Source organism: Streptomyces zagrosensis (assembly GCF_014203645.1).
GTDB classification, from domain to species: domain Bacteria; phylum Actinomycetota; class Actinomycetes; order Streptomycetales; family Streptomycetaceae; genus Streptomyces; species Streptomyces zagrosensis.
Window position 1 is genome coordinate 1 of record NZ_JACHJL010000008.1, and the last position, 115,343, is coordinate 115,343.

A 115,343-nucleotide genomic window follows, 5' to 3' on the forward strand; every position below is an offset into this window, starting at 1 on the left:
ACAAACGACGACGGCACCATGTACCCCGGCAAACGACCCGCCGCAAACTCCCGCAACTCACCCGCCAACACCAGCCACCGCTGCTCCCGACTGCGTGCCATCGGGCGCACATACGCCACCAAGCGCTTGTCCAAATCTCCGTATTCGCGGGCGACGATCACGCTTTGCCGGACGGCAGGGTGACTGGAGAGTGTCGCCTCGACCTCGCCGAGTTCGATTCGGTGGCCGCGCACCTTGACTTGGTGGTCAATGCGACCGAGAAACTCCAGGGCACCGCTGTTTCGTCGCTTCACCAGGTCGCCAGTACGGTACATCCTCTCCCCAAGGCGGAAGGGATTGGGGACGAAGGCCCGCTCCATTTCTCCGGGGCGATTGACATAGCCGCGCGCCAACGCCACGCCGGATATGCACAGTTCGCCGGGGGTGTCGAAAGGGGCGAGCGTGCCGTTCTCGGTCACCACGTAGAAGGCGACACCGGCGATCGGCTCGCCCAAAGGGACCGTGTGCACGTCAGAAAGGTCGACCTGGGAAAGGTCCTGAGTCGACACGTAGATGGTTGCTTCGGTGGGGCCGTACAGATTGATGCCCTTGGCACAACGGTCACGGATCCAGGTGGCCAGATCGGCGGGCAGCGCCTCGCCGCCAGACAGCGCGGTGAACAGCCCGGGCGGCCGCCAGTCTGATTCCCGCAGAATCTGCCAAGTGACTGGTGTGGCCTGCATGACGGTGGCGCCATTGGCGGCGATGAGTCGCCCCAGACGCTCCGCGTCGTTCACGGAATCCTGAGGAATGACGGAAATGCGGGCCCCGGACAGCAGGGGCACCAGGTAGTCAATCAGCGACACATCAAATGCCGGGCTGACGACGCTGGTGAAGACATCCCGGTCGCCAAGGTGCAGCAGGTCGGCGAGGTGCAGCGTGAAGTTGAGCAGCGATCGGTGGGTTACCTGGACCCCTTTGGGGCTACCGGTCGAGCCCGAGGTATATATCGTGTATGCGAGATCATCGGCGGCCGGGCGGAGTGAATTCGGCCGTGCGGATCGATCGGTCGGCTCGAGCGGTGCGTCGAGGGCAATGACGTCGGGGACGGCCGCCGCGAAAGTGCTCGCGAGATCCGAGTGGGTCAGCAGGACCGCGCTGCCGCAGTCGCGGAGTATGAACTCGATCCGTTCGGCGGGAAAGGCGGGATCCAGCGGTACGTATACCGCTCCTGCCATCCAGATCCCGAGCAGCGCCGCGACGGTGTCGGTGGAGCGGGGCAGCATCACGGGGACCACGTGCCCGGGCCGCACCCCGACGCCCGCGAGCCCGTCGGCTATCGCCTCCGCACGCTGCCAGAGCTCGGCGTAGGAAAGTGCCTGTGCGTCTCCGCAGTTAATCGCCGCAGCATCGGGATGTGCTGCGAGCCGATCGCCGATCAGGTTAAGGACGGCCCCGGAAAAGCCGGTGACATGCCCTTCAGTACGAGATGGGTTTCCCTGACGTGAATTGCTCGAAGCGGACATTTTGGACCCAATTCTGGACGCAGGGCAAGAGTCGGCAGATGCATAGCTGAGCGAGGTCTAGTCTTATTAGAAACATACATCGGATGCATCGACCAGCCCCGCCTGAATACCCGCGTTCAACTGCTCCGGTATGGACAGTTGAACGTCCGCTTCAAGGCACGGAGAACGGCGAAGGCGGCTGCGGGACGCAGTTTCATCCCCCGCAGGGGGTCTGGGTCAAGCCCGCCCAAGCAAAGTAAGTCGCTTTGCCGCACTCGTCGGCTGGTTACATGCTCCCGGTCGCCCCGCCCCTCTGCCTCTGCCCCCATGCCTCCAAGCGGCAGAGGTGATGTCGGCGGTTAGATCCAGCGTGAATCCCTGGCCATGCGCAACGCGTCGATCCGGTTGCGCGCCCCGAGTTTTGCCACCATGGAGGAGAGATAGTTGCGCACTGTTCCCTGAGAAAGATGCATTCGCGCCGCTATTTCGACAACGGTGTCACCTCGGGCGACATTTTCGAGTACAGAGAACTCGCGTGCGCTGAGCGGGCAGTCGCTGTTGCTCAGGGCTGCCACGGTCAGCTCCGCGTCGAAGACCCGCTCGCCCTGGTGCACTCGGTGGATGGCTTCGACGAATTGGCGCGGCGACACGCTGCGTTCCACGATGCCGGCTATCCCGGCAGCGAAGGCTTGGCGAATGACCGACCGTGTCACCGCCCTGGCGAGGAGCATGCTCCGACAACCCATGCCCGCGATCTTCTCGGCGACCGCGATCGCGTCACTGCCCCCGCTCTCGTAGCTGATGACCGACACATCCGGCCGCTGCGTCTCGGCGAATTTCAGTGCGGCGACGTTGCTTTCCGCGGGCCCGACGACCCGGACCTCATCGTGTCTCTCCAGCAGTGCGGCCAGCGCGAAGCGGGACAGATACAGGTCATCAGCCACCAAGACATCAATTCCCATGCAAGCCTCCTTGTAGTTCCTCGGCGCTCGTCATTGTGGGCAGCTCGACTGGGTGAAGTATGGATGCCTTCTATATGGCGGCTTGTGACCGGCGTGATGCGACGCCCTCCTCGCTGTTCGCCATGCGCCGATCGACGGCGCGAGGTCGGCTCTGTCCACCGGTGATGACACACGAACGCGGCCCCTGTCCACGATCGGCGCTTCGAGAAGCCTGATCGCCAGGGACCGCATCCGTCCGAGTTCAGCGGGTTGAGCGCGCCTCGCCGGCCGTGTCCCGGCCGGGGCGGGGCAGGACGAATATCGCGACGGCAGCTGCGGCGGCCATGATCACGGCGCCGACCATCATGCCGAGCGCGTACCCGTCGGCGAGAGCGCCGGGGGTGGCCGCGTCACCGCTGCGATCGTGGGCGACAGTGCCGAGGGCGGCGAGGCCGAGCGAGGCACCGATCTGACGCGTGCTGTTGAGCATGCCGGAGGCGACACCCGCCTCGTGGGGCGCGACGCCCCCGGTGGCGATGGAGACGGCCGGCGCAAGGCACATGCCTATGCCGACGCTGGTGACGACGGACGGACCGAGGACGTCGACCAGGAACGAGCCGTCGGAACGGATCAGGCCGAACCAGGCGAAACCGAGCGCGGACAGCGTGCCACCGGTGATCAGCATGCTCCGGGGGGCGAACTTGTAGCCGAACTTGACGGCGAGGGTGGAGCCGACGACCACGCCCAGCATGAACGGCAGGAACTCGGCTCCGGTGCGGGCCGGGCTGCCGCCGAGCACCCGCTGGAGGTAGAGGGAGACAAAATACAGGGCCGAGGCCATGGCGCCGCCGAACAACAGCATGTAGAGGTTGGCGCCCACGACCGAGCGTTTGGTGAACAGACCGAGGCGGATCAGCGGGTCGCGCTTGGTGGTCCGCTCGACCTGGATGAACGCGGCCAGCAGGGCGACGGCGGCCGTCAGGGTGATCAGTGTGGTATCCGAGGTCCACGGGTGCTGATCGGTGCGGACGACACCGAACACGAGCAGGGCCGTACCCGCCGCGCCCAGCACGGCGCCCAGCACGTCCGGGCGGCCGCGGCGCGCGGCCGGGGGGTCCTGGGCGATGCCGCGCCAGGCCAGAGCCAGCGCGAAGGCGGCCATCGGCAGGTTGATATACATCACCCACTGCCAGCCCGCGTACTGGGTGAGCAGTCCGCCGACCAGGACGCCGACGGCGCCACCGGACGCGTTCATCGCGCTCCACAGGCCGAAAGCCTTCACGCGTTCCTTGCCGCCGGGGAAGGTCGAGGCCAGCAGCGCCAGCGCGGCCGGCGCGAGCGCGGCGGCCCCGATGCCTTGCGCGGCGCGGGCCGCCACCAGTTGGCCCGGGGACTGCGCTAGGCCGCCGACGAGGGACGCAAGGCCGAACAGGACGAGTCCGAGCAGCATCACGCGCCTGTGCCCATACCGGTCGGCGATCTTGCCGCCGAGCAACAGCAGCCCGCCGAAGGCGAGGGCGTAGGCGTGGATCACCCAGGTCAGGCCCACTTCTCCGAAGCCCAAGCCGCTGCCGATCTCGGGGAGTCCGACGTTCACCACCGTCAGGTCGAGCGACACCATGAACTGCACGACGGACACCGAGGCCAGGGTGATTCCGGGCCGCGCTCCGGTTCCGACGCTCGCCTTCTCACCCGCTACTGGCGTGCTTGCCACCACAACACAACCTCTCTGTCCCTCGCACCACCGAAATTTCGGAACGCGTTCTGAAATTAGCAGCGAGGTGGTCGGGCTGTCGACTGCACAGGTCGTACGGCGGGTGTCGTGGCGAGGCATGATGGGACGATGTCCCGCTCCACCGAACCGCACCGCCGTGTCGGCCGCCCTCCCGTCACCTCCCGTGCGCAGATCCTGACCGCAGCCCGCGGCCTCATCGACGAGGTCGGCTGGGAGAAACTCACGATCCGCCGCCTCGCGTCCGAGATCGGCGTCGGGGCGACGACCCTGTACCACCACGTACGGGACAAGGAAGAGCTGCTGTTCCTGCTGATCTACGAGTACGCGGAACAGATCCCGCACCCCGAGCTGCCGAGCGAGCCGCGGGAGCGCATCATCACGGCCGCCGTCGCGCTCCACGACGGCCTGGCCGCATGGCCCTGGGCGGCGGAAGTCCTCACCACCGACGGATTCATCGCCCGGCTCGGCGACTCGTTCCTATGGCTGGTCGAGACGATCCTGGCCGGAGCCGTCAGCGCCGGATGCCCCCCGGAACAGTCCGTCCAGATCTTCCGCAGCATCTGGTACTACACAGCCGGCGAGATCGTCGTGCGCGCGCACACCCGCCACCGCAAGATGAACGAACAGGACCCCACCCACCTCAACGCCTACTTCGGCAACGCCGACGGCCCGCTCCGGCACCCGCACCTGGCCGCCATCGCCGACCGGTGGGCGACACTGGCCGGGCAGGACACCTTCGCGCAGGGGCTCCGTGCCTTCGTCGACGGCCTGCTCGTGCAGTCCCTGACGAAGAAGACATCGGGAGCACCGAATTCGGAGTCGAACTGACCGTTCAACTGTCTTCCGTGGGCAGTTGAACATTCGGGCACGGCCGTCGTGAACGTAACGAATCACGTCTCACATTCCACCCGCGCACACCCCACGTGCATCACGCACAGCGTTCCGTGAACCCTCGCGCATTCGTATGGGTGATCCAGTTTCGCGCGCCCGCGCCCGAACTCGAGACTTGGAGCCGAAACGATTTGGCCGCCTTGCCCGTTGAGGGCACGTAATCGAGCCGGGAGATGTGCGACGGCTGTCGCCTGCCGCGTAGGAGGCGGTGTGGCACGGTCAACTTCTGGTGCCAGTGTGGTGAATTGGGGGAACTGGAAGCCTTGGGGCTGTCAGCCCGCCGCCCGTCAGGCGGTGGATGAGCAGCCGGTAATCCGCCGCCAGGCGGAGAAGCGTTCGGTCATTTCGTGCCGGCCCTTGTGGATCTTGCAGCTCTTCTGCGCTGCAAGATCCACGAAGGTGTCGTTCGTCCCGTCAGCATTTCCCGTCGCCGCTACCGCTTGCCCCGTGCCCCGCCTAGAAACCCTGGGTGAGACTGCCGCGCACCATATCACGTCCGGTCGGATCGCTGGCGATCACTCTGAGGACCGTCTCACAGGTGCCCACGCCCAAGTTGACTATGCCACCGGAAGTCATGAGAAATACATCTGTGAGAGATCGGGGTGGGCGTTTTAACGTGACCGCGTCCCGATGAACCTCCGCGATCCGATCCTCGGATCGCACAGCATGATCGCGCTCACCACAACCATTACCAGACGAGCATTGAACTCGGAGGAAGAATTAGACAATGAGTATCCCTGTCTATATCGCGTCGGCTGCGGCCTGGATTCCGCCTGCGGAATCGGCAGCGGAAGCAGTGGCTGCCGGCAACTACTCTGCCGACGACAACGCCACCAACAAAATACCCTGCCTGCCGGTGGCCTCGGATGAGATATCGGTTCCGGACATGGGAGCGATCGCAGGGCGAAAGGCCCTCGATCGGGCCGCAGCTGTGGTCGGCGACCAGGTCGATCTGATCCTGCATGCATCGATATACCACCAAGGCCGCGACCACCACTGGAATTCGGCTCCCTACATCCAGCGCGAGCTGGGCGTTACCGGCGCCTTCGCCCTGAACGTGGAGGGGATGTCGAACGGAGGCATGGCGGCGGTCGATCTGGCGATGGCCCAGCTCGAAGCCGGCCGGGGGACGAGCGCTCTGATCACCACCGCGGACCGGTTCTGTCCGCCCGGGTTCGACCGGTGGCGGGGTTCGTACGGCATCGTCTTCGGCGACGGCTCCACGGCGCTGGTCCTCTCCACGACCGGCGGTTTCGCCCGCATCCATGCCATCGCGTCGGCCACCGACGCCTCCCTGGAACCGCTGCACCGGGGCATCGTCCCGTTCACCAACGCGTACGGGGTGGTCGTCGACGAGAATCTGCGTACTCCCAAGAAGTCGTATCTGGAGGAGGTCGGGGCGGAGTCGGTGCTGCAGCGCGCCGAAAAGACGCTGATGAGCGTCGTCTCCAAGGTGCTCGGCCGGACCGGACACAAGCTCGACGACTTCGCCAAAATCCTGCTGCCCAACATGGGGCACATGATGATGGAGGACCAGTTCCTCAAGCCGCTGGGCATCTCGGCCGAGCGCACGCTGTGGAACTGGGGCCGATACGCGGGGCACTTGGGCGCAGGCGACCTGGCCGCGGCTACGGCACGCCTGGTGGAGAAGAAGGAAGTCAGCCAGGGCGACCTCGTGCTCCTGATCGGTACCGGCGGCGGCTACTCGGTGACCGTGGCAGTACTGGAGATCGAGTCGGTGCCGGAGTGGCCCGAGGCAACCACGGACTTCGTCCTACCCGCCGACGTCACGCAATGAGTGCGCCCGGGCCTGTGCCTCAGCACCTGTCGGCGCTACTCACCACCGGGTCGTACGTCCCGGACCGTGTGGTGTCCCACGCCGGAGCCGGTACGCCCGCCGGGGTCAGCGACGCCCGAGTGGGAGCCCATGCCGCTCGCCCGCGACGACCCAGGCGTCGGCGTGGCGGTGCGGAGCCCGCCGCGATCGACTGACCGGGAAGATCCGCCGCGGTCGCGCCGCTCCTCGACGAGGAGCGGCTCTACGGCCTGGTCGGCTTGCTCGTTGGCATCGCCGCGCAGACCGACCGGACCGTGCTTCAAGCGGCGCTGAACTGGCTGCTGACCCGGCCGACCGTGGCTGCGGTCATCAGCGGTGCCCGCAACGAGGAACAGCTGTGGGACGCTCTTGGTGCGGTCGGCTGGCAGCTAGACCTCGCACAGCTGTCCCGGCTCGGCAAGGCGGGTTCGCCGCCATGCCCACTCCCCATGTACAGCCGGCTGCGCGGATTCAAACCGTCGAACCCTCCGCTGGTGTGACACAAGGAGAGCCCCTTGGCCATGGACCGTTTCATCCGCGCCCTGATCCAGTGGCAGACCGCCGATCGACCGGCACCGGCGCGCACCCTCACCGTGGAACAGGTGCGCCGCCGATACGCCGCCCACGCGACCCGTGGCCGCAACGGTGCCGCGCCCCCGGAAGTCGCCAAGACCGCGGACCAGCAGATCGACGGCGGCGACGGCACGTTCGGTGTCCGTACGTATCTGCCGGCCACCGACCGCGGCCGCCTCGTGACCTATCTGCACGGCGGCGGCTGGACGGTCGGCGACATCGACACCCACGACCCGGTCTGCCGGCGCATCGCCTCCGCACTCGGCGCGGCCGTCGTCTCCGTCGACTACCGCCGCGCGCCGGAACACCCGCACCCCGGCCCACTCAACGACGGTATCGCAGCAGCTGAATGGGCGGACCGGGCCTTCCCCGGTCGCGACCATGTGATCGCCGGGGATAGCGCGGGCGGGGCCCTGGCCCTGGGCATCGCGTTGCACCGCCGCGATCACGGCTGTGCGGCGTTCGCCGCACAGCTGTTGGTCTACCCACCGGCCGATCCGTCTCTACTGTCGGAGTCCACCCGCCGGTACGGGACGGGCTACCTGTCGGAACTCGACGACCTGTACTGGTACTACGACCAATACCTGCCGGATTTGGAGTCCCGCACAGACCCGGCGATCGACCTGCTCAACGCCGACCTCCGAGGACTGCCGCCCACGGTGATCGGCACCGCCGAATTCGATCCGCTACACGACGACGGTGTCGAACTGGCGGCCCGCATGGCCGCCAGTGGCGTTGACGTACAGCACATTCCCGCTGCCGGCCTGGTTCACGGATATCTACTCATGGCCGACCTCGTCCCCGCCGCCGCGGCGGTGACGAGGGATGTACTGGCGGCAGTGGAAAGGAAGTTGACCTCGCCACCCATGGCGCATTGACGGGCCGATCGTCGCGTCCACGACCTCACACCTCTCGAAGCCGAGATCTGGAGATCCGCTCGTGGCCGTCACCGGACCGGTATTTGACCGTGGACGTGCACACCCTTGCAGACGCCCTGCTACTGCAGCGAGGAGCAGTCCAACGACACCACCCACGTCTTCCTACGCAACAGCGAGGAAGCAAACGAGTCGCTCGTCTACGGGCCGACTCCCTGCCGATGCCGATATGCGGGCCGCCGCGTTCGCCGTCGCGGGACTCTCGGACCGAAACGCGGTGCTGTTGTACCCGTCCGGCCTGGAGTGCGTACAGACCCTTCCGGGGGGGGTGGCACGATGGGTCGGATGAGCCTGCCCCGACGCTCCCCCGGTGCCCGTATCCTCGGCATCGGCGCGTACCGGCCGACCCGGGTGGTGAGCAACGATAAGATCTGCGCCCACAATGACTCCAGCGACCCATGGATACGCCGCGGTCCAGCATCGAGAGCAGACGGTTCGCAGGCCCTAACGAGACGGTCGTCTCCATGACTGCCGAGGCGGCCCGCAAGACGATGGCCTAAGCGGGCGTCCAGCCGAGCGAGGTCGGTATGGTCCTAGATGAATGAGTCCAAGGGGTGTCGTCGCGGTCAGTGATCGTAGGCGGTCAGTGATCGTAGGCGGTCAGTGACCGCATAATCGGTTGTCCGGTTTTGTCGTTGTGCCAGATTGCTGCTGTGAGCGCGAGGATTCGGCACAGGACGCGGGCCGCCGCCCGGCCGGGCTCTTGCCTCGGTGTCGTTCCAGGTCGAGCTGTCCTTTGAGGGTCTGGTTGATCGATTCGATGACCTGCCGCAGTGGTTTGAATAGGTGTGCCCCGGCCCGCTTGGCTTCCTCTTTGCGGGCCGGCCGTAGCAACTGGAGGTGACGGTCGGCGAGGTCGTGCTCGAACTCGCGGCCGTAGTAGTTTTTGTCCGCGATGATCGTCTGGCCGCGATGTGCGGCTGCGACGTCGGGCGCGGCGTCGAGCATGTCGCGCAACGTCTCGCGCTCGTCGGCCTTCGCACCGGTGAGAGCGAACAGGATCGGCGGTCCGTCGAGCGTGCACACCAGATGCAGCCGCAGCCCCCAAAAATAGCGTGAGTGCGACGCGCAGTAGTCGTACTGGGCCCAGCCTGCCAGGTCCGGGCGCCTGGCCGTCTCCCGCGAGCAGCCGCAGCCGACCGGGGTGGAGTCGAGCAGCCACACGTCGTCGCTCCACAGCGAGGTGTCCGCCGCCAGAATCCGGATCGTGCTGGTGAGCAGCCACGACGCGGCGCGCAGCCGCTTGTTGTAGCCGGACTGCTGAGGTACGCGGGAAACAGGTGGCCGAAGTTGCGCTCGACGCGGCGCAGCCAGCGCCGCTCGGAGGTGTAGCCGAGCAGCGCCGACATGACCGCGAGCGTGACCAGTTGGGCGTCACTGAGCGTGGGCGTGGTCCCGACGGCAGGCCGCCGCGGGGCCAGCCACGGCGAAGCCTTCAACTCGTCGACGATCCGGGCGTAGAGTGCCGTTGCGAGGGTGTCCAGGTCTGTCTTCACACACTGACATTGGACGCCCTCGTCTCATGTCCGCAGGCCATCCCTTGGACTCATTCATCTAGAGAAGGCGGCGTGGAGGTGGCCGACCTCGCCGCCTTCGTCCCCCACCAGGCCAACGCCCGCATCATCGACGCCGCCAAATCCCTGGGGCATCGCCTCGCACACGGTCGTCGCCAAGGACGTCGTCAACGCCGGGAACGCCTCCGCCGCGTCGATCCTGTTGGCCCTCGACCACTTGCCGTCCCACGGTGCGGTTGCCAGTGTCCACTTGGCCCTCCTCGGGCCCACCGACGGCGTCGCGCGTCGTGTCAGGCCCACGCGCCGGCACCGTTGCGGCGCCGGGGAGGGTGATCTCTGGTGGTGTGTTCGGCGATCCAATTGTGGCCGGATTCCTCTCTGCCGCTGACCAGCACCGCCCCTAAAGGGCGAAGCTCGCCCTCCCTACTTCTCGACCTCGGAGACACCGGGATAGACCTGAACGGATGTGGGCACGTAGCGTGCCGAGAAGCCCATGCGCATGTCCCTGGTCCAGTCGGCATGCGTGCACGAAGCGTGCATGAGCGTCGACCAGGCCATGACGAACTGCCCGGCCCGCATCTCCAGGGACACGGCCTTCGACTCGTCCGGCTCCCAGGCCGGGTCGGTCTGCAGCTCGCGGTAGTCGTAACCGAAGAAGCCGCGCCTGACGCCGTTCTTCACCACAGAAATGTTTCTGTCGGGGCCGTAGCGCATCTGCTTGGTCTCGTCGTAGGACATGGTGCGTGCCGGGGATGAACTGCAGGCAGCCCGTCTCGACGGTGGCGTCGCAAAACGCGCACCACATGGAAAGGGTGCTGCCGAGAGCGGCCCTCTGCGGCCATTGGATCTGGGGCCGCCGGCCGCATGCACCGGCGGAAGTGCAGGTCTGGTGCCAATCCGTCCCCTCGTTCCTCGGGTACTTGGGGAAGAAGTCGGTGCGCCAGCGCAGCACGTCCGTGCCCAGGACGGAAGCGACCCGGTCAACGATGTGCGGCTGCGTGATGACATCTGCGAGGAAGGCGTTGCCGAGGTGCCGGTCGTAGTTGGACAGGTTCGCCGCCCCCGATTCACCGGCTGCTTCCCGGTACACCGCACCGCTCCGATCCCTGAGGTCCTGGCGGGTCCGGGGCCACTCCCGCTTCATCTCGCCAGGCTCGTACATGGTGAAGGGCCCGCGTATTCGTTCCGGTGGAACTCCGCCACCTCGACGGCGGAGAGCCGGCAGTCGTGCTGTTGAGCGGAGATATCTCTCCTCAATGATGGCTCTGGGCATCTCGGGGGCTCAAGCCGGCTGCGGAGATCAAGGGGTCAACATGTGGAAAGCACGTGGATCACCTGTGCCGTCCTGGGTTGACAAGCCCCGGGACCCCGCCAAGTGGCCCCGGTCAGAGAACGGATGTCGGCTGCGGGGTCGCGTGCTCCCGCGACGGTATCGCCTGTTCGACCGACACTGGTGCCGCGACCGAAACCAGCTTTGGACTTCCCTGCCGCGCCTCTCTCCCTCCGCCAGGCGGGCGGGCGTAGCGCTCGTGCGGCGCCGAGCGAAGCCACAGCGTGTATGCAATCCCGCCCACCGCCCCTACCCCAATCAGCTACGACAAGGCGCCCGCTACCGGGTTGTCCGTACCGGTCATGGTTTCGAAGTTGCTCACGACGAGGAACGTGGCCACGGCGAGCACGACGCAAGGCCGCCCGCATCCGCAGCGACCTTGTCGAACGCGGTCGTGCCCGACTCCCGGCCAGCAGCATCACGTCCGGCTCGGTCAGGACGAAACGACAGGGTTACAACCCGTAGAGCCGTAGCCCCGTCACCTCAAAGGTCATTGCGATGTTGACCCGCCGCCATGTCAGCCACCGGTTCGGTCGGTTGAGCCGCTCGCACCCCCGCCGGTGGTGGTCTTTGCGGACGAGGCCAAAGGAAAAGCGCCTGGCTGTCGCAGCTCACCGATGAGTTCGTCGACGCGTTGCCTGGTGAGGTGGCGCATCGCATACAGGTGGACATAGGTGCGCGCGGTGCCGTCGACGTACACGGTTTCGCTGGAGAGGGAGTAGCGGCGGACGATGTCGGCGTGAGGCTGGCGAAACCGTACTGTCAGCGACTGCGGGCTGCGTGCCACCCACAGGCCCTGGCCTAACTGCTCCTGCAAAACGAGCAGTTGCTCGTGCATGTAGGCAGCAAGCCCGTCACACTCGGCCGCGAGCCAGGCCTGGTCATCGTAAGAGTGATGGGCCAGATAGTCCCACATCAGCAGCGAGGAGAAGCCGTTGCGGGAGCCCGCGAAGGTGGTGTCGGCGGCGCCGATGTACTCCGATGACTTGGGCGGGGCCATCTGCAGCCCGGTGCGGGTCATGAACACTCCGCACGCCCACGGTGTCCCCATCCATTTGTGGCCGCTCATAGTCAGTGAGTGCACGTCGGAGATCCGGAAGTCAAAGGTCGGCGGTGCATGCTCCACCATGCCGGCGTCCCGGGCCATCTCCAGGTAGGGCGCGTAACCGGCTCCGAGCGCCCCGTCGACGTGCAGCCAGTAGCCCGACCGCTCGTCATAGTCGCTGTTCTCGCCGCATCCGCGGTAGACGCGCCGGTTGTCAAGGTTGTATTCGGCGCAGATGCTGCGCACCGTGCAGGCGACCGCCTCGACGTCGTCGTATGCGCCTTTGAAGGTGGACCCGTAGTTGAGGCTGACCAAGACTGGGTGGCCTCGACTGGCGAAGAACCGCACCAGGACAGCGAGTTGGTCGATGTCAATGGCGCCGTGATCGCCGGAAGGCACCTCCCGCGGCCAGGGGGTTCCCGGTGCGAGAGGGTTTTCGTCGGGGTAGCACGTGGAGCCCAGGGTGTGGAAGGTGTCGATGTCCAGCGCCCGCACGGCTTTGGTCAGCGAATAGTGGGTGTCCTCAGAGAAGAACGCCACCGGATGGAAGGCGTGCGGGCCCCCGCCGCGCAGTGCCTGCTCGAAGGTCACCTTGCCCGGCTTGCGGTGGTGCGTGCGCAGGAGCTTGCCCGACAGGTAGTCCCGTGCGTTCCACAGGCCGTACAGGTTCCCTTCACTGGAGCCCATGGTCAGGACATAGCCCCAGTACGACTCGGGGTCCTCCGGGTTGTGCGGCCACTTCGCGTGCCACAGCGAGGCGAAGTAGTCGAGTACGGCTCGCTCGAGCACCTTGGAGTTGAGCGTGTACGAGCTGGATTGGTAGGGGTCTCCGACGTTGTTGAGGTGCCGGTTGAGATAGTGCCCCAGGCGCTCTTCGTAATCGAGAGCGCTGGTGACCTGGTAACCGGCGAAGTTGCGCGTCTGGGCGTCTATGTGACTGCGAAACAGTGCCTCTGCCTCGGTGTACTGCTCCGCATCCAGTCCGGTGGGCGGCAACTGCACCTTGTGATGGGGCACTTCGGGAACACCAGTGTAGGCCGCCCGCGGATCGGAGGACGGCGGGGTGCCGTAGGGGCGGCCACCACCAACCCGTAGGCCGCTAAAGGTCTTCTGCCACGGTGTGTCTTCAGGACCGAAGGGTATATCTGCATGCGTTTCGGCATCACGAGCCATTGTTGCTGGTCCTTTCACTGCGCGGTTCCCGGGCCGAGCCGGAGTCGCTGCGCTGCTCGGGCGAGGCTGTCCAGAAGGGTCCCCGGCCGGGGCGTTGGGCGGGGCGGTGGGCGGCGGCGTCGGCACGGATGCGCCGCCCAGGCGCGCGTACCGGTCCGGGCGGGCCGAGCGCAACCAGGAGGCAAGGGCGACACCGGGGCCGCCGACAAGCAACAAGAGCCACTGCAAGGCGGTGATGACGGGCTCGGTGGTACCGGTCAGCACATCGAAGTTCGACACCACCAAAAGCGACGTGGTGATCAGCCCGAGGGCACCCAGCGCGGGCGCGATGACGACCTGCCAACGACGCTCACGCCGGCGACGGAAGTAGCTGATCACGGCCGCCGGGGGCAAGGCCTGCAGCAGGATGATGTCGAGGGCGCCAAGGCCCAGCATGCTGGTCGACATGTTCCCGTACGGGTCGAGCACCGCGGCCGCAAACAAGATGACTGCCACTGCGCTGAAGACGGACTGGATGACACTGGCCCGGTGCACGGAGCCGTGCCCCGCGTGCGTGGTATGGAGGTTGCCCAGCAGCAGCCCGTAGCGGCGCAGGACGTATCTGCACCGCTTGGCGGCTTTGTGCAGCACCAGCCAGGCGGCGAACAGGCTGGCGCACAGCAAGACTCGCATGGTGGTGGTGGCCGGGTGCTTCAGGTAGCTGTCGCTGAGCAGGAAGAACAGATCGCCGAGGTGACCTTCTTGGGCGCGTACCCGCTCGGGTCCCAGCGCGCCGACGGCGACCCAGCCAGTCAGGGCGTAAGGACAAGGCGACCGTCAGCACGGCGACGACGGTGGCGCGGGGCACACTGCGGTGTGGTGCCTTGGACTCTTCGCCATACAGGGCGGCCGATTCGAAGCCGAGGAAGGAAGCGAAGCCGAACATCACGCAGACGCCGAGCCCGGGGGCGAGCACTTCATCGGGGGCAAAGGAGGCGGATGAAAGAGCCGCGGCGCCGAGGCGGGCCAAGATGGCGATCTCACACGCTATGCAGATGGACAGCAGCCGGGCGCTGGGCTCGGCCTCTCGGTGGCCGAGCATTCCGACCAGGAGCAAGCCGAGTCCCGCCGATATCTGCCAGGGCAGGTCAAAACCGTGAGCTGCGGCCACACTCTGGGTGAAGTAGGCGAAGGCGCTGAGAACCCCGACCGTGGCGGCGTTGCAGGCAAGCACCGCGAGCAGTCCGGAGCCGGTCGCCACACGACGTCCGCGGCCGTGCGCGATGTGGGGGTAGAAGCCGCCCATGTGACTGATCCGCCATGGGATGGCGGCATAATCGACGGAGAAGCACAGCAGGGTCAGGCCCGCAAACAGGAACATGGCTGGCACACCGCTACCGAAGGCGAAGACGAGCGGGACGGTGAACACCATCGCGGCCAGGGGGGCGGCTGCGGCGATGACGAACACGATCTTCGAGGGGATCAGCGTGCGCTGGAAGCGCGCGCTCTCCTCGCGCGGGGGCGTGGTGGTCATGTAGATCTCCAGATGAGGGCAACAGCCCGGAACCAAGCGGAAGGTCGCGCTCGTATGAGGGCGAGTGGGCAGAAGAATCGAGGCGTCAGGTCAGCCGGAGGATCTCGACGGCTTCCGGCAGCCGGAGGTCTGAAACGGCGTTCTTCCGCCGCCTTCCTCATGGCCGCCCCGTACGGTCGGCAGATCCGTCATCTGGGCCACGACATCGCTCAATGTGTGCGTCGGGACCTCCCATCCCATGAACCCCCACGCCGTATCGCCACGGCGAACGAAAGATCCGCCTCCGAGCGAATCCACAGAGGCACCGATTCGCCGCGGTACGTCGCGATCAACGCGCCGTCGGACTGGCTGAGGTCGATCTGCCAGAAAAGAAACTCCCCCAACGTGCCAATGTGATTCATCGCCTTGAATGCGGCCTCCTTGGCGGCGAACAGGTCGCGCGCGGTGTAGTGCCCGATCGGGGCGAGCAGCAGGCGCCGCTCCTGTTCGCGCAGGAAGAACGCGGCCACACGAGGGGTCATGACCGTGGGCTCGATGTCGACGCCGACCGTCTCGGCACCGGGGACCACCGCGGCGATCGCGAGCCGACCGGTGTGGGAGATCGAACCGGCGAATCCTTGGGGAAAGAGCGGCCTGCCGTCTCGGGCCCGTGGCACCGTACGCTCGATCGACCCGGCCGCGGCCAGTGCCGCGGCGGCCGCACGACGACCGGCCGTGAATTGCTCGGCCGGTCCGTGGGGCGGCGGTACCGGAGACGTCTCCATCGACATCTCCGGTACCACGCCCCAGGGCACGGCCTGCTCAATAAACACCGTGAGGGTTTCAGTCGCGCAGCGCCGCGACGTGGCCTGCCAGCGATTCGATCGAGCGCAACGCCTCCGGCGGGACGTCATCGTCCCACTCGAATCCGAACGCGTCTTCCATCGCGACCAGCAGAGCGACCAGCGCGGTGGAAGGGAGCCCGGCCTCGCGGAGCGACACAGCATCGTGCACTCCGTCGACGAAGGAGGGGCCGCCGAACACATCGACCAGCAGCTCGCGAATCTGCTGCCGTGCCTTCACCACGGTGTCAGGCATTCGCTTCTGCTTCGTCGATGAACTTCCGTACGAGTTCCTGGAAGCCTTCGGGGTCGTCGAGGAAGGGCACGTGTCCGGCCTTCGGCATGATCTCGCAGCGGCCGTTGGGGAACAGCGCGGCCAGCTCGTGGCCCGCCGTCGGGCTGAGCAGAATGTCGTCGTCACCCAGGGTGATCAGCGTCGGCATCTGGATGCGGGTCAGCAACGCGGGGTTGGAGTCGCCTTGCTGAGCCAGCGTCAGACCGTTAATGAGCTCCTCGGGCGTCGACATGGCCAAGAAGCTCTCTCGAAGGCCGAGGAAGCCCGCCGAGCCGTAGTCCTCGTTCATCTGCGTGCTGACGAACTCGGGGTACATGTGGCTGAACAGGATGGGTACGCCATGGTCGTTCAATGTCCGCACCCATGACCGCTGGAGCATCCGGTGACGCCGCATTCCCTGCGGGCCCAGGACCGGTCCGGCCAACACAAGGCCTCGGACCCGGTCCGGGTAGGCGAGGGCCACATCACGGGCGAGTTGGGTGGAGGCCGACGAGGCGAGCAGGTATGTCGAGTCGATCTCCAGCCCGTCGAGCAGCCCGATCAGGTCCGTCGCGTGCTCCTCCCAGGTCGGCTCCTGCTCCAGACGCGTGGAGTGGCCGTGATTGCACAGGTCGTAGCTCACCACGCGGTAGTGCTTGGCGAGTTCGCCGGTGTAGTCCCGCCAGAACGGGGCGGTGAAGAAGAAGTTGTTGAGCGTCGTGATGGCAACGCCGTCGCCTGTGGACTCGCAGTAGAGTTCGATGTCCGCCCTGGTGCGTACCCGTGGCGCGTCCTCGCGATAACTCAGGTCGTGGTAATACTCATCCTGCGCTGCGTCAGCCGACATAACTTTCCACCCGCTCTTTGGTCTTGTAGGCTTCGGGCCCCGGGAGGACCCGCGCGAATGTGGCGACGACATCGGCCGCCGAGACTTCGTCGGAGATCGCACCGCAGGACCGGCCGCAGTACAGCGCCATCTCCTCGATGCGGCCGCTGGTCGCCTCGGTGGGCACCGCCGCGCTGAAGCGTGGCACCAGGTACGGCTTGCCCTCGACCACCGTCTTGCCGATGAACTTTGCGGGCTGCCCCGGGTCGGTGGTGACGGTCGTGGCGAGCACGCGGTGCCGCCGGCCCGGCCACCCGATCGCGTACACGTCGGTGATCACGGTGTCGGTCTCGTCTGCGCCGGTCACCGCCGACTTGAAACGGGCGTGGGCCCGAGACTCGTGGGCGACGACGAAGGCGGTGCCAAGAAGCACCCCGTCGGCACCGGCGGCCAGTGCCCGTTCGGCCTCCTCGGGCGAGCCGATGCCGCCCGAGGCGACCAGACAGGTGTCGGGCAACAGTGCCCGCAGTGCGGCCACCAGGTCGTCACGTCGCGACGTACCAAGAAGGTGGCCACCCGCCTCGATGCCCTGGGCCACCACCACCGCGCCGTGCGCAGCCGCGTGCGCCCCGCTCTCGGCCGTCCCGATCTGGACCACCGTCTGCCGCCCCGCCGCGGCCACCCGCTCGAACACCGCGTCGTCGGGCATCCCGAAGAAGGACAGATGCACGCGCTCCGGTGTCTCGTTAAGCACCTGTGCCACTTGCCGATCGAGCTCCTCTGGCCCGACCACCTCCGGAATCAGGTTGACGCCGACAGGCCGATCGGTACCTGCGGTCAACCGGTCGAGCATGGCTGACAGCGCACCGCCGACCAGCTTGTAGCCGCCCACACAGCCGACCGCCCCTGCGTTGGACACCGCGCAGGCCAACTCCGTGCCCGCGACACCGCCCATACCCGACTGCAGCAGGCTCACGTCCAGGCCGAACGCCCCTGCCAACGTGGTGCGCATCAGCTCAGGCTCTCGACTGCAGACACCGCGGCATCGGCGCTGCCGAACCGCTCGGTCAGGGTGTACACCCAGCGCTCCAGGCCGAAGGCCAGGCAACTCGTGTGCGCCGTGTCGTCGCCGGCCTGGATCGCACACCGCTCGCCAAAAAAGTTCCGATGATAGTTGACCGAGCCGATTGCAAGCCCGCCGACGACGAACTCCTCCTTCACCGGGAACAGGCGCTGCATCTTGGCCTTGCCGCCGTTCTCGTCGAAGAACGGATCGGTGGCGACCTCAAGTCGAAGGTCTAGCCCGAGCTGGGCGCACAGGGAGATCACTTCCTCTTTGGCCCGGATCAGATGACTCTTGGCCGTCTCCCCCGGTCCGACGCAGACGATCTCACGCATGGAGAAGCCGAGCAGGCGCTGCAGGCCCTGGTAGTGGTCCTCGTTGCGGAAGCACGTGCCGACCGTGGTCCGCAGCACGCCATCGGCGGGCAGCACGGACCCGGCCAGGTCAAGGTAGATGGAGTAGCAGGCGGCCGAGGGCAGCGCGAACGCGCTTGCCTCCATGACCTCGGTCGGCATCTGCTCGACCGGCCGGGGCGGCTGCTTCAGCAGAGCGCCAAGGCGCTCCGGGTCGAGCCGGGTCGCGGCAAGCCCCAGATGCGGAAAGTTGTCGTAGTAACCGAAGTTGTCGAGGTCCTGGCACCGCATCAGGAAAGGGAACCGGAACTCCGGAGCCTGCCAGTCGTCGGCCAGGCGCAGGAACGCCGCATCGATCGCTCGAAACAACCTCAGCTGGCTGCCGTCGAGGACTCCAAGGCCGTTGTCGGTCACTGTCGTCAGCATGCGGCTTCCTTCGTAAAGAATCGGGTCTCGAGCGCCTTGAGGGTGCGGAAGTCGTCTAGGTTCAGGTCCTCGGGATCGATGGATTCACCGGTCAACTCCTCAAGCAGAAAGATGAACTCGATGAACGCGAGGGAGTTGATGGCCCGGCTGTCGATCAGGTCCAAGTCGTTGGAAAGACCGTCGAGCTTGGGGTTGCGGCCGATGATGAACTCGCGGACCGCCTGCATCGGTTCGGTCGTCATTTGATGATCTCCCTGCCCGCTCCCGCCTTGGAAAGGAACCTCCGCGTCCGCTTCAGCACGCGATCGTGCGCCTCCACCCGCGCGGGGTGTGCCAGGGCACGCCGCCTCAGCGCCAACGCGTCGGGGATGGCCGCGTCCCGGTAGGCGGCCGGGTTGTAGAGAGTGCTGATGCTGTACTGCAGGTAGTTCTCGAGGTACTCGGCGACCACCGGTACCTCGTCCGGGTCTCGCTTGGCCACCTGGGCGAGCAGATTAGTGAAGATCATCCGGCCGAACGCGACATGTCGGCTCTCATCCTGGTGATGCACCCGGTTGATCTCCCGGACGATGTGCGGCAGCGACTGGTCGGTCGCCATGTTCGCGTTGTAGTAGTCGACGATCTCCTCGAAGATCAGGATGCGCGCGAACACAATCAACTCACGGGCCACCGATGAGAAATGGTCCCCCGAATCGGCCTTCAGCGCCGGCTGGGCCGGGTAGAGCTTGCCGCCGTAACGAAGACAGAACTGCGCGAAGAACCACATGTGTTCGTTTTCCTCACCAATGAAGTGGTGCAGGAACTCCGAGACATTCGCGTACGTATGCTCGTGGATGCGCATCACGACTTCGCTCATCAACTCACGGATGCCGTGGATGTTGAGGCTGAAGAAATTGATCGCCTCGAACCTGGTGAGCGTAATCTGCTGCTCGCGGGTCAACTCGTCCCACATGGGCGTGCCGGCAAGAGTGGTCAGATTCTCGGACATCCACGGCAGCTCGGACTCGATGGCATCAGGCCACTCGAACATCGTGTACGGGTTGTAATAACCGGACTCGGCCAGGTTCTCCAGCCGACCCAGGTCGAGCACAACCGGTTCTATGTCACGTACCGCCATTCAAACTTGTCCTTCCAAACGGAGTGGCGTGGGAATGGGAGTCAACGCACCGATCGGATGTCCGCGCGCACGTGAACCGGCAGCCGTGACCCACACTCGTGGGTGGCGAAAGACGCGTTGCCGGACGCGGTGGACGGAATCACCTTGTTGTAGATCGACCCGACACAAAGCTCTCGGAAGTCCCCGGTGTTCGGCGAAAGCCGGGCGGCCAGCTGAGCCTTGGCGATGTCGACGGTCTTGATCACACCGTCGTCGTCCTCGACCTCCACGCACGCGTGCGGCAGATCGAGAGCACCGCCGAGCACACCGCAGAACCAGCCGCGTTTCGCCTCGGCCCGATACCCCGCCGCACGGAAGCGCTCGGCAAGCGACAGGCTCGCCGCGATACAACTCGTCACTCCCAGGGCGTGCACCAACTGGTAGTCGGCCTGCATAGCAACCGGGATCATTTGCCAGCGGTAACCGGCCTCGAGGTAGTCGCGAGTCAGTCGCCGCAGTTCGGCGGAGACCAGCGGGGTCCGGGCACCCGCCGTGGTGACGGTCGCCTCGTACCCGGCCGTCCCCTCGCTCGCCCGCGGGGCCACCACTCCGGCGACACGCCCACCGAACCGGACGACATCAGGCGCCTCGAAACGCCACGGCGCGACCCCCTCGCACCCGACACACTCCAATTGAACCCGGAAGTCCCATCGCTTTTCGTGCAGCAGGTCATCCACCGACCGGCCCGCGAACCGGAACAGCATGCGAAACGCAAGCTCCGGCTGTGTATTCGACCTGCCAGAATACATCCCGAGGTTGTACAGGTCGTTCACGTCGAAATGACGCATACCCGACCGATACTCGAACGGCAAGCCCGCGGCAACCAGCGTGTCGATACCACGCGGATCACACCTTAAAATTTCCCAGGCCGTAGACTCCGGTTGCGTCCTGCTCGAGTACTCGGCGGGAACGAATTCGATGGAATCCGCCACATCCCTCCACGATTTATTGGCGGTTCCAGCTTGAGGTGACACAGTCCGGCCCTCCAGGTAAACAACCGAGCCGACTGCCCGGCGCCGACGATATCGACGCTAGCAGTCGGCGTTCACGGCACGGAACAGTACTTCCACACGACCATGCGTGTGTTTCACATATTCAGCCTGGGAAAATTAATTCCGTATGCCTGTCTGGGCGTTTCACACAGGCAGCCTGAACAGGTGACGACTTGAAAATGAACCTGTTCGAGTCTAAATGAGCCGAAGCTCAGGAATTGTCACCGGCGAAGTCGGATGAGCTGGCGAATGGAACCGGTCGAAGCAGCCTGATAGTCGCAAACGAGGCACACGGCTTGTCACAAATACTCATTCAGCAGCCTTCTGTCACCAGAAACAAAGATCGGGAGCCCCCGGCTCTCTGCGGCGATTCCACGTGGTCATGCCTGGTCCAGATCACCCAGCGGATTCGCGAGCAGGGCGGCCCAGTGGAGGTCAGCCGCGCCGGAGGGCGTACTGGCGACCGCTGCGGTGTAGGGCGCCGGGCGGAGCTGGAGACGAGCTCGTCCAGGGGGCCCGGATTTGTCCGGGGTCGGATGAGTCCGGGAGAGGTCGAGGTGCGGGCCGTCTAGTGCTCTGACCGCGTAGGTTCGCCGGCTTGTTCGGGCTGTGGCGGGGAGGGGGGCGTCCGCCCCAGCGGAAGCCTTTTCCGTACCGGATTCGGGCGCGTTCTTTGCGCTCTGCGGTCAGGACGCCTGGATGGCGGGCGGTGGCGTTGGCCATCGTAGGCAGGCGTGCAGGGCCTGGGTCTGGGTCTGGACGGGGTGGTTGGGGTGGTGGGAGTTGGCGGGGGTGAACTGCCGAAGCGGTCCGAAATGCGCCTCGATCGGATTGGCCCAGGAGGCGTAGGTCGGGGTGAAGCACAGCTCGGCTTCGTGCTTCTTGGCCCAGCGGCGGATGTCGGTGTCGGCGTACTCGTCTGAGTGCACCACCGCGTACGGCGTTATGTGCACCACTGCTCAGGCCACGTCGGTGTCCCGCTCGATGGCCTGCACGCGGTTCTTGAGCCGGTAGCTGTTGCCGTTGATGGGGACGACTTCGCAGTGGTGCAGGAGGCGGTCGGAGATCGCAGTGGCGAGGACCTCGTCGCCGAAGACCTGGCCCCCACTCACTGAAGGTTTTGTTCGAGGTCAGGATTACCGAGCCCTTCTCGTAACGCTTCGAGATCACCTGGAACACCAGGTTCGCCTCGGCTCGTTCGAGGGGCTGGTAGCCGACTTCATCGACCACGAGGACGCTCGGCCGCAGGTAGGTGCCGAGCTTGTTGACCAGCCGTCCGGCGGCCTCGGCGGTCTTGAGGTTGCGGACCATGTCGTCGAGGGTCGTGAAGTAGATCGAGTAGCCAGCCCGGCAGGCCGCGACCGCGAGGGCGACGGCGATATGCGTCTTGCCGACGCCGGGCGGGCCGAGCAGAGCCGCGTTGGCCTTGGCCTCGACGAACGAGAGGGTCGCAAGATCCTTGACCTTGCGCGGGTCGAGGTCGGGCTGGAAGGAGAAGTCGTACTCATCCAGCGTCTTGTGATGTGGCAGCCGCGACAGCCGCAGGCCCTGACGGAAGCGGCGGTCATCACGGACGGCGAGTTCCTCGGACAGGACCAGGTCCAGGAAGTCGAGGTAGCCCATCTTCGCCTCGTCGGCCCGTCGGGTGAACTCGTGGATGGTCTCCGCGAGATGGGGCAGGCCGAGCTTGCTGGCCGTGGTGCGGATGCGGTTGCCGGTCAGCTGACTCAAGAGGGTTCCTTCGTCGCTCGGTTGGTGGTGAAGGGACGGGTGCCGGTCAGTTCGTCATAGACGGACAGCGGTCGGCGGCCGACCTCGACGCTGGCGGCAGCGGCCCGGTTCAGCAGGGCCTGCAGCGAGCCGGCATCGGGCCCGGGCAGCTGGTCGCGTCGGGGCTGGGGCACCACATCGCCGGTGGTGGTCCGCCGTCCGGCTCCGGTGGGCAGGCCGTCCCAGTGCCTCTCGTCCACGATCTTCGCGCCGCGGCCGACGGCCCTCGGGTGGGCAGCCAGCAGTGTGTCCCCGGCGGCGGCAGGGACAGTGGAGTACAGAGTGACCTGCGACTTCGTGGCCCTGATCTCGACGAGCTGGCGTGGACGGACCTTGCGGGCGGGCACCGAGTACAGGTTCGCGTCGAAGGCGACCAGGCAGTCCTTGCCGACGTGCCGCAGATGCCGTTGGCTCACCACGCACGGAGTCGGCGGCAGCGGCCGCAGAGCCACATGATCGCGCACGGCCCGGTGCCCGATGATCTCGCCGTGGGTGCCGTGCACCTTCGCCCGCCGCAGCGGCACCCAGGCCGCGAAGGCGGCATCCTTCTCCTCGATCGAGGAGAAGGCCCGTCCGGCCAGCACATGATCGCGGACGATCAGGACCTGCCGCTCGGCCCGTCCCTTCCCGGTCGGGCGGTAAGCGGCCAGGACGTCGAAGTCGTAATGCCCGGCGAACGCGACCGCCTCCGGATGCAGGGGAACCGCCTCGCCCGGGGCGACGTGGCGGCGCACGACGGTCTTGGTGCGGTCGTAGACGATCGTCATCGGCACCCCGCCGAAGTGCGCGAACGCGGCCCGGTGACAGTCGAAGAAGCTCGCCAGGTCCTGGCTGGTGGTGAAGCAGCAGAACGGATCACGTGAGTACGACAGCGTCATGTGGAACGAGTAGACCGTGGGCCTGGGCGCCCGGGATGACCTCGAACCGACGGTGCAAGCCCGCCAGTTCACCCGAGCTGATACCGAGTCCCTCGGCGATGCGTGGCCTCGCCGCCTGGAGGCTGTGTGATTTCTTTCAGCAACCCTGGCCGATCGGGGTGGCCAAGGTCGATACAGACCTGGAATTACTCGGAGTCGGTGTTGAGCAGCAGGTCGGCCTGAACGTCGGCGTGGTGGAGAGTGCGGTCTACACGGGCTTCGCCGCCCCAGCCGATGCTACCGTCTGACGTTGGCACTTACCTGGGCACGTTTCCGCTACAGTGCGGCTCCGGTTCCTCCGGCGAACGAGGGTGGCGAGATGGCAGTCGGGTACGGACCAGTCCAGGTACGGATTGAAAGAGGCGCCTTATGGGTCGGAGGCGACGCCTATCCCCTGCGCAATATCTCATACGTGGGGCAGCGCAGCCTGCCTCTCGTGAGAAGGGATAACAGCGCGGCCCGCGATGCGGTCACAAAGAGGATGAAGATCAGCGCGATTGTCGGTGGCGTCCTCGCCGTTGCCACCGCGGGCATCGCCCTCCTCCCCCTAGCGGCCGTCCTGATAGCGCAGTATCGGCACAGGGCTAAGTTGCGAGACCAACCAGACCTCCCGGCGTTATATGGGCTGATCGTCCACACCGCCGGCACCCAGCGGGACACCGTCTGGAGCACCGCGAAGCACGAGATCGACCAACTCGTCCAAGAGATCGCCGGCGCGATCGATAAAGCTGGGACGACGCAACTGACCTACGACGTGCGACATGCTGTGGCTGGCGACTTGATTCAGCAGTATGGGGCGAACCGCGTCAGCAGGGGCACCACGTCGACCGATTGATGGCGCCAAGAGCCCATCACCTCGTACCATCCAGCGGCCTCCAGCCGCCGGAAAGGGCACGCCGCACCGACGCGTGGAGCGGCCCTGCGTCCGCCGAATGCGGTCTCGCACCCCGCGCTGCTGCGTGCGCCGCCGACACCGTGCCCGTTTCCGGCAGCAGAGCGAGCAGCGCTGTGCCGAGACGAGACGTCTCACCCGAACCGTCCAACTTATAACAAGCTGTCGGCAGTTGGCGACCCAGGCGGCCTTGAACGCCCTGCTCCTCTCGCTCGCGTGCGCTGCAGCCGGAGCCAGGGCCGGGAACGGAGGCCGACGAACAGAACGTAACCGTCGCCTTCACCGACGGCATCAGCGGACCGCCACACCCACGGCACAACCGGGGCCCGTGGTCATCGCCCGCAACCACGACCAGCCGCAGAATTCTGTCTCTTCGCCTGCCGCCGCAGTAGGGCGAGACCCGGTCGGCCCTGGAGGGCCCGCGAGCCGGGGTGCATGGTGGAGGACATGCGGATGGCCGGCCCGGTGCCTCTCTCGCTGACTTTTCCCAGGTCCGAAGTCATTGTCAGAGCCCCCGTGTACGTTGCGTACCGGTGGGCCAACGCCTCGTGTTTGGGGGGGGGTGGCGTACTTCCACGTGCACTCATACGCCCCGGGTGGGGAGAGGAAGAGGGGACTGTGCGGCTTCGCTTGGAGATCAGCACGCGGGCTCGGGAGATCCCGTGGGAGAACGTTCTCGCTCCCGGACGGGGCATCGTCTATGACGCATTGCGTCGAACTGCGCCCGACTTAGCTGAGCGCGTCCATGAGAGTGGGTGGGGCCAGCACGGCATGGCTCCCTTCGAGTACAGCGCGCCCATGTTTCCCCAGGCGCGCCGCATGCGCGGAAAGTATGCGGCGGGTGGAGCAGGGCATGGGGAGTTCGGCAGCCCACTGCCCGAGCTCGTGCAAGCCCTGGCTTTGCACTTCATGAACCCTGCACACTCGGTACTGGACTGGGGTGGGGTCGCGCTGCAAGTCGGTAGCGTCACCGTTCAACAGGCTCCTTCATTCACTGCCGGTCGAGCCCGCCTGCGCACGGTTAATCCGCTGCACCTGTCCGAGTACAAGCAGCCCGAACCTGGTGGCGAGCACACTGCGGTGCGGGCGCTGCTTCCCGAGGATCCGGCATATCCGGTCGCGCTGGAGCGCAATCTCAACCGTCGGGCCGAGACCTTCGGCCAGGACCCTGGCATCACGGTCGAGGGCATCACTTGGGTTGGTGTGCGCCGCACGTTTCGTGTCAGCGGCCAGGGGCATTCCGGGCGTCGAACGGGAGCGCCGGTTGAGATCGAGCTCACCGGCAGTTCCGGTGCGCTATCCGCACTGTGGTCTGCGGGGTTGGGGCAGCAGACTGGGGCTGGGTTTGGGTGGGTGGCCGCGTGACCGCGATCCCGAGCAGGCCTGGCTGCGGCTGACCCCTCACCCTTTGCAACGGGTCGGGGCGTTTGCTCTCGCGGCGTTCGCCGGAGTACGGCACCCGGACTTGGTGTCGAGCCCGCTGTTCACCACGGCCACCGATACGGCCACCGAGGCTACTGTGCGTGCCGCGCTCGTGCGGGACACGAAGGCCGAGGCCGGGTTCCTTTTGAGGTGTTCCTACAGCTTGTGGCCCAACAGCAAGATGAACCACCCACGAAACAGGAAGCTCCCCGATCCGGAGGTCACCGCGGCGGTCCGAGCCTGGCGCTCCCTTCCCCCACGAGAGACTTGGCCTGAGGCGGAGTGTGCTTTGTGCGGCGTTGCGGCGGTCGGGTTCTTTGGCATGAGCGATGTCGTTTTGGCCGCGTCCACGGCCTACCGCAGCACCACCCCGCGTGGGCACTCAGGTCTTGGGCTGTGTTGGCCCTGCGTCTGCTCCTTCCACGCCACCCCGTTCGGCAGTCGGCTCTCCGGCGGCCCGAGCGCAGTTGTCCATACCTGAAATGAGCGCTTCACGGCCCACGTCACCCATCAGCAGGTACAGCGCAACCGACTGCTAATCACGGCAGGAGCGAAGCCGGCCAGCCCGCAACCAGGGCTCGTTGCGCTGACGGCACTGCGCGGCTACGAGCACCGCGTCACGGCCGGGGTGGAACTGCTGGTGTTCACGAACAACAACCAGGACCAAAGTCTCGCCTCTCACCGTCTGGTCCAGCCACTTGCCGAATGGCTGCGCACCACGACGCGGCTTCCCACCCGGCGCCGCGGGTTCGCCTGCCTGCTGCGGGCTTGCCGCACCGACAAGAACAGTGGCGCGCACAACTTGGCCTGGCGGGTTTTTCACCGGCCCGAGAGCCTCCCGGCCACCCTCGCCTCCCACCTGGTCGCTCGAAGCGAAGCCTGCGGAGCGCCAGCCCCCGAGTCCTGCGCTGTCGCCGACCTCACCGGCTCCTACCTGCACGAGGTGATGCACATGAAAGAAAAAGATCTCGCTGAAATCCGACAGACCGCTCAGCGGGTCGCTGCCCTATTCAAGATCGACGACACCGGAGGAGAACTCACCGGTTTCCATGCCTTGTTCCGCGCCGGCCGCGGAAGCGACCTTCGCAACTGGCTCCAACGACACAGCGTCGAATGGGTCCTGACGCGACCACAGGACAACGCTCCACTGATCACCGAGCGGGGCTTCGAGCTCTTGTTCTCCCCCAGCCAGGACAGCAACGCCTGGTTCTTCCGCCAGTACCTGCTCACCTGTGCCCTCGCCGACCTACACCGCCGCGGCTGGCAGCCCAAAGACGCCAAAGCCACCGTCGAGGACTTCGACCCCGACGCCATCGACCCCACCGACACCGACGCCCTTGAGGAAGGAACCCTCCAGTGACCCACCTTGCCGGAAAGCTCGCACTCGACATCCAGGCCGGCGCCCCCAACAACGGACGCGGCCAAGACAACGTCGGCGTCGTCAAGAAGATGCAAGTCGGCCGGGACACCTACCCCTACATCTCCCCCCAGGCCGTCCGCCGCTGGCCGCGCGACAGCCTCCCCACCACCGAACCCCTCTCCCCCGTCCTGCGCGAAGGCCAGGGCAAAAAGCAGCAGGCCTACACCAAGGGCCGCCCCGACCTGTACATCGACGACGACCTGTTCGGCTACATGGTCGCCGTCAAAGACAAGGACAGCTCCTGCCAACGCGACACCGTCCGCGCGACCGGCACCTTCGTCAGCGTCACCCCCCAACGACCCACATCCGACTTCGGCACCATGACCCGCGGCTTCAACGCCAACGAGAACCCCGTCATCCACGAGCACGAGTTCTACACCGCCGTATGCGCCGGCGACCTCAACCTCGACCTACCACGCATCGGCACCTTCGAGACCGACGGCCAAGGCCTGCGCATCGCCCTACCCCCACAAGCCGCCGAAGAAGCCACCGCGGCCGGCGCCACCGCAACCACCTTCCGCGGACTCACCCCACTCACTCTGGGCCTCCCCGAACGCCGCCGCCGCGCCGCGTTGATCCTGCGCACGCTCGCCGCCCTACGCGGTGGCGCTAAGCCCGCCGCCCACTACGGCGACCGCACCCCAGCCTTCATCCTCCTCGCCCCGAAGAAGGGCGGCGTCAACCCCTTCACCCGCGTCCTGAGCAACAAGGACGGCAAACCCTCCTTCGCCGCTGACACGCTCACCGAGGAGATCGCCGCATGGCGCGACGAACTCGACGGATGTGTCCGCATCGGATGGGCGCCCGGATTCCTCGGCGACCAACGCGACCGCGCCCGCCGCGACCTCGCCGACCTGATCACCTCAGGCACCGTCACGATCGACCACCCACGCACCGTCCTCAACACCGTGGCCCAGGAAATCGAAGACGGCACCCACGACCACTGGTTCCAAGACACCCAGGACGCCAAGGCATGACAGCCGCCAAACCCGACACGGCCCTGCAGGCCACCTTCACGGCACCCGTCGCTAGCTTCCGCAACCCCCTATACACCGGCATGCAGATCGGACTGCCCTGCCCACCGCCCAGCACAGTCGGCGGCATGCTCGCCGCCGCAGCCGGCGGCTGGCAGCACATCTCGCCCACCTTCCAGTTCGCCATGGCCTTCCACGCCCAAGGGCACGGCGTCGACCTCGAGACCTACCACCCCCTGGACGCCAAAGGCCGCCCCACCACCCCAGTGCCCAAAGACCGCGAGTTCCTCGCCTTCCCCACCCTCACCGTCTGGATCACCGACCAACCCGACCGATGGCACCACATCCTGCGCCGCCCCACCTGGCCACTGCGCCTCGGCCGCAGCCAAGACCTCGTCGGCCTACACCTTGAGGCCATCGAGCTCGCCCAAGACGCCGGCCAGCAGCGCAGCGCCGTCGTCCAAGACATGCCCGGCACGTCCGGTACCGCACTGCGCCTACCCACCGCGATCCGCCTGGACCGCACCCGCACGCTATGGGGCACCTACCGCCACGACCCCACCGGCACCGCATCCACCACCGTCCCCGACAGCTACCGCACCCCCACAGGACAAGCGGTCAGCCCCCTACCACCCACACACCCCGCGGCCGCGGAGACGTAACACAACATGCACACACCAGCACCACCGCCACCACCAGACCCATCACCGCAGCGGCCAAGCACACCAGACACGAGCGTGCTCCACCAGATCCTGGCCAAAAGCGCCCGACGAGGACAACCACCCGAACAACTCACCGCCCACCTACGCGCAGCCCTGAACGCGGCCGACCTGGTGGCGCGACGTACCGGGCGCATGACCGCGGTAGCCGACACCGTCCCCCAATTCTGGGACGCGGTCCGCCTGGCCGATCTCCTGCACGACGCGGGCAAAATCCCACAAGGATGCCAGCACATGCTCGCTGGCGGCCCAGCATGGGGCGAGCGACACGAAGTACTCTCCCTCGCCTTCACCCACCTGGTCACAGACCCGGACCTACGCACGTGGGTAGCCGCCGGCATCGCAACCCACCACCGGCCCCTGACCAACTCCCCCCGCTCACTTGCCGCCCTGTACGCAACAGCGCCCCTCGAAGAATGGCGCACCAGCTTCACACCGCTCGACCAAACCGTCACCGAAGCACTCGCAACATGGCTGTACGAGACCGCCAACGCAACCGGCCTCCCAGCCCAACCCCTAACAACCGACACCGACTGGATCGCCCAGGCACACGCGGAACTCGAAACACTGCTGGACCGCTTCGAGTACGGCACGGACGCCGACCAAGGCCTAGCCGCGGTACTCCTCCAAGGCGCCGTCGTCATGGCCGACCATCTCTCCTCCGCCCACGCCCACCCCCAACTGGTACAACCCATGAACGCGGCGTTCGCTACCCGCCTGGAAAACAGCATCACCGCCAAGGGGCACACGCTACGACCCCACCAGCAACGCGCCGCCACCACCGAAGGCCACCTGCTACTCCGCTCACGCACGGGCAGCGGCAAAACCGAAGCCTCCTGGCTCTGGGCCTGCCGACAAACCACCACCATGCAAACCCGCGGACAAGGCATCCCCCGCATCTTCTACACCCTGCCCTACCTCGCCTCCATCAACGCCAACGCCGACCGCACCACCCAAGCACTCGGCACCACCCAGCACGTCGGAGTAGCCCACGGGCGAGCAGCCGCCTACCACCTAGCCACCGCCGCCTGCCCCGAAGACGGCGACGAAGAACGCGTGAAAGCCGCCCGCAAAGCAGTCGCCAGACAAGCCGCCACCCGCCTGTTCAAAGAGACCATCAGGATCACCACGCCCTACCAACTCCTACGCGCCGCCCTGGTCGGCCCCGCCCACGCCCCGCTACTGGTCGACGCGGCGAACTCGGTCTTCATCATGGACGAGCTCCACGCCTACGACACCAAACGCCTCGGCTACATCCTGGCCATGATGGGCCTACTCGAACGCCTCGGCGGCCGCTTCGCGATCCTCTCCGCAACCCTGCCCAACGCCCTCGCCGACCTCATCACCGACACCCTCACCACAAGCGTCACCCGTACCGACGACTCCGACAGCAACCCCCCACCCCGACACCGCATCCGCACCCGCCCCCACCACCTCACCGACCCAGCCACCGTCACCGAAATCACCCAACACCTCAAACACGACGAAGCCGTCCTGGTGATCGCCAACAACATCCGCCAGGCACAACAGCTCTACGACCAACTCGCTCCCACCGCCCGCGCCCTACACGGCCCCGACGCGGCAACCATGCTGCACTCCCGCTACAAACGACACGACCGCACCCGCATCGAGCAACACATCACCGGCCGATACAAAGTCGAGCGCACCCGCACAAACCAACGACTACCTGGCCTCGTCATCTCCACCCAAGTCCTCGAAGTCTCCATGGACGTCGACTTCGACGTCCTGTTCACCGCCGCCGCCGACCTTGAAGCCCTCGCCCAACGATTCGGCCGCACCAACCGCATCGCCGCCGAACCCCCCGCCGACGTCATCGTCCACACCTCCCGCTACACCCCCAGCCACAACACCCCCGGCACATGGTTCGCCGACGGCATCTACCCCCAAGCCCCCACCCAAGCCGCCTGGAACATCCTCACCGCACACGACGGACAACCCATCGACGAAAACGAAATCACCCACTGGCTGAACACCATCTACACCACCCCCGAGGGCCGCCCCACCCCCTGGGGCACCACATGGCGACAAGAAGTACTTCACCACCAGGACCAGTTCACCGCCACCTTCCTCGACTTCACCTACCCCTACGACGACCGCACCCACCTCACCGAACGCTTCGACGAACTCTTCGACGGCACCGAAGCAATCCTCACTAAAGACCGCGTCCACTACGCCACCGCACTCCAACAAGCCCCCGGCCACGCCGGCCGACTCCTCGCCGACGACTACCTCATCCCCCTCCCCACAAGCGCCATCCCACGAGCACACTTCGACACAGAGCTAAAAGTTCACATCATCGACGGTGACTACACCAACGAACACGGACTCACAGCCATACGACACCGAGACGACACCTGAACGCTGCCGACGTCACCCAGATCCTGAGGCTTGCCGTTGCTTCGCGGCCGGTCCCACCGGTCAGGTGTCGGTGAAGTCGGCGATCACATCGAGCGTGGACTCGACCGAGCCGAGCTGGGTGTTCAGGTGCTTGATCCACCGGCCCTTGGGCTGGAGAGCGGCGTGCGGGGGCGACGGTTGCGGTGATGAATCGGCAGATCTCGGTGAGCTTGCCGCGATAGCGTGGGTACTCTCCCAGACTGACGACGATCGTCGTGTGGTGAGGTCGCTGCCCGTCAGGGCCGGTCGTTGTAGGCCCTGGCAACTCGCCAAGAAGGTGGCGCGTTGGTACGAGCACCCACACAGCCCCAGGTGCTCCGTATGTGTGTGGGGTGGCCGAAGGCCCGTCCATTTGCGTGCGCTTAACGCTCTGACCTGGGGCGATGCAGTACCGGCGGATCGCTGCAAAAATGACCACCACGCGACACCGCACCACACCTATGACCTGAAACTGTACCCTCGAGTCGTCATCAGCCCTGGAGGGTTCGCAACCGGAGGTAAGGATGAGCCGACGCGACGCGCATGGCCGGTCGTCATCAGCCCAGGAGGGCTTGCAACATGAGGAGCGCTTCGCGACACCTGCGCGCAGCTTCAGCCATCATGAGCCCTGGAGGGCTCGCAACCCCACAGTGGGCGTCGCATCCGTGTAGGTCACCACGTTGTCATTAGCCCTGGAGGGCTCGCTACGCGATCTGATCATCGACACCGTGCGGCACGAGGTGGTCGTGCAACCGCGTCCGACGACTTCACCGTGGAGGCCGCCGGGGCGGTCGCACAAGCTGCCCCCTCATGCACGGGTCAGATGCTGGCGGGGCATGTGCGTACGTCGTCGTCAGCTCGATGAGCGTGCACCAGGTCTCTCGCGCATGTGAGTGCGAGCGGGTCCGGCTTAGGGCTCGCAGAGAATCAACGTGTTGCTTCCGGTGATTTGTCTCGTTGACATGGTATGGGCATATCGCAAGAGATCTGCGATCAACTGGCCGCGAGGCATGGGGTGTTGTTCCCGCACCTGGACAAGCGTCAGCAGCGACTGCTGATGGGAGCCGAGGCCCGGGTGCTGGGGCACGGGGGGATTCGGGCCGTCGCGCGGGCGGCCGGGGCCAGCGAGGCAACCGTCCGCAAGGGGGTGGACGAGCTGGAGGCGGGAGGAGAGCGGCTGGGGCGGGTCCGCCGGCCGGGCGGCGGCCGGAAGAAGGCCGCCGACCTGGATGCGGGGCTGCGGCCCGCGCTGCTCGCCCTGGTCGAGCCCGACACGCGCGGCGACCCGATGTCACCGCTGCGCTGGACGACCAAGTCGACCCGGAACCTGGCCGCCGAGCTGACCCGCCAGGGACACAAGGTCAGCGCCGACACGGTCGAAGACCTGCTGCGGGAGGAAGGCTTCAGCCTCCAGGCCAACTCCAAAACCATCGAAGGCAAGCAGCACCCGGACCGGGACGCCCAGTTCCGCTACATCAACGAGCAGGCCGAGCAGCACATCGGCGCCGGGAACCCGGTGGTCAGCGTGGACAGCAAGAAGAAGGAACTGGTCGGCGACTACAAGAACGTGGGGCGTGAGTGGCAGCCCTCGGGCGATCCGGTGTGGGTCAAGACGCATGACTTCCTGGTCCGGGAGGGGCCCGGCAAAGCGATTCCGTACGGGATCTACGACATCGCGGCGAATGCCGGCTGGGTCAGTGTCGGTACCGATCACGACACCGCTGCCTTCACGGTCGCCTCTCTCCGCCGCTGGTGGCACGCCTGCGGCCGCCACGACTACCCCGGGGCCGCGCGGCTGCTGATCACCGCTGATGCCGGAGGTTCCAACGGCTACCGCACCCGGTTGTGGAAGAGTGAACTTGCCTCCCTGGCCGCCGAGTCGGGCCTTGACATCACGGTGTGTCACCTGCCGCCTGGTACATCGAAGTGGAACCGAATCGAGCGCCGACTGTTCTCCCATATCTCCATGAACTGGCGCGGCAGGCCTTTGACCAGCCACGAAGTCATCGTGAACAGCATCGCGGCGACCACCACCCGCACCGGACTGAGCGTCCGCGCCGAACTCGACACCGGCATCTACGACATCGGCATCAAGGTCACCGGTGCCCAGATCAACGCGCTTGCCATGACCCGGCACCGCTTCCACGGTGACTGGAACTACACCCTCCACCCCACCGGCGGGCAGCAGCCGGCCCCGGCCGGCACCGCCAAGCCGGCGCAGGCCTCGTCGGTGGCCACTACCGACCTGGCCCACCCCGTACTCACCGCCATGCCCCGCAAAGAACTAGCGGCCATGACTGCCCAGTTGGCCTGCGCGCAGGCCACAGAGCACGAGCAGCGCCGTCACTCGCAGCGCGGCGCCACGCGCCTCCGCGCCCGAGGCACAGGTGCCAAGCCCAAGCTCACGGACGCCGATCGCGTCCTGTCCACCGTCCTCTACCTGCGCAGACTCTGCACCCAAGCCGTCCTGGGCGAGCTCTTCACCGTGGACGGCACAACGATCAGCGAGGCCGTTCGGGAAATCCGCCCCCTCCTTGGGCAGCACGGATTCGAGATCGCACCATCTACAGCACAATCCCCCACCCCCGCCGACCTCACCGCGTTCCTGGCCGGAACACCCGAGACACCCACAGAGACCAAATCCACGTGTTGATCCTCTGCGAGCCCTAAGCAGATGATCACGGCGGATGTGAGCGTGCCAGCGTGCAGCCGCAGGAGCCGTGCATCCCTCGTTCCACCTTCCCGGGTGCCGTCGATGCCTTCGAAATCCGCGTCCCTACGCCCGTGCCCGCGTGGTTGACGGCACGAAGCTCGCCACGATGCAGCAGGTCACACGGTGCGCACGCCCGTGAGGCGCGGTGGGTGCGGACGGTTGCGCACCAGCACGCGAGGCGGGTGCGCCGGATGTGTGCCACGGCGCACGCGCTGGTGGCATGGCAGGGAAAGTAATGTCACCGACTGCCGCACTTGCACGCCGGCGCTTTCAATGAGTGGACACTGGGTCCCTTAAGCGCGCGTGAATTCGTACCGGGCTGGAGATTCTTCTAGGGGACGGTCCTGCACTTGCAGGATGTGCGTCCACACGTTTTCGGGGAGGTGCGGTAATGACACACCAGGTCAACGCTGCCGGAGTCGGCGAGGGCGCACACGTCGCGGTGGATGGGCGCTCTTGCGCGATGTGGCGCAAGAGTTCCTACAGCAATCCCAACGGTGCCTGTGTCCAACTCCGTGTTGCGGCGGACGTCGTTGAGGTCCGTGATTCCAAGGACCCCGGCGGGCCGACTTTGCGGTTCTCTTCGGATGCGGTGGCCGCGTTCATCACCGCGGTGGTGTCGGAAGAGTTCTAGTTGCCGCCAGCCGTGGCGACTCAGCGTCGCATACCGGCCACCGTGTAGGGGGCAGCGGTCATCTGCGCATCGTTGTGCGACTCGTTTTGATGAACGCGGCCCTGGTACGCGAGGTGCGGCGCCTTTGGCCGGTTCAATGGGGCACCTCCTTGCGGTGGCCGGATCATGATGCTCGAAAATGCAAGTGCAGCCGGCAGTGGCCAGGTGGCATCGAGCACATTCACTCGAAGGAGCGGCAGTGAGCGACGACAGAGCAAAGGCGCCCGAAAAGTGCGATATCCGCAAGGAACCACACAAAGTGGGCTCAGAAGAAAACGTGCAGTTAAACAACACCCGATTAAGCCAGGACAAGCCGCATAGCGCCCGTATGTACGACTATTTCCTGGGCGGCAAGACGAACTACGTCGTCGATCGGCAAGCTGCGGAGGAGGTGCTCCGACATCGTCCAGGCGTGGTCGTGGCAGCACGGGCTAACCGCGCTTTCACCAACCGCGCGGTGAAGTACTTGGCCTTGGCGGGTATCCGACAGTTCATCGACATCGGCACCGGCATCCCCACCGCGCCCAACATGCACGAGATCGCGCAAAGCATCGCGGCGGACAGTACGGTCGTCTACGTCGATAACGACCCGATCGTGCTGGTCTACGCTGAAGAGTTGCTCGACAGCGCACCGGAGGGCGCCACACGATATGTGGAGGCCGACGCCACGAACGCCCACGCCGTGCTGGCCGCGGTCCGCGAGACGGGATGCGTGGACTTCACCCGCCCGGTCGCGGTGAACCTGCACGCGCTGCTGCACTTCATGCCCGATAGCCACGGCCCCTACGACGTCGTCCGGACGCTGATCGATCACCTGGCGCCGGGCTCCTACCTGAGCGTGTCCCACGTCACCGGGGAATTCGCTCCCGCTGCCTGGCAGGCCATCGCCGACATCTACACCAACGCCGGCACTCCGGTCCAAATCCGCAGCCGCGAGCAGATTGCGCGGTTTTTCGATGGCCTGCAACTGGTGGAGCCGGGGCTGGTGGTCGCCCACCGCTGGAAGCCTGAGCCGGCCAGCGGCCCCAGCCTGGTCACCGACGCTGACGTCTCGCTCTACGCGGGCATCGGGCGCAAAGTGTGAGTACGCCGCCGACAGAGCCCCACTCGGCCTCGCGTAGACGGGAAGCCTGGCGGGGCTCTGCCGGTGTTCATCGGCGCTTATCCCTGCTTCGCCGCGTGGTCGCGCAGATGGCGAATCCGGCTCCGGGACAGGTCGCTACGCAGCGAGGCGCTGCGTAAGAGGTCGAACACCTTCTCCCGCTCGTCCACCTCATCCTCGGTGCTCACGTAGAACGCGGTGTCGTGCTCCTCGATGTATGCGATGTCGGGCACCGGCTTGTCAGGGAAGTCGAAAATTGTCGCCGAGCTCCACACAGGCATGTCGAACCGCTTCAACTCCGCCACCTGCAAGACGTAGCGGGGGTCGTACGACAAGGTGAGGAGGTGGTCCAACTGGCGATACATCACCTCACATGAGCCGTAGGGGCGGATAAGACTCGCCTCATCGAGCACGCAGATGAGCTTCTTGTCCGCAGCCGCGAAGCGGCGCTGACGCTCCATCCGCAACTCCACCAACCGCTCGACCTTGCCTGGGTCCCGCCCGTGCTTGCCCAGCCCCACCACCGCGCGCGCGTAGTCCTCGGTTTGGAGCAACCCCGGGATCGATGACGAATCGTAGATCCGCATGCGTTGGGCCATGTTCTCGAAACTCGCTTGTGCCAACGCATGGTTGGTGGCGGCCGTCTTGTAGGGGCGCAGCCACCCTTTCACGTCCGCTTCGAAGGCCATCTGAGTCAAATCGGCCCGCATCAGCGCGTCGGTGACTTCGTAGGCGTCGAGTAAAGGAGACACCTGGTCCGGCTTGGTCGCCTTGCGTCCCGTCTCTAAGCGGCTCAGCGTCGACTGCGACCAGCCAAGGGCGCTGGCGACCTGTTTAAGGGTGCGCTCACTTTGCTCCCGATGACCGCGCAAAGCGAAGCCGAACATCAGCCTCTCCGCGCTGGGAGACGTATCCCCGTGCAGATGCCGTACCTGACGCCGATCGCCACCCGGTTGGGCTCCCACTCGTACTCCTTCGATCAAATGCGGCAGAAACCTCTGCCCGCTGTGTCAGTCATAGTGCAGTAACTTCGCGCCCCTCACGGCGAAGTCGTCAAAATCAATGCCGTGCGATACAGTCCGACATTCGCGTTCGCAATGTTATGCGCAAACGTTTGCTGTGTGGCTAACCGTCACACACTTCGCGCGCGGGCAGCGCGCGGCGCGCCTGGCCCTGGCGCCCGGCGGCGGCAGGACCCACGGCGCCCCGAACCGCGGCCGGCTCCGCGCACCGTCACTGGATCGGTCCCACCACACGGCCAGCCTCAATGCACGCGGGCATGCGCGCTGGTGGCCGCGTAGTGGGCGTCACGACCCAATCGGCGTCATGGTCCAGTGCTCGCGATGCCCAGCACGTCATACAGATGCTGGCCGTGAGCCCACTGACGCAGCTCAGTGCCACCCATGAGGATAAGTTGATGGCGCTGGGCGAAGGCGACCGCCGGCTGAGTAAAGCCGTTGAGCGCTACCATGATCGGGATGTCGGCCCCATGGTGCGGGCGGGCCGTCCCGTTGAACTGCTGCACGTGCCCTGAACCGACCGGGTTTCGATACTGCTTGCACTGAACGATCAGCAAGCGGCCCTCGCCATCCCGGGCAGTGACGTCCACGCCGAGGTCCCCCGCACCGCCGACCCGTCGCGAACTACCGAACCCGTCGCGGGCCAGGAGATCGGCGCAAGCCTGCTCGAAACCCACCGCACTCACCGAGGACAGCTGCCGCATCGTAAAGGTCAACACCTCGGTGGACGCACCGCCCACCGAAGCGGACAAGTCCTGCGGGCCGACATAAGCGCAGGCACCGAGCACCAGCGACACAAGCCTGCCGACCACCGAAAACACGAGCAGCGCCCCGACAACGCTCAGCCCGGTCCACCACGGGTGACCGGCTATCAGGTCCCACAGGTCCACGGTGATCCACCGGGTGGCAGTACCGGTCAGCCACGTCCACAGCATCTTGCCGAGAACAAACGCGAAGACGGCCACCAGCACAAACTTCAACAGCGGGTCGAGGGACCCATCTTCGTCGAACACCACACCCCCAGGGCTTCACCAGACGGCCAAGATTTCGAACAAGGCAGCACACCTACCAGCCAGACGGAACTTCCGGCACGTCCCCTCCCCTCGCACCGGCAGATCATGACGCCGCAGAACCGGCCCGTGAATATCGGTTTAGCAGCGGTCACTGACAAAGCTCGACGGATAATCACTACGCATCAACGCGCCCCATCGCCATCCAGCCACCTGCCTGCGCATCTGACCGCCAGCCAAAGCCACCAGGCTGAACAGGAACGATGCGCAAGCCGCCGACACCAGCAGACCTACCCCCTGCGGCCAACCGCACAGACCGAACCCGCTCACCTGGGCATCTACCCATAGTGAGCCGCCTGGCGGCCCAGTGGTGAATGGCGACAAGCAACGGAGCGCACTGCGATCGAAGTGCGCCCTCACCGCTCCTTGTGCGCCTCCGACCAGCCGAGACAGCCGAGGCACACACGCCAACGAAGTCACCGATCGGGACCCCGAGTTGACCGGGTCTGGTGAGGCTGGAGGACCGGCCGCCCTCGGGCCGGCCGGTCACCGTGGACGAGGCCGAGGTGGTGGTACGCACCCCCCCGCCCGGACCGCCCCGCCGTTCCGGGCGGCCGTGACCGTCCTGGCGGGCGGTGTCCACCCCGAACGGGCCCGCAGGGCCATCGTGGCCGCCGCCAGGGCCGATCTCACTAGGTGGCGTTCAGCGACGTTGGCCTCGGTGCAGTGCGCGGCGCCTGATTTGTTGTCCTGTCCAGCACGGTCGCTCTCCTCGGCGGCGCCGGCGCTTTCCCCGGCCCCCAAGACCGCACGACCGTCCCGCACCCAGGGCCGCTTACGTACACGCTGGGTGTGAGCACACCGACCTCGTCCAGCAAGAGCGCGGGCGACGGTACCTGCGGTCACGCCACCTGAACTGTGGAATCACCCCGCTGTGCGCCAAGCGCTCACCGACCGCAACATCGCCACGGTCTTTCGCCACTACCGCCGTCACACCGGCGCGAGCCAGACCCGCCTCGGCGCGCTCACCGGCCTGGCTCAGTCCAACATCAGCGCCATCGAGCGGGGCGTGCGACATGTGACCAGCGCCGAGGTTCTCGACCGCATCACCACCGGCCTCGGCATCCCGCAGCACCATCTGAACCGAACTCCCGTACAGGCCCCCACTCCTGCGGACACCACCACGCACGGCGTCCCCACTGGCCCCCCCCGAGCCTGCCCTGAAGCCCGGCCCCTTTCGGCACAACACCCAGGGCATGCTCCCGCAAACCCAGCCGGGGGCTCCCCCGCTCTCCGTCGTCTTGGCCGAGCAGGTCTCCAATCGTGGGCACCGCATCCGCCTCGCTACGCGATCTCGTATACCCGATATACCGGTTGGATGGTCCTCGACGGTACCGCTCAACTGACCTACGCGGCTCACTCTTTGCACAACGTCAGTGGCGGAGAGTCCGTCAGTGGGGAGGTGCGCAATGACCGAGATGTCCACGAGTGACACACCAGCTTGCAGCGCTGGGGGGATAGCGCCGTACGAGGCGCCGGCCGCGGTGAGGGCCGGCACGCTGGTGTCACTGGCAGCCGGCACGTACTCCACGGGTGAGCAGGACGACGGCGATTACCACACCACGAAGTGGCACGACTGACGTGGCGTCGTCGCTCGCTGAGTGGTTCGCTGTGCTGCCGGGGGCGACCTCGGCAGCACAGCGGGCCACCGCTCGACTGCGGATTGCGACCCCGACATCCAGGTCCTGGCCCGCCGCGATGAGCAACCTTGGATCGTCGGCCGTTGCCTGCGCCCGGTGACCGTCGCGAACGCGCAGCGGCGCACCGTCGCGCTGATCGGTGCGCACGAGTTCGACGAGAAGCGACTGGTCAAGGCGCTGTCATTCTGCGAGATATGCGGTGCCGCCCTGATGCGCTGGGCCGGCAGCTACCACGCTGTGGTGGCCACCGCGGACCGGACCTGGGTGTATGGGGACGCGTGCGGGATGCGCCCCGTGTTCTGGACGCGGACGCGGATTGCTGGCGTGACGGTGTTCGGTGATCATGCTCGGTTGCTGGCCCAGGCTGCTGGAAAGGCCACCGTCGATCCTGCCCATTTCGCGTCGCACCTGCTGGGGCCGGTGCCACCTTTGGCACTGGTGGAAGCCGGCTCCTCGCCCTACGAGGGCGTACGGTCGGTGCCGCCCGGCAGCGCTGCCAGTGTCACCTCGGGCGGGCGGGTGGCGTTACGGCGGTGGTGGACCGTTCCCGACGATGACCTCCCCTTGGCGGAGGCGGGGACCCGGCGAGCAGTTCCCGGTCGCCGTCAGCACAGTGGTATCCCCACCGATCCCAGGCCATGGACAGTCGTACTCCGGGCGGCGCGGGCAGCGGCGCCAGCTCGGTCAGGGCTGCGGTGACTGGCGCGAGGTCCGGCGAGCCGGGCACGAAATCCGCCTCCCGGCCCGGCATGCCCGCGAAAGCGAGGAGGTGCCAGCCGTGGCCAGGCGTACCGGCTCGTCACCGGGGACCGCCGGGCCCTGCGCGGCACCGCCCTGTAGAGCGCCAATCCTGCCTGCTCCTGTGTGGCACACAGCCCTATTCCCAGGTGGGCGCGGCGCTTGTGAGGATGTGAGGTGTGAGCCGAGGGCCTGCGGTCATGAGGTCTCGCTGCTCGTGGTCTGAGTGGTGGTCCTCGGGTGACAGCAGGACGGTGTCGCGGGTGCAGCACAGCATTTGCCTGGGCCAGGCGGCACACGGGTGCTACACGGGTAGCAGGTCTTGGGCACCCTGACACTCCACCGACGGCTGGTGCGCGAATGGGCTCCTGAGACCCACCAAGAAGGTGGGACGACTTCCGGCGCCCGGGTATTCACTCATTCAGGTTAATAGGCCGATCCGGTGCGTTGCCCTGGCTTTGGCGTGGGCATTTCATCATTGGGTTGAATAGCCGTCGGTGCTACTGGCATAGGCGGGACGACAGGCAGTGCGACGCACTTCCCCACTTGGCAGTCCCGATACCAACCGGTGTGAGGAAGAAGTCATGGCCGAACTGAGTAGTGCTGAGCACTTCCGGACGAAAGTGCAGCCTTACTACCGGCGGCTGGAATCCCGTCTCGGATACACGATTCTGCTGGGTCGCACGCGGCACATGGGCTGGTACGAGCACGGTCAGTCGCCCTGGGCGTTCTCCGCCGCGATGCGTCGTATGGAGGCCGTCCTCGCGCGGAAGCTGGCGCTGTCACCGGGGGCCAAGGTCCTGGACGCGGGCTGCGGTGTCGGTGACGTCGCCCCGACCGTGGCACGCCTGACCGGAGCGGAGGTCGTCGGTATCGACTGCATCGAACCGGACATCGCTATTGCGCGCCGACGCACAACACGGACGCCTGACCAGATTGGCGCCACACGCTTCCTCGTAGGCCACTTTCACGGCCTGCCCTTCGACGGTGACTCCTTCGACGGGCTTTACACCATGGAAACCTTCTGCCACTCCGCCCGCCCGGAGAAGGCGCTGTCGGAGTTCTTCCGTGTTCTCAGACCCGGAGGCCGTCTGGTGATCAACGATTACTCATTCGTCCAATCCGCTGTGTCACCAACGATCGGTGCCCGGTGGCGCGCGTTGTCCGAAGTCCTCGCCGCGCCCAGCACCTTTCCTCGGGGAGACCTGGAGGAGTACGTCATAAACGCCGGATTCACCGTCGAGGCGGTTACGGACGCCACACCGAACGTGCTGCCCCATGACGCGTGCTTTCGTGATGCTCGGAAGGACCTCCCCTACGCACTGGCCCGGAGCATGGGCCGCTACAACACCGCCGTTGAGCTCTACCGTCATCGTGCTGCGGCGCGCTACGAGATCCACGTGACCACCAAGCCGGCGCCGGGCGCGGCGAGCGTGGCCGGGGAGGACCAACACCCGTCCTAGGCGGACGTGCTGGGCATGACGCCACAGGCGCATCGAGACGGTGGTGATGAACGCGCCCACCGGCTCCTGCTCACCCTCATGGCCTTCGTGGCCATGACCTGCACGTCGCAATACAGCATCAGGTCGCGCCGCAAGCACCAGGGTCCCCCTCCCGGGCGAGTGCAATCGAGGACCTGCGAGCTACTCGCCGTGGTCGGCAGCGCCCCGGCTCCGGCATGGACCCACAGGCCGACAACGTGACAGGAGACATGGCATGAGGCCGACGAACACGCCGCGCGGAGCGGTTTCCGTCTACCAGCGCGGCGGAGTCTTTGACCCTGTACTACATCAGGGCTACGAGGCGTGCCAGCGTGCCGCCCGCACCACAGAAATTGAGTACGCCGTCAGCCAGCTGCTGCCGGCACCGCTTCGGCTTGCAGCCTGGGCTGTGTACGGCGCCGCACGCGCGGTGGACGACCTGGTCGACGTCGGTGCCGACGGGGCCCCAGCAGCGGACCGGGCCGCACGGCTGGAGGAGTGGATCGCGGCGTTCGACGCGGACCTGCGCAGCGGGGCGAGCACCGATCCCGTACGCCAGGCCCTTATCCACACCATGCTGACGTGGAGTTTGCCTCCGTCATCGATGTACTTGATGTTCGGGGCACTGCGCGGGGAGGCCGCGGGCCGACAGCTTGCGACCTGGCAGGAGTGGCGCGACTACAGCAGCCTGGCCTGGGCCTCACTCGCGCAGCAAATCGCCTGGCTGTTCCTGAAGGCAGCAGGGGTGTCCACGGAGCCGGAAGCCCTCGCCACGGCCATGCCGGAAACGGTCCTTGCCTGGCAAACCATGGTCGACGCCCTCCACGTCACTGACGCCCTGGCCGACCTCGCCGAAGACCTCACCCGTGGGCACGTGTCCCTCCCGCAGGAGGCCTTGGACGAAGCAGGAGTTCGGCGGGCCGACCTTCTGAACCGCCGCAGCACCGTGGCCTTCGAGTCCATGGTGCGCCGCCTGGCCGGCCAAGCGCATGCCGGGTTGGGCGCAGCGACGATACCGGACCTGGTGCATCCCCTGATCAAGATTCCCCTGGACGCCTACGCGGGCCTGTACCGGCTCCGGCTGGAGACCGTCGTCGGCGACCCGGCCGCGCTCCTGCACCGCCGGCCGGTGCTGCCGTCGGGTGCGCGTCGTCGGCTGCTCGCGCCCGCACGAATCCGGGCCGCACTGGCCTGGACGCTGTTTCCCTTTCCCTTTCATCCCGGCACAACGGAGCCAGTGCTGCCGGTCGCGCCCGCCCCTTCGACCAGCTCCACGGGAACCGGTACGGTGCGTCCTGGCGACGACGTGCGCACACACTGGATGAAGCAGCCAAGGGCCGACCCTACGCCCCACCCATCCGGTGCGCGGCCGCCCCGCCTGCCCGACCAGGACATGCCGCGTCATGTGGCCATCATCATGGATGGCAACGGCCGCTGGGCCACCGCTCGAGGCTTGCCTCGTGCCGAGGGCCACCGGGCCGGGGGCGAGGCACTGATCGACGTGCTCCACGGGGCGCTGGAAATCGGTCTGCAGTACCTGACCGTGTACGGGTTCTCCACTGAGAATTGGAAACGCCCTACCGACGAACTGCATACGCTGATGAGCGAGCTAGTGGAACGGTTGCGCCGCCTGAAGGACGACTGCCCGCCGCTGGACGTCCGCGTGCGCTGGGCCGGCCTGCACTCCCCCCTGTCCCCAGACATGATCGACGCACTCACCGCGGTTGAGCACACCACCCAACACTGTCGCGCCCTGACCTTGACGGCGTGCGTGAACTACGGCGGGCGCGCCGAGATCACCAGAGCCGCGACCCGGCTCGCCCACGAGGTGGCCGCCGGCAGGCTCCGTCCGGCATCGATCTCCGAGCACTCCTTCGCCCGCTACCTTCACATCCCGGACCTGCCCGATGTCGATCTGCTCCTGCGTACCGGGGGAGACCAGCGCACATCCAATTTCCTGCCCTGGCAGGCCGCCTACGCGGAGCTCGTTTTCCTGGACACCCTCTGGCCCGATATGGACCGTCGGGATCTGTGGCGGGCGGTGGAACAGTACGCGGTCCGCGACCGCCGCTACGGATCCGTCCCGCCGCCCCGCCCCGGGGTGTCTCGTCGTATCGGGTAGTGCTGCCTCGCCAGGCTTTCAGCTTGTTGGTCAGGCGCTCGTCCGTGTTCCGTTCCTTTGCAAGGTCAGACGCTGGTGGTGGTCCTCGGGTGGCAGCAGTACGGTGTTGCGGCATTTGCCTGGGCCAGGCGGCACACGGGTGCTGCACGGGTAGTAGGGCTGGCCTCGGCCGGTGCAGCACGGCCAGCTGCTGCACGCCGCCCGAGGCCCGTGCTGCAAGCAGCAGACGGCGGCGCTCCGGGCGGCCGGTCGTCGTCGCGCTTGTTCTGGAGGACCAGAACAAGACGGTTCTCCTGGTGCTACCGACGCTGCTTGGTCCAGGCGGGGAACGACGACGGCGCCCTCCCGGGATCGGGGGGTGCCGTGGCGAGCCCAACGCGTCAACTGTTCCCGTTCAGGACCACTCAAAGACAGGCCGGTCTTCGGCCGCTCCGGCCGGTCGGTGTCCGCCAGGCCCCACAGCCGGGACTCCGCGAACCGCCTTGCGCCACTTGTCAACCGTCATGGCCGACACACCCAAGTCATCAGCTACCCGCGCGTATACGACGTCGGGCTCGGCACACCGCAACAGGTTGACACATCGGGGGTCTGCAGCTCCCGCAATGATCGGCTCTTCATGAATGCTCCTGAGCCTGCTTGCCCGCAGGGCCTGCTCTCGGGCGGGCCCGGTGGAGAGTTCGCCGGTTATCCACCGTGACCGGCTTGCGGGGCAGGGTGTGGTCACCCGGTCAGCACGATTTTCCCGGTGCGGCCGGACCGCCGGTGGTGGGCGAGAGCTTGGTGAATGTCGGCGAGATCATAGTGGGCCTCGACAGGGGCCTCCAGGGTGTGATCGCCGAGCTGTTGGATGGTGTGCGAAGTCAATTCGCGCAGTGCGAGGGGGCTCAGCCGCTTCATGTGGTGCGGCAGCCAGAACCCTTCGACACTCACGCGCCGAAAGACGAGATCGAAAGGCAGCACGGGGAGCGGCTTGCCGGACATGAAGCCGTAGACGATGTGCCGGCCGCCGTCGCGTAGGCAGCGCTGGGCCAGTGCTCCTTGGCGTCCGCCGACGGCGTCGAGGGCGGCGAGCGCGCCGTTCGGTCCCGTCGCGTCGTGGATGCTGCGGACGACCTCGTCGTCCCGCTCCTCTGTTGACACGACGTGTTCAGCCCCGAGGCGTTGAAGTCGCCAGGCTTGCTCGCTGTCGCGGGCGAGGTGGACACACCGGGCGCCACGGTCGGATGCCAGACGGGTGAGCATCTGGCTCACGGTCGATGTGGCCGCCGTCAGAATCAGGGTGTCGCCCGGCGCCGGGTCGAGGTGGGCCAGGAGCAGGTGGGCGGTGAAGGGGTTCACCGTGAATTGGCAAGTGATGTCGAGCGGGAGGTCGTCGGGGACGGGGATGACGGTTTCCTGGGGGACGGTGAGGTACTCCTGCCAGGTGCCCGTGGCGGCGACCGCCACGCGGGCACCTGGCGGGAGGGAGACTCCCGGCCCTATCTGGTCGACGGTGCCGGCGCCTTCGAACCCGACGGGGCTGACGGCGCCGGCGCCGGCGGGGGTGAAAGAGGGTTGCCGACCGTAGTCTCCCTCTACGAACATGATGTCTGAGGGGTTCACCGGCCGTGCTCGCAGGCGTAGCCGGACCGTTCCCGGGGGCGTGTCGAGCATCGGCAGCTCGGTGAGAAACAGGTTCTCGGCCGGATTGCCCTGGCGTTTGAACACGAGGGCACGCATCGCCCCTCCTTACGCGAAGGACGAACTGCTCGTCAGTGCGTCGCGGATGTCGGCGATGGAGAACTTCCCGCCGTGCACCATTGAGTTCACTAGGATGTAGGTGGCCCCGCCGGCACTCAATGCCTCGGTGAGGTGATCCAGCGCGCCGCAGCCGCCGGACGCGATGACAGGCAGCCCCGACGCCTGCGCGACGGTCCGCGTCAGTTGCAGGTCGAAGCCCTTGCCAACGCCCTCTCTCTCGCAGGCGTTGGGCAGGATGGCGCCGACGTGGAGATCTCCGAGTCTGCGGGCCAGGTCCACGACATCGATCGAGGAGTTCTTCGTACCGTTGTCGGTGTACACCTCCCATCCGCCGCTCTCGCGGGGGCGGCTGTTGATGACGGCGACGAAGCGTTGGGCTCCGTAGCGGTCAATGGCTTCGTGCACGTCTTCGGGGTTGTCGATCATGCTGGTGCTGACGGAGACGGCGCCGGCGCCGGCCTCCAGCAGGCGGCCGACATGGTCCGCGGAGGGGATCAGGCCGTGCCCGACGGAAACCAGGGGAGACAGGCCGATGTCTTTGAAGCGGCGGACCAGGGGGTAGAGGTAGTCATCGGTGCGTTCCCAAGGGTCGACCACGTCGACGAAGAGTTTAGTGGCACCGTCGTGCGCGTAGTTGGCGGCCACAGCGACGGCGTCCCAAGGGTCGGTCAGGCCGGCTATCCGTGATGGCTTCGTGGTGTGTCCCTCGGTGACGTCCATGCACGGGATGATCAGGTCGGTGACGTAGGAGTCACGGTCGTGGAAGACGGGCGTGCTGGGTACGGTCATGGCGAAGCCCTCCTAATCAGTTGGTGAGTTGGCCCATACGGTCGTTGGCGTGGGTGAGACGGCGGGCCAGATCGACAGCGGAGGCCACCGCTGATTCCTGGGAGTTCAGGGTGCGCGTGTACGCGCCCGCGAAGTACAGGCCCCCCTCGCCTTGGCACTGCTCAAGGCGTCGGCGTGCGCAGTGTGCCGCGGGGGTGGGCAGGGGGGTGCGGAAGGATGTCCGGGCGATCTGGCGGTCGGGGCGCGACCTGCGATGGGTGAACTGACTGACGAACACATCGGTATCGTGGCCCGGCCCGTACCAGGTGGTGGTCTCGCTCCATCCGTTGTGGACGGTCACGTTGGTAGTGGACCAATGCTTGCGGTCCTCAGGCATGCCGAAGGGGTCCAAGTGCGCCGCGTAGTCGATGGTTTGGTAGGTGAAGGCGCCCAGGACCGTGCGCAGCCGGGTGCTGCCCCCCAGGGATTGGAGCGCCGCTGCCGCGGCGTAGGCGGGAATGGCGAAGATGACCGCGTCCACCACATGTGTGTGCCCTGATGTCTCGATCATCGTGAAGCGGTCGCCGTGCCGCTCCAGCCGGTGCAACCGAGCCCGTAGACGGACCTCGGTGGTCCTCAGTTGGTCGACCAGTGCGAGGGCGAGCCTTTGGGTGCCACCGCGCAGGTGCTGCGCCGGGGCGGCTTCAAGGATCGACGGCTGGGGGGCGGCGAAGAATCCGCCGACTCCCCGGGCGGACAGGTGCGCCACGTCGTGGGTGGTACAGCCGAAAACCGAGGCCGGAAGGGCGTGCATCACCTCTTCCCGCAGAGCTTCGTGGGGTTGAGGCCAGTTGGCCGCCTCCTCGACCGTCATCTCCCCGTGGAGTTCCTCGTCCTCCCATCGCGTTGCCTCAAGTGACAGGCTCTTCAGTGCCTCCCACGGCGGGCCGAGGATCACCTCGCGGTCTCTGTCTGCCTGCGGGGTGTGGGGGCTGACCAGGTAGGGCCGTTCTTGGTCGTGGTGCAGCAGGGTGCGGGAGGCGGGGACGGGCAGCAGGTCGTCCGGCCCGAAGCCCGCCGATCGCATCAGGCGCGACCACAGGGGGAACTGGTCCGAGACCCCGTGGACGCCGAGGTCCACGGGGCAGGTATCGCCCCCGGTGTGGGCGCTTATGGTTCGCGCGTCGCCTCCGGGAGTGTCCCGTTCCTCCATCAACACGATCTCGTGACTGCCGGACAGCAGCCAGGCCGTGGCAAGGCCCGCTGTTCCCGCTCCTACGATGCCGATTCTCATCTTGCCTCCTTGTGGTGCGGAAGCGCGGTTACGGCAGTTTCACGCCGCGGCCGCAGCCGCCCAGAAGCCCTCCAAGGACTGTTCGAGAAGCCGCGCCATGAAGAGGGCTTCCTGAGGGTCGTCATCCCGGTCCAAGCCGTCCTGCACTACGTCCAAAGCGAGTTCGAGCATCTCCTCCGGCGGACCGGAGTCGAAGTACGAGGTGAACTCTCCGGGGGCGTCCACGCCGCGCTTACGGATCTCCGCGACCAGGGCCTGGCAGGCCGGGTAGTAGACACACATGTCCGTGTACGCCACCAGGGCGGTGACCGCTTGACTGCCTTGGATCGCGACCCAGGACAAAATGCCGTTGAGGTCGTACGCGTCCTTGTGGGTGGGCGGCTGCCACTGCGCCATGTCCTCGCTCGAAAGTCCGAGCGCCTGTCCTGCCCTGTTGAGGCGTGGCCCGGCGTCGTACGCCAACCGGGACAAATCGAGGTAGAGGCCGGCAGCGGGCCGACGAGGAAATCGGCTGCCCATGACGGCATACCCGGGCAGTTCCACCCGGTGCACCTGCGCCTCGACGCGTACCAGGCGACACATGTGGTCGCGGGTCAGTCCCCCGGCCTGTGCCACGGCCAACAGGGCGTTCGCCACCGGCCTCTGGCGTCGCCTCGAGGCGAGTTCGGTTACCAACTGTTGTGCGGACCTCATCCGGTACCCCTTCTGGTGATGCTGTCATCCAGCGTCGTCGGCCTCGCAGCCTCCTCGCGGCGGCCTCGGCGGCCCACGCCCTCAACGGCACGTCAAGCGGTGTGGATCGGTGGCGGCTTCACGCTGCTGCGGCGCTGGCCCAGAAGTCCGCGAAGGACTCCTCAAGGAGCCGCGCCATGAGGACGGCCTCCTGCGGGTCGTCACCCCTGTCGAGTCCGTCTTGCACCACTTCGACGGCCCGGCGACGCGTCTGCGCGCATGGGTCGCTCTCGTAGTAGGAGAGAAATTCCCTGGGAGCGGCTACGCCCTGCTTCTGCATCTCCGCCACGAGGGCCATACAGGCGGGAAAGTAGACTGACATGTCAGTGTGAACTGCCAGTGCGGTGGCGGCCTGACTGCCTTGGGCGGTGATCCACGACAGGATGCCGTTGCAGCTGTAGGCCCGCCGATCGGTCGGCCACATCCACTTGTCCTTCTCCCGCGGTGACAGTCCCAGGGACTGTGCCGCAGCGTCGAGTTTGGGCCCGCAGTCGTGCAAGAGATCGATAAGCTCGATGTACAAATCTCCTGCGGGATGGTGGGCGTACCGACTGAGCATCGCCGCGTAGGCCGGCAATTCTGTCTGATGGCACTGGGATTCCGTACGCACGAGGCCACGCAAATGGTCGCCGGTGAGTCCGCCGGATTCTGCTAGCTCCAATAGTGCGTTGTGAACCGGAACTTCTTCGCGTCTCCGTGACAGTTCGTTGACCAATCGCTGCGCTGACGTCATTGCAGTCCCTCCGGAAGGTTGCGCCCGGCATTCATCTGCGGGCCCACGGGGGCGTCAACCGGAGCGAGGGGCCTCGATTTGACGCTCGATTGCGTGGCGCGATTCGCTCCGTGTGACAAACGCTGAGCGCCTGTTGAGCGCTTCTATGGCAACCGTAGAGGTGATCCAAAGAAACGGCATCTTGGAGTACGCGTTCTGTCTGCTGAGGGTTGTTCCGTAATCCGTGGTGGATCAGGACGCGGCGTCAGATGCGGCGCATCGCAAGGCGGATGGACGTCCGCACACTGGATACACACGGACGCCCCGACGACGCAGCGAGGTGCCATAGCTGACGCCGCGCGCCCGCCAGGGATGACTTAGGGATCGTCAATAATCAACACGCTGGTTTGGTCTTTGTCGTGATGGTCGCGCCGTGTGCAGCGGCGTGGACGAGGAGACCTGCCAATGTGTTGGGGTGTGCTGCAGGGGGCCGGGGGGTGTGTGCGTGCTGGTCCATCAGTCGCCGGATCTCGCTGGTGGTGTGGCAGGTGGGGCCCTTGCTGACGGCGAAGAGGGGGGGCAGCACGGTGACCAGGCGCCGTTCGGCCAGGTCGAGTTCGGTTATGCGGCCACCCTCCGGGGCCCGGCGTCGCTCGCCGCCGTCGCGTCGGCTCGACCAGATCTCTCTTAGTCGCCATCTGACGTGGTGTGCACATGCGACTGCCCGGAAAAGCGCTTACCGTAAGTTGCATGGCAGTGCCTGCTCTTAGGTGGCTTCCTCGGCTAGCTGTCCCTTTACGGCGTGACCGCGGGCCAAATAGGCGCTGTGGGCAGCTCGTTCTGTACGGCGGTCGGCGTCACGGATTGCTGCGACTGCCTCGGATCTCACGCCGAACCCGGTGGTGCTGTCAAACGCTCAGCGTCGCCGCCCGTCGCGGAGCGCCTGTCCGGGTATGCAAAAAAACCTTCGGTACACGACAGAGACATCGGGAGGCTCCGTCTCGATTTCTCGCGTGGTTCCCAACTGAGGTGCAGCACACGCCGTTACTTCTCCAGGCAACATTTCAACTGCTGGGGGTCACTCTTCCTGTGGCCTTGGAGAACGCGGCACCATCCCCGACGCTTAGCTCGCAGGACCCGGGCGGAGGCTCCCATGACTTCTGCACATATGCACGACATGGTGCGCGAGTGGAATGACACCGCGGCCCCCTATCCCCGCGATGCTCTGATCCCGGAGCTGTTCGCCCAACAGGTCCAGCAGCGCCCGGCCAGCCCGGCCTTGGTTTGGGACGGTGGCGGGTGGGACTACCGCCAGCTGAATACGCGTGTACAGCGGGCCGCGGCACATCTGCGTACCCGGGGAGTGTGCGAGGGAGATCTGGTGGCGGTGCTACTGGAACGCTCTCCGCAAACGGTTGTTGCCATCATGGCTGTTCTGGAGGCCGGTGGCGTGTTCGTCTCCCTGGAACCCGCCGCCCCGGATGCCCGCCTGGAAACAATCCTGGGGGCAACCGAGGTGCGATACGTCATCACAGGACCAGGGCCGGCACCTGCCCCCGTGCGGAGGCGGTGCCAGTGCGTCACCACCACCGAGTTGGAGGAGCATCCCGACTCTTCTACCCCGCGACAGTCCGCAACGGGTCGATGTGCCACCGACCCCGCGTACATTTTTTACACCTCAGGTTCGACGGGGACCCCCAAAGGGGTGGTCTGCACGCATCGTGGCCCTGTACGGCTGGTCACCAGCGGCGGCGACTTGCAATTCCTGCCCGAGGACCGACTGTTGGCCACAACCAGCCCGACCTTCGACATCTCCTGCCTCGAACTGTTCGGTTCTCTGCTGAACGGGGCCTGCCTCATTGTGCCGGAGCCTGGAACTCCGCTGAGCACCGACGCCCTCGACAGGACGCTGCGTGACCAGCGTGCCAGTGTCATGTGGCTGACAAGCGGGCTGTTCGATCAACACGTCCAACAGCGGCCCGGCATGTTCGCCAACCTCCGCTGTCTGATCGTCGGAGGGGACATCGTCACGCCGTCATCGGCACGCGCCGTGCTGGAGCACGGCAGACCGCCGCTCCTTCTCAACGGCTACGGGCCGACTGAGAATTCATTGCTCAGCATTACTCATCGAATTGAAGACGTACCGGACGGCGCGTCGTCCGTCCCCATCGGCCGTCCGGTACCCAACTCCACGGCATACGTGATCCGTGAGGGCGGCGAGCTGGCAGCGGTGGAAGAGATCGGAGAGCTGTGGCTGGGCGGCGACGGCGTGGCCTTGGGGTACTTGGGTGCTCCCGAGATCACCGCAAGCAGCTTCGGCCCCGACCCGGAGGCTCGGCTGTATCGCTCGGGTGACCTGGCGTACTGGCGCCCGGACGGCGTCCTGGAATATTGCGGGCGACTCGACCGCCAGGTCAAACTCCGCGGCCACCGAATCGAACTCAGTGAGATCGAAACCATCCTGGCCTCCCACCCGCAAGTCATCGCAGCCGCGGTGGACGTCCTTGGGGAAGGAAACGATCAGCTACTCGCCGCTGCGGTGACGCCCGTTCCCCGAACCGACACAAGGGGTCTCATATCGGATCTGAGCAGGTACGCTCGTGAATCTCTGCCCCCCTATATGGTCCCCACGCGCATTGCCACTATCCAGGAGCTCCCTTTCAAGTCCAGCGGGAAGGTAGACAGAAGGGCACTGCTGGACCTGATGGCTCAGCAGTACCAGTCGCCACCGGTGCCCTCCGGCAGTGCACCGCAAGGACCGGCGGAAGAAGCCATGGCTGCGGTGTGGGCCGATCTACTGGGGATCGATACGCCAGGTCACAGCGATCATTTCTTCGCCTTGGGTGGTAATTCACTCCGCGCCGTCCAAGTCGCCGTTGCGACCCTTGACTTGCTCCGTATGCCGCACGAGGAATGCGGCCCGCTGATACACAGTCTGGCGAACGATCCGACGCTGGGCACCTACACCGATCTGGCGGAAAGCTTTCGCGTATCACCGGGTGATCGGACGTCAAGGACGTCACTCGACCTTAGTGCCGAGACAGTTCTGGACTCCGGACTCCGCTTCACAGCTGGGCGGCTGGGGCCACCTACCGACCCCCGCGTCGTTTTGCTGACCGGCGGCACCGGTTTTCTCGGCGTCCACCTCATCGACCGACTTGTCGACGTGGGCGTCGATTTGGTGTTCTGCCTTGTTCGAGCCGACGATACGCCGGAAGCCGAAGCTCGAATCGCGGAACGTATGCGCCGCTACGGCCTGGACCCGACCCGGTACGAGAACGTCATCGTGCCCGTGCTTGGCGACCTGGCCGAGCCACGCTTTGGGATCGACATTGATACCTGGGGCCGGCTGTCCATGGAAACGGAACTCATCGTGCACAACGGTGCGCATGTGAACTTCCTCTATCCCTACGAGACGTTGAAGCCGACCAATGTCACGGGCACCCGTACAGTGCTGGAACTTGCTGCTGAGCAGCGGCTCAAGCCTGTGCACTACATCTCCACCATGTCCGTCATAGCGGGCGGCAGGCCGGCAGAGGGCGGCACTGTCCACGAGGACACAGCTCTACGGCACCCCGAAAGCCTCCTACTGGGCTACGAGGAGAGCAAATGGGTTGCCGAACAGTTGATTTTCCAGGCCGCCGAGCGTGGCTTGCCCACCTCTCTCTACCGGCCCTACGACATCACGGGGACCCAGGACCGTGGACTGTGGAACACGGACACGCTGATGTGCGCACTGGTCCGCACCATCGCTGAGACCGGCGCGGCCCCCGGCATCGGGCTTCCCCTCGACTTCGTTCCCGTGGACTACACGGCGGCTGCCATCACGCACATCCTCACCCATCAGCAACCGGACGGCCGCGTCTACCACCTCAGCAATCCTTCCCCGGCCCACCTGCCCCTCCTGGTGGACCGCCTCCGCGCCGAGGGCTACTCGATCCTGGAACAGCCGTACGCTTCATGGGTGGACCGGATCATCGAAGTGACCGACAGCGACCCCGACCACCCGATGGCGCCCTACCTGCAGCTGCTCGTCAAGCACAGAGCCGCAAGTGGCCTGTCCGTTCTGGAAACGTACTGCACGGACACCTTCCCGGCGTTCAGCCGGGCCAACACACACCACGCCCTCAGGGGTAGCGGTATCGTCTGCCCGCCCGTCGATGCGCACCTGCTCGACACCTACCTGCGGTACTTCCGCGAAAGCGGCTTCCTGTCCCCACCCGGCTGATCTCGGGCCTGACGCCGTCATGGGCTCGACCCAACGCGGCGGCGACCGCGACCTTGCGCTCGTGGCGCGACTGACACGGTGACAGCGCGGTGACCTATGTCAGACACCACACCACCCAGAGCGCACAGCCGTCGTGCTGCGCATCCAGGACCCGATCACCCAGGCCGGCATGACCAGCCAACTCCGTACGCGACCAGAGATACGGATCATCGATCCGGACGGCGCCGAAGATGCCGAGGTGGCCGTCGTGGTCGTGGACCTCATAGACGACGAAGTGCTGAGCCTGCTGCGACACATCCAGCGCACCGGCACAGCGCACGGGGTGCTGGTGACCACCCGTACCGACGAGCAGCAACTCATCAGCGCCGCTGAGTGCGAGTTCATCGGCGTCATCCGGCGCACTGAAGCGACTCCCGAGCGCCTGCTGCAGGTCATCGCGGCCGTGGCGAAGGGAGAGGGCTACGTTCCCCCCGACCTGCTGGGCAACCTCCTCGGCCAAGTCGGCCGCCTCCAAGGGGAAGTGTTGGGCCCGCACGGACTGCACTTCACCGGACTCTCCGCACCCGAGGGCGAGGTCCTGCGCCTGGTCGCCGAGGGATACGACACCAGCGACATCGCTCGCGAACTCGCCTTCTCCGAGCGCACCCATAAAAAGGTGCGGGCGGGGTCGGCCACGTGGTGCAGGAACGAGGCGGCCCAGATCAGGTCGTACGGCCCGTTCTCACCGATCTCGTCCCAGGGCCCATCTATGTTTGCCTCAACCGTGCTGATCCGGTCGGCCGAAATCTACCTGCGACGTGCTCGCGTGCGGTCAGGCAGGTGCGCCAGCTACAGCGGACTGGGCGGCGGCAGCGCTTCACGAGCCGGGGTGGTGCGGACTGACTCCAAGAGGTACGCAATGAGTCGGCGGGATGTTCCCGTGATCCCACGGATGTCCACGGGAGTAAGACCCGGTCGTGGGCAGTTGGTCCTCCCCCACTTCAGAACCGGCGCCGACCCCTTCGTCACCCTGACGCTCGTCGGCGAACTCCATGGGATGAGGTCCTGTCCGCCCTGCGCAGCCGCCGCGTGCGTAGCAGGTCCTTTACGCCGCCTGCGGTCAACCGGGACCGTATCGACGCCAGGGGTTCGAGGGCGGTGCCCAGCAGGCGCGGGTCCTGGTAGGGGACCCAGCCGCTGGCGTGCCGGGGGTAGTGCGGCGGACCGAGGCAGAGGCGTTTCGTGATGGCGAATCGGGTCTCGTCGGTGGTGTTGGGCTGCGAGGCGTGCAGATGGTCGCCGGCGAACAGCAGGATGTCCCCTGCGTCGAGCTCGATGTCTGCGGGCGGCCCGGTGTGCTGACCGGAAGTGAGTGTGTGATGGCTGTCGCGGCTCAGGTTTCTTCCGTAGGCGGCGGGGTAGAACACGAGGCCGTTGCCTCTGCGGACCCGCCCGACGGCCATCCATAGGTTGACAGAATTGACGGCGGTGTTGAACCAGGAGTCGACGTGCGCGTCCCGCGGCGTCAGAAACCCTTCGAGAGCGGGGGGCTCGCTGCCCCGCTCGATGGACTGCAGCGGGGGCATGACGCGGATGCCGAGGTGGCCGCCCAGGTAGAGGGGTGCGTCCTGTGGTGCGAGGGCGCGCGCGACATCGTGCAGGACTGTCTCGGACAGTGGCCTTAGCGCGGTCTCCAGATCCGTGCGGATCGCCGCGATCTGCGCGATGTCCGCATGGTGGTGCAGCCTCTCCAGGGACGTGCCGACCCGCTGCGGGTCAAGTGCGGGCAGTGCCCGTGCGACGACCGTGAGCGTTTCGCGCCGGATTGCCTCTGTTGCTCCGCCGCGGTGCAGGCCGCCCTTGATGATGACCAGCTCGCCCTCCAGGACGTGGCGCAGTGATACGGGGAGGCAGCGTTCGGCCGGAGTCACCGTGTGCACGGCGGCGGGACACGGGCTGTCCGGGCCGGTACGGCCGCCGGAAACGGTCACCGGTTCCCTCCCGCCATGGCCGCGATCCCGTCGTGGAGCGCTGTGCGGGGGCGGAAGCCGAACGCGAGAGAGGCGACGGAGACGTCGGCGCCCGTGTGCCGTGCGTCGCCGGGCCCCGCGACGCACGGAACGACGTTCACCGGCCCGACGGCGTTCTCGACTGCGGCGATGGCCTGCTTTATGGACACCGGAGAGCCGCCGCCAAGGTTGGCTACGCCGGTGAAGCCTGAGCGTGCCGCGTTCCGGATTCCGGTGACGACATCGAGGACGTAGGTGAAGTCGCGGGTCTGCTCGCCGTCGCCGTACAGCGCGAAGGGGGGACCGCCGGTCGCGGCGTCGAGGAGGCGAGCGAAGGCCATGTCGGGGCGTTGCCGTGGCCCGTAGACGGTGAACAGGCGCAGGCAGGCGCTCGGCATGCCGTATTCCCCGCGGTAGAGCTCGCAGAGGTGCTCGCCAGCGAGTTTGGTGACGCCGTACGGGGAGATGGGCCGTGGGCAGGCCGTCTCGGGCGTGGGGTAGGTCCGGGCGTCGCCGTAGACGGAGGAACTGGAGGCGTAGACGAAACTGGCGACCGGCCGGGGTCGTACGGCTTCCAGCAGGGCCTGGGTGGCGAGCACGTTCCGGGCGTTGTAGACCGGGAACTCCGCTCCCCAGGAAGGCCGCACTCCGGGCTGGCCTGCGAGGTGGTAGACGGCGTCCGCGCCGTCGACGAGCGGGCCGAGGTCGGTTGTCAGGAGATCGGCACGGTGGAAGGTGAAGCCTGGTCGGCTCATCAGGCCGCGCAGGTTGCGCTCCTTGAGGGTCGGGTCGTAGAAGTCGGTGAACGAGTCGACCCCGACGACGGTGTCCCCCGCCGTGAGGAGGTGCTCGCACAGGTGTGATCCGATGAAGCCGGCCGCACCGGTCACGAGCGCCCGCATCACGGCTGCCCGGTGACGGATGCGAGCGCTCGGTCGGGTAGGACGCGGTCGACGCGGGCCCGCCAGGTGTACAGGGTGTTCAGCTGGTGCCTGGCCGTATCGCCGAGGGCCTGCCGGGCGGATGCGTCGGCTCCCAGAAGCTGGATGGCGTCTGCCCAGCCGGACGTGTCGCCGGGTGCGCGAAGCAGACAGTTGATCTCGTCGGCCAGTACCTCGTGGAGCACGGGCAGGTCGGAGGCGATGATTGCCTTGCCGTACGCCATGTACTCGAACAGTTTCATTGGTGAGACCCAGCGGCTGATGTCACCGAAGCCCCCGGCGCACCCCACCGTGGTCTGGTACGGCGCGAGGACGATGTCGAAGGCCCGGTAATAGGAGTGCAGTGCGGCTGGCGGGTGGTGGCCGTGGAAGAAGACGTTCGGGCGGCTGCCCCGGGCTTGCCAGTGTGAACGGTCCTGGTCGGTGCCGCCGACCAGGTGGAAGTCCGCGTCGGGCAGGCGTGCGGCGAGGTCGAGGATGAGGTCGGTGCCCCGTCCTGGGTAGAGGTGGCCGACGTATCCGACTCTGAGGGCGTCCGGGCGTCCTGGCAGCGCCGCCATGGGCCCGGTCGGCGGCACTGGGTCGGCGCCGTCCGACGCCGTCACCAGCTCCACATCAGTGCGGGTTTTGAGCTGAGGGAAGTGCGCCAGGTAGTCGTCGGCGAGCGCCCGGGTGACGAAGACGACTCTGGTGAGGGAGCGGTGTCGGAACAGCAGTCGCTCGACGCCCCGCACGGCGCGGTTCGGCCACAGCAGGTGCGTCTCGTAGACCACGGGTGCCGTCCCGGCAGCCGCGAGCAGCGCGTAGGGGTCCCTTCCGTACAGGACGTCGGGCGTCGGCCCGCGCCGGATGCAGCCGCGCACCCGCTGGGCACGGAGCAACGGCCCGAGGACCGGCGCCGCTGACAGGGGGACGGTGTGCACGGGGAACCGGTTGCGGGTGCCGTAGTACGCGTGGAGGTCATCGGTCCGCGCGGTGCCCGGAACGGCGTACAGCTCGATGTGGTGCCCGGCGTCGGCGAACGCGTCGCACATCCGCATGACGTGAACCCCGTTGGCATAGATGGAGGGGACGCTTCCCGAGTGCAGATAGGCGATCCGCATGGACGGTGACCTCCGGGACGGCGTGATGAGGGCGAAGGGGGCGATGTGGCCTTCTCATGGGGTCGGGGCTGCACTGCCGAGGGATGCGACCGCGGTACTGCGGTCCAGCAGCTGTCGGCCGTGGCCGGTGAGCTCGGCCCGGTGGGCGTTCAAGGTGTGCGCCGCCGTACCGAGATCGGCGAGTAGCCGGTCGTGGCGGGCCCGTACGGCTGGCGTGCCCCTTGCGGCGAGTCGCTTGTACAGCAGGACACATCGGGCCAGTACCACCGTTTGCTGGAACAGTCCGCTCAAGGGGCGGGGGTCGGCCCGCAGCGGGGTTGCCAGTGGGCCCGCCCGTTCGTCCGCGGCGGGCATGAGCAAGGGCTCGCGCACGGCCGAGACGTTGCAGCGAGTGTGCGTCCCCTCGTGGACCAGTGCCTCGGCGAGGCGTACGGGACCGGGCAGCCCGGCGCGGGTTGGCGAGAGCCGCCTGCGGTTGATCAGAACGGCGCCGTGCACGGTGAAGTCCGTGTAACCGTCGACCGCCATGCCGTCCAGCAGCGCCACTTGGGCCACCACTGTCCTCAGTTCGCCGAGCATCTGCGGCCAGACGGTGTCCAGCAGCCTGAGCCCGTCCGCCAGGATGGTCCAGTCGGCCGCGGACCACGTTCCCAGCGAGGCGGTGACCGGAGCCCCGTCCGCTGTCGTGCGGGCCGGCAACTGCGCCAGCACGCGCGAAAGGCTACGTACGAGATGCGGATTGCCTTCCGGGTCCACGGGGGCCAGCGGTTCCGCGGCCGGATCGCGGAGCAGGCGCCGGACCATCTCTGCGGTGTGGGCGGGTCCCCCCTCTCGCTTTGCGCGGTGCACCGCCTCCACAGCCGCTGGGTGCGGAAGGCTCGTCAAGTCGGCTGCCGGTTCTGGCAGTCCGGACGTCCGTACGACGTTCAGCAGCAGGCACCGCAAGTTGTCCTGATCGTCCCGCGCCGAGGAGCGGTCGGGCTCGACGTCCAATCCTGGCCCTCCTACGGGACATCGTGGGCGGCGGCCGACCGGCCAGATGCCGGCGGGCCGCCGGAGTGCGGACAGCGCTGTTCCGTGCTCAGTCTTCGAACGGTATGTCGATCATCAGCGCGAGTTCGGGTAGTTCCTCGGCCGGTACTTCCTCGATCTCCACGATGTCCTGGGGCATATCCACTCCCTGGGTAACGAAGGGGGGTGCGGTCGTGGGACGCCGGGACACCGGCGGACCCGTGCCTCATCGTGCATCGTCTGTACCAGTGATCGCCATAGGGCAAGGGCGGCCCTGCGGGGAGGCGGCCCTTTCTCGGCCAACCCGTTCTGCCTCCTCCGCAAGGTGGGTTCAGAGCGGCTTGTGTGCCATCAGGGAGAAGGACAGCGGGACGGAGGGAACGTCGTCGGGCAGGTGCCACCACCCGTCGTCCCGCTGCTCCAGGAAGGGAAACATGGGCCAGGCCACGAACGGCCATTCTCGGAGGTGGGAGAGCGTCAGACCGGCGGCCACCAGGGAGGTCAGGAGGGACCCCATGCCGTGCCCCCAGCAGTACTCCCAGCCGTCCGTCTCGAGCCCCGGGGCCGCTTGGAGCCCCCGGTACTGCCAGCGCAGCGGCTCACCGGGACTGAAGTAGCCGTACCTGGCCCGCAGTTCACGCGATGGTGTCCGCTGGTCGAAGAGCCACGCGGTGGGGTGTGATTCGAAGAGGTGGAAGCGCCCTCCCGGGGCGACGAACCGGGCGACGACTTCCGCCCACCCGACCAGGTCGGGCAACCACCCGAGGGTGCCGTGGGACATGTAGACGACGTCGAACGTCTCCTCCAGCTGCTCGGGGAGATCGTAGACGTTCGCACACACGAAGCGGGCTGAAGGCGCGACGTCCTGGGCGAGGGAACGCGCGGTCTCGGTGCCCTCGGCACAGAAGTCCACCCCCGTCACCTGCGCGCCGAGCCGGGCCCAGGAGAGGGTGCGCACACCCATGTGACTCTGCAGGTGGAGCAGTGTCCGGCCGGATACGTTCCCCACTTCTTGGAGTTCCAGCGGGTGGATGCCCAGCCCGCCGCGGCGGAAATCGTCGAGGGCGTCTCGGGCGGAGGCTGCCTTCAGCGGCGTCCAGATCTCCCACTGCTCCTTGTTCTCCGCCATGTAGGCGGCGGGATTCTCCTTCATGGCCCGTTCCCTCCCCCTTCACTCCGCGCGCTCGTACACGGAGACGTGGAACGCGCTCGCTGATGTGAAGGGGGCACCCGCCCAGTCCGCCCAGCGCTCGCGCGGCCGCAAGCCCGCCATCCTGGCCATCAGATCCAGCTCGGACGGTGCGGCGTAGCGGAAGGACACCGTCGTACGGTGCATCTCCACAGCGCCCGACGCCCCGTTCTCGAAGATGACGTAGTGGGAGCGGTAGCGTTGCTCCGCGCGGTCGACCTCGCGGAAACGCAGGACCAGTTCGCCGCCGGCGGTGGGCAGCGCCTGACCTGCGGTCGGCGGACCGTTCGCGGACTGGGCGAGGGCCTCGGGAACGTGGGCGTCGAGGGCGAACAGGCCGCCGGGACGCAAGAGCCGGGCGGCGTGCGCGAAGCAGTCCACTTGTGCGTCTTGGGTGGGCAGTTCGGCGAAGCTGCCATTGACGACGTAGACGAGCGCGTAGGAGCCCGTCGCCCCCGAGGCCCGGAAGTCGCCCATGGTGACGGGAATGTCTCGCCCGCCTGGTTTGGCACGTAGCTGCGTGACCATCGTGGGTGAGAGGTCGACTCCGTGCACCTCCACTCCTCGCGCGGCCAGCGGCAGAGCTATCCGGCCGGTGCCGATGCCGAGTTCCAGGGCGGGCCCGGGCCCCGCGGACTTCGCGAGTCCGGCCAGGAATCCGACGGTGTCCTCGGTGACGCGGTCCGGGGGTGCGAACCAGGAGTCATAGCGGGCAGCGAAGGCGGTGTAGTCGGGCGGGCCGGATGCGGTCATCCTCGGGCTCCTCAAGGGTTGCGGGCAGGGGTCAGCCAAGGGGGTGCGGCAGCGCACCGGGCGCTCCTCCGTCACCCGAGGGCAGCGGCCGTGTCCCGGGCGCGATGAGCCGGACCACTGAGAGGCCCTCGGCCCGGATCTGCGGGGTGTCCGTCTCCACGAACAGGACGTCCTCGCCGGTGTGCGCGGCGAGCGCCGCCGGGCCGTCCTCCAGCCCTGCCCCGGCGGGTGCCGTCGGGTGCGGCAGGCGGTCCAGCCAGTGGCCCAGGCTGTCCTGGCGGTGATACGTCCACAGGGCGTGTTCCAGCGCCGAGCGGGGCAGAGTCCGCCCGCCCCATTCCGCCCAGGAGCGGAGTGCGGCGGGGCTGGTCACGCTCCACCGGACCATCAGCGCCTCGTAGGCCGCGCTCGCCACGGCCGACGCGCGCTGGCGTGCGGGAGCACACCGGGCGCCGAAGGTTTGCGCGGTGCCATCGTCAGCGTGTACGCACACCACGGCGCAGATCGACCCGTCGGCGGCCGGCAGCGACAGCACCGTGGCGTGCAGTTCCCGCTGGTCCAGCACGTTCCGCACGCAGACGGGTAGGTCATCCGGGCCTGCGCGCGCCGCGTGCGGAGCGGGCGCCCGGGCCTCGCACCAGCTGCGCCGTATCAGATCGCGTTCGAGGATCTCCCGGGCCGCATGGCCGACGGCCTTCTGCGGGTCGGGGTGGGCGCCCAGTCCCGTGGAGCCGGCCCCGGCAACTATCGCGTGACCCGGGGACGGCCGGTGCCGGAGGTAAACGGCGCCCGCCGGAACGAGCACTTCGTCACCCGTGAGCAGGGACCGGGCCGCGATCCACAGGCCGCGCGGGACACGGCTGCCCAGGGAGCCCAAAAGCGCGGCCGGGTCGAGGGCGGACACGCCGCGCCGCCGCCAGTCCTCGTAGGAGCCCAGCCAGCGCGGGGCGGCCTCGGCCCGCCGCCCGGCCAAGATGTTTCCCATACGCTCCAGCAGCTCGCCGCGGGCCCGCCGGATCACATCGGCACGGTCGCCCCCGGCTGCACACCCCACGACCACGTCGTCGCCACGCCTCGTGCCGACCGCACGCACCGCGGCGAACTCCGGCGCCCGGGCGGCCGTCCGGGCGAGGACGATACCCGGGTCCTCCTCGAACGGCGTGAAGACCTGCGGCTCCCAGCGCCGTGCCCGGGTGCGCCGGAGCATGGACATGATGCCTCCCGGCTCAGTCGAGTACGTACCCACGACGCCACGATTGGACCAAAGGGCCCGTCCGCGCACAACGGTGCGTCCACACACGGAGGCGTGAACAACGCGGCCTTGCGGCGCCGTTGAAGGAACCCAGACGGTCTGGCACCGTGTCAGCAAGCAGTCCAGGCACGGACGTGCTGACAGCATGTGCCCGTCCGTCCGCCGGGGAGGAAGGCGTGACAGCCTACGGAACTGAACCATCCCGTCCCGCAGCGCTGCCCGACCTCTCGCGCCGTACGAACGGAACCCGTACGAAGCCGAAAATCTTCGGTATCGGCCTCTCGCGCACCGGCACCACCTCCCTCGCCAATGCCCTGCACACCCTGGGCTTCGACGTCGTCCACTACCCGTCCGACCCCGCCACCTACGCGACCCTGCTGGCCGGCACCGCCTGCTTCCCGCTTCTTGACCGGTACGACGGGATCACCGACATCACCGTCGCCCACCTGTACCAGGACCTGGATCTGCTGTGGCCGGGGGCGAAGTTCGTCCTCACCGTCCGCGAAGAGGAGAGCTGGCTGCGCTCCTGCCGGAAGCACTGGGAACGGCCCATCGAGAGCAAAGCGGACCGCGGGCGGGTCTACGTGGACCTCCAGCGCTTCCTGCGGGCTGCGGTGTACGGCTGCCACGACTTCCGCCCGGAGCGGTTCCGCCGGGTGGCCCGGCAACACACCTCCGAGGTGACACGCCACTTCGCCGGCCGAAACGAGGATCTGCTGACGCTCGACATCGCCGCAGGCCAGGGGTACGAACGGCTCGCTCCCTTCCTCGGCCTGCCCGTACCGGACGAACCATTCCCGCACTGCAACCGGACGGCTGCGGGCGAAAATCCGCGGTAGGAAAGGACCAACGTGCCCCTCCCCCCGTTCGCCAAGGATTCCGGGGAAATGATCGACGCGGAAGGCGACGTCTACATCGTCTCCTTCCCCAAATGCGGCCGCACGTGGCTGCGGGTACTCATGGCCAAGGCCATCTCGACCGCGCGCGGAATTCCCCTGGAGGTCTGCCGGGACTTGGCCCTCACCGAATACAGCGCCGTCGACTCCGCAGTCCCGCGCATCGTCTACTGGCACGACGACTTCGTCGCCTGGCGCACCCCGGCCGAACTGTCCTGGAACAAGGACTTCTACCACGACCGCAAAGTCGTCCTCCTGGTCCGTGACATCCGGGACACAGCTGTGTCCCGCTACTTCCAGCGGACCCTCCGCAAGAAGCCCCCGTACACCAGGGGAATCGGAGACTTCCTCATCGAGGAGGAAGGCAGCATCAAGACCTGTCTGACCTTCTGGAACATCTGGCACGAGCGACAGGACGTGCCCGCCTCGTTCCTGCTCACCTCATACGAACGCCTGATGGCAGACACAGCCGGCGAACTGGGACGCATACTCAACTTCTGCGGCCTGCCCCCGACCGATGAGGAGGCCCTGCACACCGCGGCCGACTTCGCGAACTTCGAATCCATGCGCGCCATGGAACTCTCAGACGCGCTGGGCACGGACCGTCTCCGCCCCACCGTTCTCGGGAACCCCGACTCTTACAAGACCCGCCGGGGTGTCATCGGCGGGTTCCGTGACGACCTCACGTCCGAGCAGATCGGCTACGTGAACGACGTCACGCGTCGAATCCTCGCGCCACAGTGGCAGCCCGCGGCTTTCGCGGCGGACGCCGCCCCGCAGAGCCTCGACCGGACACCGTGACGCACCCGCCCAGCAGTCACACCTCCGACAGCAGCGTCCGTAGCCGAGGCACTGGCCGCAGCAGCAGAAGCAGGCGGTCCGGCGAGTCGGGTTCGGTGACCGCGCCGACATTGGTGATCACGAGACTGGGCGGGTGGTGGTCGAGCATGTGGGCGAACGCGGCCAGTTCCATCGCGGCGGCGCCGCTCTCCGGGCGTGTGGCGTCACAGCCGCGCCCGGGGGTGAGAAGCTCCAGCGCCCACCGGGGGGTCATCGACACCCGCCCACGCGTGGCCCGAGCGTGCGACCGGTTCAAGACCACGCCGTCACTCCAAGGCAAGCTCAAGCCGGCCCCCTCGGCAGAAGATCGTGCGTCGGTCGTGACCCGTCACGCGCGGAAGCCGGGCAGCCGCGTCACCTGCTGAGCTGTTGCGAGTTCTTCACGCGTCTGGTCGAGCTCAAGTGACAGCTCAGCTGTGGCACGAGCAAGGGCTCGCACCCGCTCACGCTCTACGGCAAGTTCACCCTTGGCCTTCGCCAGGGCATGCCTGATCGCGGTGTTCTCCTCGGCTAGGCGCTGAGCGACGTGCGGGGTGAAGTTCTGCGCGGTGGCCCGTGCTTCGAACTCGACAACTCGCCGAGTAGCCGCTTGTGCAGCTTCTCGTCGGCCTCGTCCGCAAACTCGGGTGGCGCTGTCTCGACCGTTACGGGGGTCGGGCAGGTTCCATGTCACATTGCCGTTGTTGGCTAGCTTGGTGCGGTGCTCGTCGGAGTACGCGCGGATAGCCCTCAGCGCCGGCCACCCGTTGTCGGCGAGCCAGTTCATCGCGTACGCATGACCGATCAGGTTCCTCATCAGGGGCGCGACCTCCACGCTGAACCGTCGTCGTAGAGCCGGACGACCGGCCTTCGCCGTGTGCGGTTGGTGACCTGCCACCAGCCCATCAGCATCGGCATCATCGGCATGTCGCGGACAGCGACGGTATCGAGCCGACACAGGTCGGACAGGACCAGTCGGAGGGTGTAGCGGACGGAGCTCCCGCTGCGGCTGGCGGCGAACACGGGCGAAAAGCGGGCACCCATCCGATGGGCGAAGTCCTCCGCCACAGCGACTGGTTGGCAGCGTGCCCATCCCGCGTGCTGGCACGCCGGCCACCGACCAGTTGGTCACTGGTTGCCGCACCGGGCCGGACCGATGCGGCACTGTCCGACTTCGACTTCCGCCGGGCAGCCACCGCGGCGTGGACAAGCGTGGAGGAAACCAACCGCTGCACCGACGACACCCGGCCCTGGGAGTTGGCCAAAGCCGAACGAGACAGAGACATCAAGGCAGGAAATGTCTCGATGCGGTCCTCGCTGCGCTTGTTCGGGCATGCCGCGCGCCGGCAGACACGTTGCACCCCTTCATCCCCGGTGCTGCCACCCGCGTCGCCGATCAGTGTGCGGCGATCAACGGGAGCCTTCCTCCCGCGAACCCACTGTTCCCCCGGATCAGCGAGGGCACCGCTTAGGGGTCGTCTCCTTCGGTACCGAAGCGACAGGAGTTGAGCTCGGCCGGTTCGGTTGTTCGGTGGGAGGTCGAGCGGAAAAGGCCCTGCCTGGCAGGGACCTCGCCGCTCGGCCGAACCTACCGCACCGTGCTCGACACATCGGGGTGGCTGCCAGGTGCTCGGACTCCGCCGAGCTCCCGCACGGTGGCCATGTCGCTGAAGGGCAGCAACGCGTCACCGACGATCTGGTAGGGCTCGCTGCCTTTCCCCGCGATCAGGACGATGTCGTCCGGGCCGGCTACCGAAAGCGCAAAACCGATGGCGCGGCGGCGGTCGGCGAAGCGTTCGTACGGGGTGCCCGTCTCCTCGATGCCCGGGGCGACCTGGTCCAAGATCGCCTCGGGGTCTTCGTTGCGCGGGTTGTCCGAGGTGAGGACACACAGGTCGGAGTGTGTCCCGGCGATCGTCCCCATCTCGGCCCGCTTGGTGGTGTCCCTGTCACCGCCGCAGCCGAAGACGGTGATGACCTTGGACCGGGCGAAGCCGCGGATGGTGCCGAGTACCTTGTTCAAAGAGTCCGGGGAGTGGGCGTAGTCCACGATCACCGAGGTACCACCGGAAGTCGTGACACGCTCGAACCGGCCCGGGATCTGCGGCATCCGTTCGAGCGCCGAGATCAGCCCGGGCAGGTCGTGCCCCAGGGTGTGGCAGGCCGCCACCGTGGCCAGCGCGTTGGCCACCGAGAACCGGCCGGGGGCGGGGATCGCGGCCGGGTATTTGCGACCGTCGTGGTGGAGCGTGAAGCGGGTTCCCGAGGCGTCCACGACCAGATCGGTGGCCCGGTAGTCGGCCTCGGCGTCAAGGGCGTACGTGGTCACCGCGCCGGGCATCATCGCGCCGATACGGGCGCCCACCGAATCATCGGCGTTGACCACCGCGTGCCGACACAGTCCTTGGAACAGCCTGAGTTTGGCGTCGCGGTAGTTGTCCATCGTGCCGTGGTCGTCCAGGTGGTCCTGACTCAGGTTGGTGAAGACCCCCACATCGACGAAGGTGCGGTCGACCCGGTGCGTCAGCAAGCCCATGGACGTGGCCTCCAGCACCACGGTGCCCACGTTGCGATCACGCATGCACCGCAGGAGGTATTGGAGGTCGGGGGACTCCGGGGTCGTCAGCACCGAGCGGGGCATCGGGATCAGCTCGTCACCGATTCGGCTTCCGGCCGTGCCAATGACCCCGACCCGCACCCCCTCGGAGATCCGCAGCACGGACTCGACCATGTACGAGACTGAGGTCTTCCCGTTGGTGCCTGTGACGGCCACTGCGTCCATGCCCCGCCCGGGTTCGCCGAAGTAGCGCGAGGCGACGATGGCGGCTGTGATGCGGACGTCCGGCACCTGTACGACGCAGGCGCCTTCCGCTGCCTTCGGCAGCACGCAGTCGTCCTCCACGATGACCGCCACCGCGCCCCGGGCAAGGGCCGGGGCAACCGTGCCTGGCCCGCCCGCCAGATGTCCAGGCACCGCCATGAACAGCGATCCCGGTGCCACCCGGTCCGCGTCGAAGGCCGTTCCGGCGGTGATGTGCGTTTCCTCGGCGTCACCCTGAAGGACGCGGTAGTCCTGTCCGGCCAGCAGCTCGCTCAGCTTCACAATGGTCCCTTCGGGGGTGGCTCGGCCGTGGTGCGGCTATCGCCGGAGCACAGCAACGGCGATGCGCCGAAGCTGCATGAGGAAATGGAGCGCGTGCGATGTGCGAGGTCGAAGCGGTACGCGCCGTGCTCACGAGGGAATGCAGAAAGCACGGCGGGAAAGCAATACGGGATCGCCCCGGGCGGTAACCCCGGAAGGTCGCTAGCCGTGTCCGTGCACGGCAGTGCGGCAGCTCGCCGCCACATCAGGGGCTGCCTGGTACAGGCACTTCCCGCTGACACCGGTGCGACTCATATGGCCGAGTGTACGTCCGCAAGGGTGATTCGCATTCCGCTTCAAGATCGTACGGCTGCTCCCCGCCCCCTCGACGCACCGAGCACCGAGCACCGAGCACCGGGAACGGTGAGGATCTTTTTCCGCAATCCCTCTCCGTCCACCTCACCGGCGTCCGGCACGGCCACGCGTCGCCGGTACGGCGGTGTCGAGGTCGTACGCGATCAGCACGACGCACATCACCGCTGAGCAGCCTGCGGCCACCTGCACCTGACCTCGCGCCCGGCTCGGAGTCACCCACCGTCTCCCCACTCGAACAAGGCTGGGCGGCCGTCCGCGCAATAATTCCGGCCGACCAGGCCCAGCGCATCAGGGACGAGCTGGAGACCGTCGGCGCCCGTGCCATCCTGACGAGCCGCATTCACGCCTGCCGGAGCTGACCAGACCACAATCGCCCTCGGCTCCGGAGCTGCCCTTCAATGGCAGTATCCGGGGCCGGCCCGCCTATCTTGGGCACATGGACAAGCGCAGGAGGGTGAGGGCTGCGGAACTATCCTCACCAGACGTCGAGTTGAGCAGTCATTTCGCCGAGGCCATGATCTGGTGCCATCTCCCAGCCACGATCCCTGACCCACCGTCGAAGGTCCGTCAGTCCGACGCGGTGCGTTTACGTCCTCGTCGGCGACCGCTCCCGCGGGCCCTGGCCGTCCTGGGGCTCGTCGCCCTCTCCCCCCTGATCCTTCTCGCGATTGTGTACGGGTGGGCACCGACGCTGAGCCCTCGCAAACGACGCGCCGAGAAGGCAGCCCGGGAAGACGCGAAAGCGCGGAACGCGATCGCGCGTCAACAAGGACTGCACCAGGCATTCGACGGCAACTGGTCAGGTGGAGCAGGGCAGTTGCTACTCACCTGGTATCAGCAGGCGCCCGACGCGGCGAGGCTGCTTGTGCCGATGGCCAACGAGTTCGTTCTGCTAGCGGCCCCCTCCCGCGTATGGTTCAAAGCACGCGCCCGCCGACTGAAGGTCGTGGCCCGGCTCCCCTACACCATGGCCCGGCCCGATATCTCCCACCTCGCTGCAAAGGACGTCCCGCACTTTCGAGTGACGTTCTCAGACGGCACCTGGATAGCCCTCACCATCGATGACTCGGACCACATCGAAGCGTTTCTCAGCACCTGCCGATCTCTCCCCTACCCAGCCCCCAAACCCCACCCGTACAGCGCCCTGTGACCCGGTGAGGCAACCGTCGTTCGGAAGGTCGATCTCCAGGTGGGCACGCGGTCCCTGTACGAACAGGAATCCCAAGAGCGGCTGCCGCGGCGAAGGCGGTACCGACGCCCGCGGCGCCTTGCACCGCCAACGGGCCGGGTCCGGCACGGTTGAGTTCCAGGGAGGGTCAGCCAGGGGCTTTGCGGGTGAGCGATGAGGATTCGGCGGTCGGTGCGGATTCGGTGGGGGCGGTGAGCATGTCGTCACAACACGAGCCGAACGCCTCTTCGTCGAAGTGCAGTCAGCGGCCCAAGACGTACCCGGCGCAGACGTCCTCCCCTGCTGGTACTCGACCCGGCTGGCGCGTACCGCGACGTTCTCAGCTACGCCCATGTCGCAAAAGCGGACGCCCAAGCCCCAGCGGGCCGTCTTCGGCGCCCGACCGAGGCCCCAGACCAGCGCCGAGCCACCGTATCCGTGCATCGGCCATCTGACGAACTGGCGCGCTCTCGCCCGACACCACGACCGACGCGAGCACATGAGCGACAACGTGCAAGCCGTCGCCAGGCTCCTCTCCCACCAGCGGACCGCCAGGCTCGGCCGCAGCTGAGGGCTCGCAGAGAATCGACGTGTTGTTTCCCGCGGTGCGGCTCGTTGTTGTGATGTGGGCGTCTCCAACGGGGTTTGTGGTCAACTCATCCTGAGATTCCGGGTGTTACTCCCGCACCTCGACGAACGGCAGCGGCGGCTGGTGATGGGAGGTGAAGCCCGGATCTGGGCCACTGCGGTATCCGGGCGGTTGCGCGGGCGGCCCAGGTCAGCGAGACGACGGTCCGCAAGGGCATGGACGAGCTGGAGACCGGCGAGGAACCCATGACGACGTTCGACAGCGCCGTGGTTCATCGAGGGGAAGCGGGCGACGGCGCGGTCTGCGTCCGGAACGGTCCGGTGCGCGACCCGTCCCGTTCCCCCTCGGTTTGGTACCTTTCACTAGACACGAAAATCGATCGGATGTTCGTTTACTGGGATCTCCGAGACGTCCGTTGTCGGCAGTAGACGCTCACGTTCTCCGACGTGCGGCGTGCCACACCATCGGACCGGGTGAAAGCTCATGGCAGGAACCGACCACGAGAAGGCGCTGGACACCGCGCTCGCACAGATCGAGCGGAAATATGGCAAGGGTGCGGTCATGCGCCTCGGCGAGCGGCCCCATGAGCCCATCGAGGTGATCCCTACCGGATCGACCGCGCTGGACGTGGCGCTCGGTGTAGGCGGGCTGCCCCGCGGCCGTGTGGTGGAGGTATACGGGCCGGAGTCATCCGGCAAGACGACGCTGACGTTGCACGCAGTAGCGAACGCGCAGAAGGCCGGCGGCTCGGTGGCGTTCATCGACGCCGAGCACGCCCTGGACCCGGAGTACGCCAAGAAGCTCGGCGTCGACACCGACAATCTCATCCTGTCCCAGCCGGACAACGGTGAACAGGCCCTGGAGATCGTCGACATCCTGATCCGCTCCGGCGCGATCGATCTGATCGTGATCGACTCCGTCGCGGCCCTGGTGCCGCGCGCCGAGATCGAGGGCGAGATGGGCGACTCCCACATGGGTCTGCAAGCCCGTCTGATGAGCCAGGCCCTCCGCAAGATCACCAGTGCGCTCAGTCAGACGAAGACGACGGTCATCTTCATCAACCAGCTGCGCGAGAAGATCGGCGTGATGTTCGGCTCCCCGGAGACCACGACCGGTGGCCGGGCACTGAAGTTCTACGCCTCGGTGCGTCTCGACATCCGCCGTATCGAGACGCTGAAGGACGGCACGGACGCGGTGGGCAACCGCACCCGCGTCAAGGTCGTCAAGAACAAGGTCGCGCCGCCCTTCAAGCAGGCCGAGTTCGACATCCTCTACGGCCATGGCATCAGCCGCGAGGGCGGCCTGATCGACATGGGCGTGGAGAACGGCTTCGTCCGCAAGGCGGGCGCCTGGTACACGTACGAGGGCGACCAGCTCGGCCAAGGCAAGGAGAACGCCCGTAACTTTCTCAAGGACAACCCAGACCTCGCCAACGAGATCGAGAGGAAGATCCTTGAGAAACTCGGAATCGGGGTACCGGCGAAAGCCGCAGTCGCCGAGGACACGGGCGCCGTCCCGGTCCCTGACGCCGCACGGACCTCGGCGGGGAACGCCGCCTGACAAGCAAGGGTGCGGCCAGGCCCGGGGCCAGGCTTCCCACCTGTTCAGCATCGCGGCGTGCTCCTCGGCCCAGATTCGCTAGCGTCTCTGGACCCTGCCGGGAACCTGCTCGTGCGCGTCTGGGCGATACCAGCCCTTACGCGAGGCACAGCGGACACCGCGCTCGGCGAGGAATCGACACCCGCGTCAGTATCCGGCTGGTTGAGAGCGGCCGGATACGTCGGGAATGCCGGGCGCCTCGGGCAAGGCTTCCTCCTGACGGGAGTCGGCTGGAGGCTGGCACGGGCGACTGGGGGCAACGGGGGTTGCGCATCCCGCACGAGCGGAGATGTTCCGTCGCGCAAGATCCGGACCATTCCCGGCCTGGAGCGCGCCCGCGAGATGTGGACGGCGGGAGAGTTGGCCACACGAACCGACCTGGAGGGCGACCCGACCTGATCCAAGATCCATGGCCGGATACCGCGTCACGGGGCGCCACCTGGGGCGAAGCCCGCCCGCCGGACGGCGGGAGCCAGTCAGCTGTAGATCGACGCCAACGCCCGTACAGCTGACGGCCGTTCACACCCCGCCCACCGCGGCTGCGCCGCAGCCGACCGCGACGGACGCCTGCGCCCGGTCGGTCGGCCACGCGATCCTCGACGCCCACCGTCCGCCTTCCCAACCGGCTACGCGGCCTACTCACCCAGATCCGCCCCGCCCCGGAACGCGTCTTGGCCCGCGCATCCACCAGCCGGCCGTGCTCTGGTCCTGGAGCGTTGCGCCACCTCCGCCGGTGCTCGTACGGCATCGGGCGCGCCAGTTCGCACCAGACGTCGAAGCGGTCCGCGGCGTCGAAGTCGTCGCCGCAGATCACCGTCGTGATCAGGTAAGCCCTCCGGTACGTGGTCGTCGGTCGTCGTGACCGGCGGCGCCCTGTCCGTGTAAGCGATCGGAGTGCGACCGCAGGTCCAAGGAGGGAGCCCCGATTGGCTCAACGAGTGCGCTGCCACGCAGCGACGGCCCGGCACGTACCCAGCCGAAAGCCCGAGAGCAGACGACGCGATGGGGGTTGGCGCGCGGCGACGCAAGCGGGGGCGCGCCCGGGCGGCTGCTCCCTTCGAAGGCGTGTGGGTGATGGCATGTGCTGACCCTGTTGGTTGGGGGTGCGGCTGGCGGGAGTGGCGGGTCAGGTCGTGGTGTTCTCCGTGCCGGGTGCGGGGTGCTCGCCGTCGCCGAGCTCGCGGGCGAGGCGGCGCAGGACGGGACCGTATGCGGGGTGCGCGAGGGCGAAGGCCATCTGGGCGACGAGGTAGTCCGCCGGGTTGCCGGTGTCGTACCAGCGGCCGGAGATGATCTGCCCGTACACCGCACGGCCGGCGGCGTAGGCGTTGATGGCGTCGGTCAGGTAGATCTCGCCGTCGCGATGCTCGTGCCAGCGCCTGGTCTGCTCGCGCAGTTCGTCGATGATGCCGGGGGTGATGACGTAGCCGCCGATCGCCGCATACGCCGAGGGGGCGTCGGCGGGCTTGGGCTTTTCGACCAGGCCGGTGATGCGCAACAGGCCGTCGTCCAGGTCCTCCTTGACCACGGGCACGCCGTAGCGCTGGGAATCGCCCGGGTCCATGGGCAGCAGGGCCAGCACCGGGCAGTGCGTCGCCTCGTAGGCGCGGATCAGCTGCTGGGCGCGGGGCGCCTCGGCCACGAACACGTCGTCCGGCCAGAGCACCAGCATCGGCTCGTCACCGAAGTTGCGGGCGGCGTTGAGTACCGGGGTGCCGTTGCCGTACGGGCCGTGCTGGTCGAGGTAGGTGATGTGCCCTTGGCGGGACAGTTCGGCGACCTCCTCCACCGCGTCCGCGTACGCGGTCTTGCCATCCGCGCGCAGCTGCTCGACCAGGGCGGGGTTGGGCCGAAAGTGGTCCTGGATCAGGGACTTGCCGCCGGAGACGACGATGGTGATGTCCGTGATGCCGGACGCCACCAGTTCGCGCACGGTGTGTTCGATCACCGGCTTGTCGCCCACCGGCAGCATTTCCTTGGGGATGGCCTTCGTCAGAGGCAGGAGGCGGGAGCCAAGTCCGGCTGCGGGGATGACAGCCCTGCGGATCGTCGGGGGCATCAGGTCTCTCTCGATCGAAGGGCACGCACCGTGCCGGCTGGCACGGCATCCTTCGACGCTACCAACGCCGGCCGGCCCCACCGCGGTGGCAACCGCTGCTCCTTCCGCGCCCGACACGTGGCGGCCGGGCCGTGTGCGGCCGGCATATGGCCAAAGGTGTTGGTGCGGTGTGTCGGTGGGTCTCGGTTCAGTGATCGTCGCAGTGGCCGGTGTCGCGGGGACGCGGGGGCTCGTTGCTCCCCCAGTGAGCTCCAACGGGCCAGGCGTCGGGCGTTGGACCTCGTTCGCGACCGCGGCGAGATACGCGAGAACCGTGCCCTGTGACGCATCTGCCAACCTGAAGCTCAACCGCGAAGAGCTGCCCTCCGTGGTCGGCCCGGCCGCGGAGCCGGCCATGGGCGAGGCTTTGTCAGTAGTGCTCTCCTCGGTAGATGCCGTCGGTGTCGGTACTCCGACCCCAATCAGCGAAGCTCGTGTTCCCCAGCTCCATGTTGACGACGAAGGAACCGGCCGCTGCGAGGGTGATTCTGAACGGATCGTCGTCATCGTCAGGCGTGCTGTTCACGGCCAGCAACGGGAAGTCGGCTGAAACCAGGGCCTGTTCGTCAGCGATGAGCACTAAAATTCCGTGGGGCCAGCCCTTGTCATCATGCCGGAGCTGGGCCTGGATCTCATGCACCGTAAAGCCCGCGTAGGCACGGTTATCGATGACGGTGATTGACGCGTAGTGCTCCGAGCATCCTTCGAGGGCCAGGAGCAAGTGCGTCCACTCATCTGGTTGCTCGAAGGACGTCCGCACCAGGAGTGGACCGGCGATGTCCTCGATCGTGGCGGCGGGCGGCTCAGACGCGGCCCCCGTACGCTCGCCGGGGATGACCTGGATGAGGAAGCGGGGCTTCTTCTCGTGCGAGGTCCGGTCACTGGCATGGACGCGGATCAGATAGGGGCCGACTCCCGCGGTGGCGAGGTTCTCCTTACGTAAAGGCTCGTATCCGCCGTCGCACAGGGAAAGGAAGCCGGTCGTGGAAATCACGGTGATCTCTTGGACTTCCTCCCAGCCGTTCTCTGCTCCCGGGTCGTCCCCGGCGTAAAGGGTGACGATGGGGTTCTCGGAGGAACTCCCGGCGTCAATGCGCAACCAGTCCTGTTCAACCGCCAGGAACCCGCGTTCGCGCGGCAGCTTGCCGGCGTTGGGGTCCATGATGTCCAGGTCGCCCCACGCCTTCATTTTCAGTGGCCGGGTGCGGCCCTCAAGGAGCGGCCAGTTCGTACGCCGCATGGATAACTCCCTTCGGACGAGTTGGTGCCTGTCGTTTCGCGTCCTGTGGACAGGCGATGTGGCAGGCGCTTTACGTGCCTTACTTGGTACGAACGGTCGTAGCCGTCACCTTGAGGATTCGCTGGCCCCCGTAGGAGCCACCGATGCGCGCGCTGCGGCACATTGGCCACCCCAGTACCCTCAAGGCGACCGGCCGCATCTGGGACCCGCCCCGCCAACGAGCCGCTGATGACCCCTTGCTGAGCGTTCGTGGCGCAGGCAGACCCGTAACGTTTGAGCACCCTCGCGAGTGAGGAACAGGCCGGCCCCGTCCATGTCGGTGTGGACTGGCACTGTGGTGTACACGTAGCCGTTCCACGACCCGCCGAAGTCAACCCACTCCGGGACACTATCCCGGTCGAACACCCGCTGCGGAGCACGATGCGCCCCTATCTCCGCTCGCGCATCAGGTGGCACTGTGGGCCGCGATGTGCTGACGCCGACGCCGTGTTCCGTGGATGGCTGCGTCATCCGGCGGCGGTGACCTCGCCGTCGAGAAGCGCGTCGAGTTGAGCCGCCGTCGCTGCCGGGTCCGTGGTGTGGTGGATGGTGCGGATGCCCAGCGTCTCGGCAGGGGGCAGGTTCCGCACGTGGTCATCCACGAAGACACATTCCGGGCCGGTGAGCCGCAAGGCGTCGAGCGTGCGTTGGTATATGACTGGTGACGGCTTGCGGACTCCCTCGACCTCGGACAAGATCACCGCGTCGAAGTGCGCGTACATATCGAGTTCCCGGTAGGGGTCATAGGGCGTGCGGCCGAAGCTGTTTGACAGCATGGCCACCTTGATACCGGCCTTGCGGGCGCGTTGGGCCGCAGCCATGATGGCCGGTTCCGGCCGTAGGTTGGCCAGGGCTCGTCTCATCAGGTCAGTCGAGTCGATGCCGAGAAGGTGGCCGATGACACTGTTCCACTGCTCCTGTGTCGCCCGCCCGACCTCCAAGTCCGCGTACGCGCGGACGCCGTCCGGGTGCTCGCCCAGTGCGCGGAAGTACGCTCCCGGCGGCAAGTTCTCCGACCGCTCGAACGCCTCGCCGTTCAGTCTCATGCGGGTTGTCAGTACGCCGCCGAAGTCGAGTATGAGTCCGCGGTAGGACATCGGGCTCTCCCTGTCGAGAAGTCGGGTGCAGACGTCCCAAGTTTCGCCCTTCGCGCACGCGGCGCCCTACCCGCAGACCACGCGTATCCGGCGGCAAACGCGCACACGAGACAGCGCCCCGGACCAGACGCCTCCAGGCGCCCGCAGGCACCCGCAGGGCGCGCTCTCTTGGCCGTACACGCCTATCAGCGACGCCCGTTGGGAAGTGGCGGCAACGCAGCGCGCGGCTATCTCCGGTCTCCTTGTCGCGGGCCCGCCCCGCTGCCGGGCTTGCCGAGGCGTGCGGCCTGAGCGTGCGCAGCAGCGATGTCCGTGCGGCAGGTGACGTTCAGCTTGCGCATGATGCTCGCCACATGGTGCTCGATGGTCCGGGTGGACAGCACCAGGCTCTCGGCGATGTCGCGGTTGGCCCGCCCCTGCGCGACGAGCCGGGCCACCTCCTGCTCCCGGGGGGAGAGTCGGTCGCCGTAGCCAAGACGGCCGCGCCGATGTGTGGTAACGATGTCATGACGGCGCAGCAGCCGGTGGCAGCGGGCGATGTCCCAGCGGGCCCCGAGCTCCCGGTAGGTCTCGATGGCGCGGTGGATGACGCTCACGGCCGCCTTCGGGGGCTCCTGGTCCCCGTGGCCCGGCTCCTTGTCTGTGCGCTCCTTGCTCCCGTGCCGCTCCTGGCCGCCGTGTTCTTGCTGCGCCTGTTCGTGACCACCGTGTTCCTGGTGGGCGTGCAGCAGGCAGCGCCCTTGGGCCTCTGCTGCCCGGGCCGCGTCGAAGGGGCGGCGCAGCCCCTGCCAGGCCTCCTCCGCCTTCGCCAGCACGGTGGCAGCCTCGCCGTAGCGGTTCTCCGCCTGTGCCTGCCGTGCCTGACACACCGTCAGTGCGGCCCACGCGGCCGGCGCGTCACGATCAGCGATGCCGGCCGCGAAGTCGGTGATCAACCGGTGTGCCCGCGCAACCTGCCCGCTGCCGTACAGCGCTTCCACGGCGATGGGCACCACCTCGGCGCCCCACACCCAGCCGCCGGTGCGCTCCAGCCGGTGCACGGCTACTTCGACTGCGTCGCTCGCCTGCCCGGGCCGCCCCGCCTCCAGATGGATGCGGGCCAGGGCGGCGGCCGAGGCGGTGAGGACGAAGCCGGTGTCGAAACAGGTGGTACGGGCGGCTTCCTCCAGGTCGCGACGGGCGCGGGGAACGTCACCGAGCACATGCAGCGCGGCCAGCCCACGTACGAGCATGGCCTCCGCGGTGAGGTCGGGTATCTCCCGGAACAGCCTTGTGACGTGGTCGGCCTCGGCGTGCAGGCCGTCCCAGCGCCCCTCGTGCCAGGCGAGGACCAGTCGCGCGGTCTGGGTTAGCCCCTCCACATAGGGGCTGCTGGAGTCGGCGAGCCCGGCAGTGGCTCGTTCCAGGCATTCCCACGCCCTCGCGTTGTGTCCCAGGGCCAACGTGGCGTGCGTCAGGTTGGTCCAACCTCGGGCGTACTGCGCGGCCTCCATCGCGGAGGAGGCCGGGCGGCGTAGCTCTTCGGCGGCGGCCCACGCCCGGCGATCGCCGAGGAACATCAGCGCGCTGGCGCGGTTGGCGGCCATCGCCGCCCGGGCCACCGGGTCCGTCACCTGCACGGCGAACGTCTCAGCTCGCTCCAGCCAGGCGTAGTAGCGGCTGACGGGCCAGCCCTTGATGGAGGGGATGGCGGCGGCCAGCATGGCGCGCACGGCGGTATGCGGGTCGGAGACCTCCAGGTCGGGGATGGCTCGGGCGATTTCGTTGAGGCTGTCGAGTGCTCCTCCGCTCTGGTTGCGGAGCAGAATGCCCAGTTGCAGGCGGAGTTCGCCGCGTAGCTGGGGCGGCGGGTCGTCCTCGTCCAGCACCCGTCGTATCGCGTTCACCACCCGCTCGTCGGCCCGCGCCAACTGCGCCGTGCGGGCCAGTTTCGCGGCGGTACGGATACGGCCGTGGGCTCGGGGGTCCTGCGCGATGGCCAAGGTGTACAGGCTCGTTGCGGCGGTGTAATCGCCCTCGACGGTCGCCCGGTCGGCAGCCGCGGTGAGGTAGCGCAACCCTTCTCGTACCCGGCCCGCCGCCAGGTAGAGATGGGCCAGGTCGGCGAGCGGCGCCAAGCCGCCCCGGTGCAGTGCCCGCGCGGCGCGCAGACTCAGCCGGGCCAGCCGTGGCCGGGGCACCGCTTCCAGCGCGGCCTGCCGGTCCAGCGGGTGCCGAAACGCCGGGTCGGGTCCATCGGCCCGCAGCACTGCACGCCGCACGGCGAGGTCTACGGCCTGCTCGGCGCGCCCGCACTCGATGTCCGCCACCTCGGCCAGTACGCCTACGGAGATCGCGCGGCCCACCACCGCCGCCGCCTCGACCACTCGCTGCGCGTCATCGGTGAACCTCTCGCGCCGCTGAGCCAGGTCACGGCGTAGCCGCAACGGCACCCCGGCGTCGCGGATGGCGTCCACGACCGACCCCAGCGGCGCACCGCCTTCGCAGACAGCACCCAGGAGGGCCTCGAACACGCCGGGCAATCCACCGGTGCGCGCGTGCAGCAGTTCCACCAACCTCGGCTCGGCGGCCCGCTCCCCCAGCCACTGCGCCGCGGCCTCCCGCGTCTCGTCGGCGGTCCAGGGCCGCAGGGTGATCTCCTCGACCAGGACGTGCTGAGGTAGCCGGAGCCCGAGGGCCGGCAGCCCGGGTGTGGAGTGCTCGGTGACGACCAGTCGAAGCTGCGACGGCATGCTGCCCAGCAGGTCGTGCAGCAGGTCCAGGGTCGCGCCGTCCGCCTGGTGCACATCCTCCACGACCAGCACTGTCGGCCCCTGCGCCGCCAACAGGGCCCGCAGCCCGCGCCGCAGCAACCCGGCCCGCGCCTGTGGGTCGGCCGCCGCTGCGGGAAGCTTCGGCAACCACTGCGCCAACTCGGGCACCACCGTGGCCACTACCCCGGTCACTGACGGCAGCGCAAGGTCCGGACGGCACGGTAGGCCGGCCAGCGCGTCGGCGATCGGAGCGAGCGGGACATCTCGCCGCAGATCGGGACAGGCACCGCGCAGGTGCACCCAGTCGCCGGACTCCGGCGCGGCCAGCACCTCGTCCACCAGCCGAGACGTGCCAACGCCGGCCTCGCCGCGGACGATCACCACGCACGGCGGTCGCCGCAGCGCGGAGCGCAGCCGTGCGACCTCCGCTACCCGTCCGACGAAACCGACCGCGGCCCGGGCGCCGGCTCCATCGGCTCCACTAGCCTCGCCCGCCCCATCGACAGCGCAGGCATGTCCGTCCACAGGCTCCTCCTCCACGCCGCTGGCCATCGCACCTGGCCGGGCCACGGCGCCCCTGATCAGGTGGTCTACCGGTCGGCGCCCGCTAAGGCAATAGGGGGCGACCACCTACGCAATAGGTGGCACTACCGGGGTCATGAGGCTTGGGGAGGCCGCACACCGCCTCCTGCTCTTTGGGTAGCCACTACGGATTGCTGGGCCCTGGCCAGGTGTTCGAAGCTGCGGACGGTCCGACAACGCCGATCCCGTACACCCCCGTTCCTGACCTACAGGACCGGGATCGCCGGGGCTGCTGCTCCCTCGCAGGCGCCCGACGTCGGACCCCGTGCCGCGCACCTCCCCACCTCGCACGGCACGCCCCACCCCCACCACTCGCGGTCGCTGAAACCTGGCACGACGTGACGGTCGTGCTCGCGGTGCCGGCACCACCCACTTCGCCGCAGCGAACCCGCCTCATTCCGTGGCGCAGTGCGCGAAGGACGCCGCGTGTGCCGCCTCCGGGCCCCGATCGGGCCTGGATAGCCCTCAAGGGAGTAACCATGCAGTTCGACGCTCGCGTTGTTCGGCGAATATGCGCCGTTGGCGCCAGTGCCACCCTGCTCGTCGGCGTCGCCATGACCGCCGGAGCATCGGCCACGCCCGCACCGCCAGTCGGCGGCGAAGGCCGTATCGTCGGCGCCGACCGCCCCGGCGCGGTCGAGGGGTCCTACATCGTCACCCTCAAGGACTCGGTCGCCCGCGCCAACATACCCGCCTCCGCGAAGACGCTGACCAACAAGTTCTCCGGCGACCTGGGCTACACCTACACCGCCGCCCTGCGTGGCTTCGCGGTGAAGATGACCGAGGAACGGGCGAAGCAACTGGCCGCCGACCCGTCCGTGGCACGCGTCGAGGCCGACGGCGCGGCGTACGCCGTCGAGACCCAGACCAACCCGCCCTCTTGGGGGTTGGACCGCATCGACCAGCGTGATCTACCGGTGGACAAGAGATACACCTACGGCACCGCCGCCGGGGTGGACGCGTACATCGTGGACTCCGGCATCCGCATGAGCCACCGCGACTTCGGCGGCCGGGCCGTCAGCGGTTACGACTTCATCGACAACGACTCCAACGCCTCGGACTGCCACGGCCACGGCACCCACGTGGCCGGCAGCGTCGGCGGCAGCGCCTACGGCGTCGCCAAGGACGTCAAGCTCATCGGCGTACGCGTGCTCAACTGCCAGGGCAACTCAGGCGAGACCTGGGCCCCCGTCCTCGCCGGCATCGACTGGGTCACCAAGAACGCGGCGAAGTCCGACCGGCCGGCCGTGGCCAACATGAGCGTCGGCGGCGGCAAGACCCAGTCCGTCAACGACGCCGTGGCCGCCTCCATATCCTCCGGCGTCGCCTGGGCCGTCGCGGCCGGCAACAACAACGCCGACTCCTGCTCGTACAGCCCCTCGTCCACCTCGTCGGCCATCACCGTCGGCGCCACCAACAGCCGGGACGCCCGCGCCACCGGCTGGTCCAACGGCCAAGCCTCCAACTACGGCAGCTGCCTGGACATCTTCGCCCCCGGCGACAGCATCGTCTCCACGTCCAACTCCGGCGACACCGCATCGCAGTCGATGAGCGGCACTTCCATGGCCGCCCCGCACGTCGCCGGCGCAGCTGCCCTGCTGCTCGCCGCGAACCCGACCTGGTCCCCGGCACAGGTTCGCGACAAGCTGGTCGCCAACGCCACGCCCGACAAGGTCACCGACGCCCGCACCGGCTCCCCGAACCGACTGCTCCACACCGGCACCGGCGACACCACGCCCCCCGGCCCCAAGTTCGAGGCCACCGCTGACGTCAAGATCAACGACAACGCCACGGTCGAGTCCCCCGTCACGGTCTCCAACGTCCAGGGCAACGCCCCGGCCAACCTGTCGGTCGAGGTTGACATCCGCCACACCTTCCGCGGCGACCTGCGCGTGGAGCTCGTCAGCGCCGGCGGTACCGCCTACCCGCTGAAGGACTACAACAGCAACGACGGCGCCGACAACGTCCAGGCCACGTACAAGGTTGACGCCTCCAGCCAGGTGGCCAACGGCACGTGGAAGCTGCGCGTGACGGACAACTGGACGAACGACACCGGTTACATCAACGCTTGGTCGCTCCAGTTCTAATTGCGCACCGTTTGATCCACCCGCGCGTCCCCAGCGCGTCCTGATACACCCCGCAGCGCCGCCCCGTCCTCACTTTCCGAGGACGGGGCGGCGCCTTTGCATATCGGCGCGCCCTGTTGCCCATTTTGTCGGCGGTAGCCTGCCGGCTGTGCCGATCTTGTTCCTCACCTGCGGGCTCCCTGGTGCCGGCAAGACGACGTGTGCCGTGGCCAAGGCGCGATGACGCCGCTGGCATGCCGACCGCGAGGGGCGCGAGTGCGGGGCGGTCAGTCGGTGGTCGCCTGGGATGCACCGAGGGAGGAACGGTGCTGCCGCACGATCCCCTCAACGATTTTCAGCAGTCGATCCCCTGTCTGATCAATGCTTCCGTTGTGCGTGCTGACCTGCGCGCCTTCGAGTACGAAGGTGATCTCGGCCGCGGTCTGCTCGGGGTCGGGCAGTTCGGCCTCGGTGCACATGGCGACCATGCGGCGGGTCTGGTGGGCCTTGTGCTGCTCGATCACTTGCCGTGCGGGATGGGAGCGGTCGGGCAGTTCGGCGATGGAGTTGATGAACGGGCAGCCCCGGTGCGAGATCGCCGGCAGCCCATCGGCGATGAAGCGGGCCACTCCCAGGATTTGCTCCCTGGGCCGGCCGGGGTATTCAGCCTCGACCCGGTCGAAGGCCGCCTGGTAGTCGGCGGCGACGATCCGCAGCCACTCCGCGACTAGCGCGTCCTTGGTTTCGAAGTGCCGGTAGATCGCCATTTTGGTGGTCTCGGCCCGCTCGGCAATCGCCTGGACGCCCACCCGCCGGATGCCCTCGCTTTGGAAGAGCTCTTCTGCCGCGTCGAGGATGCGCTCACGAGGCGGCAGTTTCGCCACCCTGCTCGGCCTTCTGCCGGTCGATGCCATGACTCCGAAACGTCCGATCCTCAGTGGGGCCTCTCACTTCCTGCTACGGTACCAGTCCGTTCCACGCGATACCGTTGGGTATCGTGTGACACTGATCGGTATCGCATCTTCTGCTGGGAGTGACAGTGAAACTTTCCGAGTACGTGAGCTTCGACGCGGTCGGGCTCGCGGAGCTGGTGGCCAAAGGCGAGGTGACCCCCGGCGAGCTGGAAGCAGCCGCACGCGAGGCCGCGCAAGCGGTCAACCCGCAGATCAACGCCATCGTGGAGACCTGGCCCGCCGACGACGAGCCCGCCCCCGGCAGCGCACCGTTGGCCGGGGTTCCTTTCCTGATCAAGGACATCGCAGTCTTCATGGCCGGGAGGCGAATGGAGTTGGGCAGCCGTCTCGCGGCCGGCAACGTCTCCGCCGCCGACTCCTCCTTGATGCTGCGCTTCCGTCGCGCCGGCCTCGTCACGTTCGGGCGTACCACGACACCGGAGATGGCCTACAGCACCACAACGGAATCAGTGCTGTACGGCGCGACCCGCAATCCGTGGGATCTGGAGCGCAGCGCGGGCGGGTCCAGCGGAGGCGCGGGCGCGGCTGTCGCTGCCGGGGTGGTCCCGATCGCCCACGCCACCGACGCCGCCGGCTCGATCCGCGTCCCCGCCGCCTATAACGGCCTCTTCGGGTTGAAGCCCACCCGTGGCCGGGTCTCCGTGGGCCCGTACTTCGACGAAATCTTCAACGGCCTGGCCGTGCACGGCAGCGTCAGCCGCACCGTGCGCGACAGTGCGGCACTGCTCGACCAGATCCGCGGCCCGGAACCGGGTGATCCCTACTTCGCGCAGGAGCCGTCCCGGCCGTACGCGCAGGAGGTCACTCGCCACCCGGGCTCCTTGCGGATCGGTGTCCTCACCCAGGCATGGGGCGGACACCGCACCACCACACCAGTGGCCGACGCTCTCTCTCGTACGGTGCGTCTGCTCGAATCCCTCGGTCACCAGGTGGAGGAGGTCAAGGTCGATCTCGGGGCCGACTGGGAGGACTTCGCGTTGGCCAGCGCCCGTCAGTGGACGGCGAATCTCACGGTCTCGATCGACGAACTGGCTGCCGCCTTCGACCGGCCCATCGACTCCTCAACCCTTGAGCCGCCCATCCTTGCCAGCTACCACTACGGTCAGCAGGTCAGCGGCGCCCAGCTCGTCACCGCTCTCGCGATCCGCAACCGGGTCGCTCGCAGCCTGGCACGGTACTTCGACGCTCACGACATACTGCTCACCCCGACCGTGCCCGAGCTTCCCGTGCCCTTGGGCACCTATGCCAAGGGCGCAGAGGCGCTGGATGGCCTTGGTTGGCTTCGTCGCCTCTTCGACTTTTCGCCGTTCAGCGCGGCGTTCAATGTGGCGGGCACGCCCGCCATGTCCGTGCCGGTGACGGCTGACGCCGCGACGGGGCTCCCGATCGGTATGCAGTTCGCTGCCGGTTACGGGCTCGAAGACCGTCTTTTCCGCCTCGCTGGACAACTCGAACGGGCATGTCCCTGGTCGGGCCGAACCCCCGCGGTGTGGGCAGGAAACCATACGGGCCGCTAACGAGCGCTCATGGCGAAGGGGCCGGGAGTCCATGGGCGAGGACCCCGGCCCGCTCGTAGGCTGGACCCGTGATCGCTGAAATCTTGCCAGCAGGAGTCGTAGTGGCGGAATACTTCGGCGATCCCCCGGATGCCCGGCTCTTTCCGGAAGAGGAGGCGGGTGTGTGCGGCGCTGTCGATGAACGCCGCCGCGAATACACCACGGTTCGACACCTCGCCCGGCTTGCCATGCAGGATTTGGGGCTACCAGCCGTTGCCATCCTGTCCGGCACGCGACGTGAGCCGCTGTGGCCTTCGGGCTTAGTGGGCAGCATGACCCATTGCGTTGGCTACCGAGCAGCCGCGCTGAGCTTCGCCGATCGCCATGCCTCGATCGGCATCGATGCCGAGTTGCATGCGCCCCTTACCGAAGGCGTGCTGGCGAAGATCGCCTCTCCTGGTGAGATATCGCGGCTGGCGGAACGTGAGGCCGGGCGCCCCGAAGTGCACTGGGACGCGCTGCTGTTCAGCGCCAAGGAAGCCGTCTATAAGGCATGGTTTCCGCTGACCCGTCGCCGACTCGGTTTCCACGAGTCGGAACTCAACTTCGATCCTGATTGCCACGCCTTCACCGCCGATGTGCACCGCGGTGAACCTGTGGTGGCGGGATATCCCCGTACTCGGTTGACCGGGCGGTGGCACGTCCACGACGGAATCGTCTTCACGGCCGTCACCATCGGCCAGGCACTCCTCAGCACAGTGGTCGCAGATCGCGATGTGTAGGGCGGTCGTGCTGGTCGGCGGGGCTGAGCTCGCGGGCTGGGTTGTCGCGAGGCCAACGCGCCCACCGCCGCTCAGGCGCGGCTCGGCACCCGGCCCAGGGTGCGTATCGGGCGGGCCACCAGCAAAGCGGCGGCGGTGAGGAGGGCGACCACGATGCCCACCTGGAGCACCCGGTCGGTGCCGAACGCCTCGGCGGCCGGACCGGCCAGCGCACTGCCGACCGGGAACATGCCGACAGAGCCCGCGACCTCGTAGGCGTGGACACGGTTGAGCACCTCGCCCGGCACTTGGGTCTGCACGCTGGTGGCCCACATGACGCCCCAGAAGGTGATGCCGATCCCGACCACGACCTGAGCGATGGCGAGCTGCCAGACCGGCCAATCGAGCACGATGCCAAGCGGATACAGCGGGTAGGCCAGCATCGCCACGGCCCCGGCGGCGAGTGGCCGTACCGGCTTGTACCGCATCGCCAGCAGACCACCGGCCACGGTGCCCGCGCCGAACGCGCAGTTGAGCAGGCCGAAGGCGGTGGCACCGTGCTCGGGCACGATCACCCCGGCGGCGATCGACAGTTGCGGCCCCCAGGAGAGCACAGCGAAGAACATCCAGATCACGATCACGCCCCACAGCCAGTCACGGGCGCGGAACTCCTGCCAGCCGACCACCAGGTTGCGCAACAGGCTCTCGTCGGCCGGCGGGGCGGGCACCGTCCCGAGCCGGAGCGTGAGCAAGCACACCGCGCTGGTCCCGTACGCGACGGCCGAGATCACCATCACCCAGCTAGTAGCGGCCATTCCGACCAGCACACCAGCCAGCGCCGGGCCACCCAGCGCGGTGAACGCCTCGGAGATACGCAGCACCCCGTTGGCGCCCTGCACGTCACGGGCCACCAGCGGGACGGTCGATGAGGCACCCGGCTGGAACATCGCGTTGGCGATGCCGACCACCACCAACAGCCCGTACAGGTGCCAGAGGTGATCGATTCCGACGAAGAAGAGGACGGCGAGCAGCACCTGGGCGGTGAGGTTCGCCAGGTCCGCGGCGATCATCATCCGGCGCGCGGTGAAACGGTCGGCGAGCACCCCGCCGAACACCACCAACCCGGCGAACGGGCCCACCAGGAAGGCCATCGCGTACCCCGCGGTGCTCAGCCCGTGCCCGGCGCTGAGCAGCCCGGCCGAGACCGCGACCGGCAGCATGGCCCAGCCGAGTAGGCCCGCGCTGCGTGCGGTGAAGTAGAACTGGAAGTTACGGGACCAGATCGCCGGTTCCCCGGCCGGCGGCGCCTCGGCGGGCCGGTCCTGGTGCTGCGAGGACGTAACCGCCGCAGTGTGATCTGCCGAGCGATCTTTCATGACTCTTCAGTGCTCCAGCCGTAGGTTGTGATCTTCGTGGTCGAGTGGCGGCTGGAATGTCTCGCCGCCGGCAGCCGGTTCGATGCGGGGGTCACGGTCGTCCAGCGGGGTCGGCTGCCGGTTGCTGGCTGGTCTCGGCTTGGCTGGACGGCTCGGGCAGTTCTCCCACGGTGACCAGTTCCAAACCGCGTTCGAGCAGGCCCTCGATGATCGATGGAAGGGCCTGCACCGTCTGGCTACGGTCACCGGCTCCCTCGTGCAACAGCACCACCGAGCCCGGACCGGCGGCCCCCAGGACGGTCGCGGCGATCTGCTCCGGCCCCGGCCTGGCCCAGTCGTGGGAGTCCACGTCCCACATCGTCAAGGTCGTTGGATACCCCTCCAATGCGGCCAGCACCTCCGGGCTCAACCCGCCGTACGGCGGTCGGAACCGTGTCACGACCTGGCCGGTCAGCCGGGCCACCGCCTCCGCCGTCCGGTCGAGCTGCTCCCGCAGTTGCGCCGGCGTCAGGTCCGGTAGGTAGGGGTGCGACCAGGTGTGGTTGCCCAGTTCGTGACCTGCCGCGGCGATCCGGCGTACCTCGTCGGGCAGCGCCACCACATGGTGACCGACGCAGAAGAAGGTCGCCCGGACGCCGTAGCGGTCCAAAATGTCCAGGACCCGACGGGTGTACACCGGATCGGGGCCGTCGTCGAAGGTGATCGCGACCCGTGGCGTGTCCCGACGGCCGTGCTCGAAGCAGCGTCCGGCCGCCGTCAGCGCCGCCCGGATCGGCGCGCTGCGCCGCACGTCCTCGTTGTACTCGGCGGCGCGCCCGGTCAGGCTGCCCCCTTCGGCGGTCACCCGGGCCAGCGCCTCGGGTGTGCTCCGCGCCTGCTCGGCCAGCCGGCTGGCCGGGACGGAGCCGAAGTGCGGCCGGGGCGGCAACAGCCGGGAATCGGCGCGGTAGACCTCAAGACCAGCCGCCGTCATCGGCCCGTCGAGCAGACCATTGGTGCTGTCGAGCACTACGCCCAACGGCTGCTCCGCACTCAAGTCCCTTAGCCTGTCCATGAGTTCAGCGACCTGGGCGGCGCCCCAGCTGCTCGGTTCCGCCATCCGGCGCCCCGCGTCGTCGATGACCTCGACCTCGTAGCCGGCGTCCGTCCAGGCGATTCCCGCGTACTGCATGCTTATCCGTCCCCCAGGGTGATCGCCTCGGCGACCACCAATGTCTCGACCCCACGCAGAAAGTGCTCCATCCCCTCGCGGGAGAGGACTGCCGGGTCAGCGGTCATGGCGAGGTCCAAGGCGCCCGGGGCGGTCAACACATCCACCGCCACCGAGACGTTCGTGCGCGGCAAGAACTCGGTCGGCCAGCTCAGTTCGGTCCGGCCGCTCAGCTCACCCAGCGCGGACCGTGGCCGCTCGACGGTGTCGAACGGCCCGCTGCTCGGGTCCCGAGTGTCGTTCCACCAGCACGAGTGGTCAGCCGCCTCGCCACTGGCGACCAGCTGCGCCACCTCCCGGTCCAGCGCCCACTTGTCGTACCCCGCGTGGCGGAACGCGCTGAACGAGACGGACCGCGTTCGCCGTACCGCGTCCTTGAAGTCCTTGTCGGCGTCCGTGAGGAGGAACACGGCCTCCTGCGCCATCGTGCTGACCGACTCGGCGGCGACCGGCTGGAAACGGTTACTCACCACCACCTGGAACAACACGTCGCTACTCCCGGACATGTTGGCAAGCTGATGGGAGGCCGCACCAAGGAGCACTGCGGCATCGCTCACCGCCAGCTCCGACGCCACCCGTTCGACGGCGACCGCCAACGCGGGTGAGCGCAGCAGCGCGTTGGGGAACAGCCGGCCCGGATCGGTCACGGCGAGTTCCGGCGCCGCGGGGTCAAGGAAGAGTCGCCGGGGCCCGGCGGCAAGGCGCTCGCACCAGTAGCGCCGCGCTCCCTCGTCCCTGCGGCGGCCGAGCGGCGATGCCTGGAGCGCTGCGGCCTCCAGGGGCTGGAGGGCGGGGCGAGCTTGGAGCAGCGACTCAGCGGACTGCCCTGCTTCGATCAACTCCAGATCGCGGAGCATCCGGCCCTCGCCCCAAAGGTCCATCGCGGTGTGCGACGCGGCCAGCACCAGCCGGTGAACCAGGCCATCGCACTCTACGAAGCCGACCCTGAACGGCCACTGTCGCGCGTGGTCGAAGGAGCGCCCCGCCAACTCTTCCAGCAGGGCCGCACCGACGGCCGGGGCTTGTGCCGCGGGGCACGTGCGGACCTCCACTGCAAGCTCGCCGGTCCCGTCCACGACCTGTTCGAGGCCGTCATCGCCGTCCGGCAGGAGTCTGGTGTGCAAACTGTCGTGCATCCGCAGCAACTCCGTCAGGTCCGCGATGACGCGGGCGGCGGGGCGGGGCGGGGTGAGGGGGAGGTCGAGCCGCAGGGTGTACCTGGGGGCGTCGTCACCGAGCCGGGTCACGACGCCCCAGATCGCCCGCTGCCCCCAGGTGGCCGGGCCGGTGCCGGCTCGCGCGCAGTCCAGCGTGATGGTCCGCTCCTCGACCGTGGTCATCGTGTTTCCACACCTTCCCTTCGATTGCCTCGTACGACGTCTGTCGGCCCGGCTGCATCGGGCTGTACCCATCGGAGCGGCTAGTCAAGGCCCTGCGAAATGACCATGCGTTGGATCTGGTTGGTGCCTTCGACGATTTGCAGCAGCTTGGCCTCGCGCATCCAGCGCTCCACCGGATGGTCGGCGACGTATCCGGCGCCGCCGAGCACCTGCACCGCGTCGGTGGTCACCTTCATCGCCATGTCGGTGGCGAACAGCTTCGCCTTCGCCGCCTCCAGCGAGTACGGCAGGCCGGCGTCCTTCAGACGGGCCGCCGCCAGGGTGAGCGCCCGGGCCGCGGCGATCTGCGTGGCCATGTCGGCCAGCATGAAGCCGACGCCTTGGAAGGAGATGATCCGCTGCCCGAACTGGTGGCGTTCCTTCGCGTACCGCACGGCGTAGTCGGTGGCGGCCTGGGCGATGCCGACCGCGCAGGCCGCGATGCCCAGTCGGCCGCAGTCCAGTGCGCCCATCGCAATCAAGAAGCCCTTGCCCTCCCGGCCGATCAGTCGCTCGGCCGGGACTCGGACGTCGTCGAAGCCGATCTGGGCGGTGGGAGAGGACCACACGCCCAGCTTCCGCTCCCGCTCGTGCACCACCATGCCTGGCGTGCCGCTGGGGACCACCAGACAGGACAGCCCCCGGGCCCCCGGCCCGCCGGTGCGGGTGAACACGTTGTAGAAGTCCGCGTAACCGGCGTGGGTGACCCACGACTTGGTGCCCGTGATGTGGTAGCCGTCGTCCTGGCGCACCGCTCGGGTGGTGAGCGAGGCCGCGTCCGATCCGGCCTCCGGCTCGGACAGGCAGTAAGCGCCCAGGAGTTCGCCGCCGAGCATGCCGGGCAGCAGCTCCGCGCGTTGGGCCTTGGTGCCGTACGTGGCGGTGCCGAAGCAGGCGAGGTTGTGTACGTTGACCGCCTCGGCCATGGCGAACCAGTGGTAGGCGATCTCCTCAAGGGCCTGGAGGTAGACCTCGTACGGCTGTCCGCCACCGCCGTACTCCTCGGGGTACGCCAGGCTCAGCAGCCCGGCCTGGCCCAGGGTGCGCACGATCTCTCGCGGGAACTCGTGGGCCGCCTCGAACTGGGCTACGTGGGGCGCGAGTTCGCCGGCTGCGATCTCGCGGACCAGGCCGAGTAGATCGGCCGCCTCCTCCGTGGGCAGGATGCGCTGGACCTTCATCGGACGACCTCCGTGCGTATGGGGTGTGGTGGGCGGAGCAGGCGTGCCAGGTCGTCTTCTTGCCAGGCGGCGCGAGTCCTTGCGGGTCTTACTGGGTCTTACGGGCCTTGCTGGGTCTTGGCGGCTTCGTGCGCGGCACAGCGGCACATTGGCCCGCGTGCTCCGTGGCGACGGGTCTTCCACTGGGGAGAGCCGTTCGGGTAGTGCGGTCAGCTGCGGTTCCAGTCGGCGGTCTGCGGCCAGTGCCGGCCCACTCGGCGGACGGCGTAGTCCCAGTACGAGCGGACGGAGAGATCGGCGTAGATGAAGTCCTGCTTGGCGGCCACGTCCTGCTCGGTGGACCAGGTGTACGGGACGCCGGTGCTCTCAGCGGTCAGCTGAAGACGGCAGGCCCGCTCCAGCACCTGGGCGAAGACGGAGGCGTGCCGCACGCTCTTGCCGACGATCACTCCCCCGTGGTTACGCAGCAGCACGGCCGGGTGCTCGCCGAGATCCTTGGCGATGTGCTCACCGGTCTCGATGTCCAAGACGGTGTTGCTGGTCTCGGTGAACAGGCCGATTCGGTCGCGGAAGTAGGCACCGTCGTGCGAGATCGGGCGCATCTGCAAGTCGGTGGCACCGAACAGCAGGGTGTACGGCGCGTGGCTGTGGACGATGCCGTTGACATCAGGGCGGGCCCGGTAGATGGCCTGGTGCAGCGGCAGTTCCGGCGGCGCCAGCGGGGCTGCGGGCAGGGTGTGGTCCACCGAGCAGCGGACCACATCCGCCGGGGCTGCCTCGTCGAAGCCGACCAGCGCACCCTTGATGAAGAACTCGTCGCGGCCGGGCATCCGGGCGGAGATCTGGCCCTGGTTGAAGTCGTCGTGTCCGTCGAGGGACAGCATGCGGGCGCCGATCGCCACCTGAAGAACGAGCCGACGTTCGGCCGAATTCAGCGGCTGCGGTTCATCGGTGGTCATGTCGTGGTCCTAGCTGTCAGGTCGTCGTAGACGGTCCGCATGGTGGCCAGGCCGGGGGGTGCGGCGCGGGCCCAGTGGGCGGCGGCCAGCGCGCCCCGGGCCGGCACCGTCCAACTGCCGACGTGATGCCGCACGTGCAGCGCCTCGCCGTCCCAGGTGTGCGTCATCTCGTGTTCGCTGACCGGTAGTCCGGCCCGCTCATCGGCGATATCGGCCACTGCTCGGCCGCTCGCGCCGGCCCAGGTGTCCGCCAGCGCCAGCGCGGTGGCGCTCGGCCGGTGTGCCTTGCCGAGTGGGTGCCGCTCGCGGACGGTGGTGGTCGCGCCGAAGCGGCCCGTGGTGAGGGCGGCGGTGAATTCGGTGATGCGCACCTGGAGGTAGTGGGCGAAGGAGAGGTTGGTGGCTCGGACCACTGGCACCACTTCGGCCAGTTCGTCCAGTGCCTTGCCTTGGGTGTCCGTCAGGTTGGAGACGCAGGCGATGAGCGGTACCCGCTGCGTGGCGCAGTAGTCGAGGACTTCGGTGTGCGCCTCGGGTGCGCTGGCGTCAACGAGTACGTCGGGGACCGCCTCGACGGCCCAGCCGCCACGGCGCGATGCGGTGAGGACGACCCTGGTTCCATTGGCCTGGCAGGCCGTCTCCAGTGCCGAGCCGAGCCGCCCGAGGCCGACGATCCCGATCGTAGGGTCAGCGCCCGCGGATGTGTTAGGCATCGGCGCCTATCCCGCTGGCGACCACCAGGGCCGTGACGGAATCGATGGTCTCGTAGTGCTCGATGTCGGCCTCCGGGTCCAGGTAGACGCCGACTTCGTTCTCGATGCTGTCGATCAGGCGCATATAGGAGAGCGAGGAGTAGCCGACGTCACGCAGCGAGTAGTTGGCGCCGGCGAGTTCGTCGGCGGTGACGCTGCCGTCCCCCGCCGCGATGGCCAGGCCGAGGATCTTGGTACGAAGCGCGCTGCTGTCCATGAGGAGTCCTGTGTCTCGAAGAGGGGTTCAGTTGCTCTGGGGTTCGCTGAGCAAGCGCCGCAGGCGTTCGATGGACGGCTTACCGATCGAGTTCGCTGGTATGTGGTCCACCAGGCGGAGGATGCCGGGCACTTTGAACGAAGGGAGCGTCGCCGCGCAGTGCGTACGCAAGGACTGTGCGGTCACGCCGGGTTCGACGGCGACGACGGCGGCAAGGGTGGGTTCACCGTGCTGGTTCTCGGCCTCGAAAGCAGCCGCGTCCAGCACTCCGCTGGCCGCGCGCAGCACGTCGGCGATCTCGATCGGGTCGATCTTGCGCCCGCCCACGTTGACCAACCGGCTCGTGCGCCCGGTCAGGTGGAGCGTGCCGTCGAGCAGCCGGCCCTGATCGCCGGTGTGGTAGTAGCCCGCGTCGTCAACGCGCTCCTCGAACACGCCCGGAGCGTTGAGGTAGCGCGAGCCCATCGACTCGCTCTTGACCCGGATACCTTGTTCCTCCGCAAGCAGGCGCACACCGGGCAGGGGTGCTCCGAGCCCACTGCCGGCCCCGTTCGCGGCGTACGTCAACGGCCCGGTCTCCGCGATTCCGTAGTAGTTGTGGATCGGCACGCCGGTGAGTGCGGTGAATTCTTCGCGCACGGTTTCGCGCAGCGGGGCGCCGGAAGAGATCGCGGTCCGGACGGCGGCGAAGCCTTCCTTCGGGGCACGCCGCACGATCGACTCGTACAACGCCGGGAAGGCCACCAGCCGGGTGGCGGCGGTGCTCTCCAGGAGCCGCACGACCCGGGAAGCCGTGGGCAGGCCGTGCGACAGGTGCAGTGAGGCACCCGGCAGGAAAGCCGCCAACAACGAGGTGTTGAAGGCCAGACCATTGGAAAGGGCGGCAAAGCAGGCGATCCGGTCATCGGCCGAGAGTCCGGTGCCCTTCGCCCAGTTGGCAGCCGCCGCGAATACGGCAGCGCCGGAGAACTCGATGCAGTTGGGCCGACCGGTGGAGCCGGATGTGAACCGGCACGCCTCGGTGTCGTCCAGCAACTGAGGGCGGGACGCATCGAATCGACGCACTCGGCTGACCGCGAGGGCGCCGAACTCGCCGTCATCGGTGAGGGCCTCGTCCACGACAGCTCGGACATCGGCGCTCGGGGCGTGCAGCAGTAGGTCAAGACCGCAGTCCTCGGCGATCCGGACGAGTTCGAACGAGCCGAAGGCCGAGTCGGTCAAAAATGGGACCGCACCGGCGAACAACGTCGCCAGATAACCGACCACGTAGTCGGCGGAGTTGGTGGCATACAGACCCACGCGCAGCGGCTCGTCCCGCACGTTGTACCGGGCGAGCCTGTTCGCCGCCGCCCGGGCCCGGTCGGCGAGTTCGGCGTATCCGAGCGAACCACCGGCGTCGGTGACCGCGAGGCGATCGCCGTGGCGGGCGAAGGCATCGGTGAAGGCATCGGGAAGGACAGCGCGCATCGGGCTCACCGTTCGTTTTGGGCGTGTGCCGTGGCAAGCCGGTCGAACTTGATGCCCGAGTCGTCCGGGCAGCCGAGCAGCAGGGCGTACAGGATTTCGTCGTCCTGCGGCAGCCCTGCCAGCGAGCGCCACAGTCGCGTATCGAAGCCACCGATGGCGGTCACGCCGACCATCGCACGGTTCGCTCCCAGGTAGAGCAGCTGGCCCAAGGCGCCACACCGGCAGGCGAGTTCGCGCAGGTTCTCGGCGTCGATGGCCGCGTCGGCCCCGGCGAGCGAGGTACGCGGCACGTGCAGCAGCACGATGGCGGCGGCCCCGGCGAGGGAGCGCTGTTGCATACAGGCGCGGGCCACCTCGTCGGTGGACGGCAGCGCACCTGGTTGCCGCTCACCGGTGCGCAGCCGATACACCGCGTCCTGCTCGGGGTCCGTCGTCGATCGCAGAACCAACGTCGCGGACAGCGGCGAGGCGTCAGGAAGGTCGGTGTGCAACGGCGTCGAAAGGGCCGAGACCGCTTGCCAGACGGCACCGGCGGAGACGGATTCGCCAGTGAATGCCTTGCTGGAGGCTCGGGTGCCAATCAGTTCCGACCATGCGGACGGATCGCCTAACCCCCCTTGCCCGCTGGGCATGTGTGGGTCCGTGCGAATGCGCGCGAGTGGTGTGGGTGCGGTGTGCGGGGTGGGCGAGCCGGAGTGTTCAGACCACCCGGCGATGGAGTCCCAACAGGCGCTCTCCAACCAGGACCGCCAGGCGGAGCCGCGCAGCTGCCGGTTGGTGTCGTCATACATGGTCCAGCGGGTCCACGATGCGTCGGCCGAACTGGTCGGTACCGAAATCGCGGAGTGCACTTCCCGGCAGTTCTCGCCCGCCTCCAGCAGCTCCGACAAAGACTCCCTCGGGAAGCGCAGCCGTAACGCCCCTTTGGCACCACGGCCAGCCGCAGCCAAGATGAGGTTGCCGGCCGCGTGCCCCGCATCGAGTTGCGTATACAGGTACCCGCGGTCGCCGTACTTGCGCATCGAAAGCCAGGGGCGGGTGAGCGTGACGACCAGCGCGCCGCCATCGTCCGGGATGGCCAGCATGGACGCGTCCAGTGCGGCGGTGACGCGGGCCCCGACAGCCAACCGGGCACAGGTACGGCGATCGGTGTCGATCCGGAAGGCCGTTGGCGCACCGTTTTCCCTGACGAGGACGGCGAACTCATACGGGTACACGGCTCCGGCTGACGGTACCGCCCGAGCCACATAAGAGCCGCAGGAACGGTTGGCGCGGCTGGTCAACACGCCTTCCTCCAGCAAGGACAGGGCAAGACGTAGGCCGGGTGCGACAACGGGCTCGGTAGGCGGCTCGGGTGACGCCGCTGGCAGGGCCACTCGGGCCCATAGGTCAGCGGTGCAGCGTGAGGATGCGCGCTCGGGCGCGTATGCGACTGATACGGCCTTTTGTGTGATCAGTTTTCCTTGCACGTCTGACGCAAACCTCCTACTTCTCTGAAAGTCCACGGAGCATCACGAGGCAGGCGGCACTCTCCGCATTGATTGTGCGGACCTAATGCACCACGGAGGAATGTGGGGGGCAGGCTATTGGCGGCTTCAGCGATCCCGTTGGAGGGCTTACAGCTGCCCGTTGGTCAGGGCTGCTGCGTTATTGGATCGCGAGACGAGTGTGACCTTCTGACACCCACGCCGCTGCGCCGATCTCGGCAAGTGCTTTCCCATCCGGCCCCCCGTATCGGAATATGGCGGTATCCGAGTGAGCGCCTCGCAGCACGAGAGCGCATGGTCGGTTACGGCTATTGCCAGCATGCCAAGCATCTTGGGCATTGGTCAAGACCATTGATATCAAAGTCGCTGCATAAACCCCAACTAACCGATTCAATACTGTAAATCAGCCATCAATCCGGAGAAAACACGCTTCGACGGTGGCCCGGACCACCCCGGCCGGTCAGCCCAGCCATCGGTGATCTTCATGTGGCGGAGCCTCGGGAAGGGTGGTATCTGGGGGACGGGTGCCGCGTAGGCCCCTGCCATTCATCGCGTGGGCGGTGCGATACGGCTGAGGTGGCGAAGCCAGTACGGCGCTCCGGGACTCGTAAACCAAAAACGTCTCAATGAATCAAGATTCCCCACTCACCGTAAACCTGCTTCCGTTGACCGACCATTGATGACGACGGCGCCGGATAAGGCAGGTGGGGCTACGGCCGGGGAAGCATCCAACGGCGTCCGCAGACTCGGACACCATGACCGGATAACGGCCACTACGGGTAGCGCAAGTTGGCGCGTACGCATCGCAAGGCACTGAAAGGTAATAATGCCCTGACAAGGTCTCTTCACCCAGCAGAAAGCTGGCTTCTATGGCGAGGCGCGGCATAGCGCAAAAACGGCAATAAACCTGCCGCGAGCTTGCGTATGCGTCTTCGCGCGGGCTTGCGTATACGTCTCCATGACTAACGCAACCGCCCCGCGGCTGAGGGCAACGCCCGTCTCATGGCAGCCACACATCGGTCCGGCTGGTCGGCGCGACCCAGGACTCCGCGAACGCGGCCCGCCACGAACGCGGCCCGCCGCGGGCTCGGCTTGCCCCTGGGCAACGCGACCAACGAGGTCCTAGGTTGGCGCACCGCACCGCACCGCACTGGGTCTGGTCGCCGCCCTGTGCCCGCTGATCACGGTGGGCGCCGCCTGGATCATGCCGTACCTACCGAGCAACCCTCGCGCCGGCGTCGGCACCATGTACGCCCTGGGGGCGAGGCCAGCCCCCCACCCCGCTGGAGGTGACGGCGGGCCGTGGACAGCAGGTCGCGGACCCGTTCCTCGGTGCGCTGGACGCCGATGGCGCTATGCATGTCACGCGAGGTCTCGACCCCGCCCCGGCAATGACACCCGCAGTCCCGGTGCACAGCACGCGCCACTAAGGTGAGCCGATGGCATCGATCAGGCAGGTTCAAATCACCTTCGACTGCGCAGAACCCGAGCGCGTCGCTCGTTTCTGGTGCGAGGTATTGGGGTACGTCGTACCGCCGCCGCCGGAGGGATTCGCTACGTGGGACGACGCCACGCGCTCGCTGCCACCTGAGCAGCAGGATTCATCGTTCGTCTGTCTTGACCCCTCAGGTGTGGGCCCGCGACTGTACTTCCAGCGCGTTCCCGAAGCCAAGGTCGTCAAGAATCGGGTGCATCTCGACGTGCGGGTCGGCACGGGGCTCGTGGGCGACGAGCGCCTTGCCGCGCTTGAGGCCGAGTGCACCCGGCTGGTCGCGCTCGGCGCGGTACGCGTGCGACTACTGCTTGCCGATGACGACAACGAGTCGTGCATCGTGATGCAGGACATCGAGGGCAACGAATTTTGTCTCGACTGAGGAGCCGCGAACGTGCCCTCGCCCGCTAATCGGAGCGGCCAACCCGGATGAGACGACTGTTGGTGGATGTGGACAGCGTCACCACGCGGCTGGTTCGCCGATTCGGCCCACAGGTTGCCGAATGGTGCGCTGACACGCCGAACCTGATGGCCCGGTTGTCGTCCCGTTGGGGCCTGTCCCTCGGTGAATTCCTCCCGGAGGGTGCTGCGTCGGTCACGTTGCGGTGCCGATGGCCCGACGGCACGCCTGCGGTGCTGAAGCTCAGTCCGGATCGGGCCCTTTTGGTCGAGCAGGCCGCCATGTTGGGGTGGTTCGCTGCGTCGGGCCGGGTGCCCGCTGTACTGGCCGCCGACTCGGACGCGGGCGCGATGGTGTTGGAAGAGGTCGTGCCCGGAACGCCGGCCGAGGACATGCCTGCGGCTTCGCTTCCCGGGCAGTGGTCGGATCTGCTCGCCGCGTTGCACGGGGTCGCTCCACCTCCACGGCCACCGCGTGCGCTGCGCGACCGGTGCGAGGAGGCGTTCGCTCGTGTCGGTAGGCGGCTGTCCGAGCCTGCGATCAGCGCACGTATGGATGTCACTGCGTGGAGCAGGGCCATCCAGCGGTGTGAGCGGCTGCTGGACACGGAAGCGACAACCGTGTTGCTCCACGGTGACCTGCACCTGGGCAACGTACTCGACGGTGGCGCGAAGCGCGGTCTGATGGCCATCGATCCGAAGGCCTGCGTGGGTGATCCGTGTTTCGACGCCGTGGACTACGTCGTGGCCGGCGCCGGGCTGGAGGGCGTCGAGACCCGCTGCGCACGCGTGGCGGCGGCGTGCGGGCTCGATGGCGACCGGCTCCACGCCTGGAGCCAGGTGATCGCGCCGTTCTCCGCCATCGCTCACCTCGGTAACGGTGGTGAGGAGCCGGTGATTGATGAACTGCTCGCGTTGACCCGGTGAGAACACCGCACCATGACATCGCCGGGTACTTGGTGATCAGGCCCTGCGACAGATGGGGATGTCGTTCTCCTTGTTGAGGCCGGCGGCCCGCACTGCCGCGCGAATTCGGTGCGCTGGCAGGGGCTTCGCCGGCCTTGCGAAGGCATGCAGCGAAGGGAGCAGCGAATGCTGCCTCTGCCGGTCGGGCAGGCCGCGCATGGCGGTCTCGAAGCGGTCGAGCCACTCGTCGTCATCGTGGATGCGCGCCAACGGGTGCCCGGTTGCCACCAGCCAGTCGGCGCCGCGATCTCACGCTTTTGGCTCACCAGTCAGGTATGCCCCGGCAGCTCGCGCCCTGCCACGGCCGCCCGACCGTCGAATCGCGATCGCGCTCCACCGGTAAGGAGCGTGATACCAAGAGCATGGTCCCTTGTATGGCAACGAAGAAGGTAACCGTGACGATCCCCGAAGATCTCCTGGACGAGATCCGCGCGGACGCGACAGAGCGGGGCATGTCGGCATACGTCGCCGAGACGCTGCGCTTCAAGCGCGACCGGGACCGGCTCCTGGAACTGGCCGACTGGCTCCAGGAAGAACACGGCCCCGTGACTGAGGACGAGCGTGTGGCAGCCCTCGACGAGCTGGAGGATCTCGACGCCGAACACGAGCGACGCCGCGCGTCCGGAAAGCACAACGCCGGAGAGGCTGCGTGAAGAAGCGAGCCGGTGAGCACGGGCAGAGGCCGCTCCGTGTCTTCGTCCTGGATCGCGAAGCTCTTTCCCTGGCCGTGCGCGGCGACCGGAAGATGATTGCCTGGCTCGACCTGGCGGCGCGTGGGGGGACCGAGGTGGTGACATCGCCGATGACACTGGTCGAGGCGTACGACGGCAGAACGACCGAACGACGCTGGGACTGGGTACTGTCCCGGCTCCAGGTCGCCGCCGTCGGGAAGGACGAGGCCCGCCAGGCACGCCGGCTCCTGGCCGACGCCAAGTTGCACGGCCACAAGTACGCGATCGACGCCGTGCTCGCCGTAATCGCGCGACAGCAGAAGGGACAGGTCACCGTATTCACGTCGGACGTTGACGACCTGGAGAAACTGGTCCCGGACACGATCGTCGTCAAGAAGGTGTGACCCGAGCCAGCTTGGATGTAGGCGCGGTCGGCGAGGACGGGAACGCCCTGGCGTTCGCGGATGGGGAGGATGCGGTGGGTGTGGGCCGCGCCGCGGTCGGGTGGTGGGTGCGGCCCAGCAGCACGAGGAGATCCATCGCGACTCGCCCACAGCATGGGCATTGACCTGCACGTTCACGCCGTGGTGACGGTGCTTTTGTGAGAAGTCAGCCGGGCGGTCTTGGACCCGGTCGCACTCGGCAAGCGTCCCATCGGCAGGGCGTACTCGGGATCGGTTTTCCCGCAAAGCCCACAGCAGCCCGGACGCCCGGGGGACAACTGGTCCACGACAGTTGTCACGTAGGCGTGGGCGGTGCCGAGGCTTATGCCGAACCCGGTGGCGCACTGCGCGAGCGTGTCGTGCCGGCGCAAGTAGATCAGTCCTACGAGGGCACGCTGGTGCGTCGGGAGCTTGCAACGGCGGTCACCCTCACAGGTGACGATGAGCATGGTTACCCACTCGACCACAGCGCGAGGCAGGTCGAGTGCGGCAGATAGGCATCCAACGAGTCTTCCGTGCTGATGAGTTGAGACGTCGAACACCTCTCTCTCAGGCGCAGGAGCATCGTGCGTTGCGGACCGAGGCCCGTCACCCGGTCAGGGGCCACCCTGAAAACACTCAGCCACCGCGGGGGAAGACACACATGGAAGCAGAGGGACCTTGCGCGGCGATTGAACAACCCGGCACACGTATCGTGCGCACGACATGAGTCCGAAACGCTGTGCCGTCATCGGTGTTACGCACACGGCTGTGCCGTCATCGGTGTTACGCACACGGCTGATGTCCAATCCGGCTGCCGCATCTGGGGGCACTTCAGCGCTCGATGGCCACCTCGTCACCGGCTATCAGCATGGGGGCGCCGGTGTCCGCGATCCGCGGTTGCCAGGTGAAGCGAATCATCGCTGACCAGGTGAAGCGAATCATCGCTGACAGGTCGATCACGCATCCCGCACTTTGATGACGGTGCCAGCACCTTACTGAGACGTACAGAGGTGATCTACCGTGCACGGCAAGACACATACAGCTACCACCCCGCCTAGCGGGAACTGCCGATAAGGGGAGTCACGTCATGCCACAGTTCGCCGAGTTCGACGCTTCATCCCTCCGCCGCACCAGCACTGTGGACGTTGGGTTTCCCTGGCGTGGCCAGACCGTGACTCTGATCCGGATCGACGCGAGGGGGACCGTCACACAAGCGACCCGCATATCCGACAAGCGGGCGATGCTCGCACAGGCGACACCGAAGGATCTGGTTCTCGCGGCATGGCCGGGGCAATGGTCCCAGGACGTGTTCCTAGTGGACGATCTCAAGGCCGCCCGCGAGGAAATGGGCTGAACCCCAACTGTGCTGTCCCGTTCACTACAAGGTGGCCACAGCAAAGGGTAGCCACGCAGACGGCCAGAGCGCCGGCCACGGCATGAGACTCAAGGGCCGGAAGGTCAGCGGCTCCTATCGGAAGCACCTGCGGCTGACGGGCAGGGCGCGCGGAACGTCATCGGCTACGTTCAAGGAGACCTGTTCGATCGGTGAGAGCGCCGCACCGTTCGGTGCCCACAGCGCAGCCAGGCACCACGAGCGACCACGACGTGCCCCAGGCCATCGATCCACAGCGCTCCGGGCCGCAGCGGTGCTCTTGCCCCCGGGCTGGCTTGCTGCTTCCGTACACCAGCCCTGTTGTCGTGGCTCTCCTTCCACGACCGCCGACTGCTCGTAGCGGGCCTGGCCGCGATGGCCGTCTGCAACCTCGCTGTTGTCCGCGCTTCCGGCATCTTCTGCTGGGAGGGCATCCGCCATGAGCCAAGCCGACGGGCCAAGCCGATGAACCTGCCCGCCAACTGACCTCGCCGGGCACCTCGCCCGGGCGCGTACCGCCCGATGAGGCCGGGCGGGGGCCGGTCCAGGCGCGAGAAGCGCCCTTATGCGTCGGCTCCGCCGAAGCGCGCGCGGTAGGACTCCAGGTCCTCCTGCGCGATCTTCGCGAAGAGCACCGGCGGCACGGTGAAGGCTGTGCCTGCCGGGACAGCGTCCAGGGACTTGGCCTGCTCGGCAGTCACCCAGGTCGCGGTGTCGCTCTCCAGAGCGAAGGCGCCCCGCATGGCGGCGGCCGATGCTGGAATGAACGGCTCGGAGACAATCGCGTACAGGTGGATGAGGTTCATCGCCGTACGCAGGGTGAGCGCGGCGCCCTGCGGGTCGGTTTTGATCTCCAGCCAGGGGGCCTCCTCCTCCAGGTAGGAGTTGCCCGCCGACCACAGGGCGCGCAGCGCGGCCCCGGCCTTGCGGTACTGGAGGGCCTCCATGTACTCCTCGTACTCGGCCAGGAGGCGTGCGATCTCCTCGCCCAGCTTCTCCTCCGCCTGGCCGGCCGCATTGCCTGCGGGGACGTCGTCGCCGAACCGCTTGCGGGAGAAGGACAGCACGCGGTTGACGAAGTTGCCCAGGGTGTCGGCCAGGTCCTTGTTGACCGTGGCGGCGAAGTGCTCCCAGGTGAACGACGAGTCGTCGGACTCGGGGGCGTTGGCGATCAAGAAGTAGCGCCAGTAGTCCGCGGGCAACAGCTCCAGGGCGGAGTCGGTGAAGACACCGCGCTTTTGGGAGGTGGAGAACTTGCCGCCGTAGTACGTCAGCCAGTTGAAGCCCTTGACGACATCGACCTTCTTCCACGGCTCGCGGACGCCGAGCTCGGTGGCGGGGAACATCACCGTGTGGAAGGGGACGTTGTCCTTGGCCATGAACTGGGTGTAGCGCACCGTGTCGTCGGCCTCGTACCACCACGACTTCCAGTCGCGCTTCTCGCCGTGCGGGGCAGCGTCCGACCACTCCTTCGTCGCGCCGATGTATTCGATCGGTGCGTCGAACCAGACGTAGAACACCTTGTTCTCGGCTGCGAGCTCTGGCCAGGTGTCGGCTGGGACCGGGACGCCCCAGTCCAGGTCCCTGGTGATGGCACGGTCGTGCAGGCCCTCGGTCAGCCACTTACGGGCGATGGACGAGGAAAGCTGTGGCCACTGCTCCTCGTGCAGCGCCACCCACGCCTCGACCTCGTGCTGGAGCTTGGACTGGAGCAGAAACAGGTGCCTGGTCTCGCGAACCTCCAGCTCCGTGGAACCGCCGATCGCCGAGCGCGGGGCGATCAGGTCGGTCGGGTCCAGAACGCGGGTGCAGTTCTCGCACTGGTCACCGCGGGCCTTGTCGTAGCCACAGTGCGGGCAGGTGCCCTCGACGTACCGGTCCGGCAGGAAACGGCCATCAACAGGCGAGTACACCTGGCGGATCGCCCGCTCCTCGATGAAGCCGTTCTTGTGCAACTGACGCGCGAAGTGCTGCGTGATCTCAACGTTCTGCTGCGAGGAGCTGCGGCCGAAGTAGTCGAAAGCCAGCTGGAAGCCGTCGTACACGGCCTTTTGCGCATGGTGGGCCTGTGCGCAGAACTCGGCCACCGCCAGTCCGGCCTCCTTGGCCGCCAACTCGGCCGGCGTTCCGTGCTCGTCGGTTGCACAGATGTACAGGACGTCGTGACCACGCTGGCGCAGGTACCGGGAGTACACATCCGCCGGAAGCATCGACCCCACCATGTTGCCCAGGTGCTTGATCCCGTTGATGTAGGGAAGCGCGCTGGTGACCAGGTGTCGAGCCATCCTTGGATGCTCCATCTCTACGTACGGCGCCGGTGGCAGTGCCGCGGCGGGCCCAAGTCGGGAGGCGGCAGCAGACGCGACCACCCAGGTCACTCGGTCGTGTCACGCACGGTGACCGGTCGGGTCTGCAAGCCGCCGTCATCGTATCGAACCCGGGAGTTCCCCCGGCGTGCTGTTTATTCCTCGACGAGCCGGTACGCACAAGACGCTCGGCCGTCCGAGTCAGGCGGCCAGGCGAGGCTCGTACGGCCGAGGCAGTCCTCGTCCTAGGACCGTCGCGCCTCGAACGATCGCCCCCTGGGCGGGGCAATGCGCCGGTCACGGTCGCAGCGCGGGCCTCAACGGTCCACTCCCGTCCCGCCCGTCTTCACCTGTCCGCCGCGCTCCGGCCACCCCAGACGTTGACGATCTTCCGGGATCGTCATAACGCCTGGGAGAGACCTATGAGTTCTGTACCCCCTTCGTCCTCCGGCCCGGACCGACGCTCGTTCCTTCAGGCGGCCGGCGTCGGCATCGGCGCGCTGCTCGCCGGTGCCGGACTGGCCGGACAGGCGGAGGCGGCGGGTGGTGCTCCGCGGCTGCGCGACGAACCGTTCCGCCTCGGTGTGGCCAGCGGTGAGCCGACGTCGGACGGCTGTGTGCTGTGGACCAGGCTGGCGCCCGAGCCCCTGGCCGATGACGGACACGGCGGCATGCCCCGCGCAGGGTACGACGTACGGTGGCAGGTCGCCGAGGACGAGCGCTTTCGCCGCGTCGTGCGATCCGGCACCGTGACGGCCCTGCCCGAGCTGGGGCACTCCGTACACCCGCAGGTGCACGGCCTGCGGCCGGGGCGTCAGCACTTCTACCGGTTCCGCGCCCAGGGCCACACCAGCCCCGTCGGCCGGTTCCGCACCGCACCCCACGCCCGCTCCGGCGGCGCGTTCACCTTCGCCACCGCCTCCTGCCAGGCGTGGTACCACGGCCACTTTTCCGCGTACCGTGATCTGGTCGCCAAGGACCCCGACGTGGTGTTCTTCCTCGGCGACTACATATACGAGTACGGCATCTCCGCCGCCAACATGGAGCGCAACGCCCCGCTGCCCGGGGCCCGGCACGAACGGGAGACCAACACCCTCGCCGACTACCGGGTGCGCTACTCCCTGTTCAAGAGCGATCCCGACCTTCAGGCAGCGCACGCGGCGGCACCCTGGATACTCACCCCGGACGACCACGAGGTGCAAAACGACTACGCCGACGAGAAGTCGTACTACGGCCTGAGCGAGGAAGACTTCCTGCTGCGCCGGGCCGTGGCGTACCGCGCGTACTACGAGAACTGCCCGCTGCCCCCGCTCGCCCTCGCCCACGGCCCCGACGCGCAACTGCACCGCAGGCTGCGTTACGGCGGCCTTGCCACCCTGCATGTCCTCGACGCCCGTCAGTACCGCGACTCCAAGCCCGCGAACACCGACGAGCAGTACGCACCCGGTCGCACGATGCTCGGAGCCGCGCAGGAGCGGTGGCTGTACCGCGGTCTGCGCACGTCCGACACCCGCTGGAACCTGCTGCTCCAGCAGGTCGGCATGGTCAAGGTGACCGAGAACCGCGTCGATCAGTGGGACGGCTACCCGGCCGCGCGGCAGCGCCTGCTCGACGTGCTGGGCGAGCGGGGCGTAGCGCCCTCCGTCGTCTTCACCGGTGACTGCCACCGCTCCATCGCCGGCGACCTGCTCGCCGACTTCGCCGATCCCAAGTCCGCCGTCGTGAGCAGCGAGTTCCTCGTGACCTCGATCGCCTCCGACGGTGACGGCGCACCGACCGACAACTACACGAAGGACTGGATGCAGCACCCCTGGATGAAGTTCTACGACGGCCGTCGCGGCTACGTCCTGGGCCACGCCGACGCGGGTGCGATCACCGCCGAGTACCGCGCCGTCCCGTACATCCGTGCCGACAACCAGGCGCCCGGCATCTCCCTCGACCGCTTCGAGGTCGAGCACGGCCGCCCCGGCATGCAGAAGGTGAGCTGACCATGACCGACACGACTCCCCCGGCCATGACTCCTGCGTCCGCGACACGTTCGGGGCACGGACCCGCGGGCCAGGCGCCCGGTAGCATCTCCGGCCTCACCGCCACCGGGGGGCTCGCCACCGTCGAACTGGCCTGGCACTCCTACCGGCCGCCCCGCGGGCAGCTCGTCGATCACTACGAGGTGTACGTCTTCGACCGCGCCGGCCAGGCAAAGAGCCTCCCCGGCTCAACGACTCTGCTGGGACGCACCCTGTACCCGCACCTCACCCACCGGGTGGGCCCCGAGCCGCGGACCCGGCACTACGCCGTTGTCGCCGTCGTCGCCTCCGGCGCGCGGACCCGGCCCACGCGCCCCGTATCGGCGATGAACGAACGCTCCGTGGCGGCCGGGCGTGCGGTGGCGCAGGTCGGTGACTTCGACCACAAGGGCCTGGAGTTCGCACTGTCGCCGGGCCTCAGTGCGCGCTACTCCGCCACCTTCCCCAACGGCGTTGACTATCGATACGGCACCTCCACACCCGGCCGCGACTGGTGCTATCTCCACCCGGGGCCGGGCGACTCCTGGGCCGGCCGCAAGGAGCACACCTTCGCGCTCCGCTTCGACCTGGACGCTGCCCCGAAAAGCGACCTGGCCTGTGCGCTCTGGCTGATCGACTCGCACGCGTCCGCTGCGGGCGCCGCCGAGGTGACCCTCAACGGCCGCCCCGTACACACCCTGAAGTTCCGCGGCGGCGCCACCCGCGGCTCGGTCGAGGGCGACGCCACCCGCCCCGACAGCGCGCTCAAGCCTTCGTACTACGAGTTCCCGCTGTCCGCGGGGCTGTTCACCGCTGGTGAGAACGTGTTGCGGCTGCGCAAGACCAGCGGTTCTTGGATCGCGTACGACGCACTGGGGATCTTCACGCGCGAGTGAGTACCGGGCGCCCCGGCTTACGAGTTGCCGCGGCCGGGGCGCGAGCGCACACGACCAGCACTCCGTACGCGGCGCCCCGAGCGCCGCTACGCGGTGTGCCCGATGCCGCGCAGCAGAGGTGGGCTGAGCAGCCATGCGCTCCCCCGGCGGTAGAGGGCGGCCGGACGTCCGGTGGGGGGCAGCCGCTGTTCCCCCGTGGGCTGCACCAACCCCGCGGTGTTGAGCACCTTGCGGCGGAAGTTGCTCGGGTCCAGATGTTGCCCCCAGATCGCTTCGTAGACGGCGCGTAGCTCGCTCAGGGTGAAGGACTCTCCGCAGAAGGCCGTGGCAACAGCGGTGTACTCAAGCTTCCTGCGGACCTCCTGGCAATATGCCGTGGCCCGGTTCGCGGCGGTCGCGAAACGTAGAGCCCGGAGCCGCGAGACCGCCCTCAACCCGGTTGGGCGGGGCGCTCACCCGGGGCGGCGTTCGCTGCGCACGCGCCGCACGAGGTCGGCGGCGGCCCCCGGCCACTCAGCGTGGTCGAAGACGAAGCCCGCTTCGAGCAGCCGGCCAGGTACAACACGGCGGCTTTTCAATAGGAGTTCGGTATTCGAGCGCAGCGCGAGCGCGCCGATTTCGGCCATCCACTTGGTTGCGGGCAGGCCCACTGGGACGCCCCACGAGGCGCGTAGCGCGCGCATGAACGCGCGGTGCGGCAAAGGGTGGGGAGCGGCGAGGTTCACCGGTCCAGCCACGTCATCTCGGTCGGCCAGGAACTCGACTGCACGGACGAAGTCGTGGTCGTGAATCCAGGACACATACTGTGTGCCGCCTGCGACCGGCCCGCCGAGCCCGAGCCGTGCCAGCCACAGCAGGACGTCGAAGACGCCGCCACGGTCGGGGCTCATCACCATGGCGGAACGCAGGGCGACCTTGCGGGTGTGCGGGGTTTCGGCTCGCTCCTGCGCTTGCTCCCAGTTCTTGGCGATCTCGACGCTGTAGGCCCAGTAGCCGGGAACATCGGGTTCCGTACCGCCGAGCACGCCGGTCGCCTCATCGTTGGGTGCGTCGAAGCGGTGAGCGTAGACGGTGGCCGTGCTCATCTGTAGCCAGAGCCGAGGGGGCTGGGAGGCGGACGCGATCGCCTCACCCACCAGTCGGGCGGAGTGCACGCGCGAGTCCATCATGGCCTGGAGATTCGTTGCGGTGTAACGGCAACTGACGCTCCGTCCCGCCAGGTTGACCACGACCTCGCTGCCATCGATCGCCTCGGCCCACGGCCCCATCGTCCGGCCGTCCCAGCGAACTTCTCGATCGCGCATCGGCCGTCTGGTCAGGACCACCACCTCATGGCCCGCAGCGGTCAGCGCCCGGTTCAAGATCGTGCCTACCTGCCCGGTTCCCCCAGGTATCACTATCTTCATCAAGCTCCTCCTTGGTGGATAGGAACGAGCTTAGGCAGCTCCTCCTCTGGAGAGATCCGGGGGCCCTCTTTGGAGCGGCCCGGAGTCTCGCTTCCTCGGTGAGCGTGCGTATGAGAGGCCAGCACTGGCGTGCTCGCGTAAGCATCCATGACGTGTTCCTCAGCGGGGTGAAGGCTCACCGTCACCGTGTGCGCCCTCCGGACGTGGTGTTGCCGTTGACCGGTCTCGGCTGGGTGAGGTAGCCGAGGGTCTTGTGTGTGCGCGGGCGGCGAGTGTAGACGGTTCCGGTGAAGTGGAAGACCTTGACGGGCGCGGTAGTGGTCGGGCCCGAGGCGGGTGCTGCGTAGCCAAGTCCGGCGTCGCACGGCCGCGGCTGGCGGCCCTCTCGCCGATCGCCGCCCGCGCTTTCCCCGCTGCACGGACAGCCTCAGTAAACGCTCGCGCTGCTCATTTACCCTGTCCTTCATGAGCCGTTGGGAAGAACTGACCGGTGGGACGTCCGGCGAGGATTACGCCGCCCGATTCGCGGCCCTGGCCGGCAGCGGTAAGGACATGCACGGGGAGGCGCGGTTTTGCGCCGCGTTGGTGCCCCCTGGAGCACGGGTGCTGGATGCCGGGTGCGGTACCGGGCGCGTCATGATCCGGTTGGCGGAGCTCGGGTACGACTGTGTCGGGATCGACCTTGACGCCTCCATGCTGGCGGTGGCCCGCGGACAGGCCCCGGAGCTGCCCTGGCTCCAGGCCGATTTGTCCGAGTTCGATCCGGCCGGGCTCGGTGTAGCCGCGAACTTCGACCTCGTGGTCGCCGCCGGCAACATCTTTCCGCTGCTTGCCCCGGGCACCGAGGCCACGGTGATCAGCCGCCTGGCCGCGGCCCTGCGTCCGGGCGGTCTCATGGCCGCCGGATTCGGTCTGGACGAAGCCCATCTGCCGGTGCCGCCCAGCATCACCCTGGCGCAGTACGACGCCTACTGCACCGCGGCAGGCCTCACCCTCGTCAACCGCTTCGCGACGTGGGATGCCCACCCCTACGACGGCAGCGGCTATGCCGTCAGCGTCCATCGCGGCTGAAGAACCGCATCCCGCTGAGTCCTGCCCGGCGTGGCCTTGTCACCTGACCTTGTTCGCGCAGACGCCCAAGCCGCCGCGGCGCCCGGCGCTGGTAGTGGGCCGGGCGGCCCGTCGACTGGAAGGGCGAGGTGTCGATGCCTGCTCAGCGGGACATTCGGAGCAGAATGTCGCATTCCCAGTGCGACCTGTACGGCTCGAACGCGGAGCCGCCTGAGCTGACAAGCCGACGACCTTGCTGCCCGCAACGGCCTGGTACGGCTCAACTCACGAGGCCCGTGCGATGTTCGGCCCTGGCCGCACGATAGGGCCGGCTGTAGGCGGGGCTGAGCCGGTGTGCACGGCGATACGCGTCGTGACGATGCGGCTCTGGGCGCGTTGCCCAGAGCCGCATCGTCGTGCCTGGGGTGGGTACCCCGCCGGAGTCGACCAGTGGTCAGGACTCCTTGGCGCCACCGATGAGGAGGGAGTCGTTGTAGCTGTCCTCGATGTTGCCGTTCAAGCTGTCGTCGACACTGTTGTGCGACCGGTCCGTCGCCTCCACGCGCACATCGTCATCGTCGGCGAGGACCGGGTGGCTGTGCGCGTAGCCCCCGTGCCCGTGGTCGTGGCCATAGGCCTGCGCGGAGGCCACGCCGGCCAGGGAGAGCCCGGCAACAGCGATCGTGACGAGGATCGGACGGATGGCAGAACGCATGAGATGTCCTTTCGTTGTGAGCGGTGAGCAGCACGATGCGCCTTCGGATGGCAGTCGTATGAGCCGACACGCTGATGCACGTCGGTCGCTCCCCTGCTCGGACCAACGCTTCGCCACGGACAGTGCGCCCGCGGTGTTGGATTACCGCAGTCACCGCCGTGCCTTCGGGTGGATCTCCGACACCGCTGTCGTGTCGCGAAGCAGCACCGTGAGACCACAACCCCCGCGTGCCGGGCCGCCACGCTCGGTCCGCGTGCACACGCCTCGCCGCCTCGCCGCCTAACCGCCTCGCCGCCTAACCGACGGTCGTCGGCGCCGAGGTTCTTAGGCTGTCGTGGCGGTGGTCACGCCGTACGTGCTCCGCACCGGCGCAACCTGGCCGGTCGTCACCTGGTCGGTGATGCTTCGGTACGGCCGCCTTCATCGACGTGTTGATCCCGCTCACCGAACCTGTGGGACAGCACAGCCGGCCCCTGAGCCTTGCCCCGCTGGCTGCGCCACGTACCCGAGCACGGCTGCCGCATGGCGTCGGGGTCGGGTCGCCACGTGCTCTGGAAGGCTCGCATCGGCTGGTCGCCCGGGTCACCCAGCCGCGAGCGGATGGTGTGGATGGTCGTCTCTCAGTCCCCACGTACGCCGAGGTCATGGCGCATGGTGGCCCTCATGCTGCGGAGTATGTCCCAGAGTTCGTGCTGGGCTTGGGACGCGGTTTCCATCGACTCGCCTGGTCCGGGGGTGCCTTTTTCGAGGCGTTTGACGTGCCCATAGACCGTGTTCAAGGCTTGGTTGACGGCACTCGCCCGACTGAGCACCTCCTGTGGGGCGGTCATCTGGGCCTCGGAGTATCGATCGCGGTGAGCGTTCTTCGCTTCTTCCAGTGCCTGTGTGTCCGCGTCCTGCACGTCGCGCTCCCGCATGACGTGCAGGTGACGGTTCAATGCCGTGGTGAACTGGCGGGCGTCTCGGTTCAGTTCTACGTAGCAGATACGTCGCTGAGCACGGTTCTCGCGTATCTCATCACGGTCGCGAACGAGATCCAACTCCCGGCGCCTGGCCCGTTCGGAGCCTCGCTGGGTAAGCAACGAGCCTCCCAACGTCCCCGCGACACCGGCCACTGCGATGATCACTGAACCGAAATCCACCGAGACACCCCGCAAACCTTTCTGGCCTCACGCCCGCCGCACGCGGCCCGGCCGTCCAGTGTGCCGCTCTGCACCGGCGGTCAGGGCGAGGCATCGGTCCGTCCGCGGCCGGTGTCCCGGCCCCGGCAGGAACCGCACCTGCCTGAGTGGCCGTTGCGCACTCACGTCTGTGGACGGCACGTGGCAGAACTCGGTGATCGGGTGGTGTGTGTGACGCGTGGCGCGAAGCCGCGGGCGTCACCCCGCGGCTTCGGCCGCTGATCAGCCCCGGTCGGGGTAGCCAGGCTTGCTACAGGACGGCACGTCCGTCACCAGCCAGTCCGACAAGCCCTTGACCTTGCCGTTGTCCTTGAACTCCGCCACGAGGAGCAGTGTCGCGGGGGGGTAGTACTTGCCGCCCACCCACGTGCCCTTCGGTATCACGTCCGGGTAGATACGGGCCTTGCCCGGAGCGGACGGGTATTTCATCACGGCAAACGCCGTCGCGTACGTCCCAATCCCGGGGTGCCCCTTGGAGCAGTTCTCGTCACCCTCCAGGGCGACCGCCGGAAGGTGCAGCTTCTTCAACTCTCGCTGGAGGCCGGGCAGCCCCTCGGCGCGCCGCAGGTCCAAGATCACCGAGCCGTCATCCTGCTCGGTCACCGCATACGCGGGTGTGCTGCCCGAACCGCTCACCGTCGGCACGATCACCGCGGCGGCGGCGGCCGTGGCCACCGCCGCGATGGCGAGCGGGGCGCGACGGCGGCGGGTGGGGGCCGAAGGGGCCTGATCGGGAGCCGCTTCGGCCGCCATGACGGACAGTTCAGACGCCAGGAGTTGCTTGAATTCGGTGGGCGTGTTCACGAGACAACCTCCATGATGGGTTCTTTACGTTCGGCGGTGAACGGCCGTTCGGCGCGCAGCGCGCGCTTGGCGCGGTGCAGGCGGACCCGTACCGTCGCCTGGTTGAGGCCAAGCGCCTGGGCGGCTTCGCGTGGGGTGAGGCCGTCCACGGCCACCAGATCCAGGACCTCGCGCAGCGGCTCGCTCAGCGCTCTGTGCCGCTCGACCAACTCGCGTGCCGCCCCTTCCGCGTCGATCCGCTCCTCCAGCGCGGCGATGTCTTCCTCACCCAGCAGCCGACGCCCGTTCAGCCGGGCCACGGCGTGCTGTTCACGGGCGCTGCCCCGGTAGTGGGAGCACAGGACGTTGCGGGCGATGCCGTGCAGCCAAGCGGCGGGCGCCCCGCGCCTCGGGTCGTACTGGCCTGCGGCCTCCAGCGCGGCGACGAAGATGTCGGCGGTGAGGTCAGCGGCGACCTGGGGGCAGTTCGTACGGCGGGTCACGAAGCCGAGGACGGCGTCGAAGTTCTCCTCGTAGAACGTCGCGAATGTGGCGGCGCTCGGTGGCGCGGCGCGGCTCGCCTGTCGTTCGGGCACTGCGGCCCGTTTGGGTATCAAGGGCACCCGTTGCCTCCAAGATGCTCGGTGGTCCCTTCATCCGGTACTTGGCCGCACGGTGGCGAAGCGTTTCACCGGTGTCCCTCCAGCGGCCGGAGCCCGGTCCCGCGCCAGCGTGGGACCGGGCTTCATGGGACCGGGCTTCATGGGACCGGGCTTCGTGGACCGGCCTTCGTGGGCCGGCGTCGGACGGCCCGCGCCAAGACGCCCGGCGTACCGGTACGCGTGTCCGTACGCCCTCATCACCCGGGCGGCAAGGTTCAGGTGAGCGATGCCCGGCGCACCGACAGGCCGGTCCGGGTCTCCCTTGTGTACCAGGGGCTGCGCTCGTTCCGGCAGTCACCCAGGCTGGGGCAGGGTCGTGAGCGGCGGAGGACTCCTGGGATCGGCGCACCCACCTTGCGAGATCGCTGCCGAACTAGGCCCTGTTGAGGGCCCGTTCTGGCCCGCCGATCGCTACCGGGGCACAAGCCGCGCCCGGGCCGGGCGGGCCGCTGGAGTGCGCGGCGGCGGCACAGCACTCCTAGGCCGTCACCGATCGTTCAAAACAGCCTCAAAGTTCGAGCGCAATTTCCACACATCCCCTCTACATAGTGGCAACGATGGTCTAGATTGACCGTGCTTCGGCCGTTCGGGCACGAAGCGATCAAATAATGATCTACAGGTCTGGCGAGGTGGAAAGCCAGCAGTCACATCCCCCGCGTTGCACGTGGGGTGAGCAATTCGCAGTGCCCATGAGGATCTTGGGTGTGGGGAGCACCCGAGGTTTCGGCGGGTCTGCGCGCACGTCGAAAATCTGGTCAGGACACGCGAGTTCGCCGCCGCCAGAGGCGGGTTGTTCAAGTAACGCCGAAATAGCCGGGAATGTCGTGCGCGGGGGTCGGGTTTCTTTCGCGGCGAAGAGCAGTGTGCGACGAACACGTCGAACCACTGGGGACCTGGGGGGGTTCTGTGCGGCAAGGAGGGTTAACCAGCCCGTTTCCGTCGGCGCGCGAGCGTTTGATGAACGGGGAAATCAGCCGGCCCGCGAGCGACTGGGAACAGCGGTACCGCCGTACCGTGATCACCAGCGATACCGTGGCCACCGCAATCGTGGTGGCGGCGATCGGCATCTTCTTCGGGGCCCGGGACGCGGCCAACTGGCATGAGAAATGGGGCATTCTCGCTTTCGGCACCGAACTGCTGGTGCTGGGAGCGCTTGCGATGAGCCGGGCGTGGGCTCCGGTCGTGCTCGGCCAAGGTGCCGAGGAGTTCCGCCGGCTCGGACGCTCACTGTTCACGGCGGTCGTCGTCCTGGCGCTCGGTGGGATCGCCCTCACCTCGCGCAACATCAAGCTCTGGATCTTCGTCGCGATTCCCGCGATCGCGCTCGTCACCATGATCGCGCGGTATCTGCTGCGCCTTTCGCTGCACAAACAGCGAAAGGCAGGACGGTGCCTGCGGCCGGTGCTCGCTGCCGGGAGCCTGGCCACCGTGCAGGACTTGATCACCCGGTCCCGCAAGTCGCCGCACCTGGGCTGGCGCGTGGATGCGGTATGCACAACGGACGGTCTTGGGCTCGACGGTGACCAACTGGACGGCGTGCCGGTCGTCGGCCGACTGACGGACGTCGCGGGCCACGTCCACCGCGACGGCTACCGCGTCGTCGCGGTCACACCGGACCCGCACTGGTCACCGGACCGGCTGCAACGGCTGGCCTGGAACCTCGAAGGCAGCGATGCCGAGATGGTCGTGGCCCCCGTGCTGATGGAGGTGGCCGGCCCGCGGTTGCACGTCGACGCGGTACTCGGTATTCCGCTGCTGCGGGTCAGCATGCCGGCCTTCACCGGGGGCCGCCGGGTAGTCAAAGAGGTCGTCGATCGGGTGGGCGCGGCGATCTTGTTGATGCTGTTCGCACCGCTGATGGTGCTCGTCGGGCTGCTCGTGCTGATGGACAGTCGCGGTGGGGCCTTCTACCGCCAGCGCAGAGTCGGCAGGGCCGGCCGCGAGTTCACCATCTGCAAGTTCCGCACCATGGTCGCCGGAGCTGACGGGGCGCGTGCCGAGCTGGCCGACCGCGACGAGGGCGCCGGTCTGCTGTTCAAGCTCCGCCAGGACCCGCGGGTGACCCGGGTGGGAGCAGCGCTGCGCCGGTACTCGATCGACGAGCTCCCGCAGTTGTTCAACGTACTCACCGGATCGATGTCGCTCGTCGGTCCGCGGCCCCCGCTACCGGAGGAGTCCGCTGCCTACGGCCCGGACATCCGGCGGCGGCTGCTGGTCAAGCCCGGGCTCACCGGCCTGTGGCAGATCAGCGGACGCAGCGACCTGCCATGGGAGGAGGCGGTCCGGCTGGACCTTCGGTACGTGGAGGACTGGTCGCTCGCCCTGGACGCGATGATCTTGTGGAAGACGCTGCGTGCGGTGGTCTACGGGCATGGGGCTTACTGATGCGCACCGTTCGGCTTCCGGCCGGCGCGCGGACCGCAGGCCCAAAGGGCCTGCCTAGGGGGGACGGGGCATGAGGGTCAGCGTTTTCGGGCTCGGCTACGTGGGCTGCGTGTCGGCCGCGTGCCTGGCCAGCATGGGGCACGAGGTCATCGGGGTGGACGTCAACCAGGTGAAGGTCGATCTGGTCAACGACGGCAAGGCCCCGGTGGTCGAGGAGCGGATCGGTGAGCTCATCGCCGAGGTCGTACACAGCGGAGCATTACGCGCTACCGACGACGTCCACGAGGCGATCATGGGCAGCGAGGTGTCGCTGGTGTGCGTGGGCACGCCATCGGAACCCAACGGAAGCCTGTGCACCACGTACTTGGAGCGGGTCACCGAGCAGATCGGCGCAGCGCTGGCAGAGCGCAACAAACACAGCGGACACAGCGAGCGGCATACCGTCGTGTTCCGCAGCACCATGCTCCCGGGCACCTGTCTGAATCTGCTGGTGCCGATCCTGGAGAAGTCCATCGGCGGCACGGCCGGGGTGGACTTCGGGGTCGCGGTCAACCCGGAGTTCCTGCGCGAGGGCACCAGCGTGCAGGACTTCTTCGACCCGCCCAAGACCGTCATCGGCGAACTCGACCCGCCAAGCGGTGACGCGGTGCTGGCGCTGTACGACGGCGTGCCCAGCGAGGTGTTCCGGGTGCCACTGCCAACGGCCGAGGCGATCAAGTACGCGGACAACGCGTTCCACGGCCTCAAGATCGGCTTCGCGAACGAGCTGGGCGCGGTGTGTCACGCGCTCGGAGTGGACTCGCACCAGGTGATGGACGTGTTCTTGGCCGACCGCAAGCTCAACATCAGCCCCGCCTATCTGCGGCCCGGCTTCGCCTTCGGTGGCTCCTGCCTGCCCAAGGACCTGCGCAGCCTGGTGTACGCGGCGCAGCGGGCCGACGTATCGGTGCCCATCCTCGCCCATGTGCTGCCCTCCAACTCCGCACACCTGAAGCGCGCGGTGGAGCTGGTCGAGCGCACCGGCAAGCGCCGGGTGGGCCTGTTCGGGCTGTCCTTCAAACCGGGCACCGACGACCTTCGCGAGAGCCCGCTCGTCGAGCTGGCGGAAAGGCTCTTCGGCAAGGGTTACGACCTACGTATTCACGACGCCAACGTAAGCCTGTCCCGGCTGCTCGGCGCGAACCGCGATTACATCGAGACCCGGCTGCCGCATCTCGCACATCTGCTGGCGGACTCCATCGACAAGGTGCTTGAGCACGCCGAGGTGTGCCTGGTGGGGACCAGGGACCCGGCCGTGCTGGCGGCGCTGCCTCATGGCGACGGCCCGGTGCTCATCGACCTCATCCACCTTCCCGACGCCGAGGCGCGCCGAACCGAACCGGGGTACATAGGTCTTGCTTGGTGACACATCGTTTGACGACACGGCCAGCGGCAAGCGGCCGAACCGGCGCGCGCTGATCTTGGTGGAGAACCTGTCGGTGCCGTTCGACCGGCGGGTGTGGCAGGAGTGCACGACACTGCGCGACGCGGGTTGGACGGTGCACGTCATCTGTCCCCAGGGGCGTACGCGGGACACGGAACCCGAGGCAGAGATCGACGGGGTGCTCATCCACCGCTACCCGTTGCGCGCGGCCACCGCTGGACCGGCCGGCTATCTGCGGGAGTACGGATCGGCGTTGTGGCACACGGCCCGGCTGGCCCGCAAGGTCGGCCCGGTCCATGTGGTCCATGCCTGCAACCCGCCCGACCTGTTGTTCCTGCCGGCGCTGTGGCTGAAGCGGCGCGGCGCGCGGTTCATCTTCGACCAGCACGACCTGGTGCCCGAGTTGTACCTCTCCCGGTTTGACCGCGGCGAGGATCTGCTCTACCGCGCCGTGTGCGCGCTGGAACGGATGACCTACCGGACCGCGGACGTCGTGCTCGCCACGAACGAGAGCTATCGGGACGTCGCGATACGCCGTGGCGGTCGGCGGCCGGCGGACGTCTTCGTGGTGCGCAGCGCGCCCCAGATCGATCGGTTCCAACCGGTACCGCCCGAGCCTGAGCTGAAGCAGGGCAAGTCTCATCTGCTGTGTTACCTCGGCGTCATGGGCCCCCAGGACGGCGTCGATTACGCCTTGCGGGCCCTTGCCAAGATGCGCGACGAGCTCGGGCGGACCGATTGGCATGCGGTGTTCGTCGGCGCCGGTGACGCCTTCGACGCGATGGTGGAGCTGTCCCGGCAGCTCGGGCTCACCGAACAGGTGCAGTTCACCGGGCGCATTCCGGACGCCGACCTGGTGCGCTACCTGTCCACCGCGGACGTGTGCCTGTCACCGGACCCGCGCAATCCGCTCAACGACGTGTCAACCATGAACAAGGTCTTGGAATACATGGCGATGGGCCGACCGATCGTCTCGTTCGACCTCCGAGAGGCGCGAGTGTCCGCAGGTGACGCCGCCGTCTACGCGCCCGCCAACGACGAGACCGAGTTCGCCAAGCTCATCGCGCTGCTGCTGGACGATCCGCACCAGCGGGCCCGGATGGGCAGAATCGGCCAGGAGCGCATCAGCGGGCAGCTTTCCTGGCGGAACTCCCAGCGGTCGCTGCTCGCCGCCTACGCCGCTGCCTGCCGCGAGCGCACTCCGGCTCGCTGGGCGACCCGATTCGTACCGGGAAGAGGCAGCACCGTTGAGCGATGACACGATACGCCTGGTCACGATCGGGCGGATTTTCGCTCGGCGCTGGCGGTTCCTCGCCGTCCTCGGCGTGCTGGGCGCGCTCGTCGGTTACGGCACCTCGGTGCTGTTTCCGCCGCGATACACGGCGTCGGTATCGGTACTGCTGCCGGGGCAGTGGGAGGAACGCGAGCTGCTGACCCAGGCGGAGATCGCGACCAGTTCGGCGGTGGTTGACCGCACGGCTGCCACGCTCAACTGGAAGGGCGTCAGCGGCGGCGAGCTGCGGGATCGAGTGAGCGCCAAGGCCACTGACGGGAACATCATCAAGATTTCGGGTACGGCCGACACTCCGAAGCAAGCGCAGCAGCTCTCCGACCGGATGGCCCAGCAGTTCGTCACCTTCGCCGCGCAACTCACAGGTGACAGCACCGACCCCGAAGAGGTCACGGGGCCCGAGGCCCTGCGGCGCAAGGTGGAGGAGACCAACCGCCGCATCACCGACCTGGCCGAAGCGGCCGATCCCGGGCAGACCGTGGAGAGCGTGCAGGCCCGCACCGCGCTGGAGAACCTGCGCACCGCGCTGGAGGAGGCCATGGAGAAGCTGGACCAGGCCGACCCGGCGAGCAACAAGGCCGGCATGGTCGTCATGGGGCCGGCGGCCCGGC

The 115,343-nt window shown here is 67.5% G+C and carries 98 protein-coding genes and 9 pseudogenes (1 of these 107 running past the window's edge); 44 read left to right on the forward strand and 63 right to left on the reverse strand.

Features of this window, described 5'->3' with window-relative positions:
* From FHS42_RS16410 to FHS42_RS16420, 3 genes are all read right to left on the reverse strand, one after another.
* The coding region (locus tag FHS42_RS16410; protein WP_184572988.1) for an amino acid adenylation domain-containing protein at positions 1–1,505 on the reverse strand (1,505 nt) is incomplete at its 3' end.
* Between the two features lie 338 nt (positions 1,506–1,843).
* On the reverse strand, positions 1,844–2,446 hold the full coding sequence (locus FHS42_RS16415) for a response regulator transcription factor (protein ID WP_184572989.1): 603 nt from the start codon (positions 2,444–2,446) through the stop codon (positions 1,844–1,846).
* A gap of 241 nt (positions 2,447–2,687) precedes the next feature.
* Entirely contained in the window at positions 2,688–4,064 is a 1,377-nt protein-coding gene (locus tag FHS42_RS16420) for an MFS transporter (RefSeq protein ID WP_312866908.1), read from the reverse strand.
* 204 nt (positions 4,065–4,268) lie between these two features.
* Between FHS42_RS16420 and FHS42_RS16425 the strand changes: the two genes are divergently transcribed.
* The 4 genes from FHS42_RS16425 to FHS42_RS16440 all read left to right on the forward strand — a co-directional run bounded on the left by FHS42_RS16425 (position 4,269) and on the right by FHS42_RS16440 (position 8,318).
* A complete protein-coding gene (locus FHS42_RS16425; RefSeq protein ID WP_184572990.1) occupies positions 4,269–4,988 on the forward strand; it encodes a TetR/AcrR family transcriptional regulator in 720 nt (239 codons plus the stop codon).
* 790 nt (positions 4,989–5,778) lie between these two features.
* On the forward strand, positions 5,779–6,849 hold the full coding sequence (locus FHS42_RS16430) for a ketoacyl-ACP synthase III family protein (protein ID WP_184572991.1): 1,071 nt from the start codon (positions 5,779–5,781) through the stop codon (positions 6,847–6,849).
* A gap of 257 nt (positions 6,850–7,106) precedes the next feature.
* A complete protein-coding gene (locus tag FHS42_RS16435) occupies positions 7,107–7,367 on the forward strand; it encodes an aldo/keto reductase (protein ID WP_221476584.1) in 261 nt (86 codons plus the stop codon).
* 21 nt (positions 7,368–7,388) lie between these two features.
* The gene (locus FHS42_RS16440) at positions 7,389–8,318 is read left to right on the forward strand and encodes an alpha/beta hydrolase (protein ID WP_246494919.1); all 930 of its coding nucleotides are present in this window, start codon (positions 7,389–7,391) and stop codon (positions 8,316–8,318) included.
* A 640-nt stretch (positions 8,319–8,958) separates the two neighbouring features.
* Here the strand turns inward: FHS42_RS16440 and FHS42_RS16445 are convergent.
* From FHS42_RS16445 to FHS42_RS16460, 4 genes and pseudogenes are all read right to left on the reverse strand, one after another.
* A pseudogene (locus FHS42_RS16445) lies at positions 8,959–9,871 on the reverse strand (IS982 family transposase).
* A 54-nt stretch (positions 9,872–9,925) separates the two neighbouring features.
* Complete coding sequence (locus tag FHS42_RS16450) at positions 9,926–10,189, reverse strand: hypothetical protein (protein ID WP_184572993.1); 264 nt, start codon at positions 10,187–10,189, stop codon at positions 9,926–9,928.
* Positions 10,190–10,312: 123 nt separating this feature from the next.
* Positions 10,313–11,162: pseudogene (locus FHS42_RS39115) on the reverse strand (chlorinating enzyme).
* Between the two features lie 574 nt (positions 11,163–11,736).
* Positions 11,737–14,100, reverse strand: coding sequence for a pyridoxal-dependent decarboxylase (locus FHS42_RS16460; protein WP_246494901.1), 2,364 nt, complete (start codon positions 14,098–14,100; stop codon positions 11,737–11,739).
* 695 nt (positions 14,101–14,795) lie between these two features.
* On the opposite strand from FHS42_RS16460, the gene FHS42_RS36230 reads away from it, so the two are divergent.
* Positions 14,796–14,954, forward strand: a complete 159-nt coding sequence (locus FHS42_RS36230; protein WP_221476585.1) for a hypothetical protein — start codon at positions 14,796–14,798, stop codon at positions 14,952–14,954.
* Positions 14,955–15,159: 205 nt separating this feature from the next.
* On the opposite strand, the gene FHS42_RS16470 is transcribed toward FHS42_RS36230, so the two are convergent.
* The 11 genes and pseudogenes from FHS42_RS16470 to FHS42_RS16520 all read right to left on the reverse strand — a co-directional run bounded on the left by FHS42_RS16470 (position 15,160) and on the right by FHS42_RS16520 (position 23,509).
* On the reverse strand, positions 15,160–15,843 hold the full coding sequence (locus FHS42_RS16470; protein WP_184572994.1) for a 4'-phosphopantetheinyl transferase superfamily protein: 684 nt from the start codon (positions 15,841–15,843) through the stop codon (positions 15,160–15,162).
* Entirely contained in the window at positions 15,773–16,027 is a 255-nt protein-coding gene (locus FHS42_RS16475) for an acyl carrier protein (protein ID WP_184572995.1), read from the reverse strand. The genes FHS42_RS16470 and FHS42_RS16475 overlap by 71 nt, the downstream gene beginning before the upstream one ends.
* The gene (locus FHS42_RS16480) at positions 16,020–16,892 is read right to left on the reverse strand and encodes an alpha/beta fold hydrolase (RefSeq protein ID WP_184572996.1); all 873 of its coding nucleotides are present in this window, start codon (positions 16,890–16,892) and stop codon (positions 16,020–16,022) included. Before FHS42_RS16480 ends, FHS42_RS16475 begins: the two co-directional genes overlap by 8 nt.
* Entirely contained in the window at positions 16,882–17,883 is a 1,002-nt protein-coding gene (locus FHS42_RS16485; RefSeq protein WP_184572997.1) for an NAD(P)H-dependent flavin oxidoreductase, read from the reverse strand. The genes FHS42_RS16480 and FHS42_RS16485 overlap by 11 nt, the downstream gene beginning before the upstream one ends.
* Positions 17,883–18,701: a class-II aminoacyl-tRNA synthetase family protein gene (locus tag FHS42_RS16490; RefSeq protein WP_184572998.1), complete on the reverse strand. Its 819-nt coding sequence runs from the start codon at positions 18,699–18,701 to the stop codon at positions 17,883–17,885. The genes FHS42_RS16485 and FHS42_RS16490 overlap by 1 nt, the downstream gene beginning before the upstream one ends.
* Before the next feature lie 5 nt (positions 18,702–18,706).
* Complete coding sequence (locus tag FHS42_RS16495; protein ID WP_184572999.1) at positions 18,707–18,955, reverse strand: phosphopantetheine-binding protein; 249 nt, start codon at positions 18,953–18,955, stop codon at positions 18,707–18,709.
* Positions 18,952–19,830, reverse strand: coding sequence for a diiron oxygenase (locus FHS42_RS16500; RefSeq protein WP_184573000.1), 879 nt, complete (start codon positions 19,828–19,830; stop codon positions 18,952–18,954). Before FHS42_RS16500 ends, FHS42_RS16495 begins: the two co-directional genes overlap by 4 nt.
* Positions 19,831–19,871: 41 nt before the next feature.
* Positions 19,872–20,801 (reverse strand): hypothetical protein, encoded by a 930-nt coding sequence (locus tag FHS42_RS16505; protein ID WP_184573001.1) that lies wholly within the window; start codon positions 20,799–20,801, stop codon positions 19,872–19,874.
* Between the two features lie 681 nt (positions 20,802–21,482).
* Positions 21,483–21,763, reverse strand: a pseudogene (locus tag FHS42_RS16510) (IS630 family transposase); the annotation flags it as partial.
* Between the two features lie 57 nt (positions 21,764–21,820).
* A pseudogene (gene istB / locus FHS42_RS16515) lies at positions 21,821–22,592 on the reverse strand (IS21-like element helper ATPase IstB).
* Entirely contained in the window at positions 22,589–23,509 is a 921-nt protein-coding gene (locus tag FHS42_RS16520) for a Mu transposase domain-containing protein (protein ID WP_446696881.1), read from the reverse strand. Before FHS42_RS16520 ends, istB begins: the two are co-directional and overlap by 4 nt.
* 35 nt (positions 23,510–23,544) lie before the next feature.
* On the opposite strand from FHS42_RS16520, the gene FHS42_RS16525 reads away from it, so the two are divergent.
* The 10 genes from FHS42_RS16525 to FHS42_RS16570 all read left to right on the forward strand — a co-directional run bounded on the left by FHS42_RS16525 (position 23,545) and on the right by FHS42_RS16570 (position 35,842).
* Complete coding sequence (locus FHS42_RS16525; protein ID WP_184573002.1) at positions 23,545–23,796, forward strand: hypothetical protein; 252 nt, start codon at positions 23,545–23,547, stop codon at positions 23,794–23,796.
* 71 nt (positions 23,797–23,867) lie between these two features.
* Positions 23,868–24,383: a DUF6232 family protein gene (locus tag FHS42_RS16530; protein WP_184573003.1), complete on the forward strand. Its 516-nt coding sequence runs from the start codon at positions 23,868–23,870 to the stop codon at positions 24,381–24,383.
* Positions 24,384–25,238: 855 nt separating this feature from the next.
* On the forward strand, positions 25,239–25,805 hold the full coding sequence (locus FHS42_RS36235) for a CRISPR-associated endoribonuclease Cas6 (protein ID WP_221476586.1): 567 nt from the start codon (positions 25,239–25,241) through the stop codon (positions 25,803–25,805).
* Positions 25,806–26,502: 697 nt separating this feature from the next.
* Positions 26,503–27,222 (forward strand): hypothetical protein, encoded by a 720-nt coding sequence (locus FHS42_RS16540; protein ID WP_184573004.1) that lies wholly within the window; start codon positions 26,503–26,505, stop codon positions 27,220–27,222.
* Positions 27,219–28,259, forward strand: a complete 1,041-nt coding sequence (cas7i, locus tag FHS42_RS16545; protein WP_184573005.1) for a type I-B CRISPR-associated protein Cas7/Cst2/DevR — start codon at positions 27,219–27,221, stop codon at positions 28,257–28,259. The genes FHS42_RS16540 and cas7i overlap by 4 nt, the downstream gene beginning before the upstream one ends.
* Positions 28,256–28,918, forward strand: a complete 663-nt coding sequence (cas5, locus tag FHS42_RS16550) for a CRISPR-associated protein Cas5 (RefSeq protein ID WP_184573006.1) — start codon at positions 28,256–28,258, stop codon at positions 28,916–28,918. Before cas7i ends, cas5 begins: the two co-directional genes overlap by 4 nt.
* Before the next feature lie 75 nt (positions 28,919–28,993).
* Complete coding sequence (cas3, locus tag FHS42_RS16555) at positions 28,994–31,354, forward strand: CRISPR-associated helicase Cas3' (RefSeq protein ID WP_221476587.1); 2,361 nt, start codon at positions 28,994–28,996, stop codon at positions 31,352–31,354.
* A gap of 985 nt (positions 31,355–32,339) precedes the next feature.
* Positions 32,340–34,025 carry an ISAzo13 family transposase gene (locus tag FHS42_RS16560; RefSeq protein ID WP_184573008.1) on the forward strand — a complete coding sequence of 562 codons (1,686 nt, stop codon included), beginning with the start codon at positions 32,340–32,342 and terminating at the stop codon, positions 34,023–34,025.
* A gap of 451 nt (positions 34,026–34,476) precedes the next feature.
* Positions 34,477–34,719: a DUF397 domain-containing protein gene (locus tag FHS42_RS16565; protein ID WP_184573009.1), complete on the forward strand. Its 243-nt coding sequence runs from the start codon at positions 34,477–34,479 to the stop codon at positions 34,717–34,719.
* Positions 34,720–34,957: 238 nt separating this feature from the next.
* Positions 34,958–35,842, forward strand: a complete 885-nt coding sequence (locus FHS42_RS16570) for an SAM-dependent methyltransferase (protein ID WP_312866909.1) — start codon at positions 34,958–34,960, stop codon at positions 35,840–35,842.
* A gap of 77 nt (positions 35,843–35,919) precedes the next feature.
* Here the strand turns inward: FHS42_RS16570 and FHS42_RS16575 are convergent, their stop codons facing one another.
* Together FHS42_RS16575 and FHS42_RS16580 are read right to left on the reverse strand one after the other, a co-directional pair.
* Complete coding sequence (locus tag FHS42_RS16575) at positions 35,920–36,825, reverse strand: helix-turn-helix domain-containing protein (RefSeq protein ID WP_184573011.1); 906 nt, start codon at positions 36,823–36,825, stop codon at positions 35,920–35,922.
* Between the two features lie 359 nt (positions 36,826–37,184).
* The gene (locus tag FHS42_RS16580) at positions 37,185–37,892 is read right to left on the reverse strand and encodes a restriction endonuclease (protein ID WP_184573232.1); all 708 of its coding nucleotides are present in this window, start codon (positions 37,890–37,892) and stop codon (positions 37,185–37,187) included.
* A gap of 931 nt (positions 37,893–38,823) precedes the next feature.
* Here FHS42_RS16580 and FHS42_RS36240 point away from each other — a divergent pair.
* From FHS42_RS36240 to uppS, 5 genes are all read left to right on the forward strand, one after another.
* Positions 38,824–39,381, forward strand: a complete 558-nt coding sequence (locus FHS42_RS36240) for a helix-turn-helix domain-containing protein (RefSeq protein WP_312866911.1) — start codon at positions 38,824–38,826, stop codon at positions 39,379–39,381.
* On the forward strand, positions 39,359–39,529 hold the full coding sequence (locus FHS42_RS16590) for a hypothetical protein (protein WP_184573012.1): 171 nt from the start codon (positions 39,359–39,361) through the stop codon (positions 39,527–39,529). The genes FHS42_RS36240 and FHS42_RS16590 overlap by 23 nt, the downstream gene beginning before the upstream one ends.
* 21 nt (positions 39,530–39,550) lie before the next feature.
* The gene (locus FHS42_RS38645; protein WP_184573013.1) at positions 39,551–40,288 is read left to right on the forward strand and encodes a macrolactam cyclase family protein; all 738 of its coding nucleotides are present in this window, start codon (positions 39,551–39,553) and stop codon (positions 40,286–40,288) included.
* A 623-nt stretch (positions 40,289–40,911) separates the two neighbouring features.
* A complete protein-coding gene (locus FHS42_RS16600) occupies positions 40,912–41,790 on the forward strand; it encodes a class I SAM-dependent methyltransferase (protein ID WP_184573014.1) in 879 nt (292 codons plus the stop codon).
* Between the two features lie 253 nt (positions 41,791–42,043).
* The gene (gene uppS / locus FHS42_RS16605) at positions 42,044–43,930 is read left to right on the forward strand and encodes a polyprenyl diphosphate synthase (protein WP_184573015.1); all 1,887 of its coding nucleotides are present in this window, start codon (positions 42,044–42,046) and stop codon (positions 43,928–43,930) included.
* Between the two features lie 720 nt (positions 43,931–44,650).
* Here uppS and FHS42_RS16610 read toward each other — a convergent pair.
* The 6 genes and pseudogenes from FHS42_RS16610 to FHS42_RS16635 all read right to left on the reverse strand — a co-directional run.
* A complete protein-coding gene (locus FHS42_RS16610) occupies positions 44,651–45,649 on the reverse strand; it encodes a zinc-dependent alcohol dehydrogenase family protein (RefSeq protein ID WP_184573016.1) in 999 nt (332 codons plus the stop codon).
* Positions 45,650–45,658: 9 nt separating this feature from the next.
* A complete protein-coding gene (locus tag FHS42_RS16615) occupies positions 45,659–46,459 on the reverse strand; it encodes a HisA/HisF-related TIM barrel protein (protein ID WP_184573017.1) in 801 nt (266 codons plus the stop codon).
* Positions 46,460–46,475: 16 nt separating this feature from the next.
* Positions 46,476–47,732: an FAD-dependent oxidoreductase gene (locus FHS42_RS16620; protein WP_184573018.1), complete on the reverse strand. Its 1,257-nt coding sequence runs from the start codon at positions 47,730–47,732 to the stop codon at positions 46,476–46,478.
* 39 nt (positions 47,733–47,771) lie between these two features.
* On the reverse strand, positions 47,772–48,425 hold the full coding sequence (locus FHS42_RS16625; protein WP_184573019.1) for a hypothetical protein: 654 nt from the start codon (positions 48,423–48,425) through the stop codon (positions 47,772–47,774).
* Positions 48,426–48,543: 118 nt separating this feature from the next.
* Positions 48,544–49,125, reverse strand: a complete 582-nt coding sequence (locus tag FHS42_RS16630) for a hypothetical protein (protein ID WP_184573020.1) — start codon at positions 49,123–49,125, stop codon at positions 48,544–48,546.
* Positions 49,126–49,570: 445 nt separating this feature from the next.
* Positions 49,571–49,852: pseudogene (locus FHS42_RS16635) on the reverse strand (ISAzo13 family transposase); the annotation flags it as partial.
* A gap of 477 nt (positions 49,853–50,329) precedes the next feature.
* Between FHS42_RS16635 and FHS42_RS16640 the strand changes: the two are divergent.
* Positions 50,330–53,404 (forward strand): amino acid adenylation domain-containing protein, encoded by a 3,075-nt coding sequence (locus tag FHS42_RS16640; protein WP_184573021.1) that lies wholly within the window; start codon positions 50,330–50,332, stop codon positions 53,402–53,404.
* A 94-nt stretch (positions 53,405–53,498) separates the two neighbouring features.
* Here FHS42_RS16640 and FHS42_RS16645 read toward each other — a convergent pair whose 3' ends face one another.
* The 8 genes from FHS42_RS16645 to FHS42_RS16680 form a co-directional block, all read right to left on the reverse strand.
* Positions 53,499–54,053, reverse strand: a complete 555-nt coding sequence (locus FHS42_RS16645) for a hypothetical protein (RefSeq protein WP_184573022.1) — start codon at positions 54,051–54,053, stop codon at positions 53,499–53,501.
* 355 nt (positions 54,054–54,408) lie between these two features.
* Positions 54,409–55,374: a phytanoyl-CoA dioxygenase family protein gene (locus FHS42_RS38650; RefSeq protein ID WP_184573023.1), complete on the reverse strand. Its 966-nt coding sequence runs from the start codon at positions 55,372–55,374 to the stop codon at positions 54,409–54,411.
* On the reverse strand, positions 55,371–56,294 hold the full coding sequence (locus FHS42_RS16655) for an NAD-dependent epimerase/dehydratase family protein (protein ID WP_184573024.1): 924 nt from the start codon (positions 56,292–56,294) through the stop codon (positions 55,371–55,373). Before FHS42_RS16655 ends, FHS42_RS38650 begins: the two co-directional genes overlap by 4 nt.
* Positions 56,294–57,436 (reverse strand): glycosyltransferase family 4 protein, encoded by a 1,143-nt coding sequence (locus FHS42_RS16660; protein WP_184573025.1) that lies wholly within the window; start codon positions 57,434–57,436, stop codon positions 56,294–56,296. Before FHS42_RS16660 ends, FHS42_RS16655 begins: the two co-directional genes overlap by 1 nt.
* Before the next feature lie 54 nt (positions 57,437–57,490).
* Entirely contained in the window at positions 57,491–58,429 is a 939-nt protein-coding gene (locus FHS42_RS16665; RefSeq protein WP_184573026.1) for an aKG-HExxH-type peptide beta-hydroxylase, read from the reverse strand.
* Positions 58,430–58,778: 349 nt separating this feature from the next.
* On the reverse strand, positions 58,779–59,600 hold the full coding sequence (locus tag FHS42_RS16670) for a class I SAM-dependent methyltransferase (protein ID WP_184573027.1): 822 nt from the start codon (positions 59,598–59,600) through the stop codon (positions 58,779–58,781).
* 18 nt (positions 59,601–59,618) lie between these two features.
* Positions 59,619–60,389 (reverse strand): class I SAM-dependent DNA methyltransferase, encoded by a 771-nt coding sequence (locus FHS42_RS16675; protein ID WP_184573028.1) that lies wholly within the window; start codon positions 60,387–60,389, stop codon positions 59,619–59,621.
* Positions 60,390–60,420: 31 nt separating this feature from the next.
* Positions 60,421–61,602, reverse strand: coding sequence for a YcaO-like family protein (locus FHS42_RS16680; RefSeq protein ID WP_184573029.1), 1,182 nt, complete (start codon positions 61,600–61,602; stop codon positions 60,421–60,423).
* A 215-nt stretch (positions 61,603–61,817) separates the two neighbouring features.
* On the opposite strand from FHS42_RS16680, the gene FHS42_RS16685 reads away from it, so the two are divergent.
* Together FHS42_RS16685 and FHS42_RS16690 are read left to right on the forward strand one after the other, a co-directional pair.
* A complete protein-coding gene (locus FHS42_RS16685; protein WP_184573030.1) occupies positions 61,818–62,480 on the forward strand; it encodes a sulfotransferase family protein in 663 nt (220 codons plus the stop codon).
* 12 nt (positions 62,481–62,492) lie between these two features.
* Complete coding sequence (locus FHS42_RS16690; protein ID WP_184573031.1) at positions 62,493–63,338, forward strand: sulfotransferase domain-containing protein; 846 nt, start codon at positions 62,493–62,495, stop codon at positions 63,336–63,338.
* A gap of 16 nt (positions 63,339–63,354) precedes the next feature.
* On the opposite strand, the gene FHS42_RS16695 is transcribed toward FHS42_RS16690, so the two are convergent.
* The 5 genes from FHS42_RS16695 to FHS42_RS38230 all read right to left on the reverse strand — a co-directional run bounded on the left by FHS42_RS16695 (position 63,355) and on the right by FHS42_RS38230 (position 67,029).
* On the reverse strand, positions 63,355–63,597 hold the full coding sequence (locus FHS42_RS16695) for a hypothetical protein (RefSeq protein ID WP_184573032.1): 243 nt from the start codon (positions 63,595–63,597) through the stop codon (positions 63,355–63,357).
* Positions 63,598–63,705: 108 nt separating this feature from the next.
* Positions 63,706–64,173 carry a hypothetical protein gene (locus FHS42_RS16700; RefSeq protein WP_184573033.1) on the reverse strand — a complete coding sequence of 156 codons (468 nt, stop codon included), beginning with the start codon at positions 64,171–64,173 and terminating at the stop codon, positions 63,706–63,708.
* Complete coding sequence (locus tag FHS42_RS16705) at positions 64,173–64,424, reverse strand: hypothetical protein (protein ID WP_184573034.1); 252 nt, start codon at positions 64,422–64,424, stop codon at positions 64,173–64,175. The genes FHS42_RS16700 and FHS42_RS16705 overlap by 1 nt, the downstream gene beginning before the upstream one ends.
* Before the next feature lie 520 nt (positions 64,425–64,944).
* Positions 64,945–66,459, reverse strand: coding sequence for a UDP-N-acetylmuramoyl-L-alanyl-D-glutamate--2,6-diaminopimelate ligase (locus tag FHS42_RS16710; RefSeq protein WP_184573035.1), 1,515 nt, complete (start codon positions 66,457–66,459; stop codon positions 64,945–64,947).
* A 438-nt stretch (positions 66,460–66,897) separates the two neighbouring features.
* Positions 66,898–67,029 carry a hypothetical protein gene (locus FHS42_RS38230; protein ID WP_281392794.1) on the reverse strand — a complete coding sequence of 44 codons (132 nt, stop codon included), beginning with the start codon at positions 67,027–67,029 and terminating at the stop codon, positions 66,898–66,900.
* On the opposite strand from FHS42_RS38230, the pseudogene hisG reads away from it, so the two are divergent.
* The 5 genes and pseudogenes from hisG to recA all read left to right on the forward strand — a co-directional run.
* Positions 67,008–67,172, forward strand: a pseudogene (hisG, locus tag FHS42_RS36245) (ATP phosphoribosyltransferase); the annotation flags it as partial. The gene FHS42_RS38230 and the pseudogene hisG sit on opposite strands and share 22 nt — an antisense overlap.
* A gap of 131 nt (positions 67,173–67,303) precedes the next feature.
* On the forward strand, positions 67,304–67,963 hold the full coding sequence (locus FHS42_RS16720; protein WP_184573037.1) for a hypothetical protein: 660 nt from the start codon (positions 67,304–67,306) through the stop codon (positions 67,961–67,963).
* Positions 67,964–68,333: 370 nt separating this feature from the next.
* A complete protein-coding gene (locus FHS42_RS37180; protein ID WP_246494903.1) occupies positions 68,334–68,552 on the forward strand; it encodes a hypothetical protein in 219 nt (72 codons plus the stop codon).
* A 54-nt stretch (positions 68,553–68,606) separates the two neighbouring features.
* Positions 68,607–68,818: pseudogene (locus FHS42_RS16730) on the forward strand (ISAzo13 family transposase); the annotation flags it as partial.
* Positions 68,819–69,053: 235 nt separating this feature from the next.
* On the forward strand, positions 69,054–70,130 hold the full coding sequence (gene recA, locus FHS42_RS16735) for a recombinase RecA (protein WP_184573038.1): 1,077 nt from the start codon (positions 69,054–69,056) through the stop codon (positions 70,128–70,130).
* Positions 70,131–71,295: 1,165 nt separating this feature from the next.
* Here the strand turns inward: recA and FHS42_RS16740 are convergent.
* The 4 genes from FHS42_RS16740 to FHS42_RS16760 form a co-directional block, all read right to left on the reverse strand.
* Positions 71,296–72,228 carry a UTP--glucose-1-phosphate uridylyltransferase gene (locus FHS42_RS16740; RefSeq protein WP_184573039.1) on the reverse strand — a complete coding sequence of 311 codons (933 nt, stop codon included), beginning with the start codon at positions 72,226–72,228 and terminating at the stop codon, positions 71,296–71,298.
* Positions 72,229–72,637: 409 nt separating this feature from the next.
* Positions 72,638–73,507, reverse strand: coding sequence for a DUF6924 domain-containing protein (locus tag FHS42_RS16745; RefSeq protein ID WP_184573040.1), 870 nt, complete (start codon positions 73,505–73,507; stop codon positions 72,638–72,640).
* Positions 73,508–74,013: 506 nt separating this feature from the next.
* On the reverse strand, positions 74,014–74,643 hold the full coding sequence (locus FHS42_RS16750; RefSeq protein ID WP_184573041.1) for an HAD family hydrolase: 630 nt from the start codon (positions 74,641–74,643) through the stop codon (positions 74,014–74,016).
* Positions 74,644–74,870: 227 nt separating this feature from the next.
* Positions 74,871–77,948, reverse strand: coding sequence for a helix-turn-helix transcriptional regulator (locus FHS42_RS16760; RefSeq protein ID WP_246494904.1), 3,078 nt, complete (start codon positions 77,946–77,948; stop codon positions 74,871–74,873).
* Between the two features lie 509 nt (positions 77,949–78,457).
* Between FHS42_RS16760 and FHS42_RS16765 the strand changes: the two genes are divergently transcribed.
* Positions 78,458–80,065 carry a S8 family peptidase gene (locus FHS42_RS16765; RefSeq protein ID WP_184573042.1) on the forward strand — a complete coding sequence of 536 codons (1,608 nt, stop codon included), beginning with the start codon at positions 78,458–78,460 and terminating at the stop codon, positions 80,063–80,065.
* Positions 80,066–80,331: 266 nt separating this feature from the next.
* Here FHS42_RS16765 and FHS42_RS16770 read toward each other — a convergent pair whose 3' ends face one another.
* Positions 80,332–80,958 (reverse strand): TetR/AcrR family transcriptional regulator, encoded by a 627-nt coding sequence (locus tag FHS42_RS16770; RefSeq protein WP_184573043.1) that lies wholly within the window; start codon positions 80,956–80,958, stop codon positions 80,332–80,334.
* A 125-nt stretch (positions 80,959–81,083) separates the two neighbouring features.
* Here FHS42_RS16770 and FHS42_RS16775 point away from each other — a divergent pair, with 125 nt between their 5' ends.
* Both FHS42_RS16775 and FHS42_RS16780 read left to right on the forward strand, forming a co-directional pair.
* On the forward strand, positions 81,084–82,535 hold the full coding sequence (locus FHS42_RS16775) for an amidase (protein ID WP_184573044.1): 1,452 nt from the start codon (positions 81,084–81,086) through the stop codon (positions 82,533–82,535).
* Positions 82,536–82,603: 68 nt separating this feature from the next.
* A complete protein-coding gene (locus FHS42_RS16780; protein WP_184573045.1) occupies positions 82,604–83,296 on the forward strand; it encodes a 4'-phosphopantetheinyl transferase family protein in 693 nt (230 codons plus the stop codon).
* Positions 83,297–83,367: 71 nt separating this feature from the next.
* On the opposite strand, the gene FHS42_RS16785 is transcribed toward FHS42_RS16780, so the two are convergent.
* The 9 genes from FHS42_RS16785 to FHS42_RS16825 all read right to left on the reverse strand — a co-directional run bounded on the left by FHS42_RS16785 (position 83,368) and on the right by FHS42_RS16825 (position 93,321).
* Positions 83,368–84,651, reverse strand: a complete 1,284-nt coding sequence (locus FHS42_RS16785; RefSeq protein WP_184573046.1) for an MFS transporter — start codon at positions 84,649–84,651, stop codon at positions 83,368–83,370.
* A 91-nt stretch (positions 84,652–84,742) separates the two neighbouring features.
* Positions 84,743–85,822, reverse strand: a complete 1,080-nt coding sequence (locus tag FHS42_RS16790) for a polysaccharide deacetylase family protein (RefSeq protein WP_184573047.1) — start codon at positions 85,820–85,822, stop codon at positions 84,743–84,745.
* A gap of 2 nt (positions 85,823–85,824) precedes the next feature.
* Positions 85,825–87,201: a condensation domain-containing protein gene (locus FHS42_RS16795; RefSeq protein WP_184573048.1), complete on the reverse strand. Its 1,377-nt coding sequence runs from the start codon at positions 87,199–87,201 to the stop codon at positions 85,825–85,827.
* 80 nt (positions 87,202–87,281) lie between these two features.
* A complete protein-coding gene (locus FHS42_RS16800) occupies positions 87,282–88,421 on the reverse strand; it encodes an acyl-CoA dehydrogenase family protein (RefSeq protein ID WP_184573049.1) in 1,140 nt (379 codons plus the stop codon).
* 209 nt (positions 88,422–88,630) lie between these two features.
* Positions 88,631–89,380 (reverse strand): class II aldolase/adducin family protein, encoded by a 750-nt coding sequence (locus tag FHS42_RS16805; protein WP_184573050.1) that lies wholly within the window; start codon positions 89,378–89,380, stop codon positions 88,631–88,633.
* Entirely contained in the window at positions 89,377–90,093 is a 717-nt protein-coding gene (locus FHS42_RS16810) for a dihydrodipicolinate reductase C-terminal domain-containing protein (RefSeq protein WP_184573051.1), read from the reverse strand. Before FHS42_RS16810 ends, FHS42_RS16805 begins: the two co-directional genes overlap by 4 nt.
* Positions 90,086–90,349: a phosphopantetheine-binding protein gene (locus FHS42_RS16815; protein ID WP_184573052.1), complete on the reverse strand. Its 264-nt coding sequence runs from the start codon at positions 90,347–90,349 to the stop codon at positions 90,086–90,088. Before FHS42_RS16815 ends, FHS42_RS16810 begins: the two co-directional genes overlap by 8 nt.
* 27 nt (positions 90,350–90,376) lie before the next feature.
* Positions 90,377–91,816 (reverse strand): class I adenylate-forming enzyme family protein, encoded by a 1,440-nt coding sequence (locus FHS42_RS16820; protein WP_184573053.1) that lies wholly within the window; start codon positions 91,814–91,816, stop codon positions 90,377–90,379.
* A gap of 5 nt (positions 91,817–91,821) precedes the next feature.
* On the reverse strand, positions 91,822–93,321 hold the full coding sequence (locus FHS42_RS16825; protein ID WP_312866912.1) for a nitroreductase family protein: 1,500 nt from the start codon (positions 93,319–93,321) through the stop codon (positions 91,822–91,824).
* 1,421 nt (positions 93,322–94,742) lie between these two features.
* On the opposite strand from FHS42_RS16825, the gene FHS42_RS16830 reads away from it, so the two are divergent.
* On the forward strand, positions 94,743–95,177 hold the full coding sequence (locus FHS42_RS16830; RefSeq protein WP_184573055.1) for a VOC family protein: 435 nt from the start codon (positions 94,743–94,745) through the stop codon (positions 95,175–95,177).
* A 47-nt stretch (positions 95,178–95,224) separates the two neighbouring features.
* Positions 95,225–96,121 carry an aminoglycoside phosphotransferase family protein gene (locus tag FHS42_RS16835; protein WP_221476588.1) on the forward strand — a complete coding sequence of 299 codons (897 nt, stop codon included), beginning with the start codon at positions 95,225–95,227 and terminating at the stop codon, positions 96,119–96,121.
* Positions 96,122–96,157: 36 nt separating this feature from the next.
* Here FHS42_RS16835 and FHS42_RS16840 read toward each other — a convergent pair whose 3' ends face one another.
* Positions 96,158–96,388 (reverse strand): hypothetical protein, encoded by a 231-nt coding sequence (locus tag FHS42_RS16840; RefSeq protein ID WP_184573056.1) that lies wholly within the window; start codon positions 96,386–96,388, stop codon positions 96,158–96,160.
* Between the two features lie 146 nt (positions 96,389–96,534).
* Between FHS42_RS16840 and FHS42_RS16845 the strand changes: the two genes are divergently transcribed.
* Positions 96,535–96,813, forward strand: a complete 279-nt coding sequence (locus FHS42_RS16845; protein ID WP_184573057.1) for a CopG family transcriptional regulator — start codon at positions 96,535–96,537, stop codon at positions 96,811–96,813.
* The gene (locus FHS42_RS16850; RefSeq protein ID WP_184573058.1) at positions 96,810–97,235 is read left to right on the forward strand and encodes a PIN domain-containing protein; all 426 of its coding nucleotides are present in this window, start codon (positions 96,810–96,812) and stop codon (positions 97,233–97,235) included. The genes FHS42_RS16845 and FHS42_RS16850 overlap by 4 nt, the downstream gene beginning before the upstream one ends.
* A gap of 5 nt (positions 97,236–97,240) precedes the next feature.
* Here the strand turns inward: FHS42_RS16850 and FHS42_RS16855 are convergent.
* Both FHS42_RS16855 and FHS42_RS38235 read right to left on the reverse strand, forming a co-directional pair.
* Positions 97,241–97,723, reverse strand: a pseudogene (locus tag FHS42_RS16855) (transposase); the annotation flags it as partial.
* A gap of 364 nt (positions 97,724–98,087) precedes the next feature.
* On the reverse strand, positions 98,088–98,216 hold the full coding sequence (locus FHS42_RS38235) for a hypothetical protein (protein WP_281392774.1): 129 nt from the start codon (positions 98,214–98,216) through the stop codon (positions 98,088–98,090).
* A 127-nt stretch (positions 98,217–98,343) separates the two neighbouring features.
* Here FHS42_RS38235 and FHS42_RS16860 point away from each other — a divergent pair, with 127 nt between their 5' ends.
* Positions 98,344–98,610, forward strand: a complete 267-nt coding sequence (locus tag FHS42_RS16860) for a hypothetical protein (RefSeq protein ID WP_184573060.1) — start codon at positions 98,344–98,346, stop codon at positions 98,608–98,610.
* Positions 98,611–98,949: 339 nt separating this feature from the next.
* Positions 98,950–99,114 carry a hypothetical protein gene (locus FHS42_RS16865; protein ID WP_184573061.1) on the forward strand — a complete coding sequence of 55 codons (165 nt, stop codon included), beginning with the start codon at positions 98,950–98,952 and terminating at the stop codon, positions 99,112–99,114.
* 77 nt (positions 99,115–99,191) lie between these two features.
* On the opposite strand, the gene metG is transcribed toward FHS42_RS16865, so the two are convergent.
* Complete coding sequence (metG, locus tag FHS42_RS16870; RefSeq protein WP_184573062.1) at positions 99,192–100,913, reverse strand: methionine--tRNA ligase; 1,722 nt, start codon at positions 100,911–100,913, stop codon at positions 99,192–99,194.
* Between the two features lie 443 nt (positions 100,914–101,356).
* Here metG and FHS42_RS16875 point away from each other — a divergent pair, with 443 nt between their 5' ends.
* On the forward strand, positions 101,357–102,922 hold the full coding sequence (locus FHS42_RS16875) for an alkaline phosphatase D family protein (RefSeq protein ID WP_184573063.1): 1,566 nt from the start codon (positions 101,357–101,359) through the stop codon (positions 102,920–102,922).
* Between the two features lie 2 nt (positions 102,923–102,924).
* Positions 102,925–103,836, forward strand: a complete 912-nt coding sequence (locus FHS42_RS16880) for a polysaccharide lyase family protein (protein ID WP_246494905.1) — start codon at positions 102,925–102,927, stop codon at positions 103,834–103,836.
* An 86-nt stretch (positions 103,837–103,922) separates the two neighbouring features.
* On the opposite strand, the gene FHS42_RS16885 is transcribed toward FHS42_RS16880, so the two are convergent.
* Both FHS42_RS16885 and FHS42_RS16890 read right to left on the reverse strand, forming a co-directional pair.
* Positions 103,923–104,270 (reverse strand): NrtR DNA-binding winged helix domain-containing protein, encoded by a 348-nt coding sequence (locus FHS42_RS16885; protein ID WP_246494906.1) that lies wholly within the window; start codon positions 104,268–104,270, stop codon positions 103,923–103,925.
* Positions 104,271–104,288: 18 nt separating this feature from the next.
* Positions 104,289–105,242, reverse strand: a complete 954-nt coding sequence (locus FHS42_RS16890) for a TIGR01777 family oxidoreductase (RefSeq protein ID WP_184573064.1) — start codon at positions 105,240–105,242, stop codon at positions 104,289–104,291.
* 465 nt (positions 105,243–105,707) lie between these two features.
* Here FHS42_RS16890 and FHS42_RS16895 point away from each other — a divergent pair, with 465 nt between their 5' ends.
* Complete coding sequence (locus tag FHS42_RS16895; RefSeq protein ID WP_184573065.1) at positions 105,708–106,313, forward strand: class I SAM-dependent methyltransferase; 606 nt, start codon at positions 105,708–105,710, stop codon at positions 106,311–106,313.
* 433 nt (positions 106,314–106,746) lie between these two features.
* Here FHS42_RS16895 and FHS42_RS16900 read toward each other — a convergent pair whose 3' ends face one another.
* The 4 genes from FHS42_RS16900 to FHS42_RS16915 form a co-directional block, all read right to left on the reverse strand.
* The gene (locus FHS42_RS16900) at positions 106,747–107,007 is read right to left on the reverse strand and encodes a hypothetical protein (RefSeq protein WP_184573066.1); all 261 of its coding nucleotides are present in this window, start codon (positions 107,005–107,007) and stop codon (positions 106,747–106,749) included.
* A gap of 620 nt (positions 107,008–107,627) precedes the next feature.
* Entirely contained in the window at positions 107,628–108,134 is a 507-nt protein-coding gene (locus tag FHS42_RS16905) for a hypothetical protein (protein ID WP_312866913.1), read from the reverse strand.
* 276 nt (positions 108,135–108,410) lie between these two features.
* Positions 108,411–108,992 (reverse strand): hypothetical protein, encoded by a 582-nt coding sequence (locus FHS42_RS16910; RefSeq protein ID WP_184573067.1) that lies wholly within the window; start codon positions 108,990–108,992, stop codon positions 108,411–108,413.
* A complete protein-coding gene (locus FHS42_RS16915; protein WP_312866914.1) occupies positions 108,989–109,594 on the reverse strand; it encodes an RNA polymerase sigma factor in 606 nt (201 codons plus the stop codon). Before FHS42_RS16915 ends, FHS42_RS16910 begins: the two co-directional genes overlap by 4 nt.
* A gap of 945 nt (positions 109,595–110,539) precedes the next feature.
* Here FHS42_RS16915 and FHS42_RS16920 point away from each other — a divergent pair.
* The 4 genes and pseudogenes from FHS42_RS16920 to FHS42_RS16935 all read left to right on the forward strand — a co-directional run.
* Entirely contained in the window at positions 110,540–112,018 is a 1,479-nt protein-coding gene (locus tag FHS42_RS16920) for a sugar transferase (RefSeq protein ID WP_184573068.1), read from the forward strand.
* A gap of 70 nt (positions 112,019–112,088) precedes the next feature.
* The gene (locus FHS42_RS16925) at positions 112,089–113,423 is read left to right on the forward strand and encodes a nucleotide sugar dehydrogenase (RefSeq protein WP_184573069.1); all 1,335 of its coding nucleotides are present in this window, start codon (positions 112,089–112,091) and stop codon (positions 113,421–113,423) included.
* A pseudogene (locus FHS42_RS16930) lies at positions 113,413–114,692 on the forward strand (glycosyltransferase family 4 protein). Before FHS42_RS16925 ends, FHS42_RS16930 begins: the two are co-directional and overlap by 11 nt.
* Positions 114,689–115,343 carry the 5' portion of a GumC domain-containing protein gene (locus tag FHS42_RS16935; RefSeq protein ID WP_184573071.1) on the forward strand. The gene runs 743 nt beyond the window's last position, so 655 of the gene's 1,398 nt are visible here — the first part of the coding sequence; it begins with the start codon at positions 114,689–114,691; its stop codon lies beyond the right edge, outside the window. The pseudogene FHS42_RS16930 and the gene FHS42_RS16935 overlap by 4 nt, the downstream one beginning before the upstream one ends.

Coding starts and splice junctions, on each gene's coding strand:
- FHS42_RS16790 (WP_184573047.1), bottom strand. CDS start 85,822: ATGCAGTACGCGGGAATCGCCTGGACGGACGCCGGCTACGAGGTCGAG.
- FHS42_RS16845 (WP_184573057.1), top strand. CDS start 96,535: ATGGCAACGAAGAAGGTAACCGTGACGATCCCCGAAGATCTCCTGGAC.
- FHS42_RS16640 (WP_184573021.1), top strand. CDS start 50,330: ATGACTTCTGCACATATGCACGACATGGTGCGCGAGTGGAATGACACC.
- FHS42_RS16740 (WP_184573039.1), bottom strand. CDS start 72,228: ATGCCCCCGACGATCCGCAGGGCTGTCATCCCCGCAGCCGGACTTGGC.
- FHS42_RS16560 (WP_184573008.1), top strand. CDS start 32,340: ATGGGCATATCGCAAGAGATCTGCGATCAACTGGCCGCGAGGCATGGG.
- FHS42_RS16530 (WP_184573003.1), top strand. CDS start 23,868: ATGGCAGTCGGGTACGGACCAGTCCAGGTACGGATTGAAAGAGGCGCC.
- FHS42_RS16860 (WP_184573060.1), top strand. CDS start 98,344: ATGCCACAGTTCGCCGAGTTCGACGCTTCATCCCTCCGCCGCACCAGC.
- FHS42_RS16440 (WP_246494919.1), top strand. CDS start 7,389: ATGGACCGTTTCATCCGCGCCCTGATCCAGTGGCAGACCGCCGATCGA.
- FHS42_RS16430 (WP_184572991.1), top strand. CDS start 5,779: ATGAGTATCCCTGTCTATATCGCGTCGGCTGCGGCCTGGATTCCGCCT.
- FHS42_RS16820 (WP_184573053.1), bottom strand. CDS start 91,816: ATGCGCGCTGTCCTTCCCGATGCCTTCACCGATGCCTTCGCCCGCCAC.
- FHS42_RS16810 (WP_184573051.1), bottom strand. CDS start 90,093: ATGCCTAACACATCCGCGGGCGCTGACCCTACGATCGGGATCGTCGGC.
- FHS42_RS16485 (WP_184572997.1), bottom strand. CDS start 17,883: ATGCGCACCACGTTGGCAGGGGCGTTCGGCCTGGACGTGAGCCTGCTG.
- FHS42_RS36235 (WP_221476586.1), top strand. CDS start 25,239: ATGTTTCCCCAGGCGCGCCGCATGCGCGGAAAGTATGCGGCGGGTGGA.
- FHS42_RS16900 (WP_184573066.1), bottom strand. CDS start 107,007: ATGCGTTCTGCCATCCGTCCGATCCTCGTCACGATCGCTGTTGCCGGG.
- FHS42_RS16880 (WP_246494905.1), top strand. CDS start 102,925: ATGACCGACACGACTCCCCCGGCCATGACTCCTGCGTCCGCGACACGT.
- FHS42_RS16675 (WP_184573028.1), bottom strand. CDS start 60,389: ATGACCGCATCCGGCCCGCCCGACTACACCGCCTTCGCTGCCCGCTAT.
- FHS42_RS16760 (WP_246494904.1), bottom strand. CDS start 77,948: ATGGCCAGCGGCGTGGAGGAGGAGCCTGTGGACGGACATGCCTGCGCT.
- cas5 (WP_184573006.1), top strand. CDS start 28,256: ATGACAGCCGCCAAACCCGACACGGCCCTGCAGGCCACCTTCACGGCA.
- FHS42_RS16495 (WP_184572999.1), bottom strand. CDS start 18,955: ATGACGACCGAACCGATGCAGGCGGTCCGCGAGTTCATCATCGGCCGC.
- FHS42_RS16670 (WP_184573027.1), bottom strand. CDS start 59,600: ATGAAGGAGAATCCCGCCGCCTACATGGCGGAGAACAAGGAGCAGTGG.
- recA (WP_184573038.1), top strand. CDS start 69,054: ATGGCAGGAACCGACCACGAGAAGGCGCTGGACACCGCGCTCGCACAG.
- FHS42_RS36230 (WP_221476585.1), top strand. CDS start 14,796: ATGGCTGGCACACCGCTACCGAAGGCGAAGACGAGCGGGACGGTGAAC.
- FHS42_RS16835 (WP_221476588.1), top strand. CDS start 95,225: ATGAGACGACTGTTGGTGGATGTGGACAGCGTCACCACGCGGCTGGTT.
- FHS42_RS16680 (WP_184573029.1), bottom strand. CDS start 61,602: ATGTCCATGCTCCGGCGCACCCGGGCACGGCGCTGGGAGCCGCAGGTC.
- FHS42_RS16895 (WP_184573065.1), top strand. CDS start 105,708: ATGAGCCGTTGGGAAGAACTGACCGGTGGGACGTCCGGCGAGGATTAC.
- FHS42_RS16500 (WP_184573000.1), bottom strand. CDS start 19,830: ATGGCGGTACGTGACATAGAACCGGTTGTGCTCGACCTGGGTCGGCTG.
- FHS42_RS16600 (WP_184573014.1), top strand. CDS start 40,912: ATGGCCGAACTGAGTAGTGCTGAGCACTTCCGGACGAAAGTGCAGCCT.
- FHS42_RS37180 (WP_246494903.1), top strand. CDS start 68,334: ATGTCGCAAAAGCGGACGCCCAAGCCCCAGCGGGCCGTCTTCGGCGCC.
- FHS42_RS16645 (WP_184573022.1), bottom strand. CDS start 54,053: ATGGGTGCGCTCGGAGAAGGCGAGTTCGCGAGCGATGTCGCTGGTGTC.
- FHS42_RS16520 (WP_446696881.1), bottom strand. CDS start 23,509: ATGACGCTGTCGTACTCACGTGATCCGTTCTGCTGCTTCACCACCAGC.
- FHS42_RS16700 (WP_184573033.1), bottom strand. CDS start 64,173: ATGAGGAACCTGATCGGTCATGCGTACGCGATGAACTGGCTCGCCGAC.
- FHS42_RS16655 (WP_184573024.1), bottom strand. CDS start 56,294: ATGCGGGCGCTCGTGACCGGTGCGGCCGGCTTCATCGGATCACACCTG.
- FHS42_RS16785 (WP_184573046.1), bottom strand. CDS start 84,651: ATGAAAGATCGCTCGGCAGATCACACTGCGGCGGTTACGTCCTCGCAG.
- FHS42_RS16480 (WP_184572996.1), bottom strand. CDS start 16,892: ATGTCGGCTGACGCAGCGCAGGATGAGTATTACCACGACCTGAGTTAT.
- FHS42_RS16745 (WP_184573040.1), bottom strand. CDS start 73,507: ATGCGGCGTACGAACTGGCCGCTCCTTGAGGGCCGCACCCGGCCACTG.
- FHS42_RS16610 (WP_184573016.1), bottom strand. CDS start 45,649: ATGCGTGCCCTCGTGTTCAAACGCCAGGGCAATCCGGCCGAGAACCTG.
- FHS42_RS16660 (WP_184573025.1), bottom strand. CDS start 57,436: ATGCGGATCGCCTATCTGCACTCGGGAAGCGTCCCCTCCATCTATGCC.
- FHS42_RS16615 (WP_184573017.1), bottom strand. CDS start 46,459: ATGACCGTACCCAGCACGCCCGTCTTCCACGACCGTGACTCCTACGTC.
- FHS42_RS16770 (WP_184573043.1), bottom strand. CDS start 80,958: ATGGCATCGACCGGCAGAAGGCCGAGCAGGGTGGCGAAACTGCCGCCT.
- FHS42_RS16765 (WP_184573042.1), top strand. CDS start 78,458: ATGCAGTTCGACGCTCGCGTTGTTCGGCGAATATGCGCCGTTGGCGCC.
- FHS42_RS16805 (WP_184573050.1), bottom strand. CDS start 89,380: ATGACCACCGATGAACCGCAGCCGCTGAATTCGGCCGAACGTCGGCTC.
- FHS42_RS16795 (WP_184573048.1), bottom strand. CDS start 87,201: ATGACCACGGTCGAGGAGCGGACCATCACGCTGGACTGCGCGCGAGCC.
- FHS42_RS16565 (WP_184573009.1), top strand. CDS start 34,477: ATGACACACCAGGTCAACGCTGCCGGAGTCGGCGAGGGCGCACACGTC.
- FHS42_RS16875 (WP_184573063.1), top strand. CDS start 101,357: ATGAGTTCTGTACCCCCTTCGTCCTCCGGCCCGGACCGACGCTCGTTC.
- FHS42_RS16800 (WP_184573049.1), bottom strand. CDS start 88,421: ATGAAGGTCCAGCGCATCCTGCCCACGGAGGAGGCGGCCGATCTACTC.
- FHS42_RS16470 (WP_184572994.1), bottom strand. CDS start 15,843: ATGACGTCCCGCCGGAGGCGTTGCGCTCGATCGAATCGCTGGCAGGCC.
- FHS42_RS16625 (WP_184573019.1), bottom strand. CDS start 48,425: ATGAGGTCCGCACAACAGTTGGTAACCGAACTCGCCTCGAGGCGACGC.
- FHS42_RS16590 (WP_184573012.1), top strand. CDS start 39,359: ATGACCGAGATGTCCACGAGTGACACACCAGCTTGCAGCGCTGGGGGG.
- FHS42_RS16925 (WP_184573069.1), top strand. CDS start 112,089: ATGAGGGTCAGCGTTTTCGGGCTCGGCTACGTGGGCTGCGTGTCGGCC.
- metG (WP_184573062.1), bottom strand. CDS start 100,913: ATGGCTCGACACCTGGTCACCAGCGCGCTTCCCTACATCAACGGGATC.
- FHS42_RS16890 (WP_184573064.1), bottom strand. CDS start 105,242: ATGAAGATAGTGATACCTGGGGGAACCGGGCAGGTAGGCACGATCTTG.
- FHS42_RS16525 (WP_184573002.1), top strand. CDS start 23,545: ATGACCTCGAACCGACGGTGCAAGCCCGCCAGTTCACCCGAGCTGATA.
- FHS42_RS16425 (WP_184572990.1), top strand. CDS start 4,269: ATGTCCCGCTCCACCGAACCGCACCGCCGTGTCGGCCGCCCTCCCGTC.
- FHS42_RS16475 (WP_184572995.1), bottom strand. CDS start 16,027: ATGCCTGACACCGTGGTGAAGGCACGGCAGCAGATTCGCGAGCTGCTG.
- FHS42_RS16815 (WP_184573052.1), bottom strand. CDS start 90,349: ATGGACAGCAGCGCGCTTCGTACCAAGATCCTCGGCCTGGCCATCGCG.
- FHS42_RS16830 (WP_184573055.1), top strand. CDS start 94,743: ATGGCATCGATCAGGCAGGTTCAAATCACCTTCGACTGCGCAGAACCC.
- FHS42_RS16750 (WP_184573041.1), bottom strand. CDS start 74,643: ATGTCCTACCGCGGACTCATACTCGACTTCGGCGGCGTACTGACAACC.
- uppS (WP_184573015.1), top strand. CDS start 42,044: ATGAGGCCGACGAACACGCCGCGCGGAGCGGTTTCCGTCTACCAGCGC.
- FHS42_RS16415 (WP_184572989.1), bottom strand. CDS start 2,446: ATGGGAATTGATGTCTTGGTGGCTGATGACCTGTATCTGTCCCGCTTC.
- FHS42_RS16620 (WP_184573018.1), bottom strand. CDS start 47,732: ATGAGAATCGGCATCGTAGGAGCGGGAACAGCGGGCCTTGCCACGGCC.